General features: G+C 73.4%; 103 protein-coding genes, 2 tRNA genes and 8 pseudogenes (2 of these 113 only partly in view). 54 read left to right on the top strand and 59 right to left on the bottom strand.

The window, feature by feature from the left end; genetic code table 11:
• Positions 1 to 70 carry the start of a WhiB family transcriptional regulator gene (locus ACVCAH_RS03385; RefSeq protein ID WP_447134551.1) on the bottom strand. Its footprint begins 323 nt before the window's first position, so 70 of the gene's 393 nt are visible here — the first part of the coding sequence; it begins with the start codon at positions 68 to 70; its stop codon lies beyond the left edge, outside the window.
• 200 nt (positions 71 to 270) lie between these two features.
• Positions 271 to 981, bottom strand: coding sequence for an SOS response-associated peptidase (locus ACVCAH_RS03380; protein ID WP_447134550.1), 711 nt, complete (start codon positions 979 to 981; stop codon positions 271 to 273).
• A 102-nt stretch (positions 982 to 1083) separates the two neighbouring features.
• Here ACVCAH_RS03380 and aroA point away from each other — a divergent pair, with 102 nt between their 5' ends.
• The 4 genes and pseudogenes from aroA (at position 1084) to ACVCAH_RS03360 (ending at position 5362) form a co-directional block, all read left to right on the top strand.
• A complete protein-coding gene (gene aroA, locus ACVCAH_RS03375; RefSeq protein WP_447134549.1) occupies positions 1084 to 2385 on the top strand; it encodes a 3-phosphoshikimate 1-carboxyvinyltransferase in 1302 nt (433 codons plus the stop codon).
• A 169-nt stretch (positions 2386 to 2554) separates the two neighbouring features.
• Entirely contained in the window at positions 2555 to 3523 is a 969-nt protein-coding gene (gene rsgA, locus ACVCAH_RS03370; protein WP_447134714.1) for a ribosome small subunit-dependent GTPase A, read from the top strand.
• Between the two features lie 24 nt (positions 3524 to 3547).
• Positions 3548 to 4366: a histidinol-phosphatase gene (gene hisN, locus ACVCAH_RS03365; protein ID WP_447134548.1), complete on the top strand. Its 819-nt coding sequence runs from the start codon at positions 3548 to 3550 to the stop codon at positions 4364 to 4366.
• Positions 4367 to 4425: 59 nt separating this feature from the next.
• Positions 4426 to 5362 (top strand): annotated as a pseudogene (locus ACVCAH_RS03360) (hypothetical protein).
• On the opposite strand, the gene ACVCAH_RS03355 reads toward ACVCAH_RS03360, so the two are convergent.
• Complete coding sequence (locus tag ACVCAH_RS03355; protein WP_447134547.1) at positions 5317 to 6519, bottom strand: glycosyltransferase; 1203 nt, start codon at positions 6517 to 6519, stop codon at positions 5317 to 5319. The pseudogene ACVCAH_RS03360 and the gene ACVCAH_RS03355 overlap by 46 nt on opposite strands.
• A 246-nt stretch (positions 6520 to 6765) precedes the next feature.
• Here ACVCAH_RS03355 and ACVCAH_RS03350 point away from each other — a divergent pair, with 246 nt between their 5' ends.
• From ACVCAH_RS03350 to ACVCAH_RS03340, 3 genes are all read left to right on the top strand, one after another.
• Positions 6766 to 7764, top strand: coding sequence for an SDR family oxidoreductase (locus ACVCAH_RS03350; RefSeq protein ID WP_447134546.1), 999 nt, complete (start codon positions 6766 to 6768; stop codon positions 7762 to 7764).
• 59 nt (positions 7765 to 7823) lie between these two features.
• Complete coding sequence (locus ACVCAH_RS03345; RefSeq protein ID WP_447134545.1) at positions 7824 to 8549, top strand: ATP-binding protein; 726 nt, start codon at positions 7824 to 7826, stop codon at positions 8547 to 8549.
• A gap of 130 nt (positions 8550 to 8679) precedes the next feature.
• Positions 8680 to 9252 (top strand): DUF5709 domain-containing protein, encoded by a 573-nt coding sequence (locus tag ACVCAH_RS03340; RefSeq protein WP_447134544.1) that lies wholly within the window; start codon positions 8680 to 8682, stop codon positions 9250 to 9252.
• Position 9253: 1 nt separating this feature from the next.
• Here the strand turns inward: ACVCAH_RS03340 and ACVCAH_RS03335 are convergent, their stop codons facing one another.
• Both ACVCAH_RS03335 and macS read right to left on the bottom strand, forming a co-directional pair.
• Positions 9254 to 9916, bottom strand: a complete 663-nt coding sequence (locus tag ACVCAH_RS03335) for a response regulator (RefSeq protein ID WP_447134713.1) — start codon at positions 9914 to 9916, stop codon at positions 9254 to 9256.
• Between the two features lie 96 nt (positions 9917 to 10012).
• Entirely contained in the window at positions 10013 to 11140 is a 1128-nt protein-coding gene (macS, locus tag ACVCAH_RS03330; protein ID WP_447134543.1) for a MacS family sensor histidine kinase, read from the bottom strand.
• A gap of 121 nt (positions 11141 to 11261) precedes the next feature.
• Between macS and ACVCAH_RS03325 the strand changes: the two genes are divergently transcribed.
• A complete protein-coding gene (locus ACVCAH_RS03325) occupies positions 11262 to 11729 on the top strand; it encodes an ATP-binding protein (RefSeq protein WP_447134542.1) in 468 nt (155 codons plus the stop codon).
• A gap of 3 nt (positions 11730 to 11732) precedes the next feature.
• Here ACVCAH_RS03325 and ACVCAH_RS03320 read toward each other — a convergent pair whose 3' ends face one another.
• The gene (locus ACVCAH_RS03320) at positions 11733 to 12671 is read right to left on the bottom strand and encodes a ribose-phosphate diphosphokinase (RefSeq protein WP_447134541.1); all 939 of its coding nucleotides are present in this window, start codon (positions 12669 to 12671) and stop codon (positions 11733 to 11735) included.
• 101 nt (positions 12672 to 12772) lie between these two features.
• On the opposite strand from ACVCAH_RS03320, the gene glpK reads away from it, so the two are divergent.
• Positions 12773 to 14257, top strand: coding sequence for a glycerol kinase GlpK (gene glpK / locus ACVCAH_RS03315; protein ID WP_447134540.1), 1485 nt, complete (start codon positions 12773 to 12775; stop codon positions 14255 to 14257).
• 7 nt (positions 14258 to 14264) lie between these two features.
• Here the strand turns inward: glpK and ACVCAH_RS03310 are convergent, their stop codons facing one another.
• Positions 14265 to 15098 carry a phosphoribosylaminoimidazolesuccinocarboxamide synthase gene (locus ACVCAH_RS03310; protein ID WP_447134539.1) on the bottom strand — a complete coding sequence of 278 codons (834 nt, stop codon included), beginning with the start codon at positions 15096 to 15098 and terminating at the stop codon, positions 14265 to 14267.
• Positions 15099 to 15262: 164 nt separating this feature from the next.
• Here ACVCAH_RS03310 and ACVCAH_RS03305 point away from each other — a divergent pair, with 164 nt between their 5' ends.
• Positions 15263 to 16585 (top strand): ABC transporter substrate-binding protein, encoded by a 1323-nt coding sequence (locus ACVCAH_RS03305; RefSeq protein ID WP_447134538.1) that lies wholly within the window; start codon positions 15263 to 15265, stop codon positions 16583 to 16585.
• Between the two features lie 58 nt (positions 16586 to 16643).
• Here ACVCAH_RS03305 and ACVCAH_RS03300 read toward each other — a convergent pair whose 3' ends face one another.
• The 7 genes from ACVCAH_RS03300 to ACVCAH_RS03270 form a co-directional block, all read right to left on the bottom strand.
• Positions 16644 to 16892 carry a hypothetical protein gene (locus ACVCAH_RS03300; protein ID WP_447134537.1) on the bottom strand — a complete coding sequence of 83 codons (249 nt, stop codon included), beginning with the start codon at positions 16890 to 16892 and terminating at the stop codon, positions 16644 to 16646.
• A 121-nt stretch (positions 16893 to 17013) separates the two neighbouring features.
• A tRNA-Met gene (locus ACVCAH_RS03295) sits at positions 17014 to 17087 on the bottom strand.
• Positions 17088 to 17279: 192 nt separating this feature from the next.
• Positions 17280 to 17356 (bottom strand) — tRNA-Met (locus ACVCAH_RS03290).
• A 136-nt stretch (positions 17357 to 17492) separates the two neighbouring features.
• Positions 17493 to 18416, bottom strand: coding sequence for a hypothetical protein (locus ACVCAH_RS03285; protein ID WP_447134536.1), 924 nt, complete (start codon positions 18414 to 18416; stop codon positions 17493 to 17495).
• Positions 18406 to 18912, bottom strand: coding sequence for a SigE family RNA polymerase sigma factor (locus tag ACVCAH_RS03280; protein ID WP_447134535.1), 507 nt, complete (start codon positions 18910 to 18912; stop codon positions 18406 to 18408). Before ACVCAH_RS03280 ends, ACVCAH_RS03285 begins: the two co-directional genes overlap by 11 nt.
• A gap of 171 nt (positions 18913 to 19083) precedes the next feature.
• Entirely contained in the window at positions 19084 to 22077 is a 2994-nt protein-coding gene (locus tag ACVCAH_RS03275) for a UPF0182 family membrane protein (protein ID WP_447134534.1), read from the bottom strand.
• Between the two features lie 214 nt (positions 22078 to 22291).
• Entirely contained in the window at positions 22292 to 23305 is a 1014-nt protein-coding gene (locus ACVCAH_RS03270) for a YlbL family protein (RefSeq protein WP_447134533.1), read from the bottom strand.
• 182 nt (positions 23306 to 23487) lie between these two features.
• Between ACVCAH_RS03270 and ACVCAH_RS03265 the strand changes: the two genes are divergently transcribed.
• Positions 23488 to 24714, top strand: coding sequence for a zinc-dependent metalloprotease (locus ACVCAH_RS03265; RefSeq protein ID WP_447134712.1), 1227 nt, complete (start codon positions 23488 to 23490; stop codon positions 24712 to 24714).
• Between the two features lie 57 nt (positions 24715 to 24771).
• On the opposite strand, the gene ACVCAH_RS03260 is transcribed toward ACVCAH_RS03265, so the two are convergent.
• A complete protein-coding gene (locus ACVCAH_RS03260; RefSeq protein WP_447134532.1) occupies positions 24772 to 25377 on the bottom strand; it encodes a hypothetical protein in 606 nt (201 codons plus the stop codon).
• Between the two features lie 60 nt (positions 25378 to 25437).
• A complete protein-coding gene (locus ACVCAH_RS03255; RefSeq protein WP_447134531.1) occupies positions 25438 to 25968 on the bottom strand; it encodes a M48 metallopeptidase family protein in 531 nt (176 codons plus the stop codon).
• Positions 25969 to 26478: 510 nt separating this feature from the next.
• Between ACVCAH_RS03255 and ACVCAH_RS03250 the strand changes: the two genes are divergently transcribed.
• The 3 genes and pseudogenes from ACVCAH_RS03250 (at position 26479) to ACVCAH_RS03240 (ending at position 29296) form a co-directional block, all read left to right on the top strand.
• Complete coding sequence (locus ACVCAH_RS03250; protein ID WP_165945332.1) at positions 26479 to 26646, top strand: DUF5679 domain-containing protein; 168 nt, start codon at positions 26479 to 26481, stop codon at positions 26644 to 26646.
• A 196-nt stretch (positions 26647 to 26842) separates the two neighbouring features.
• A pseudogene (locus ACVCAH_RS03245) lies at positions 26843 to 27893 on the top strand (hypothetical protein).
• Between the two features lie 56 nt (positions 27894 to 27949).
• Positions 27950 to 29296: an ABC1 kinase family protein gene (locus ACVCAH_RS03240; RefSeq protein WP_447134530.1), complete on the top strand. Its 1347-nt coding sequence runs from the start codon at positions 27950 to 27952 to the stop codon at positions 29294 to 29296.
• A gap of 308 nt (positions 29297 to 29604) precedes the next feature.
• On the opposite strand, the gene ACVCAH_RS03235 is transcribed toward ACVCAH_RS03240, so the two are convergent.
• From ACVCAH_RS03235 to ACVCAH_RS03225, 3 genes are all read right to left on the bottom strand, one after another.
• The gene (locus tag ACVCAH_RS03235) at positions 29605 to 29970 is read right to left on the bottom strand and encodes a WhiB family transcriptional regulator (RefSeq protein WP_447134529.1); all 366 of its coding nucleotides are present in this window, start codon (positions 29968 to 29970) and stop codon (positions 29605 to 29607) included.
• A 133-nt stretch (positions 29971 to 30103) separates the two neighbouring features.
• Positions 30104 to 30361: a hypothetical protein gene (locus tag ACVCAH_RS03230; RefSeq protein WP_447134528.1), complete on the bottom strand. Its 258-nt coding sequence runs from the start codon at positions 30359 to 30361 to the stop codon at positions 30104 to 30106.
• Between the two features lie 130 nt (positions 30362 to 30491).
• Positions 30492 to 32645 (bottom strand): ATP-dependent DNA helicase UvrD2, encoded by a 2154-nt coding sequence (locus ACVCAH_RS03225; protein WP_447134527.1) that lies wholly within the window; start codon positions 32643 to 32645, stop codon positions 30492 to 30494.
• 90 nt (positions 32646 to 32735) lie between these two features.
• Here ACVCAH_RS03225 and ACVCAH_RS03220 point away from each other — a divergent pair, with 90 nt between their 5' ends.
• Positions 32736 to 32978, top strand: coding sequence for a mycoredoxin (locus ACVCAH_RS03220; RefSeq protein WP_447134526.1), 243 nt, complete (start codon positions 32736 to 32738; stop codon positions 32976 to 32978).
• Between the two features lie 155 nt (positions 32979 to 33133).
• On the opposite strand, the pseudogene ACVCAH_RS03215 reads toward ACVCAH_RS03220, so the two are convergent.
• Positions 33134 to 34369: pseudogene (locus ACVCAH_RS03215) on the bottom strand (MFS transporter); the annotation flags it as partial.
• Positions 34370 to 34596: 227 nt separating this feature from the next.
• Here ACVCAH_RS03215 and ACVCAH_RS03210 point away from each other — a divergent pair.
• The 3 genes from ACVCAH_RS03210 to ACVCAH_RS03200 all read left to right on the top strand — a co-directional run bounded on the left by ACVCAH_RS03210 (position 34597) and on the right by ACVCAH_RS03200 (position 36369).
• Complete coding sequence (locus ACVCAH_RS03210) at positions 34597 to 35574, top strand: helix-turn-helix domain-containing protein (RefSeq protein WP_447134525.1); 978 nt, start codon at positions 34597 to 34599, stop codon at positions 35572 to 35574.
• A 73-nt stretch (positions 35575 to 35647) separates the two neighbouring features.
• Positions 35648 to 35884, top strand: coding sequence for a DUF397 domain-containing protein (locus tag ACVCAH_RS03205; RefSeq protein WP_447134524.1), 237 nt, complete (start codon positions 35648 to 35650; stop codon positions 35882 to 35884).
• A 215-nt stretch (positions 35885 to 36099) separates the two neighbouring features.
• Complete coding sequence (locus ACVCAH_RS03200) at positions 36100 to 36369, top strand: hypothetical protein (RefSeq protein WP_447134523.1); 270 nt, start codon at positions 36100 to 36102, stop codon at positions 36367 to 36369.
• Positions 36370 to 36502: 133 nt separating this feature from the next.
• On the opposite strand, the gene nudC is transcribed toward ACVCAH_RS03200, so the two are convergent.
• The 10 genes and pseudogenes from nudC to ACVCAH_RS03150 form a co-directional block, all read right to left on the bottom strand.
• Positions 36503 to 37459, bottom strand: coding sequence for an NAD(+) diphosphatase (gene nudC, locus ACVCAH_RS03195; RefSeq protein WP_447134522.1), 957 nt, complete (start codon positions 37457 to 37459; stop codon positions 36503 to 36505).
• Positions 37456 to 38799 (bottom strand): M16 family metallopeptidase, encoded by a 1344-nt coding sequence (locus ACVCAH_RS03190; protein ID WP_447134521.1) that lies wholly within the window; start codon positions 38797 to 38799, stop codon positions 37456 to 37458. Before ACVCAH_RS03190 ends, nudC begins: the two co-directional genes overlap by 4 nt.
• A 56-nt stretch (positions 38800 to 38855) precedes the next feature.
• A complete protein-coding gene (locus tag ACVCAH_RS03185; RefSeq protein ID WP_447134520.1) occupies positions 38856 to 40166 on the bottom strand; it encodes a M16 family metallopeptidase in 1311 nt (436 codons plus the stop codon).
• 191 nt (positions 40167 to 40357) lie between these two features.
• Positions 40358 to 40582 (bottom strand): hypothetical protein, encoded by a 225-nt coding sequence (locus ACVCAH_RS03180; RefSeq protein ID WP_447134519.1) that lies wholly within the window; start codon positions 40580 to 40582, stop codon positions 40358 to 40360.
• 295 nt (positions 40583 to 40877) lie between these two features.
• Positions 40878 to 42197 (bottom strand): DEAD/DEAH box helicase, encoded by a 1320-nt coding sequence (locus tag ACVCAH_RS03175; protein ID WP_447134518.1) that lies wholly within the window; start codon positions 42195 to 42197, stop codon positions 40878 to 40880.
• Positions 42198 to 42397: 200 nt separating this feature from the next.
• Positions 42398 to 42601, bottom strand: a complete 204-nt coding sequence (locus tag ACVCAH_RS03170; RefSeq protein ID WP_007072850.1) for a cold-shock protein — start codon at positions 42599 to 42601, stop codon at positions 42398 to 42400.
• 204 nt (positions 42602 to 42805) lie between these two features.
• On the bottom strand, positions 42806 to 46213 hold the full coding sequence (locus tag ACVCAH_RS03165) for an ATP-dependent helicase (protein ID WP_447134517.1): 3408 nt from the start codon (positions 46211 to 46213) through the stop codon (positions 42806 to 42808).
• Positions 46210 to 49593 carry an ATP-dependent helicase gene (locus ACVCAH_RS03160; RefSeq protein WP_447134516.1) on the bottom strand — a complete coding sequence of 1128 codons (3384 nt, stop codon included), beginning with the start codon at positions 49591 to 49593 and terminating at the stop codon, positions 46210 to 46212. The genes ACVCAH_RS03165 and ACVCAH_RS03160 overlap by 4 nt, the downstream gene beginning before the upstream one ends.
• Before the next feature lie 404 nt (positions 49594 to 49997).
• Positions 49998 to 50543, bottom strand: coding sequence for an LOG family protein (locus ACVCAH_RS03155; RefSeq protein ID WP_447134515.1), 546 nt, complete (start codon positions 50541 to 50543; stop codon positions 49998 to 50000).
• 162 nt (positions 50544 to 50705) lie between these two features.
• Positions 50706 to 51548 (bottom strand): annotated as a pseudogene (locus ACVCAH_RS03150) (LOG family protein); the annotation flags it as partial.
• A gap of 155 nt (positions 51549 to 51703) precedes the next feature.
• Between ACVCAH_RS03150 and ACVCAH_RS03145 the strand changes: the two are divergent.
• Positions 51704 to 51871 carry a hypothetical protein gene (locus ACVCAH_RS03145; protein ID WP_447134514.1) on the top strand — a complete coding sequence of 56 codons (168 nt, stop codon included), beginning with the start codon at positions 51704 to 51706 and terminating at the stop codon, positions 51869 to 51871.
• A gap of 88 nt (positions 51872 to 51959) precedes the next feature.
• Here ACVCAH_RS03145 and dapE read toward each other — a convergent pair whose 3' ends face one another.
• Positions 51960 to 53060: a succinyl-diaminopimelate desuccinylase gene (dapE, locus tag ACVCAH_RS03140; RefSeq protein WP_447134513.1), complete on the bottom strand. Its 1101-nt coding sequence runs from the start codon at positions 53058 to 53060 to the stop codon at positions 51960 to 51962.
• A gap of 24 nt (positions 53061 to 53084) precedes the next feature.
• On the opposite strand from dapE, the gene dapD reads away from it, so the two are divergent.
• A complete protein-coding gene (gene dapD, locus ACVCAH_RS03135; RefSeq protein ID WP_447134512.1) occupies positions 53085 to 54044 on the top strand; it encodes a 2,3,4,5-tetrahydropyridine-2,6-dicarboxylate N-succinyltransferase in 960 nt (319 codons plus the stop codon).
• Between the two features lie 51 nt (positions 54045 to 54095).
• Here dapD and ACVCAH_RS03130 read toward each other — a convergent pair whose 3' ends face one another.
• Positions 54096 to 57446 (bottom strand): S8 family serine peptidase, encoded by a 3351-nt coding sequence (locus tag ACVCAH_RS03130; protein WP_447134511.1) that lies wholly within the window; start codon positions 57444 to 57446, stop codon positions 54096 to 54098.
• Positions 57447 to 57586: 140 nt separating this feature from the next.
• Between ACVCAH_RS03130 and ACVCAH_RS03125 the strand changes: the two genes are divergently transcribed.
• Both ACVCAH_RS03125 and ACVCAH_RS03120 read left to right on the top strand, forming a co-directional pair.
• Positions 57587 to 58144, top strand: coding sequence for a sugar O-acetyltransferase (locus ACVCAH_RS03125; RefSeq protein ID WP_447134510.1), 558 nt, complete (start codon positions 57587 to 57589; stop codon positions 58142 to 58144).
• 101 nt (positions 58145 to 58245) lie between these two features.
• Entirely contained in the window at positions 58246 to 59181 is a 936-nt protein-coding gene (locus tag ACVCAH_RS03120) for a hypothetical protein (protein ID WP_447134509.1), read from the top strand.
• Here the strand turns inward: ACVCAH_RS03120 and ACVCAH_RS03115 are convergent.
• The 7 genes from ACVCAH_RS03115 to fdxA form a co-directional block, all read right to left on the bottom strand.
• Complete coding sequence (locus tag ACVCAH_RS03115) at positions 59158 to 59805, bottom strand: nucleoside/nucleotide kinase family protein (protein WP_447134508.1); 648 nt, start codon at positions 59803 to 59805, stop codon at positions 59158 to 59160. The genes ACVCAH_RS03120 and ACVCAH_RS03115 overlap by 24 nt on opposite strands.
• Positions 59805 to 60443 carry an SIMPL domain-containing protein gene (locus tag ACVCAH_RS03110; protein WP_447134507.1) on the bottom strand — a complete coding sequence of 213 codons (639 nt, stop codon included), beginning with the start codon at positions 60441 to 60443 and terminating at the stop codon, positions 59805 to 59807. Before ACVCAH_RS03110 ends, ACVCAH_RS03115 begins: the two co-directional genes overlap by 1 nt.
• 152 nt (positions 60444 to 60595) lie before the next feature.
• Complete coding sequence (locus tag ACVCAH_RS03105) at positions 60596 to 61633, bottom strand: prephenate dehydrogenase (protein WP_447134506.1); 1038 nt, start codon at positions 61631 to 61633, stop codon at positions 60596 to 60598.
• Entirely contained in the window at positions 61633 to 62250 is a 618-nt protein-coding gene (locus ACVCAH_RS03100) for a hypothetical protein (protein WP_447134505.1), read from the bottom strand. The genes ACVCAH_RS03105 and ACVCAH_RS03100 overlap by 1 nt, the downstream gene beginning before the upstream one ends.
• Entirely contained in the window at positions 62247 to 63320 is a 1074-nt protein-coding gene (locus ACVCAH_RS03095) for a prephenate dehydratase (RefSeq protein WP_447134504.1), read from the bottom strand. The genes ACVCAH_RS03100 and ACVCAH_RS03095 overlap by 4 nt, the downstream gene beginning before the upstream one ends.
• A gap of 40 nt (positions 63321 to 63360) precedes the next feature.
• Positions 63361 to 64467, bottom strand: coding sequence for a succinyldiaminopimelate transaminase (dapC, locus tag ACVCAH_RS03090; protein ID WP_447134711.1), 1107 nt, complete (start codon positions 64465 to 64467; stop codon positions 63361 to 63363).
• Positions 64464 to 64790 (bottom strand): ferredoxin, encoded by a 327-nt coding sequence (fdxA, locus tag ACVCAH_RS03085; RefSeq protein WP_088992046.1) that lies wholly within the window; start codon positions 64788 to 64790, stop codon positions 64464 to 64466. The genes dapC and fdxA overlap by 4 nt, the downstream gene beginning before the upstream one ends.
• 79 nt (positions 64791 to 64869) lie before the next feature.
• Between fdxA and ACVCAH_RS03080 the strand changes: the two genes are divergently transcribed.
• Entirely contained in the window at positions 64870 to 65826 is a 957-nt protein-coding gene (locus ACVCAH_RS03080; protein ID WP_447134503.1) for a GNAT family N-acetyltransferase, read from the top strand.
• 72 nt (positions 65827 to 65898) lie between these two features.
• Here the strand turns inward: ACVCAH_RS03080 and ACVCAH_RS03075 are convergent, their stop codons facing one another.
• From ACVCAH_RS03075 to mshB, 3 genes are all read right to left on the bottom strand, one after another.
• On the bottom strand, positions 65899 to 66366 hold the full coding sequence (locus ACVCAH_RS03075; protein WP_447134502.1) for a hypothetical protein: 468 nt from the start codon (positions 66364 to 66366) through the stop codon (positions 65899 to 65901).
• A gap of 80 nt (positions 66367 to 66446) precedes the next feature.
• The gene (locus tag ACVCAH_RS03070) at positions 66447 to 66884 is read right to left on the bottom strand and encodes a hypothetical protein (RefSeq protein WP_447134501.1); all 438 of its coding nucleotides are present in this window, start codon (positions 66882 to 66884) and stop codon (positions 66447 to 66449) included.
• Positions 66885 to 66901: 17 nt separating this feature from the next.
• Positions 66902 to 67828: an N-acetyl-1-D-myo-inositol-2-amino-2-deoxy-alpha-D-glucopyranoside deacetylase gene (gene mshB, locus ACVCAH_RS03065; protein WP_447134500.1), complete on the bottom strand. Its 927-nt coding sequence runs from the start codon at positions 67826 to 67828 to the stop codon at positions 66902 to 66904.
• Between the two features lie 86 nt (positions 67829 to 67914).
• Between mshB and ACVCAH_RS03060 the strand changes: the two genes are divergently transcribed.
• Positions 67915 to 70056 (top strand): prolyl oligopeptidase family serine peptidase, encoded by a 2142-nt coding sequence (locus ACVCAH_RS03060; protein ID WP_447134499.1) that lies wholly within the window; start codon positions 67915 to 67917, stop codon positions 70054 to 70056.
• Between the two features lie 97 nt (positions 70057 to 70153).
• Here ACVCAH_RS03060 and ACVCAH_RS03055 read toward each other — a convergent pair whose 3' ends face one another.
• The 5 genes from ACVCAH_RS03055 to ACVCAH_RS03035 all read right to left on the bottom strand — a co-directional run bounded on the left by ACVCAH_RS03055 (position 70154) and on the right by ACVCAH_RS03035 (position 76177).
• Positions 70154 to 71896, bottom strand: coding sequence for an ABC transporter substrate-binding protein (locus ACVCAH_RS03055; protein ID WP_447134498.1), 1743 nt, complete (start codon positions 71894 to 71896; stop codon positions 70154 to 70156).
• A 157-nt stretch (positions 71897 to 72053) separates the two neighbouring features.
• The gene (locus tag ACVCAH_RS03050; protein WP_447134497.1) at positions 72054 to 73040 is read right to left on the bottom strand and encodes an ABC transporter permease; all 987 of its coding nucleotides are present in this window, start codon (positions 73038 to 73040) and stop codon (positions 72054 to 72056) included.
• 10 nt (positions 73041 to 73050) lie between these two features.
• Positions 73051 to 74058, bottom strand: a complete 1008-nt coding sequence (locus ACVCAH_RS03045; protein ID WP_447134496.1) for an ABC transporter permease — start codon at positions 74056 to 74058, stop codon at positions 73051 to 73053.
• The gene (locus tag ACVCAH_RS03040; RefSeq protein ID WP_447134495.1) at positions 74055 to 75125 is read right to left on the bottom strand and encodes an ABC transporter ATP-binding protein; all 1071 of its coding nucleotides are present in this window, start codon (positions 75123 to 75125) and stop codon (positions 74055 to 74057) included. The genes ACVCAH_RS03045 and ACVCAH_RS03040 overlap by 4 nt, the downstream gene beginning before the upstream one ends.
• A complete protein-coding gene (locus tag ACVCAH_RS03035) occupies positions 75122 to 76177 on the bottom strand; it encodes an ABC transporter ATP-binding protein (protein ID WP_447134710.1) in 1056 nt (351 codons plus the stop codon). The genes ACVCAH_RS03040 and ACVCAH_RS03035 overlap by 4 nt, the downstream gene beginning before the upstream one ends.
• A gap of 256 nt (positions 76178 to 76433) precedes the next feature.
• Here ACVCAH_RS03035 and ACVCAH_RS03030 point away from each other — a divergent pair, with 256 nt between their 5' ends.
• The 6 genes from ACVCAH_RS03030 (at position 76434) to ACVCAH_RS03005 (ending at position 83978) form a co-directional block, all read left to right on the top strand.
• Entirely contained in the window at positions 76434 to 76985 is a 552-nt protein-coding gene (locus tag ACVCAH_RS03030; RefSeq protein ID WP_447134494.1) for a Uma2 family endonuclease, read from the top strand.
• Positions 76986 to 77018: 33 nt separating this feature from the next.
• The gene (locus tag ACVCAH_RS03025) at positions 77019 to 78455 is read left to right on the top strand and encodes a TldD/PmbA family protein (RefSeq protein ID WP_447134493.1); all 1437 of its coding nucleotides are present in this window, start codon (positions 77019 to 77021) and stop codon (positions 78453 to 78455) included.
• Complete coding sequence (locus ACVCAH_RS03020) at positions 78452 to 79855, top strand: TldD/PmbA family protein (protein ID WP_447134492.1); 1404 nt, start codon at positions 78452 to 78454, stop codon at positions 79853 to 79855. The genes ACVCAH_RS03025 and ACVCAH_RS03020 overlap by 4 nt, the downstream gene beginning before the upstream one ends.
• A 277-nt stretch (positions 79856 to 80132) precedes the next feature.
• Positions 80133 to 80939, top strand: a complete 807-nt coding sequence (locus ACVCAH_RS03015; RefSeq protein WP_447134491.1) for a hypothetical protein — start codon at positions 80133 to 80135, stop codon at positions 80937 to 80939.
• A gap of 13 nt (positions 80940 to 80952) precedes the next feature.
• The gene (locus ACVCAH_RS03010; RefSeq protein WP_447134490.1) at positions 80953 to 82884 is read left to right on the top strand and encodes a fumarate reductase/succinate dehydrogenase flavoprotein subunit; all 1932 of its coding nucleotides are present in this window, start codon (positions 80953 to 80955) and stop codon (positions 82882 to 82884) included.
• Positions 82884 to 83978, top strand: a complete 1095-nt coding sequence (locus ACVCAH_RS03005; protein ID WP_447134489.1) for a succinate dehydrogenase/fumarate reductase iron-sulfur subunit — start codon at positions 82884 to 82886, stop codon at positions 83976 to 83978. The genes ACVCAH_RS03010 and ACVCAH_RS03005 overlap by 1 nt, the downstream gene beginning before the upstream one ends.
• An 82-nt stretch (positions 83979 to 84060) precedes the next feature.
• Here ACVCAH_RS03005 and ACVCAH_RS03000 read toward each other — a convergent pair whose 3' ends face one another.
• The gene (locus tag ACVCAH_RS03000) at positions 84061 to 84501 is read right to left on the bottom strand and encodes a (deoxy)nucleoside triphosphate pyrophosphohydrolase (protein WP_447134488.1); all 441 of its coding nucleotides are present in this window, start codon (positions 84499 to 84501) and stop codon (positions 84061 to 84063) included.
• Positions 84502 to 84684: 183 nt separating this feature from the next.
• Here ACVCAH_RS03000 and ACVCAH_RS02995 point away from each other — a divergent pair, with 183 nt between their 5' ends.
• Genes ACVCAH_RS02995 through ACVCAH_RS02985 form a run of 3 tightly spaced genes read left to right on the top strand, consistent with a single transcriptional unit; the run spans position 84685 to position 85434 of the window.
• Positions 84685 to 84990: a 4a-hydroxytetrahydrobiopterin dehydratase gene (locus tag ACVCAH_RS02995; protein WP_447134487.1), complete on the top strand. Its 306-nt coding sequence runs from the start codon at positions 84685 to 84687 to the stop codon at positions 84988 to 84990.
• A gap of 16 nt (positions 84991 to 85006) precedes the next feature.
• Positions 85007 to 85210: a hypothetical protein gene (locus ACVCAH_RS02990; protein WP_447134486.1), complete on the top strand. Its 204-nt coding sequence runs from the start codon at positions 85007 to 85009 to the stop codon at positions 85208 to 85210.
• Between the two features lie 5 nt (positions 85211 to 85215).
• Positions 85216 to 85434, top strand: coding sequence for an HAD-IA family hydrolase (locus ACVCAH_RS02985; RefSeq protein WP_447134485.1), 219 nt, complete (start codon positions 85216 to 85218; stop codon positions 85432 to 85434).
• A 25-nt stretch (positions 85435 to 85459) separates the two neighbouring features.
• On the opposite strand, the gene ACVCAH_RS02980 is transcribed toward ACVCAH_RS02985, so the two are convergent.
• Entirely contained in the window at positions 85460 to 85612 is a 153-nt protein-coding gene (locus ACVCAH_RS02980) for a hypothetical protein (RefSeq protein ID WP_447134484.1), read from the bottom strand.
• Between the two features lie 18 nt (positions 85613 to 85630).
• On the opposite strand from ACVCAH_RS02980, the gene ACVCAH_RS02975 reads away from it, so the two are divergent.
• Entirely contained in the window at positions 85631 to 86305 is a 675-nt protein-coding gene (locus ACVCAH_RS02975; RefSeq protein WP_447134483.1) for a hypothetical protein, read from the top strand.
• A 142-nt stretch (positions 86306 to 86447) separates the two neighbouring features.
• Here the strand turns inward: ACVCAH_RS02975 and ACVCAH_RS02970 are convergent, their stop codons facing one another.
• Together ACVCAH_RS02970 and ACVCAH_RS02965 are read right to left on the bottom strand one after the other, a co-directional pair.
• Entirely contained in the window at positions 86448 to 86840 is a 393-nt protein-coding gene (locus ACVCAH_RS02970) for a VOC family protein (protein ID WP_447134482.1), read from the bottom strand.
• Positions 86837 to 87199: a DUF1801 domain-containing protein gene (locus ACVCAH_RS02965; RefSeq protein WP_447134481.1), complete on the bottom strand. Its 363-nt coding sequence runs from the start codon at positions 87197 to 87199 to the stop codon at positions 86837 to 86839. Before ACVCAH_RS02965 ends, ACVCAH_RS02970 begins: the two co-directional genes overlap by 4 nt.
• 86 nt (positions 87200 to 87285) lie before the next feature.
• Here ACVCAH_RS02965 and ACVCAH_RS02960 point away from each other — a divergent pair, with 86 nt between their 5' ends.
• From ACVCAH_RS02960 to ACVCAH_RS02950, 3 genes are read left to right on the top strand one after another with little or no spacing between them, the layout of a single operon-like run.
• Positions 87286 to 88170, top strand: coding sequence for a LysR family transcriptional regulator (locus ACVCAH_RS02960; RefSeq protein WP_447134709.1), 885 nt, complete (start codon positions 87286 to 87288; stop codon positions 88168 to 88170).
• A 57-nt stretch (positions 88171 to 88227) separates the two neighbouring features.
• Positions 88228 to 88998 carry a class I SAM-dependent methyltransferase gene (locus ACVCAH_RS02955; RefSeq protein WP_447134480.1) on the top strand — a complete coding sequence of 257 codons (771 nt, stop codon included), beginning with the start codon at positions 88228 to 88230 and terminating at the stop codon, positions 88996 to 88998.
• A 4-nt stretch (positions 88999 to 89002) separates the two neighbouring features.
• Positions 89003 to 89365: a PH domain-containing protein gene (locus ACVCAH_RS02950; RefSeq protein ID WP_167179686.1), complete on the top strand. Its 363-nt coding sequence runs from the start codon at positions 89003 to 89005 to the stop codon at positions 89363 to 89365.
• Between the two features lie 65 nt (positions 89366 to 89430).
• Here the strand turns inward: ACVCAH_RS02950 and ACVCAH_RS02945 are convergent, their stop codons facing one another.
• Together ACVCAH_RS02945 and ACVCAH_RS02940 are read right to left on the bottom strand one after the other, a co-directional pair.
• Positions 89431 to 90141 (bottom strand): suppressor of fused domain protein, encoded by a 711-nt coding sequence (locus tag ACVCAH_RS02945; RefSeq protein ID WP_447134479.1) that lies wholly within the window; start codon positions 90139 to 90141, stop codon positions 89431 to 89433.
• 50 nt (positions 90142 to 90191) lie between these two features.
• Positions 90192 to 90581 carry a VOC family protein gene (locus ACVCAH_RS02940; RefSeq protein ID WP_447134478.1) on the bottom strand — a complete coding sequence of 130 codons (390 nt, stop codon included), beginning with the start codon at positions 90579 to 90581 and terminating at the stop codon, positions 90192 to 90194.
• Positions 90582 to 90723: 142 nt separating this feature from the next.
• Here ACVCAH_RS02940 and ACVCAH_RS02935 point away from each other — a divergent pair, with 142 nt between their 5' ends.
• The 6 genes from ACVCAH_RS02935 to ACVCAH_RS02910 all read left to right on the top strand — a co-directional run bounded on the left by ACVCAH_RS02935 (position 90724) and on the right by ACVCAH_RS02910 (position 96181).
• Positions 90724 to 91104: a carboxymuconolactone decarboxylase family protein gene (locus ACVCAH_RS02935; protein WP_447134477.1), complete on the top strand. Its 381-nt coding sequence runs from the start codon at positions 90724 to 90726 to the stop codon at positions 91102 to 91104.
• A gap of 91 nt (positions 91105 to 91195) precedes the next feature.
• Complete coding sequence (locus ACVCAH_RS02930; protein ID WP_447134476.1) at positions 91196 to 91456, top strand: hypothetical protein; 261 nt, start codon at positions 91196 to 91198, stop codon at positions 91454 to 91456.
• Positions 91453 to 92136: a VOC family protein gene (locus ACVCAH_RS02925; protein WP_447134475.1), complete on the top strand. Its 684-nt coding sequence runs from the start codon at positions 91453 to 91455 to the stop codon at positions 92134 to 92136. The genes ACVCAH_RS02930 and ACVCAH_RS02925 overlap by 4 nt, the downstream gene beginning before the upstream one ends.
• 254 nt (positions 92137 to 92390) lie before the next feature.
• Complete coding sequence (locus tag ACVCAH_RS02920; RefSeq protein WP_447134474.1) at positions 92391 to 93119, top strand: alpha/beta fold hydrolase; 729 nt, start codon at positions 92391 to 92393, stop codon at positions 93117 to 93119.
• 255 nt (positions 93120 to 93374) lie between these two features.
• Complete coding sequence (locus tag ACVCAH_RS02915) at positions 93375 to 94409, top strand: low temperature requirement protein A (protein ID WP_447134473.1); 1035 nt, start codon at positions 93375 to 93377, stop codon at positions 94407 to 94409.
• A 497-nt stretch (positions 94410 to 94906) separates the two neighbouring features.
• Positions 94907 to 96181, top strand: coding sequence for an acyltransferase family protein (locus ACVCAH_RS02910; protein ID WP_447134472.1), 1275 nt, complete (start codon positions 94907 to 94909; stop codon positions 96179 to 96181).
• 1416 nt (positions 96182 to 97597) lie between these two features.
• On the opposite strand, the gene ACVCAH_RS02905 is transcribed toward ACVCAH_RS02910, so the two are convergent.
• Positions 97598 to 99049 (bottom strand): hypothetical protein, encoded by a 1452-nt coding sequence (locus ACVCAH_RS02905; protein WP_447134471.1) that lies wholly within the window; start codon positions 99047 to 99049, stop codon positions 97598 to 97600.
• Positions 99050 to 99393: 344 nt separating this feature from the next.
• Here ACVCAH_RS02905 and ACVCAH_RS02900 point away from each other — a divergent pair, with 344 nt between their 5' ends.
• The 3 genes from ACVCAH_RS02900 (at position 99394) to ACVCAH_RS02890 (ending at position 101728) form a co-directional block, all read left to right on the top strand.
• Positions 99394 to 99780, top strand: a complete 387-nt coding sequence (locus ACVCAH_RS02900; protein ID WP_447134470.1) for an immunity protein Imm33 domain-containing protein — start codon at positions 99394 to 99396, stop codon at positions 99778 to 99780.
• A 394-nt stretch (positions 99781 to 100174) separates the two neighbouring features.
• Positions 100175 to 100906 carry an SHOCT domain-containing protein gene (locus ACVCAH_RS02895; protein ID WP_447134469.1) on the top strand — a complete coding sequence of 244 codons (732 nt, stop codon included), beginning with the start codon at positions 100175 to 100177 and terminating at the stop codon, positions 100904 to 100906.
• 453 nt (positions 100907 to 101359) lie between these two features.
• Positions 101360 to 101728 carry a hypothetical protein gene (locus ACVCAH_RS02890; RefSeq protein ID WP_447134468.1) on the top strand — a complete coding sequence of 123 codons (369 nt, stop codon included), beginning with the start codon at positions 101360 to 101362 and terminating at the stop codon, positions 101726 to 101728.
• 273 nt (positions 101729 to 102001) lie between these two features.
• On the opposite strand, the gene ychF is transcribed toward ACVCAH_RS02890, so the two are convergent.
• The 3 genes from ychF to ACVCAH_RS02875 form a co-directional block, all read right to left on the bottom strand.
• Positions 102002 to 103087, bottom strand: coding sequence for a redox-regulated ATPase YchF (gene ychF / locus ACVCAH_RS02885; protein ID WP_447134467.1), 1086 nt, complete (start codon positions 103085 to 103087; stop codon positions 102002 to 102004).
• 129 nt (positions 103088 to 103216) lie between these two features.
• On the bottom strand, positions 103217 to 103951 hold the full coding sequence (locus ACVCAH_RS02880; RefSeq protein ID WP_447134466.1) for a Type 1 glutamine amidotransferase-like domain-containing protein: 735 nt from the start codon (positions 103949 to 103951) through the stop codon (positions 103217 to 103219).
• Between the two features lie 84 nt (positions 103952 to 104035).
• Complete coding sequence (locus ACVCAH_RS02875; protein WP_447134465.1) at positions 104036 to 104557, bottom strand: MarR family winged helix-turn-helix transcriptional regulator; 522 nt, start codon at positions 104555 to 104557, stop codon at positions 104036 to 104038.
• Between the two features lie 78 nt (positions 104558 to 104635).
• On the opposite strand from ACVCAH_RS02875, the pseudogene ACVCAH_RS02870 reads away from it, so the two are divergent.
• Positions 104636 to 105406 (top strand): annotated as a pseudogene (locus ACVCAH_RS02870) (EamA family transporter); the annotation flags it as partial.
• 242 nt (positions 105407 to 105648) lie between these two features.
• On the opposite strand, the pseudogene ACVCAH_RS02865 reads toward ACVCAH_RS02870, so the two are convergent.
• Together ACVCAH_RS02865 and ACVCAH_RS02860 are read right to left on the bottom strand one after the other, a co-directional pair.
• A pseudogene (locus ACVCAH_RS02865) lies at positions 105649 to 106080 on the bottom strand (hypothetical protein); the annotation flags it as partial.
• Positions 106081 to 106178: 98 nt separating this feature from the next.
• Entirely contained in the window at positions 106179 to 106586 is a 408-nt protein-coding gene (locus ACVCAH_RS02860; RefSeq protein ID WP_447134464.1) for a winged helix-turn-helix transcriptional regulator, read from the bottom strand.
• 65 nt (positions 106587 to 106651) lie between these two features.
• On the opposite strand from ACVCAH_RS02860, the gene ACVCAH_RS02855 reads away from it, so the two are divergent.
• From ACVCAH_RS02855 to ACVCAH_RS02825, 7 genes and pseudogenes are all read left to right on the top strand, one after another.
• Positions 106652 to 107551: an LLM class flavin-dependent oxidoreductase gene (locus ACVCAH_RS02855; RefSeq protein ID WP_447134463.1), complete on the top strand. Its 900-nt coding sequence runs from the start codon at positions 106652 to 106654 to the stop codon at positions 107549 to 107551.
• Positions 107548 to 108888, top strand: a complete 1341-nt coding sequence (locus ACVCAH_RS02850) for an FAD-binding oxidoreductase (protein WP_447134462.1) — start codon at positions 107548 to 107550, stop codon at positions 108886 to 108888. Before ACVCAH_RS02855 ends, ACVCAH_RS02850 begins: the two co-directional genes overlap by 4 nt.
• Before the next feature lie 94 nt (positions 108889 to 108982).
• Positions 108983 to 110006, top strand: a pseudogene (locus ACVCAH_RS02845) (bifunctional transcriptional activator/DNA repair enzyme AdaA); the annotation flags it as partial.
• Positions 110007 to 110098: 92 nt separating this feature from the next.
• Positions 110099 to 110485, top strand: a pseudogene (locus ACVCAH_RS02840) (DNA-3-methyladenine glycosylase family protein); the annotation flags it as partial.
• Positions 110482 to 110997, top strand: coding sequence for a methylated-DNA--[protein]-cysteine S-methyltransferase (locus tag ACVCAH_RS02835; protein ID WP_447134461.1), 516 nt, complete (start codon positions 110482 to 110484; stop codon positions 110995 to 110997). The pseudogene ACVCAH_RS02840 and the gene ACVCAH_RS02835, both read left to right, overlap by 4 nt.
• A gap of 37 nt (positions 110998 to 111034) precedes the next feature.
• Complete coding sequence (locus tag ACVCAH_RS02830) at positions 111035 to 112867, top strand: ABC transporter ATP-binding protein (protein WP_447134460.1); 1833 nt, start codon at positions 111035 to 111037, stop codon at positions 112865 to 112867.
• A protein-coding gene (locus ACVCAH_RS02825; protein WP_447134459.1) for an ABC transporter ATP-binding protein crosses the window boundary here: on the top strand, positions 112864 to 112979 show its beginning. 1771 nt of this gene lie beyond the right edge of the window; 116 of the gene's 1887 nt are visible here — the first part of the coding sequence; the start codon lies at positions 112864 to 112866; its stop codon lies off the right edge, out of view. Before ACVCAH_RS02830 ends, ACVCAH_RS02825 begins: the two co-directional genes overlap by 4 nt.

Raw genomic sequence — 112979 nt, 5'->3', positions numbered from 1 at the left:
CCCGCAGCAGTCGCGGATCTCGTCGTGCGGCGGCCACCTCGTGCGGGCGGGGCATACGTGCCCGTGTCATCCACCCACCTCCCCCGTGGGACCGGCAAGATCGATGGGCGTCGTCCACCCCGTGCGGATCGACACCCACCACCGGCGCTGTGTTGTATCGCACTTCCGGACACGGGGACAAGACTCTGCCGTGAAGTCGGCCGAATATTCGGGCGACGTTTCACCCGCAACACTGGCAAATCAGTCGGCGACAATGTCGGTGACGACGCGTCAGAACAGTGTCAATTCCTCCGGCTCGGCGGCCCGCGCCACCGGCACCCGGGCGGTCAGCTCCGAACCGTCGTTACGGACGTCGCCGACCGCCGGCCCCACCGGCCGGATCTCCAGCCCGCCGAGCCAGTCCAGCGGGGGCGGGGTGAGCAGCGCGTCCGGCTCGCCGCCCGGGGCCAGCCACCCCGCCCAGCGCTCCCGGGGCAGCAGCAGCGGCATCCGCTCGTGCACCTCGGCCAGCTCGCCGAGCGCGGCGGTAGTCAGCACACTGCAGGTCAGCAGCGGCCCGGAGGGCCCGTCCCAGACCGACCAGATGCCGGCGAAGGCGAGCACCGAGCCGTCGAGCGGGGTCATGTAGTAGGCCTGCTTCCCGCCGCCCGCCGCGCGGACCCACTCGTACCAGCCGTCGGCGGGCACGAGGCAGCGGCGGCGGGCGAAGGCGCCGGCGTACGCCCGGCTGGTGGCGACCGTCTCGGACCGGGCGTTGATCATGCGGGCGGCCCCGGCCGGCGACCGGGACCAGGGCGGCACCAGGCCCCACCGGCCGACCGACAGCGCGCGGTGGCCCTCCGGGGTGACCCGGACCAGCGGCACCGGGTCGGTCGGCGCCACGTTGTGGTCGGGCGCGAGCCGGCCGTCGGTGTCGTCGTACGACTCGAACAGCGCGCTCAGGTCGCCCGCGCTCCGGGTCGTCGCGTACCTCCCGCACATGTCGCACACGCTAACCTGCCGGCCGCCGGTCGGCTGTCCCGCCAACCGGGAGCTCCCGGGTCGGCCGGCGCCGCCGACCGCCCGACACGGCAGAATGTAACCGTGGGGAACCTGACCGCGACCCGGCCGCCGCAGCCGTGGACCGCACCGACCGCCTCCGACCCGGTCGCGGCCAGCGTGCGCCTGCCCGGCTCCAAGTCGATGACCGCCCGCGCCCTGGTGCTCAGCGCGCTGGCCAGCGGGCCGTCGACGCTGGCCGGGCCGCTGCGGGCCCGGGACACCGAGCTGATGGCCGCCGGGCTGCGCGCGATGGGCGCGCACATGTCGATCAGCGACGACGACCGCTGGCTGGTGCGGCCGCACCGGCTGGTCGGCCCGGCGCACGTCGACGTCGGCCTGGCCGGCACGGTGATGCGCTTCGTCCCGCCGGTGGCCGGGCTGGCCGACGGGCGGATCACCTTCGACGGCGACCCGCAGGCCCGGATCCGTCCGCTCGGCCCGCTGATCGGCGCGCTGCGCTCGCTCGGGGTACGGATCGACACCCCGCCCACCGGCAGCCTGCCGCTGACCGTGCTCGGCGCCGGCCGGGTCACCGGTGGCGAGGTCGTCATCGACGCCTCCGCCTCCAGCCAGCTGGTCTCCGGGCTGCTGCTGGCCGCCCCGCGCTTCGACCGGGGCGTGGTGGTCCGGCACGTCGGCCCGCCGGTGCCCTCCGCGCCGCACCTGCGGATGACGGTGCAGATGCTGCGCGCCGCCGGCGCGGCGGTGGACGACGCCACCCCCGACGTCTGGGCGGTCGAGCCGGGCCCGCTCACCGGGCGCGGCTGGACGATCGAGCCGGATCTCTCCGGCGCGGTGCCGTTCTTCGCCGCCGCCCTGGTCACCGGCGGCGAGGTGACCCTGCAGGGCTGGCCGCGCAGCAGCGCCCAGCCGGTCGAGCAGCTCCGCTCGCTGCTGCACCGGATGGGTGGCGAGGTGACCCTCTCCACCACTGGGCTGACCGTGCGCGGCACCGGCACGGTGCACGGCATCGAGGCCGACCTCTCCGACGTCAGCGAGCTGACCCCGGCGCTGACCGCGCTGGCGATGCTGGCCGACTCGCCGTCCCGGTTCACCGGGGTGGCGCACATCCGCGGTCACGAGACCGACCGGATCGCCGCGCTGGCGCGGGAGTTCGCCGCGCTCGGCGCCGACCTCACCGAGTCCCGGGACGGGCTGGAGATCCGGCCGCGCCCGCTGCGCGGAGGGACGTTCCGCACCTACGCCGACCACCGGATGGCACACGCCGCCGCGGTCGCCGGGCTCGCCGTGCCGGGCATCGAGGTGGACGACGTCGCGTGTACCTCGAAGACGATGCCCGAGTTCCCGGCACTATGGTCAGCAATGGTGACCGGCAAGAGCTGACGCGTAGAGGGGACGGGTCCTGGCGACCAGGCGGCGGGAGTACGACGAGGACGACGTACGGGTCCGGCCCGGGAAGTCCTCGCGCCCGCGTACCCGCACCCGGCCCCGGCACGCCGACGCGGTGGACGGCTTCGTCATCGCCGTCGACCGGGGCCGCTACACCTGCGTGCTGCTGCCGGACACCGGCGCCGACGCGCACCCGGTGACCGCCATGCGGGCCCGCGAGCTGGGCCGCAAGTCGGTGGTGGTCGGCGACCGGGTCAGCCTGGTCGGGGACACCTCCGGCACGGCCGGCGCGCTGGCCCGGATCGTCCGGATCACCGAGCGCCGCTCGGTGCTGCGGCGCACCGCGGAGGACGACGCGACCACCGCCGAGGGGCGGCTGGAACGGGTGGTGGTGGCCAACGCCGACCAGCTGGTGATCGTCAGCGCGCTGGCCGACCCGCCGCCGCGCACCGGGTTCATCGACCGCTGCCTGGTGGCCGCGTACGACGCCGACATCGAGCCGCTGCTCTGCCTGACCAAGGCCGACCTGGCCGGCCCGGACGCGGTGCTCGGCTACTACGCCGAGCTGGAGCTGCCGTACGTGCTGATCCGCCCGGACTCCGACCTCGACGCCCTGCGCAGCCTGCTCGCCGGGCGGGTCTCGGTCATGGTGGGGCACTCCGGGGTGGGCAAGTCGACGCTGGTGAACCGGCTGGTGCCGGAGGCCGCCCGGGCGGTCGGCACGGTCAGCGCGATCGGCCGGGGGCGGCACACCTCGACCAGCGCGGTGGCGCTGCGGCTGCCGCCGGCGCCGGGCGGTGCCGGCGACCTGCGGCAACTCCAGCCAAGCGGGTCCGGCGCCGCGGGCTGGATCATCGACACCCCCGGGGTACGCAGCTTCGGGCTGGCGCACGTCTCCGCCGACAGCCTGCTGCACGGCTTCCCCGACCTGGTGGAGGGGACGGCGGACTGCCCGGCCAACTGCCCGCACACCGCCGACGCGCCGGACTGCGGGCTGGACGCCTGGGTCGCGGCGGGCAAGGCCGACCCGCGCCGGCTGGCGTCGTACCGCCGGCTGCTGGCCTCGCGGGCCGGCGAGGGCGACCCGCGCGGCGAGCCCGAGCACCGCGGCGAGCCGCCCGCCGCCGGCTGACAACGGATCGACTAGGTTGCGCACATGACCGGGTACGCCGACGACCTCGCCCTCGCCCACCTGCTCGCGGACGCCGCCGACGCGGTCTCCACCGCCCGGTTCCGCGCGCTCGACCTGCGGGTCGAGGCGAAGCCCGACCTGACCCCGGTCTCCGACGCGGACACCGCCGTGGAGCGGGCGATCCGGGCGCTGCTCGCCGAGCACCGCCCGGCCGACGGCCTGCTCGGCGAGGAGTACGGCGAGGCGCCGCCGACCGGCCCGGACGACCGGCGGTGGGTGGTCGACCCGATCGACGGCACCAAGAACTACATCCGGGGCGTGCCGATCTGGGCCACCCTGATCGCCCTGCTGGAGGCCGGCCGGCCGGTCGTCGGGCTGGTCTCCGCCCCGGCGCTGGGCCGCCGCTGGTGGGCGGCGCGCGGCGCGGGCGCGTACGCCGGACCGGACGCCGCCGGCGGCGCTCCGATCCGGGTCTCCGGGGTGCGGCGGCTCGCCGACGCCAGCTTCTGCTACTCGTCGCTGGACGGCTGGACGGCCAACGGCCGGCTGGACGCGATGCTCGGCATCATGCGGGACAGCTGGCGCAGCCGGGCGTACGGCGACTTCTACGGGTACATGCTGCTCGCCGAGGGCGCGCTGGACGTGATGGTGGAGCCGGAGCTGTCGCTGTGGGACATCGCCGCGCTGGTGCCGATCGTCACGGAGGCGGGCGGCACCTTCACCGATCTGGCCGGCACGCCGGCCCCGGCGAGCCGCACCGACGCCGAGAACAGCGCGGTGGCCAGCAACGGCGCGCTGCACGCCGACATCCTCGCCCGGCTGGCTCGGCCAACCGAGCACTGACCCCGGCCAGCCTCTATCCTCGCCAGGTGTCCTCCTCCGGTTGGTGCTTCCTCGCGTCGATGATCGTCGCGTACGGCATCGCCAACCTGCTCCAGTCGGTCGCCGCCGCCCGCACCACGGTGCACCACACCTTCGATCCCGGCCTGCTGCTGCGGCTGGCCGGGCACCGCACCTACCTGGTCGGGCTGCTCTGCCAGGTGGCCGGGTTCGTGCTGGCCTTTCTGGCCCGACGGGACCTGCCGCTGTTCCTGGTCCAGGCCAGCGTGGCGGCCGGGCTCGGGGTGACCGCGCTGCTCGGCGTGCTGCTGCTGAAGTGGCGACTACCGGTGGCCGAGGTGGTGCTGCTGGTGCTGCTCTTCGGCGGGATCACCGCGCTGGTGCTCGCCGCCCGGCCGGCGCCGTCCCGGCAGCTCGGTACGGCCGGCACGGTGGCCCTGCTGGTGGCGCTCGGGGTGATCGCGGCGCTCGGCTTCTTCGCGGTGCGGCTGCACGGCGCGCCCGGTTCGGTGGCGCTCGGCTCGCTGGCCGGGCTGGCGTTCTCCGCCGCCGCGGTGGCGGCCCGGCCGCTGGCGTCCGCGCCGACCGCCGAGGCGTTCTTCGGCAACCCGCTGCTCTACCTGCTGATCGCGCACTCGGTGGTCGGCCAACTGCTGCTCGGCCTGGCCATGCAGCGCGGCTCCACCACGGCGGCGGTGGCGGCGATGGACGCGGCCGGGGCGGTACCCGCGGCGATCGTCGGCCTGCTGCTGCTCAATGACAAGATCTGGCCCGGCCGGGAGTGGCTGGCCGCGACCGGCTTCCTGGTCACCCTGGTAGCGGTGATCGGGCTGACCCGCTACGCCGAGCCGCAGCACCACCACGCGGTCGCCGGGGACCGCCAGCGGGCCATGGTCGGCGCCGGCCGGTCCGGCTGACCGGCCCGGACGACCGGGAGACCGGGGCGGGATCCGTCAGGCCGCCTCGACCGGCTTGCGGCGGCGGACCACCCGCTCGTAGAGCCGCTCCAGAGCGCCCGCCGTCCGTTCCCAGGTGTAGCTGCACCGCACCCGGTCGACCGCGGCGTGCCCGTACGCGAACCGGCCGGCGTTGTCGGCGAGCAGCCGGCGCAGCGTCACGCCCAGCGTCCGCACGTCACCCGGCGGCACCAGCCGGCCGGTGACCTCGTCGACCACCGCGTCGGCGATCCCGCCCATGGCGTAGCCGACCACCGGCACGCCGCAGGCCATCGCCTCCAGCGACACCCGCCCGGCCGAGGAGTAGTGCGGGGTGCAGGCCACCACGTCGGCCGAGCGGTACCAGGTGGCCATCTGGTCGTGCGGCACCGCGCCGACCAGCTTCACCTGCTCGCCGACCCCGTTGCGGTCGGCCAGCTCCCGCAGCCGGCGGGCCTCGGCGTGGTTGGCCAACTGCTCGGCCGGCGGGCCCCCGGCGATGACCAGTTCGGCGTCGCCGACCAGCCGCATCGCCCGGATCAGGTCGTCCTGGCCGTGGCCGGGCGAGAGCCCGCCGACGGAGAGGATCCGGGCCCGCTGGTCGCGCGGGGCGGCCTCGCCGTCCGGGTGGAACTGCTCAATGTCCACCCCGGCCGGCACCATCGCCACCGCGGTGCGTTGCAGGCCCATCCGGGTCAGCTCGTCGACCTCGTCGTTGCACTGGGCGACCGCGATGTCCACCGCCCGGGTCAGCGCGCGCTCCAGCGGGATCCGCTCGCCCGGTCCGCCGTACTGCTGGCCGAGGTGGCGCAGCTGCTCGACGCCGAGCGAGTGGAAGGTCTGCACCACCGGGATGTCGGTCTCCCGCACCGCGTGCGCCGCGGCCAGCCCGCCGATCCAGTAGTGCCCGTGCACCACGTCCGGGGTCCAGTCGGCCGACCAGCGGTCGGCCAGCCAGCGACCGAACTCGGCGACGTACGGGACCAGTTCGCCGGTGGGCAGCGCGGCGGGCGGCCCGACCGGCACCCGCTCGACCCGGTAGCCGTGCAGGTCGGCGGTCTCCGGCAGCGCGGGGTCGTCCCGGCGTTCGTACAGCCGGACGTCGTGGCCGCGCGTGGCCAGTTCGGCAGCGACCCGCGCGATGTGCTGGTGGGTGCCGACGGCCGGGCCGTCGAGGTGGCTGGACGGGCCGGCGTGCGCGCAGACGAGGCCGACGCGCATGGGTCACCTCCATGCGATTTCTTCCAGCGGTGGTCCTCCGGTCAGAGGGTCCCATTAACCCGGGGCTCGGGAGCCGAAACCTGGCAGATCGGGAAGAGGCCGGCGGGTAGTTGCGCGGCGGCAAGTGTCCGCCGGCCGGTACGCGCCGCTCGGGTGGCCGGACAGCGGGGGCCGGACCGGCTCCGCCGACGGCGATCCGACCGAAATCGGTCGCATGACCCCTGCCAGCCGGGGTACCGGCCAGGAATGCCGCTGACCCGCCGCCTCGCCGACGCCACCGTGGTGATCACTGGTGCCTCCAGCGGGATCGGCACCGCGACGGCGTACGCCCTCGCCCGCCGGGGCACCGCCGTGGTGCTGGCCGCCCGCACCGAGACCGCCCTGCACCAGGTCGCCCGCAACTGTCGCGACCTGGGCGGCCGGGCGCTGGTCGTACCGACCGACGTCACCGACCCGGCCGCGATGGAGCGGTTGGCCGCCCGCGCGGTCGCCGAGTTCGTCCGGATCGACGGCTGGGTCAACAACGCGGCGGTCAGCGCGGTGGGCCTGTTCGACGAGATCCCGGTGCAGGAGTTCCGCCGGGTGCTGGAGGTGAACCTGCTCGGCGCGGTGTACGGCACCCGGGCCGCGCTGCCGCACCTGGGGGCGGCCGGCGGCGGCGTGCTAGTCAACAACGCCTCGGTGCTGGCCGAGGTGGCGATGCCGTACCAGTCCGCCTACAACGTCACGAAGCACGGCATCCGCGGCCTGGCCGACACGGTCCGCCAGGAGCTGCGGGTCACCGGCCGGGGCAACATCTCGATCTGCACCGTGCTGCCGGCGACCATCGACACCCCGTTCTACCGGCACACCGCCAACCACTCCGGCCGCGAGCTGGTGCCGCCGCCCCCGGTCTACCCGCCGGAGGTGGTCGCCGAGACGATCGTCCGGATGCTGCGCCGGCCACGCCGGGAGGCGTACGCCGGCGGCGCCGCCCGGCTGATCGGCCTGCAGTGGCGGCTCGCCCCGGCGCTGGTCGAGCGGACGCTCGGCTGGTACGCCCACCGCACCCAGTTCGGGCCGGCGGCCCGCGGGGACAGCAGCGGCAACCTCTTCGAACCCGACGGCACGGCCCGACGCGAGGGAGGCTGGCACGGCCGGCGGCGGCAGCTGGCGCGGATGACCGCGGCCTTCGGGCTGGCGGCCGCCGGAACGGCGGTGGGCACGGTCGCCGCGATGGCCCGACGGACCCGGACGGACCGCTGATGAACCCGAGGGGCCGGCCGGATGCGGGGTCCGCACCGGGCATGCACAATAGGGCGATTATGCCGACAGACGTGCGTTGCCTGGTGGAGACGGACGAGTCGTCCGCCGTGGTCCGGGTGACCGGCGTGCTGGACCCGTCCGGGGTCGACACCGTGCGCGACGCGCTGCTCGCCCGGCTCGGCGACCGGCCCGGCCCGGTGGTGGCGGACCTCTCCGGGCTGCGGGTGACCGAGCCGGTAGCCGGTCAGGTCTTCGCCGAGGTGCGCCGGGAGGTGCTCGACTGGCCCGCCGCCGACCTGCTGCTCCACGACCCGTCCGGCACGGTGGCCGGGGTGCCCGCCTGGCCGACCCTGGACGGGGCGATGGCCGCGCTGGCCGCCGCGCCGATGGCCGCGGTGCTCACCGCCGACCTGCCGCCCACGGTCGGTGCCGCGCGGCAGGCCCGGCAGCTGGTCACCGACGGTTGCCAGCGGTGGGGCGTGCCGGGGCTGGTCGAGCCGGGCCGCATCGCGGTCACCGAGATGGTCAACAACGTGGTGGCCCACGCGCGGACCCCGATGACGGTCCGGCTGGCCCCCCGCGACGACGAGCTGCACCTGGCGGTCCGGGACCACTCGGCGCGGCAGCCGGCGTACGCCGGGCTGGCCCCGCTGACCTCGACCGGCGGCCGGGGCCTGCTGCTCATCGACACCGTGGCCCGCCGCTGGGGCAGCAGTCGGTTGCCCGACGGCAAGGTCGTCTGGTGCGTCCTGCGTCCCGAAGACGAGGCTGCGGTGCGCAGCTGAGGCCCGCCGGCCCGGGGTGGCCGGCGCGGCCGGGCGTTCCGTCGCCCCGCGTCCCCGTTTCGACCCGTTGACCGACAGCGGAGCCGGTGGTGGCGGTTACGGGGGTGCCGGGAGTGGGTAGTGGTCAGCCATGCGCGACGACGAGTACCCGACCCCCGTGTCCGACCCCGAGGCGGAGGGCCTGCCCGACACCGCCGACGACGACTCCACCGCCAAGGACGACGTCCTGACCGGGCGGGAGGCGGACGGTCCGGAGCCGGCGCAGCTGCCCGGGGACCGGGACCCGGTGGCGGTGGACCGGTTCGGGACCACGGCCGAGGAGCAGCTCGACGGCGAGTCGCTCGACTACAAGCTGGGGCGGGAGTCCTTCGAACGTCCGGTGGACGATCCGCTGGCCGGCCCGGTCGACCCGGACATCGCCGCCGAGGCGGACAGCCGGGAACAGGCGGCGCAGGCGCAGCTCGACGCGGACATCATCGACCCGGGACCGACCTCCGACCCGAAGTCGCCGGTCTCCATCTACGACCACGGCCGGCTGGGCAGCGTCGCCGACGCCTCGGTGGGGCGGCTGGTCGAACCGGACGAGGGGGCGCACACCGACCAGGAGACCGACTCGGTCGCCTACGACGCCGGGTCGGCCGGCGGTGGCGCCAGCGCCGAGGAGCTGGCCATCCACGAGACGCGGCCGCCGCACTCGGTCTGACTCAGTCGTCCAGCCCACGCTCGATCGCGTACCGGGTCAGCTCGACCCGGTTGTGCAGCTGGAGCTTGCCCAGCGTGTTCTGCACGTGGTTCTGCACCGTCCGGTGGGAGAGCCCGAGCCGCTCGGCGATCTGCTTGTACGACATCCCCTTGGCCACCAGCCGCAGCACCTCGGTCTCCCGGTCGGTGAGCCGGGGCGTCGCGCCGTCCCGGCCCGGCGTGCCGGAGCCCGCCGGGCTGGGCCCGGCCGGCTCGGCCGCCAGCCGCCGGTACTCGCCGAGCACCAGTCCGGCCAGGCCGGGGGTGAAGACCGGCTCACCCGCGGCGGTCCGGCGCACCGCGTCCAGGAACTCGGCCGGCGCGGCGGATTTCACCAGGTAGCCGGTGGCGCCGGCCTTGACCGCGTCCAGCACGCCCTGCGCCTCGCCGCTGGCCGAGAGCATCAGCACCCGCACCCCGGGCAGCACCGCGCGCAGCCCCCGGATCACCTCGACGCCGGAGATGTCCGGCAGTTGCAGGTCGAGCACCACCACGTCGGGCCGGGCGGCCGCGGCGACGCGTACCGCCTGCCGCCCCTCGCCACTGGTGGCCACCACCAGGTGACCGGCCTCGGTCAGGTCCCGGGCCACCCCCTCACGCCACATCGGGTGGTCGTCCACCACCATCACCCGCGCCACGTCCCGCACTCCCCCCTGTCCACGCTCACGGTGACACCATCGTTCGCGACTGCGGGGCTCGCAGACCCGGCTCACTCCTCGCGCTCACCGACGCGCCCGGGGCACGGTCAGCTCCACCTCGGTGCCGGCGCCCGGGGCCGAGGTGATCCGTACGGTGCCGCCGAGGTCGGCCAGGCGGCCCCGGATGGACCGGGCCACCCCGAGCCGCCCCTGCTCCGCCGCCTCGCTCAGCCGGCCGGCCGGGACCCCGGGCCCCTCGTCGCGGACCGACACCGTCACCGTGGTCCCCTCGTCCTCGACCAGCACCCAGGCCCGGCCGTCCGCGTGCCGCTCGACGTTGTCCAGCGCGGCGGCGGTGGCGGCGGCCACCTCGCGGGCCACCGGCCCGGGCAGCGGCACCGGGGTGGCCGGCGCCGAGACCGACACCGTCGCCGAGGCGTACCGGCCGAGCAGCGCGCGCAGGTCCACCGGACCGTCGTCGGTGGCGGCCGGGGCCGGGCCGGCCCCGGCGATGAGCGCCCGCAGCGCCGCCTCCTGCTCCCCGGCGAGCCGGGCCAGCTCGCCGGCCTCGCCGTCCAGGTGCGCGCCGCGCCGCTGCACCAGCGCCAGCACCTGGAGCACCGAGTCGTGGATGTCCCGGGCCAGCCGCTCCCGTTCCCGGGTCGCGGCCTCCAGCTCGACCGCCCGGTGCAGCCGCTCCTCGGCGGTCACCGCGAGCCGGGCCACGTGCCCCACCACCACGCCGGCGAGCAGCATCAGGATCGCGCCGTTGAGCCCCGACGGGGTGACCATCCCCCGGGTCGCCAGATCGGCGGCGCCGAGGACCAGGGCGGCGACGACACCCCGGCGCCGCCCGCCGGAGACCGCCCAGGCCAGCACCGGCCCGCCCAGCCAGGCCACGGCCAGGGTGGTCACCCCGGCGGCGAGCGCCGCGCGCCCGACCACCCAGGGGGTGACCAGCAGGATCCCGAGGACGACGCCGAGGTCGGCCAGGAGCAGCGGCCACCCCCGCCACCGCGGGCGGGCGTACCCGACCGCGGTCACCGCGGTCCAGGCCGCCATCACCAGGACCACCCCGGCCGCGGCGAGCGGGTGGGCGTACCGGTGCGCGTCGCGGAGCACCACCACGCAGACGTACGCCAGGGAGGCGACCCGGAACACCGCGACGGCCCGCCAGAGCGGGACCTCGAAACCACCGGGTGGGGACGGCACGGAGGCCACGATGCCACAGCGCCGCAGGTGGCCCGCGACCCCGGCTGATGCGACCCGGGAAACCCTGACGTACGGTGGAAATGCCGCGAAAAACTTCGAGCTGCGCTGTCGGGACGGGTCCATGACGAACGTTGATCCCCCGGTACCGCGTACGGTTGTGCCCATCGAACCCTCCCTCCTGATCGCCGAAGCCTTCGCTCAGGCCCAGGTGACCGAGCTACGCCACTCGGTCACCTCCTGCGCGCATGCGGCCGGGCTTTCCGGGCAGCGGCTGGACGACTTCGTGCTCGCGGTCAACGAGCTGATCACCAACGCGGTCCGGCACGGCGGCGGGCAGGGCTCGCTGCGGCTGTGGCGGCAGCCCGGGCAACTGGTCTGCGAGGTCTCCGACTGCGGTCGCGGGATCAGTGCCCGACGGCTGGCGGACCGGAGCCGACCCGCGCCGGACACCGCCGGCGGTTGGGGGCTCTGGCTGGCCCGGGAACTCAGCGACAGCATGGAGGTCGAGACCGGCGCCGCCGGCACGACGGTACGGATCAGCGCGGCGGTCGGTGCCCACCAGCACGCCGGCCGCGACCGCCGCGACTGACCGTCAGCCGAAGAGGGCGCTGACCGACTCGCCGTTGTGGATCCGGCGCATCGCCTCGGCCAGCGCCGGCGCCACCGAGAGCACCTTCAGCTTCGGCACCCGCTTCTCCGCCGGGATCGGCACCGTGTTGGTGCAGACGATCTCCAGCACCCCCTCCTGCGCGCCGAGCCGGTCGAGCGCCCCGCTGGAGAAGAGGCCGTGCGTGCAGGCCAGCCGGATCGAGCGGACCCTGAACTCGCGCAGGTGCTCCATCAGCTCGACCACCGTGCTGCCCTTGGCGATCTCGTCGTCCAGCACGATCACGTCCCGGTCCGTCACGTCGCCGATCACCGCGCTGATCTTGACCAGGTCGTCGCTGAACCGCTGCTTCGCCCCGGCCGCCACCGGGGTGCCAAGCCGCCGGGCGAAGGCCGCCGCCTCCTTGGCGTTGCCCAGGTCCGGCGAGACGACCACGGTGTTGCCCAGGTCGTACCGGCTGAAGTGGGCGGCCAGTTCGCGCAGCGCGTGCAGGTGGTCGACGGGCACGCTGAAGAAGCCGTGCACCTGCGGGGAGTGCAGGGTCATCGCCAGCACCCGGTCGGCGCCGGCCGAGGTGAGCAGGTCGGCCACCAGCCGGCCGCCGATCGAGATCCGCGGCGCGTCCTTCTTGTCCGACCGGGCGTACGCGTAGTGCGGCAGCACCACGGTGATCCGGCCGGCCGAGGCGCCCCGGGCGGCGTCGATCATGAGCAGCAGTTCCACCAGGTGCTCCTGCACCGGCGGCACCAACGGCTGGATCAGGAAGACGTCCCGCTCCCGGCAGTTGGCCTGCAACTGCACTTCCAGGCAGTCGTTGGCGAACCGGGACACCCGCACCGGGTGCAGGGGAACACCAAGGTGGGCGCAGATCTCGGCGGCGAGTTGGGGATGGGCGGTTCCGCTGAAGACGGCGATGTCACGCACGTCTGCACATCGTACGGATCATCACCGGCCCGGTGCCGGACGGACGCGGCGGCCGCGGGCGCCGGGCGGCGGCCGGACGCCCGGCCGGGTACGGTGCTGCCGTGACCGGAGAGTACGTCGCCGCCATCGATCAGGGCACCACCTCGTCGCGGTGCATCGTCTTCGACCGGGCCGGGGAGATCGTCTCCGTGGCGCAGCGCGAGCACCGGCAGCACTTCCCCCAGCCGGGCTGGGTGGAGCACGACGCCGAGGAGATCTGGGACAACGTCGAGCAGGTGGTCCGGGAGGCGCTGCAGGCCGCCGGCACCGACGCCATCGGGCTGGCCGCCGTCGGGATCACCAACCAGCGGGAGACCACCGTGGTCTGGGACCGGGCCACCGGCCGCCCGGTGGCCAACGCGATCGTCTGGCAGGACACCCGCACCGGCCCGCTGCTGCGCGAGCTGGCGCAGGCGTACGGCGAGGAGCGGTTCCGCGCCCGCACCGGCCTGCCGCTGGCCACCTACTTCGCCGGCCCCAAGCTGCGCTGGCTGCTGGAGCACGTCGACGGGCTGCGCGAGCGCGCCGAGGCCGGCGAGGTGCTCTTCGGCACCATGGACAGCTGGCTGATCTGGAAGCTGACCGGCCGGCACGTCACCGACGTGACCAACGCCAGCCGCACCATGCTGATGGACCTGACCACCCTGGACTGGGATCCGGAACTGCTCGACGCGATGGGCGTGCCGGCCGCCATGCTGCCGGAGATCCGCAGCTCCGCCGAGGTCTACGGGGAGGGCATTGGGGTGCTCGCCGGGGTGCCGGTGGCCAGCGCGCTCGGCGACCAGCAGGCGGCCCTGTTCGGGCAGACCTGCTTCCAGCCGGGCGAGGCCAAGTGCACCTACGGCACCGGTGGCTTCCTGCTGCTCAACACCGGCGCCAGCCCGGTCACGTCGGCGCACGGCCTGCTCACCACGGTCGCCTACCGGATCGACGGGCAACCCGCCGCGTACGCGCTGGAGGGGGCGATCGCGGTCACCGGCTCGCTGGTGCAGTGGCTGCGGGACAACCTCGGCCTGATCTCCACCGCCGCCCAGGTCGAGGAGCTGGCCGGCACGGTCGACGACAACGGCGGCTGCTACGTGGTCCCGGCCTTCTCCGGGCTGTTCGCCCCGCACTGGCGCAGCGACGCGCGCGGGGTGATCGCCGGGCTGACCGGTTACATCACCAAGGGGCACCTGGCCCGGGCGGTGCTGGAGGCGTCGGCCTGGCAGACCCGCGAGGTGGTGGACGCGATGAACGCCGACTCCGACGTGGCGCTGCGCCGGCTCCGGGTGGACGGCGGGATGACCGCCAACGGGCTGCTCATGCAGTTCCTCGCCGACGTGCTCGACGTGCCGGTGGTCCGGTCCCGGATCACCGAGACCACCTGCCTCGGCGCCGCGTACGCGGCCGGCCTCGCGGTCGGCTTCTGGCCGGACCTGGCGACCCTGCGCGAGCAGTGGCGCTCGGACGCGGAGTGGACCCCGGCGATGACCCCGGAGCACCGCGACCGCGAACTGCGCAGCTGGCGCAAGGCGGTGCAGCGCACCCTCGACTGGGTGGACTGAGCGCCGCTCAGTCCCAGCGGTTGCCGGTGAGCTTCTCGTAGACGTCGACGTAGCGGGCCCGGGTCGCCTCGACCACCTCGGCCGGCACCTCGGGGGCGGGGTCCTGCTTGTTCCAGCCGCTGGTGGTGGCCCAGTCCCGGACGTACTGCTTGTCGTAGGAGAACTGGACGCGCCCCGGCTGGTACGACTCGGCCGGCCAGAACCGGGACGAGTCGGAGGTGAGCAGTTCGTCGCCGATCATCAGCGTGCCGTCCGCCGACCAGCCCAGCTCGATCTTGGTGTCGGCGACCAGGATGCCCCGGTCGGCGGCGAGTTCGGCGCCCCGCCGGTAGACGTCGAGGGCGATCTGCCGCAGCCGCTCCGCGGTCTCGGCGCCCACCTTGTCCACCACCTCGACGAAGGTGATCGGCTCGTCGTGCTCCCCCACCGGCGCCTTGGTGGACGGGGTGAAGATCGGCTCGGGCAGGATCGACGCCTCGACCAGGCCACGCGGCAGCGGCACGCCGGAGACCGCGCCGGTGCGCTGGTACTCCTTCAGGCCACCGCCGGTCAGGTAGCCCCGGGCGACGCACTCCACCGGGACCATCTCCAACCGCCGGCAACGGATCGCCCGGCCGGCGAACTCGGCCGGCACGTCGGTGGCCGAGATGACGTGGTTGGGCACCAGGTCGGAAAGCTGCTCGAACCACCATAGCGAGAGCGCGGTGAGCAGTCGGCCCTTGTCCGGGATCGGCGTCGGCAGCACCACGTCGTAGATGGAGATCCGGTCGGAGGCGACCAGGATCAGGTCGTCGCCGTCGGCGTAGACGTCCCGGACCTTGCCCGAGTGCAGAAGTTCCACGTGCCCTAGTACACCATGTGGCCTGCGTACGCCCGGTGGCCGGTGACGCGGGCGGCAATCCCGCAGCCGGGCGGGTGGCGGTGTGGCCGGACAGGCCGTTGACACCCTCCGGCGGCGCCTGCGTGAATGATCCGACCCGCCGCCCGACCGCCGCAGGAGGCCCCGTGCCCGCCGCCCGCTTCCCGCTGCACCGCCCCGGCGCGGATCCGGGCCGACGCCGGGTGCTCGGCGCGCTGCTGGGCGCCCCGGTCCTCGGGCTGACCGGGTGCACCGGGGAGCAGGCCACCCGGACCGAGGACGGGCCGGTCGAGCTGTCGGTCTTCTGGTGGGGCGACGCCGCCCGGGCCGAGCGCACCGAACGGGCACTGCGGCTCTACTCCGAGCGCAACCCCCGGGTCACCTTCCGGATCACCTGGCAGGGCAGCGCCGGCTACTACGACCGGCTGGCCACCCAGGCCGCCGGCGGCAACGTGCCCGACCTGTTCCAGCTCGACGACAGCGTGCTGACCGAGTACGCGGAGCGCCGGATCGTCCTGGACCTCGGCGGGTACGTCGCCGACCGGCGGCTGGACCTGAGCGCCCTACCCTCCGGCCTGGCCCGGTACGGCGAGGTGGCCGGGCGGACGGTCGGCGTGCCCGCCGCGCAGACCGCGGCCGCGCTGGTGTTCAACCGGGACCTGCTGCGCCGGCTGCGGGTGGCCGAGCCGCGCACCGGGATGACCTGGGCCCAGTACGTCGCCTGGGCACAACAGGTCACCCGGGCCGGCGGCGGGCGGGTCGCCGGCACCGTGGACGCGTCCGGCGACTACCGGGCGCTCTGGCTCTGGCTGCGCGCCCGGGGCGGCGAGCTCTACCGGGGCCGGCAGCTCGGCTTCGCCGCCGACACGCTGACCGAGTGGTTCGCGCTGTGGGAGCGGGCCCGCGCGGGCCGGGCCACGCCGAGCGCCGCCCTGGTCGAGCAGGCCGACAGCGACGAGCCGGCCCGGCAGCTCGTGGTCACCGGCGCCACCGCCGCCTCCCTCGCCTGGTCCCACCAGCTGCCCGAGTTGCAGCGGCTGAGCCGGGACCAGCTGGCCCTGGCGGCCTTCCCCGGGCCACCGGCCGCCCAGTGGGCCCGGGCGTCGATGTACTGGGCGGCCTTCCAGGGCACCCGGCACCCGGCGGCGGTGGTGGACGTGCTCAACTTCCTCACCACCAACGGCGAGGCCGGCGCCGTGCTCGGGCACGACCGCGGCATGAACCCCAGCCTGGCCGTCCGCCGCTACACCGAGGGCAGCCTCACCGACCCGGTGGAGCAGCGCGCCGCCGCCTTCGGCGTCACCCTGGCCGGCGGGCTGGGGCCGGCGCCGAGCCCGCCCCCGGCGGGCCACCCCCGGGTCCGCGCGCTGCTGCTCGACGCCGCCGAGAGCGTCCGCTCCGGCCGGGCCGACGCCGGGGCCGCCACGTCCCGGTTCATGGCCCAGGCCAACGCCGCGCTGGCCGCCTGATCCCCGGCGGCCCGCCGGGCCGGTGGACGGCCCCGCGGACCCCGCCGCGACGGATCCGTCAGCGCGGCGGGCCGCCGCGACGGTTGCGGGTCAGCCGGAACACCAGATAGACGATCGCGGCGACCACCACCAGGCAGCAGAGCAGCCCGAGGAACCCGAAGCCGCCACCGCGCCGCCGCCGGGCGGCCTCCACCACCAGCTCACCCGTGCCGGTGGACGCCCAGGCCGCCACGGGCACGAAGACCGACAGCACCACCGCACCGAGGACCGCGCTCAGCCGGCCCCACCACTTGCCGTAAGAAGACATGCCCACATCCTCGCCGAGAACCGCAAGCCCGGCAGGCCGGTCGACCGGGAATCGCCGGGGCCGTTGCCGACGGCACGGAAAGCCGAAGGGCCCCGGAGACATCCGGGGCCCTTCGGGACAGTAGCGGGGACAGGATTTGAACCTGCGACCTCTGGGTTATGAGCCCAGCGAGCTACCGAGCTGCTCCACCCCGCGTCGGCTCACCTACTCTATCGCATCCCCGCCCGGATGATCAGCCGCCCCCTGATCCCACCGGCGCGGGCGGTATCGCTGGGGCGTCGACATGACTCTGCGGGCCTTCGGCGTGAGCGGAGGTGACCGTGGCCGGACACCGCCGGGACCGGAAGCGGAACGGCCCCGAGGAATTCTCCTCGGGGCCGTTCCGGGTGGTAGCGGGGACAGGATTTGAACCTGCGACCTCTGGGTTATGAGCCCAGCGAGCTACCGAGCTGCTCCACCCCGCGTCGCTTCGTCAACCGTAGCGCACCACCCCGCGCTGCCGCAAAACGACCCGGCAGGCGCCGGCACCCACCCCCGCTGAGCTGGGATTTCGCCTCGCGGTCCGGGCCGGCGAACGCGCCGGCCCGGACCGCCGCCGGTTCAGCGCAGCCAGTCCTCGATGGCGTCGACCGCCCGGCGGCTGTCGGCGTCGACCTGGGACCGCTTGCTGGAGGTGTTCTCCCAGCCCTGCTCCCACAGCACGGTCACCACGTCGCCGACCCGGATCGCCCGGACCAGGCGGATCTCGTCGCCGCCGGTCGGGTCGCCGTTGATGTCCTGCGCCGCCACCCGCATCTCGAACAGCACCGACTCGTCGCCGTAGCCGCTGTCCGGGAGCAGTCGCTGCCGGGAGGTCGCCGGCGTGCCGTTGCTCTGCCCCTCCCCCTCCGGGCAGTCGCGGACCGCCTGGCGCAGCTCCCGGAGGAAGTCGTCGGCCCGGCCGGACCGGTAGATGGTGATGGTGTGCGCGTAGCTGCCGTCCGGGACGTACCCCTCCGGGGTGCCGGCCAGCTTGTAGGCGAGGTTGCGGGTGCGGCTCTGCACGACCGCGGCTTCGCTCGGGTAGCGGGCGTCGCAGAGCTTCGGCAGCGGGGCCGTGTCCCGGAAGACCGGGTCCATGCCGGTGCGGTTCGCCTTCGCCAGGGTGAAGAACGCCCGGTCGGGGATCGAGGTGGGCGTGCGGGCGGCCCCACCGGTCGGCGCACCGCTCGGGCCGGCGCCCGCTGCCGCGGACGTCGGCGGCGACGACGGCGTCGTGGACGGGGCCGGGGACGGGACGGTCGGCGTCGGCGTGGGCGTCGGCGTCCCGGCGGGCTGCGGGACGGGAGCCGGGTCTGCGGAAAGGGTCAACCGGGCGCCGGTCGCCACCCCGCCGACCAGCACCGCCACGGCGAGTGCGGTGCCCGCGGCCCGGACCCGGGCCCGGCGGTCGGCCTGGCGCCGGAGCGTCTCGGGGAGCGCCAGCTGCCCGCGGTCGGCATCCTCGGCGAGCGAATGGTAGAGATCGGACAGTTCACGCGACATCGTGGGCCTCCAGCTCCGGGGAGTAGTCGGGCAGCAGCGCCGCCAGCCGGGAACGGCCCCGGGAGAGCCAGGACTTCACGGTGCCGGTCGGCACCTCCGTCTCCCGGGCGATCTCCTCCACCGACATGTCGAAGAGGTAGTGCAGGGCGAGGGCCTGCCGCTGGGCGGCCGGCAGCTGACGCAGCGCGTTCACCAGGAGCACGCTGTCCTCGTTGGGCGCGGGCACCGACGCCGGTGGACCGCTGCGGCTGAGCACACCGCGGAGACCGTGCAGGCGGCGCCACCGGTCGGTGGCCAGCCGGGCCACCACCAGGCGTAACCAGGCCTCGGGGGCCGGATGGTCGACCAGCTTGTCCCACTGCCGCCAGGCCCGGGCGAACGCCTCCTGCACCAGGTCCTGAGCCTCCGTGTAGTCGCCGGCGACCGCGTAGCCGTACCGGAGCATCCGCCGGGAGGTACTCCGGTAGAACTCGTCAAAACTGTGTGCATCTCTCATGAGCCGACCACGCTTCCCCCGGTCCTCGCCGTGTGTTGCAGACAGGACGGAGCAACGCGCCAGCAGGTTGCATGCCCCGGTCGAGTATTCGGTCAGGTGAACGACACAGCCCCCGGCGCCGGGGACCGGAGTCGGTCCGCGGCCCGGGGGCCCGCGTCGTCGTAAGGCGGGTCAGCCACCGCTCGGCGTGGGCGGCGGGCTGCCGCTCGGGCTCGCCGGCGCACTGCCGCCCGGCGTCGGGGTGGCCGCCGGCGAGGCCGCCTGCTGGGCCTGCTGGAACGCGGTCAGCGCCTCGTCGAGCGCCTTGAGCGCGCGGCCGTACCGCTCGAAGTCGCCGGACGCCTGCGCGGCCCGCACCTCGGTGATCGCGGCCTGGACCCGGTTGGCCGCCTCCGCCAGCTCGCCGGTGAGCGCCGGCGGGGTGGTCGGCGTCCCGGGCGGCGGCGGGGTGCCGCCGGTGGGCGGCGGCGGGGCGCCCTGGGCGGCCCGCTTGCCCTGCTCGACGAGCTGCTTGATGCCGTCGGTGAGGTTGTCGGCCAGCGCCACGTAGGAGCCGCCGTCGCCGTACGACAGCAGCACCTTCTGCAGCAGCGGGTACGCGTCCTGCTGGTTGCTCTTGACGTAGACCGGCTCGACGTAGAGCATCCCGTCGCCGAACGGCAGCGAGAGCAGGTTGCCGTACTGCACCTGGGCCTGGTTGGAGGAGAGCAGGTTCAGCTGCTGGCGGATGTTGGCGTTGTTGGTCATCTGCTGGTGCACCTGCACCGGGCCGGAGATCCGGGTCTGGTCCGGCAGCTCCAGCACCTCCAGCTGTGGCTGCCCGTCCACGTACGACCCGGAGATCAGCGCGGCCAGGTTCTGCCGGCCGTTCGGGGTGACCGCGGAGGTGAGCTGGAACCGCGGCGAGTCCTGCCCGGGGAACTGGGTGAACAGGTAGTACGGCGGCTGCTTCTGCCCGCTGTCCGGCGCGTCCGGCACGTTCGGCACCTGCCAGAAGTCCTGCGCGGAGTAGAAGTCGCCCGGGTTGGTCACGTGGAACTTGGTGAGCAGGTTGCGCTGCACCTTGAACAGGTCGGCCGGGTAGCGGAAGTGCTCGGCCAGTTCCACCGGGATCTGCTCCTTGGGCAGCACCAGGTCGCCGCCGAACGCCTTGTTCCAGGCCTTGAGCACCGGGTCGTTCTCGTCGAACTCGTAGAGCCGGACGGTGCCGTCGTACGCGTCGACGGTGGCCTTGACCGAGTTGCGGATGTAGTTGACGTTCTCCCGGGCGAGCTGGAACGTCCCCCGCCCGGTCAGCTCGTCGGTGGTCTCCTGCTGGAGGTTGACCCGCTCGGCGTACGGGTAGGTCGCGGCGGTGGTGTAGCCGTCCACGATCCACTGCACCCGGCCGTCGATCACTGCCGGGTACGGGTCGCCGTCGAGGGTGAGGAACGGCGCGACCTTCTCCACCCGGTCCCGCGGGTTGCGCACGTAGAGCAGCTTGGAGTTCTCGTTGACCGCCTCGGAGAGCAGGAAGTTGGACTCCTGCTCCTTGATGGCGTAGAGCAGCCGGCGGGTGAACGAGCCGATCTCGACGCCGCCCTCGCCGGTGTAGGTGTAGTAGGCCTCGCCGCTCTCGCCGCCCTCACCGACCGGCCGGTCGAACTCGGCCGGGTTGGCCCCCGCCTTGCCGACGATCGCGTAGTCGCCGGGCTCCATCCGCTCGCCGTAGTAGATCCGCGGCTGGCTGGCCGGGATCTGCTCGGTCTGCGAGGAGCAGGCCTCCTGTGCCTTCTCGCCGAGGAAGCCGGAGACGAAGAACGGCTGGCCGCCGCAGACCACCTGGTTGGCCGGCGCGGCCACCAGGCCGTAGCCGTGGGTGTAGACGGTGTGCCGGTTGATCCAGTTGTTCTGCTGGTCGGTCAGCTCGCCGTAGTTGATCTCCCGGACGCCGACCACGTAGTCGGAGGTCTTGCCGTTCACCCCGTACCGGTCGATGTCCAGCTTGGGGCCGAAATCGTAGAAGCCGCGGACCTGCTGGAGCTGGGTGTAGGTCTCGCTGACCAGTTGCGGGTCGAGCAGCCGGACGTTCGGCACCACCGAGGTGTCGGTGGCCAGGTTCGGCGGCGGGGTGAGGTTGGCCGCCGCGTATGGCGTGGTCTTCGCGACCGCCAGCCCGAACGCGGCGCGGGTGGCGTCGATGCTGCGCTGGATGTACGGCGCCTCCTTGTCCCGGGCGCTCGGCTTGACCTCGAAGGTCTGCACCGCCCACGGGTAGATGCCGCCGATCGCGACCGCGGAGACGCCGAGCAGGGCCAGCGAGATGCCCGGCCAGACCAGGTTCCGCATCCACGCGTTGGAGAAGACGATGATCGCGATCGCCACCACGACGGAGATGTAGGCGAGGATCTCCTTGGCCGGCAGCAGCGCGTTGACGTCGGCGTAGCCGGCGCCGTAGACGTTGGCGCCGTCGTTGTACTCCAGCAGCATGGCCCGCCGGTCCAGCACGTACGCCATCGCCTTGAGCAGGACGAAGACCGCGACCAGCGTGCTCAGGTGGGCCCGGGCGGCGTTGGTCATCCGGTCGCCCACGCCCTGCAGCCGGACCCCGCCGAAGATGTAGTGCACGGCCAGCGCGCCGATCAGCGAGAGCACCACCGCGGTGAAGCCGACCCCGAGCAGGTAGCGCCAGAACGGCAGCTGGAAGACGTAGAAGCCGACGTCCACCCCGAACTCCGGGTCCTTGACGCCGAAGTCGCCGCCGTTGCGGAAGAGCAGCCACTGGTTCCACCGGCTCTGCGCGCTCAGCCCGGCGAAGAGGCCGACGACCGCGGCGACCACCGCGATCCAGAGGCCGAGCCGGGGGCTCAGCAGCATCCGGTACCGCTCCAGGGTGGCCTGCTCGGGCGAGTGCGGACGCATCCGCGGGCGCAGCCGGTGGGCGAGCCAGAGGTTGCCGCCCACGACCACCGCCATGCCCAGCCCGACGGCGAGGAAGAGCAGCAGCCGGGTGGCCAGCACGCCGGTGAAGACCTGGGTGTAGCGGACCTCGTCGAACCACAGCCAGTCCGTCCACGCCTGCACACCCCACCCCAGCAGGGTGAAGAGCACGAACACCCCGACCAGGACGCCGATCGTGACGCGTCCGCGTCGGCTCATCCTCGGCAGGGGGCTGCTGCTACGCATGACCACTGTTGGCTCCGCACGCTCGATGTGATCGGCTCCGACCAGGCACCCAGAGTACGGGGTCTTCCTGAAGCTGTCGGGTCACGGTCGTGCGGCGGCCGCGCGCCGGCCATCGGGCGGCCGGTCGCCGGGCCGCCGAGCGCGCCGGTTCCGCCGCCGCGGCACCGCGGACGACCCCGCCGGACCGGCCGCTGAGCGGCCGATCCGTCGGCGGTCAGCAGCGCGTCGGCTGACCGCCCGCCCGCAGCGTCTCCAGCGCGGCGAGCGCCTCGTCGAGCGAACCCACCTTCACCAACGGCAGACCGGGCTGCGGGTTGCGGACGGCCTCCGCGCAGTTGTCCGCCGGCACCAGGAACGCGGTCGCGCCGGCCTGCTTGGCGCCGACCAGCTTCTGCGCGATGCCGCCGATCGGCCCGACCCGGCCCTCGTCGTCGATGGTCCCGGTGCCGGCGATGACCTTCCCGCCGGCCAGGTCCGCAGGCGTCAGCTTGTCCACGATGCCGAGGGCGAACATCAGACCGGCGCTCGGACCGCCGATGTCCTCCAGGTCGATCTTCACCGTGAAGGGGTGCGGCTGCTGCTGCTCGATCTCGATCCCGATCCGGGGCCGGCCGTCCTGCTCCCGGCTGGTCACCGACGCGGTGGCCGCCGCGCCGCCCCGGGTGTAGCCGATCCTCAGCGTGCTCCCGGCCGGCTTCGCCCGGATCAGCTCGGTGAGCCGGGACGCCACCGGCACCGGCTGCCCGTCGACCGAGGTCACCACGTCGCCGGCCTTGAGCACCCCGGCCGACGGGCCGTCGGCGGCGACCATCTTGACCACCACCTGCACCGGGAAGCCCAGTTCGCGCAGCGCCGCCGTCTCCGCGCTGGTCTGCGAGACCTTGAAGTCCTCGGCGTTGCGCTCCTCGACCTGCTGCTGGGTCTCCCCCGGCGGGTACACCAGCTCGCGCGGCACCACCGCTTCGTCGTCGGAGAACCAGCCCGCCAGCGCGGAGCGCAGCTTGACCGTGGGCTGGACGCCGACCGTGGTCAGCCGCAGCTGCCCGGCGGAGGTGGAGGTCTCCCGGCCGGTCACCTCGATGACGTCCTTGCCGTCCTCCTTGCCCAGCGTGTTCACGGTCGGCCCGGGGCCGAGCACCACGTAGGGAATGGGCGCGCCGAGCACGCCGATGCTGAGCAGAGTGGTGAGCAGAGCACCGAGCAGGACGGTCACGCCGCGACGCTTCATGCGCCAGAGCGTACCGACCGGGGTGGGGTGCTCCGGCGGGTGAACCGCGACTTCGCCCTCAGCGCAACGCCAGCGGGGGCGACCTGGGGCGCGGCGCGCGTACCGTAGACGTCGTGCCTGATATTCCGTTCGGATTCGCGCTCCCGGGTGGGCAACCACCAGACCCCAACGACCCCGCGCAGATGCAGCAGTTCATGTCGCAGTTGCAGCACCTGCTCTCCTCGTCGGGCAGCGGGCCGGTCAACTGGGACCTGGCCCGGCAGGTCGCCGCCAGCCAGCTCGCCGCGGCCGGCGATCCGGCGGTCTCGCCCTACGAGCGCAACGCGGTGGAGGAGGCGCTGCGGCTCGCCGACCTCTGGCTCGAGCCCGCCTCCGCGCTGCCCTCGGGCATCCAGACCTCGATGGCCTGGAACCGCAACGAGTGGATCTACAAGACCCTGGACGTCTGGCGCAAGCTCTGCGACCCGGTGGCCAGCCGGATGGTCGGTGCGATGGGCGACCTGGTGCCGCCGGAGGCCCGCGCCCAGCTCGGCCCGATGCAGTCGATGGTGGCCACCCTCGGTGGCGCGCTCTTCGGCGGCCAGCTGGGTCAGGCGCTCGGTTCGCTCGCCGCCGAGGTGCTCTCCGCCGGCGACATCGGGCTGCCGCTCGGCCCGGCCGGCACGGCCGCGCTGATCCCGGCCAACATCCGGGCGTACGGCGAGGGCCTGGAGCTGCCCGAGGACGAGGTCCGCCTCTACGTGGCCCTGCGCGAGGCCGCCCACCAGCGGCTCTTCCAGCACGTGCCGTGGCTGCGCGGGCACGTGCTCAGCGCCGTGGAGACGTACGCCGCCGGCATCCGGGTCAACCGGGAGGCGATCGAGGAGGCGATGGGGCGGGTCGACCCGACCGACCCGGAGTCGATGCAGGCGATCGCGCTGGAGGGCATCTTCACCCCGGAGGACAGCCCCGCGCAGAAGGCGTCGCTGGCCCGGCTGGAGACCGCGCTGGCCCTGGTCGAGGGCTGGGTCTGCCACGTGGTGGACAGCGCCGCCGGTGGCCGGCTGCCGAACGTGGTCCGGCTCGGCGAGGCGTTCCGCCGGCGCCGCGCCGCGGGTGGCCCGGCCGAGCAGACCTTCGCCGCGCTGGTCGGCCTGGAGCTGCGCCCGCGCCGGCTGCGCGAGGCGGCGGCGCTCTGGGCGGCGCTCACCGAGCACCGCGGGATCGCCGGCCGGGACGCCCTCTGGGGCCACCCCGACCTGCTCCCCTCGGACGACGACTTCGCCGACCCGGTGGCCTTCGCGATGTCCGAGTTCGACCTCAGCGAGCTGGAGAACTTCGACTTCACCGCCCCCGGCGGGCCGGAGGAGCAGGCGCCGGGCGGCCCGGAGCGGCGCACCGACGACACCGAGGGCGACGACAACCGCTGACCACCCCTGGTCGGGCCGGCGGGTCCGCCGGCCCGACCGGGGCCGCGGACGTGCGGCTCAGCCGGGGCGGCCGGCGCCGGAGAGCAGCGCGCGGGTGGCCTCCCAGCCCTCCACCGCCGGGTCGAGCCGGGTCAGGTCGGCCGCACCGCGCAACCGGTGCCAGCCGGGGGTCACCGCCAGGTCCCCGGGGCTCGGCGCCGCCGTGCGCACGGCCGCCGGTTGCGCGCGGTCCAGGTCCAGCGGCGGCAGCCACTCCGGTACGGGCAGCCGGGCGGCCACGCCGAGCAGCCCGGGACCGCCCTTGGCCGGCGCGACCGCCACCGGCCGGCTGGTCAGCGGCCGGAGCAGCTTGCCGATGGTCAGCCCGGGCACGTCGGGGGCGTCCCCGGCCACCACGGCCGCCTGGTCAAATCCGTCGAGGGCGGCGAGCACCGCGTTCGGCGTGGGTTCGGGCACCTCGTACACGGCGGTGCCCGGCCAGACCACCGCGTCGGCGAGCCACCGGTCGGCGGGGGTGACCGCCACCGCCGTCTGCACCTCGTTGAGGGTGGCGAGCAGGTCGACCACGTCCTCGGCGAGCGCGACCCGCCACCCCGCCGGATCGATGCCCGGGGGCGCCCAGGTCACCGGGCCGAGCAACGCCACCACCACACGTCGTGCCACGCCCCGACCCTACGCGGACCCGCCGGATCCCACGGCCGTGGTGCGGGCGACCGGGGCCGGTCAGTCGGTCAGCGGGGTGCCGGAGGCGGCGGCGACGCCCTCCAGGTAGCCCCGGGCCCGCTCGGTCTTCGGGTAGCGGCTGACCAGCGCCCAGAACCGGGCGTTGTGGCTGGGCACGATGAGGTGGGCCAGCTCGTGCAGGAGCACGTAGTCGATGACCCAGTCGGGCATGTCCTGGACCCGGTGCGAGAGCCGGATCGTGCCGTCGGCCGGGGTGCAGGAGCCCCACCGGCCGTTCTGGTTGGTGACCCAGCGGACGCTCGCCGGGACGGCCTGCACGCCGTGCTCGGACAGGTAGAGCTTGATCAGCCGGGTGGCCCGGACGAGCAGCTCGTCGTCGGAGCGGGCCAGCCGCCCCTCCCGGGCGGCGAGCCGGGCGAGCATGCGGTCGACCCACTCGCTCTCCTCGGCCCGGGAGAACTGGTCGGGAATGAGGACGACCACCCGCTCGCCGTCGCGGTAGGCGGACACCGTGCGTCGCCGGCGCTGGCTGCGCCGTACCTCGACGACCGGCTTCCGCACCCCTGCCATCAGCGGGCCGCGCAGCCTCGGATTCCTGCCACGAAGGAAAGCTACTGCGTAGTGACCAGGGGTCCGCAAGAGTCAACCCCTCGACACGCGCCCGGAAAATGGGGATTGGTCGCCAGGAGTCCCGAAAAATTCTTAGCCGGACCCTCGCGGCGCACCGCCGTCACCCTTCGTGGCGGCCGGCGGGCCGCGTACGCCTCTCCCTCTCCACCGTAGGTGATCATCCGTCCGGGCGCCGCTCGGGGGGCGGCGACGGCTTTCAGGGCGGTTCGGTCGGCGTGTCCCCGCCAAACTGACTTATCCGACGTAATTCGCCATGCACACTCTCGACGTCGACTTCCTCACAGTGTCGATGCACAGCTGACATGGAACCGCCCAGACCTGGGTAGGGTCCGCGGACCAGCGGTCACGTGGGTGGCCGCGGAGAATGACCCAGCGCCGGCGCCCCGCGTGGCCCGCCGCCGGGCACCCCGCCGGTAGACATGGGCCGGCGGACGAGACGAGGAGGGCACCGTGGCCGACCAGGCCCAGACCTACAACGGTTACTGCGTCAAGTGCAAGGAGAAGCGCGACTTCGAGGGACGCATCGAGGTCTCCAAGACCGGGATGAACATGGCCAAGGGCAAGTGTCCGGTGTGCGGCACAACAGTGAACCGCATCCTGGGCAAGGCGAAGGTCTGACCCGGCCCGGATGTGCGGAAGGGGTGGCCGTCGGCCACCCCTTCCGCCGTTTCCGGGCCGTACTGTCGGGTGACCGACACGGGTTACCCGCCGGTTGTGGATATCGCGGCAATTCCTGTGGACAGCCCTGGACAGGATGCCGCGCACCTGTGGACAACGATCGACGGACAGCAGGGGAACGGTCACGATCCGTCGCATGACCCGTCCTCCCCTGCCCCGGCCCACGCTGCTGCCCGGCCTCGCCCGGCTCTGGCGCGACCGGCACACCCTCCAGCTCGGGATCGAACCCGGGCGGGCCGTCCTGCTCGAGGTCGCCGACCCGCGGGCGGCCCCGGCTGCTCGACCTGCTCGACGGCAGCCGCAGCGAACGTCGCGTCCTGGCGCACGCGGCCGACGCCGACGTGCCGCCCGACGACGCCCGTACTCTGCTCGACGCGCTGCGGGCGGCGGGCCTGCTGCTGCCGGCGCACGCCCTGCTGCCCCGGAACTGGCCGGACCGGTCCGCTCCCGGCTCGCCGCCGAGGCCGGCGCGCTCGCCCTGGCCGCCGCCCGGCTGCCCGGCACGCCCGCCCAGGTCCTGCGCCGCCGGCTGGCCGCCCGGGTGGTGGTGGGCGGGGCCGGGCGGCTCGGCGCCGCGGTAGCCGTCGCGCTGGCCCAGGCGGGGGTCGGGGCACGTGCACCCGGACCTGGCCGGCACGGTCCGGCCGGCGGACCTGGTCGGCGCCGGCATCCCGGCCGCGGAGGTGGGCCGTCCGCTGGCCGCGGCGGTACGCGACGCCGTCGAACGGGCCGCCCCGGGCACCCGCACCGGTCCGCTCCGGCGGGTCCGCGCCGACCTGGTGGTCCGGCTCGGCGCCGACCGACCGGCCGCCCTGCTCGCCGCCGGGTACGCCCAGCGGCGGCAGCCGCACCTGCTGGTGGGGCTGCGGGAGGGCGTACCGGTGATCGGGCCGCTCGTCCGACCCCCGGTCGGGCCCTGCCTGAACTGCCTCGACCTGCACCGGACCGACCGTGACCCGGACTGGCCGGCGCTCGCCGCCCAGCTCGCGGCCGACGGCCCGGAGCAGTGCGCCGCCGCCACGCTGCTGGCCGCCGGCGGGTACGCGACCGCCGAGGCGCTGGCCCAGCTCGACGGCGGCACCCCGGAGACGCTGGGCTGCGCGGTGGAGGTGACCGGGCCGGGCCGGTTCCGGCGCCGGGTCTGGCCCCCGCACCCCTCCTGTGGGTGTTCCCGCGCGCGGCGGTGACCACCGAGGCCGGCGCAGAGCAGCAGCGGGCCCCTCGCGTCGGTAACAATGACCGGGTGACCGACATCCCGCGCCGGGCCGTGTCCCGGACCGCCAAGCTCGCCGCTCTGCCGCTCGGCTTCGCCGGTCGGACCGTCCTCGGCATGGGTAAGCGCGTCACCGGGCTCGCCTCCGACGTGATCTCGGCGGAGATCCAGCAGCGCACCGCCGAGCAGCTGTTCAGCGTGTTGGGCCAGCTCAAGGGCGGCGCGATGAAGTTCGGCCAGGCGCTGTCGGTCTTCGAGGCGGCGCTGCCCGAGGAGATCGCCGCTCCCTACCGGCAGGCGCTGACCAAGCTCCAGGAGGCCGCGCCGCCGCTGCCGGCGGCCAGCGTGCACAAGGTGCTCGCCGAGCAGCTCGGCCCGGACTGGCGGGACCGGTTCGTGGAGTTCAACGACACCCCCGCCGCCGCGGCCAGCATCGGCCAGGTGCACCGCGCGGTGTGGCGGGAGCCGGGGTACGCCCCCTCCGGCGCGCCGAACACCCGGGACGTCGCCGTCAAGATCCAGTACCCGGGCGCCGGCGACGCCCTGCTCGCCGACCTCAAGCAGCTGTCCCGACTCGGCGGGATGTTCCGGGCGATCCAGCCCGGACTGGACGTCAAGCCGCTCCTGGTGGAGCTTCGGGAACGGATCACCGAGGAACTGGACTACGAGCTGGAGGCGGAGTCGCAGCGCGCCTTCGCGGCCGCGTACGCGGACGATCCGGAGATCTACATCCCGGCCGTGGTCTCCGCGGCGCCCCGGGTGCTGATCACCGAGTGGGTCGAGGGCACGCCGCTGGCCGACATCATCCGGGAGGGCACCGAGGAGCAGCGCGACGAGGCGGGCCGGCTGATGGCCACCCTGCACCTGTCCGCGCCACAGCGGGCCGGGCTGCTGCACGCCGACCCGCACCCGGGCAACTTCCGGCTGCTGGCCGACGGCCGGCTCGGCGTGATCGACTTCGGCGCGGTGGCCCGGATGCCGGAGGGCACGCCCGAGCCGATCGGTCGCATCGCCGCGCTGGCACTGCGGGGCGACGCCGACGAGGTGGTGGCGGGCCTGCGGGCGGAGGGGTTCATCGGTTCCACCGAGGAGATCGACGCCCAGGCGGTGCTCGAGTTCCTCCGCCCGATGCTGGAGCCCATCGCCGCCGAGGAGTTCCGGTTCAGCCGGGCCTGGCTGCGCGCCGAGGCGGCCCGGCTGGCCAGCCCCCGCTCCCCCGCCTACCAGCTCAGCCGGCAGCTCAACCTGCCCCCGTCGTACCTGATGATCCACCGGGTGACGCTCGGCTCGATCGGCGTGCTCTGCCAGTTGGAGGCGAAGGCGCCCTACCGGGGCATCCTGGAGCGCTGGCTGCCGGGTTTCGCCCCGGTCGGCTGAGCCGGGGAAGACGCCGAGGGGGCGGGTGGCCGGTCGACCGGCCACCCGCCCCCTCGTCGGTCGGGTGTCAGAGAACGCCCAGGTCACGCGCCGACTGCTGGCGGCTGTTCATCGCGACGGTACGGGCGGATCGGGTTGCCTCAGTGCTCGTGGTGGTACGACCGGCCTGAGGCCGGCGCATTCGAGCCCGGGACAACGCTTCGTGGAGTAGTTGCATCTCGAAAGCTCCGTTCGGAACGTGCAGCATGGTGGTCAGCTCTCTCGTGACCGGTGTGGCACCGGCGGGGTGGATACGGATCGGGTTCATGTCAGGCCGCCAGCCGGACCGCGTTGCGTGCTCCGGACAGCCCACTGGCCGCCAGGCGCGCCTCGGCCTCGACCCGGAGCGCGGCGTCACGGGCGAGGTCCTCCTTGCGCGGACGGCCACGGGGCCGCTTGCGCGGGACGACCGCGCCACGCTCGAAGATCTCGCCACCCCAGACGCCCCAGGGCTCGGACCGCTCCACCGCACCGGCGAGGCACTCGACGCGCAGCGGGCAGTCCCCGCAGAGCGACTTGGCCAGCTCGAGCTCGGCGGGCGAGTCGGAGAACCACAGGTCGGGGTCGAACTTCCGGCAGGGCAGGTTCGCCTCCAGCTCGACACTCACGTCGAGCGGGGCCAACGCCAGACTCATCGCCCGGTCACCTCTCTCTCACTTCGATCTCGTGGATCGCATTTCCGACGTACTTCGGCGGGACAAAAAAACTGAGGCCGCGGATCCCGGTATGCGGGTTCCGCGGCCTCGAGGTGAGCCGGTGGTCTGGTGGTCAGACCGGTCTACCTCGAGGTGGAACGCCGCGGACATCCGTGCGCTTCTTGGCGCCATCGATGCCCATGCCCGCGAAGCCACTGATCCCCTGGACTCCGTTCGGCGCGGTGGCGAGGATCAGCTCGGCCTGAGCCTCGACCTGGTGCACCTGCGGAGCCGACGGTCGCGTGGCCGCGACGGCAACCCGGACAGCCGACAGCGGAGCGACGGCAGCGGGCAGCGCCGCCGGACGCTCGTTCATGTAGAAGATCACCATTGGTGCCACCTCCCTGACGTTCACTCGTGATCGGCTCGGTCTCAGCCTCTTGAGCAGCCCGAATGGCGCCGCTCGCGAGGTGTGCCATGAGGCTATTCCTCGCCCCGGGGCGAGGGCAAACGATTTACGGCTAGATTTCAAAAGTTTTCTTCGGGCAGACGTCGTCCACCGTCGCGCCCCCCACCAGCGCCAGCACCGACTCCCCGTAGAGGCCCAACTTGCGCGGTCCGATGCCGGCGATCGCGATGAGTTCCTCGGGGCGGCCGGGCCGGCGTTCGGCGAGCGCGGTCAGGGTGGCGTCGGTGAACACCACGTAGGCCGGGACCTTCTGCGCGCCGGCCACCCGCGACCGCCACTCGGACAGCCGCTCGTGCAGTTCCTCGTCGATGTCGGACGGACAGGTGGCGCAGCGGCCGAGCTTGCGGTCCGGGCCGGCGAGCAGGGTGGCGCCGCAGATCCGGCAGGACACGATCTGGGTGCGGCGCCGCTCCGGCCGTCGGGCCGGGCCGGCGCCGGCCCGCTCGGCGCCGCCGGAACGGTCGAGCTGGGGCAGGAACCGGGTCGGCCGCCGGGCCCGCCCGCCGGGCGAGCGGGCCGAGGCGTACGACAGCCAGAGCCACTCGCGGGCCCGGGTGATGCCGACGTAGAGCAGTCGGCGCTCCTCCTCGACCTGCTCGGCGGTCTTGGCGTACGTGGTGGGCAGGGTGCCCTCGGAGAGCCCGACCAGGAAGACCGCGTCCCACTCCAGGCCCTTGGCCGAGTGCAGGGAGGCCAGCGTCACCCCGTCCACGGTCGGCACGTGCTGGGCGGCGGCCCGGCGGGCCAGCTCGTCGTTGAAATCGGCCAGGGTGACCGGGCGCTCCACCGCAGCGGCCTGGCCGATCGGCAGCACCTCGGGGGTCGCCGCGTACTCCTCGGCGAGCTGGACCAGCGCGGCGAGCGCCTCCCAGCGCTCGCGGGCGGCGCCGCCGGCCGGGGCGGCGTCGGGCGCCCAGCCGACCGCGGCGAGCGCCTCGACCACGGCGGCGGGCAGCGGAGTCTCCCCCGGGATCGAGCGGGTGGCGGCCCGCAGCGCCACCATCGCCTGGCGCACCTCGGCCCGCTCGAAGAACCGCTCCGCCCCCTGCACCTGGTACGGCACGCCCACCTCGGTCAGCGCCTTCTCGTACGCCTCGGACTGCGCGTTGGTGCGGAACAGCACGGCGATCTCGCGGGCCGGGGTGCCGGCGTCGACCAGCGCCCGGCAGCGGGCGGCCACCGCGGCGGCCTCGGCCGGCTCGTCGGTGAAGATCCGCAGCTCCGGTTCGGGGCCGGGCGGACGCTGGCCGAGCAGTTCCAGGCGCAGCCGCGCCTCGGCCCCGCGGGCCTGGGAGATCACCGCGTTGGCCAGCCCGACCACCTGCGGGGTGGAGCGGTAGTCGCGGACCAGCCGGACCACGGTGGCGCCCCGGTAGCGGCGGGGGAAGTCGACCAGGTAGGCGGAGGTGGCCCCGGTGAAGGAGTAGATCGTCTGGCTGGCGTCGCCGACCACGGTCAGGTCGTCACGGCCGCCGAGCCAGGCCTCCAGCAGCCGCTGCTGCAGCGGGTTGACGTCCTGGTACTCGTCGACGACGAAGTGCCGGTACTGGCCGCGGACCTGCTCGGCGACGTCGGAGTGCTCCTCGATCCCCCAGACGGCGGCGCGCAGCATGTCCTCGAAGTCGATCACCCCGTTGGCGCGCTTGAGCCGCTCGTACGCGGCGAAGACGTCGGCGACCTTCGCCGGCTCGTGCGGGGTGTCGCGCAGCGCCTTCGCCGCCGCCACCACGTACTCCCCGGGCTCGACCAGCGACGACTTGGCCCACTCGATCTCGCCAGCGAGGTCCCGCGCGGCGGCCCGGTCGGTACGCAGGCCCACCTTGGCGGCGGCGAGGGTCACCAGCCGGACCTTGCTGTCCAGCAGCTCGGGCATGGCCCGCCCCGCCAGCAGCCGGGGCGCGAAGTAGCGCACCTGGCGCAGCGCCGCCGCGTGGAACGTCCGTGCCTGGACACCGTGCACCCCGAGCACGGTGAGGCGGGCTCGCATCTCGGCGGCGGCCCGGGCGGTGAAGGTCACCGCCAGCACCTGCCGGGCCGGGATCTCGCCGGAGAGGGCCCGGTAGGCGATCCGGGAGGTGACCGCCCTCGTCTTGCCGGTGCCGGCGCCGGCCAGGATGCAGACCGGGCCGGCCGGGGCGGTCACCGCCGACCGCTGCTCCGGATCCAGCCCGGCGAGCACCCGATCGGTCGCTGAGTGAACCACCACAGCTCGGAATTCTCGCAGCCGGGCCGGACGTTGCAGCGGTTAGCCTTGGCTTGATCGGCAAGCCGTGGCCGAACGTTGGAGGATCTGACCATGTTGACGATGTATTCCACCTCCTGGTGCGGCTACTGCCACCGGCTGAAGTCGCAGCTCGACCGGGAGGGCATCGGGTACGAGGTGGTCGACATCGAGCAGGACCCGCAGGCCGCGGAGTTCGTGATGAGCGTCAACGGCGGCAACCAGACCGTCCCGACGCTGCGCTTCGCCGACGGCAGCGCCCTGACCAACCCCTCCATCACGCAGGTCAAGCAGCACCTGGCCAGCCTCGCCAGCTGACCCGCAGCACCCCGCCGGAGCGGCCGCCCACCCGGGCGGCCGCTCCGCCGCGTCTTCGCCCCCCCATCGCCCTCCCCTCCCCCGTCAGGGCCGTTGATCATGAAGTTGTTGCCCGCGCCGCCGGCGTGTCGTGCCGACAACTTCATGATCGACGGGGTGGCGCGGGGACGGGGGTGGGGGGTGGGGTGAGGGGGGACGGCGACGGGGGTGGGGGGTGGGGTGAGGGTGCGGTGGTGCCAGAGGTAGCCGCCGGCCAGCAGGGTGACCAGGCCGATCAGGGCGAACAGCAGCCGGTAGTCCAGCACGCCCACAAGCAGCGCGCCGACCCCGATGGAGAGCGCCTGCGGGCCGCTGACCACCGCCTCCGCGGCGGCGGCGACCCGGCCGATCAGCCCGGCGGGGGTGCGCCGCTGGATGAGCGTGTGCAACCCGACCATGGTGAGCGGCAGCGAGACGCCGGCCAGCAGCACCGCCGCGAAGCCGAGCCACAGGTTCGGGTACGCCAGCGCCAGCGCGGCCGGCCCGAAGAAGGCGACCCCGGCGGCGAGCGTGCCGACCTCGCCCACCCGGCGTACCACGCCCGCGGAGAGCAGCCCGCCGATCAACCCACCGACCCCCTGCACGGTGACCAGCACGCCGACGAACGCGGCGTCCCGGCCGAGCCCCCGGTCGACGTACGCGAAGATCAGTGACTCGCTGATCCCCATCACCAGCGAGCCCAGGCCGTAGCCGAACAGCGCCCGGCGCAGCGCCGGCTCGCCGGCCACGTGCCGCAGCCCCGCCCCCAGCTCGGCCGGCCAGCGCAGCCCCACCCCGGGCGCCGGCGTCTCGGGCGCCCGCAGCGCGCCGACGACGACGGCCGCCACCAGGAACCCGACCATCGCCAGCGCGGCCAGCAGCCACCCGCCGACGGCGGCGTAGAGCCCGGCGCCGGCCAGCGGACCGATCAGCCGCAGCCCCTGCCGGACGGTCTGCAGCACGCCGTTCGCCTCGGCCAGCAGCTCGGCGGGGACCAGTTGCCGGATCAGCCCGCTGAGCACCGCGCTCAGCGTGATGTACGACAGGCCGTACAGGGCCGCCACCGCATAGATGATCCACACGTCGGCCCGGTCCCGGACCGCGAACAGCGGCGTGAGCAGTACCGCGGTGGCCAGGCTGACCAGGACGAAGAACGGCCGGCGCGGATGGCGGTCGACGAACCAGCCGACCAGCGGCGCCGCGGTCATCGGCGCGATGACGGCGAAGATGGTGGCGCCGGCCAGACCGTCCGAGCCGGTCAGGTCCTTCACCCAGACGGCGAGCGCCAGCAGCAGGATCGACTCGGCGCCCATGCTGGCCAGCAGGCCGGCGAAGAGCAGACGGAAGTCCGGGCGGCGCAGGACGGTGCGCATGGGTCCCTCCGGCCGGGTGGCCCGCGCCCGAGGGCGCGTCGGGGAGGCGGGGGTCGGGCCAGGACGGCGGCTCACCGGCCGGCCATCCCCCTCCACGGTCCTCTTTTCTGCAAGACACGCCCTCGCCGGAACCACCGACGCCGGTCGCGCCGTCCATACTGACCGTGGGCGGCGAATTTCATACAGTTACCGTCGCGTCCGCGGCGGTCGACGGGAAAGAGGACGCCGTGCCTCCTGCCTCACCGAGCCCGATCCTGCGTCGCCGCAGGTTGGGCATCGAGTTGCGCCGGTTGCGCGAGACCGCGGGTCTCACCGGGGATCAGGTCATCGAGCGGATCGGCTGGGCCTCGGCGTCCAAGTTGTCCCGGCTGGAGAACGGCCGCAGCCGGCCGGATCCGCAGGACGTCCGTGACCTGCTGGATCTCTACGGCGCGGACGAGGCGCTCCGGGAGGAGCTGCTGGGCATCACCGAGGAGGCCGGCGACATGCGCGGCTGGCTGCGGTCGTACCCGGCGATGACCCAGCAGCAGCGCGGCTTCGCCGAGCTGGAGGCGGGCTGCGCGGAGATCTGCGAGTACAACCCGGTGCTGGTGCCGGGGCTGCTGCAGACCCCGGGCTACGCACGGGTGCGGATCGCCTCGGCCCGGCAGGTCGGCGAGGACGCCGGCGACCCGGACGCCGAGGACACCGAGACCCAGGTGCAGGCCCGGCTGGCCCGCCAGAAGCTGCTCACCCGGGGCACCGACGCGCCCCGGTACACCGCCGTGCTGGAGGAGGCGGCGCTGGGCCGGCGGGCCGGCCCGCCGGAGGTGCTGCGCGACCAGTTGGTGCAGCTCTGCGAGCTGGCCATGCTGCCGAACGTCACGCTGCACGTGCTACCCCGGGACACCCAGATCGGCGAGGGGTACCTCCCGCCGACCGCGTTCTCTCTCTACCGGTTCGCCGATCCTCTCGATCCGGAGACCCTGGCCATCGAAGGGGGGTTCACCGACGTCATGTCGACCGAGGTAAACACCCTAAATCGCTATAAAGTAGTGTTCGAGTGGTTACGCACGGCGGCGCTCTCCGCATCGGACACCCTCTCCTGGCTGATCGAGGCGACGGGGCGGCTGACCGAGACGGCAGCCCCGTCCACAGTGGCGTTCGGGCCGGCAACGGCGCCCGTCCAACGCCGCCGGCATTCCGGGCGCCTGACCGAACGGTGATCCACGGGGGACCCTGGGTCGGGCCGTGCGTCGCCACTCGCTCACCGCAACGCTTCACCTCAGGAGTGGCACGATGAACGAATTCCGCAACACGCCGTCCGTCCTCGCGCAGCTGGCGGACGCCCCGTGGCGTACCAGCACGCGCAGCCAGACCTCCAACTGCGTCGAGGTCGCCCCGCTCCGGACCGGCCCGGTCGCGATTGCCCTGCGGGACAGCAAGGACCGCGGCGGCCCGGTCCTGCTCTTCGACCGGGCGGGTTGGCTGGGTTTCCTCGGCGGCACGAAGAACGGGCAGTTCGATCTGGACTGATCCGGTGAACGCTGCGGGGCCGTCGGCACGATGCCGGCGGCCCCGTCGCATGTGCAGGGTCCACGACCACGCGACCCACCATCCGCCGAACGGACGATGCTGAGGTCGATCATCGCGTTCGGGTTGCCGACTCGACCACGCGGCGTAACATGACCCCCATAGTGACGTGGAACTTCCACCCGTTCCCATCCGTCGCGGTACATCCGGAGACCGACATGCGGTTCCTGATCGTTCGCACCGACATCCGCGCCGCCGCCGACGTGGACATCGCCGCCGCCTGGGTCGGCGGGGTCCGACTGCGGGACGAGACCACCACCCCGGAGCCGCGCCGGCAGATCGTCCACGCCGAGGATCGGGACGCCGCCCTGCTGCTGGCCCGGGCGCTGTCGACGGTCGGCGCGGTACGCGCCGGCCGGCAACGGGTGAAGGTGCTGCCGCTCGACGAACCGGCCCACCGGCGCCGGTTCCCCGGCCCCGGCAGCTGACCGACGTCCGTCGTGGTCGGACCGGCTCCCCCGCCGCGTTTCCTTGCCCCACCGACCACGGCGGCCCGTGTTCCCGGCTCGTGACCGTCGCGGCAACGGCGGCCACGAGCCGGGACCGCACGAGCTCGCCCCGTCAGCGGTCGCCGTCCACCCAACCGTCCAGCCAGCGGTGGATCAGGAAGAGCGCGATCGACGACGGCGGCGGCAGGACCAGCCGGGCACCGCCGACGTCCACCGTCCGCCCGGCCAGCGCCGCGCCGATCTCCCGCCGGGTGAACCACCGGGCGTACGCGATCTCCGTCGGGTCGAGGTGCACCGGGTGCTCCGGGTCGGCGGTGGCGAGGAAGCCGAGCATCAGCGAACCGGGGAACGGCCACGCCTGGCTGCCCACGTACGCGATGCCCTCGACCGGGACGCCGACCTCCTCGCGGACCTCGCGCAGCACCGCGGCCTCGGCCGACTCCCCCGGCTCCACGTAGCCGGCCAGGCAGGAGAACCGCCGCTGCCCGGGCACCCCCGGCCAGCTGGCGTTGTTGCCGAGCAGGCACCGCCCGTCCGGCCCGGGCCGCCCGTCGTGCACCAGCACGATCATCGCCGGATCGGTACGCGGCCAGATCCGGTCGCCGTCCGGGTCGATCCGGGACCAGCCGGCCTCGTCCACCTCGGTCGGGTGGCCGGTCGCCGACGAGTAGCGGTGCCGCAGGTGCCAGTTGACCAGGGCGAGGGCGGTGGTGAAGAGCCCGGCGTCCCGGTCGGGGAGCAGGTGCCCCACCTCGCGCAGGTGCGCCGCGCGGGTGCCCGGCACCGTCGGCAGCGGGGCGTCGACCGCGAAGACCGGCACCCCGTCCGACTCGACGCCGAGGAACATCGGTGGGGCACCGGCGGCCCGCGGCACGTCGTCCGGGCCGATCAGCACCAGCACCGGTGGAGCCACGTCGGTACGCACCAGCGCCCGACCCTCGTTCGCCGAGTCGAGCACCAGCACCCGGGCCCGCGTCCACGCCTGCGCCAGCCAGGCCGGATCGGTACGCCGGTGTGCGGCCCGGTCCAGCGTGGAGCGGGCCAGCGGTGGCGGGGCCTCTCCGCTCACGCCCCCACCGGCTCGACCTCGACCGGCGCCAGCGCGGCCAGTGCCGGCGCGATCCGCTCGGCGTCACCCAGCACCACGGTGACCGCCCGGGCCGGGGCGAGGTAGCGGGCGGCCACCGCGGCGACCTCGTCGACGGTCGCCTTCGCCAGCCGGGCGGCGTGCTCGGCGAGGAAGTCCAGGCGCAGCCCGTTGCCGGCGTACGCGCTGGTCAGCGAGGCGAGCCCGGTCTGGGTGGCCATGCCGAGCTGGAGGGTGCCGAGGGCGTACTGGCGGGCCTGCTCCAGCTCGTCCGGCTTGGCCGGCAGCGAGGCCAGCCGGCCCAGCTCGTACATCGTCTCCAGCAGCGCCGGCCCGGTCACCTCGGTGGCCACCTCGGCGGCGGCGACCAGCACCGAACCGGCCACCGAATGCTCGACCAGCGAGTGCGGCCCGTACGTGTAGCCCTTGTCCTCGCGGATGTTCTCCACCCAACGCGAGGAGAAGTAGCCGCCGAAGACCAGGTTGGCCAGTTGCAGCGCGGCGTGGTCGGGGTGGGTGCGCGGCACCGCCGGCAGCGCCACCCGCAGCGACGACTGCACCGAGCCGGGCCGGTCGACCAGCAGCAGCGGGCCCGGCTCCAGCGGCGGGGCGGGCGGCAGGTCGGCGGTGTGGCCGGCGCCGTTCCACCCCGACAGGGCCTTCTCGGCCGCGTCCAGCGCCCGTTCCGGCTGCACGTCGCCGACCAGCACCAGCACCGCGTCGGCGGGGTGCACCCGCTGGGCGTGCAGGGTGCGCAGCACGCCCGGCCGGACGCCCCGGACCTGCTCCGGCTCGGGGGTCTGCACCGCGTACGGGTGCCGGCCGTAGATCCGCTTGAGCAGCGCGGTGCGGGCCAGGTGCGCCGGCTGGCTCTGCGCCACCTGGATCCGGTCGACCAGCCGGTCCCGCTCGGTGGCGACCTCCCCGCTCGGGTAAGTCGCCCCGGTCAGCACCTCGGCGAGCAGCTCCAGCATCCGGTCCAGCCCGGTGACCAGGCTGGCGCCGGAGAGCATCAGCCGGTCCGGGTCGATGCCGGCGGAGAGCCCGCCGCCGACCCTCTGCAGCTCGGCGGCGAGCTGCACGCTGGTCATGGTCTCGGTGCCGGAGAGCAGGGTCTGCGCGAGCATCGCGCCACGGGCCAGGTTGGCGCGGCCGAAAGGCATCCAGAGCCGCAGTTCGACCAGAGGCACCGCGGGCCGGCGTACCGCGATCACGGTGAGGCCGTTGCCGAGCGTCCGCTCGGCCTGCTTCGGCAGCTTCAGCTTGCGGGTGGGGCCGAGCGGCGGCAGGGCCCGCGGCGTGGTCGGCACGGTCGCCGTCACCTCGCCTTCCTTCGTTCGCGACTGCCGGGCTCGCGACCCCGGCATACTCTTCGCACTCACCGGGCACCTCCGGCGATGACCTCGACGGACGCGCGGCGCTCCGGCCGCAGGGTGGCGGCGGCGGCCCGGACCTGCTCCTCGGTGACCGCGCCGACCAGTCGGGGCAGTTCGTTGAGCAGCCCCGGCTCGCCGCGCTGCTGTTCGAGCACGGCCATCCGCAGCGCCCGGGTGAGCACCGCGTCGGTGTCCCGCAGCAGGTGGGTGGCCATCCTGGCCTGGGTGCGGGCCAGTTCGCCGTCGGACAGTCCGTCGGTGGCCAGCCGGTCCAGCTCCTCGTCGACCGTACGCAGCACCTTGTCCACGTCGCCGCCGGGCGGCAGGTGCGCCTGGAGCAGCAACGCCGTCGGGTCACGCACGTCGAACGGGTCGCCCATGAAGCCCAGGTAGCCGCCGACGCTGGTGACCGTCCGGTCCCGCAGCACCAGCCGCTCGACCAGGCGGGACGCGTCGCCGTCGGTGAGCACCTCGGCGAGCACCACGTAGGGCAGGTAGCCGGCGAAGTCGGCGACCGGGTCGGGCACCCGCCAGGCCGAGGCCACCGCCGGCAGCGGAGCCAGCTTGTCGGTGTACGCGGTGCGCCGCTCGACGGTCAGGTCCGGCTCGGTGAAGTCCGGCCGCTCGGGTGCGGGCCGGGCCGGCACGTCGCCGAAGTGCCGTCCGATCAGCTCGGTCGCCTCGGCGACGTCGATGTCGCCGCTGACCGCGAGCACCGCGTTGCCGCTGGCGTAGTACCGGCGGAAGAAGTCGGCGGCGTCGGCGACGGTCGCCGACTCCAGGTCGACGAAGGAGCCGTAGCCGTCGTGCGCGTTCGGGAAGGTGTCGAACATGACCGGCGGCAGGGTCAGCCAGGGGAACCCGCCGTACGGGCGGTTGAGCACGTTGACCCGGATCTCCTCCTTGACCACGTCGACCTGGTTGCGCAGGTTCTCCTCGGTCAGCCGGGGACCGCGCATCCGGTCGGCCTCCAGGAAGAGCGCGCGCTCCAGCGCGTTGCTCGGCAACGTCTCGAAGTAGTCGGTGTAGTCCAGGTGGGTGGAGCCGTTGAAGGTGCCGCCCGCGCCCTGCACGTGCCGGAAGTGGGCCAGCTTCTCCAGGTTCTCCGAGCCCTGGAACATCAGGTGCTCGAAGAGGTGGGCGAAGCCGGTGCGTCCCTCCGGTTCGGAGCGGATGCCGACGTCGTAGACGACCGCGACCCCGATCACCGGTGCGCTGCGGTCGGGGGTGAGCACCACCCGTAGGCCGTTGTCGAGGCTGAACCGCTCGACCGGGTACTTCGTCGCTGGAATTTTCGCTCTCCGCGTCGGCACGTGATCGACACTAGCGCGTCGGCACCCCGGTTACCGGCGACCTCCGGCGAGCCGGGCCGAGCGGCTCGCGGCGTCGGTCGGCGTGGCCGGGCCGGTGCCCCGCCGACCCGACCACGCCTCGCACCCCTGCCGCGCCGACCGGGCCCGCCCCTCCGCGGGCGCCGGTCCGGCCGGGGTACGACGACCGCGGCTCAGCCGGCGGTCGGGTCCACCTGCCCGGCCACGCCGGGAAGACCAGGCACGTCCACCACACCGGCGGGGCTGTGCAGCTCCACCAGGCCGGCCGGGGCGGCCCCGCCGGGCGTGGCGTGCCAGGGCGTGAAGACCGCGACCATGGCGAGCAGCAGCCCGGCGGCCGCGACCGCGACCACGAACAGCAGCTCGCGCAGTGCCGTCGAGCCGGTGTCGCCCGCCATGGTCATCCCTCCCCCGTCGAGCCGATCCGCCCGGCCGTTCCCCCCGTCGCCAGCCTCGACGACGGGCGGAGCCGGCACAGTCGGCCACCCGACCCAACCGGCGCTGATTACCGACTCAGCCGCTGGTCACCCACGTCACGGGGCCGGGCGAGTTCGCCGGCGCGGTCGGACCATACGACCCGGCTGCGACATTCCTCAGAGGGCGCACAGAGGCGGTCGGTCGCGCCGCCGCTCGTCGCGCGGGCGACCGATGCGGCCGGGACGGCGTCAGGAGGCGGGGGCGGCGCGGCCGGCGTCAGGAGGCGCGGGGGCGGCGCGGCCGGCGCGGCCGGCCGGAGGCGCGGTGCGGGGTACGGGAGCCGGCCGCACCCGGGCCGTCGCCGGCACGAGCGCCGGCGGCGCGGGCGGCCGGAGCCGGCGGAGCGGCGATGGTCACCGGCATGCCGGACGGCTCCCGGGCGCCGGTCGTCCGCACCAGCGCCGCGTCGCCGGGGCGCACCTGGGCCGAGTGCGGCCTGATGCCGGCGGCCGCCATCAGGCGCGACACGTCCCGGCGCTGCTCGGGCAGGACCAGCGTGACCACCGTGCCGGACTCACCGGCCCGGGCGGTACGCCCACCCCGGTGCAGGTAGTCCTTCGCCTCGGCCGGCGGATCCACGTTGACCACCATGTCCAGCCCGTCGACGTGGATGCCCCGGGCCGCGACGTCGGTGGCGACCAGCGCGGTGACCTGCCCGGTGCGGAACTGCTCCAGGATCCGGGTGCGCTGCGGCTGGGACTTGCCGCCGTGCAGCGCCGCGGCGCGGACCCCCTTGGCGAGCAACTGCCGGGCCAGCCGGTCGGCGCGGTGCTTGGTGCCCATGAAGAGGATGGTGCGGCCCTCGCGGGCGGCGATCTGGGTCAGCGTGGCGGGCTTGTCCACCGCGTCGACGTGCAGCAGGTGGTGGGTCATCGCGGTCACCGTGGCGGTGCCGGGGTCTACCGAGTGGGAGACCGGGTCGGTCAGGAACCGGCGGACCAGCCGGTCCACGCCGCCGTCCAGGGTGGCGGAGAAGAGCATCCGCTGCCCGTCCGGGGCGACCTGCTCCAGCAGTTTGGTGACCTGCGGCAGGAAGCCCATGTCGGCCATCTGGTCGGCCTCGTCCAGCACGGTGATCGCGACCTGGTCGAGCCGGGCGTCACCGCGGTTGATCAGGTCGTGCAACCGGCCGGGGGTGGCCACGACCACCTCGGCGCCGGCGCGGAGGGCGTCCGCCTGGCGCTGCAACGACAGGCCGCCGACCACGGTGGCGCAGCGCAGCCCGACGGCGCGGGCGTACGGGGCGAGCGCGGTGGTGACCTGCTGGGCCAGCTCACGGGTCGGCACCAGCACCAGGGCCAGCGGGCGACCCGGCCGGGCCCGGCGGCCGGCGGTGCGGGAGAGCAGTGGAAGCCCGAAGGCGAGGGTCTTGCCGGAGCCGGTGCGGCCCCGGCCGAGCACGTCACGGCCGGCGAGCGAGTCGGGCAGGGTGGCCGACTGGATCGGGAACGGCTCGGTGATGCCCTGCGCGGTCAGCGCGGCGAGCAGGCTCGGCGCCAGGGCGGTGCCGGCGAAGGAGGGTACGACGGTGGTCAACAGGAGCCTTCCTCGAGGCGGCACGTGTCGAGGAAGGCGCCGGAGGCGGCGCTGTCACCGGCGGAAGCAAGCCGCGGTGGTCACAAGCACGAACCGAAGGGGTACGGAGGCCGGTCCGCCGCACGATGGTGGCGGACCGGCCACCGTCACCGCGCCCGGAGGGCGCGGTGGGTGTCACGAACTACGGGTGTCGCCGCAGATCAGAGCGGGCGGATGTTCTCCGCCTGCGGGCCCTTCTGGCCCTGGGTGATCTCGAACTCGACCCGCTGGTTCTCGTCCAGGCTCCGGTAGCCGGAGGACTGGATCGCCGAGAAGTGGGCGAAGACGTCGGCTCCGCCGCCGTCCGGGGTGATGAAACCGAAACCCTTGTCAGCGTTGAACCACTTGACGGTGCCAATAGCCATGCTTGTCTCGTCTCCTTGACGGAACGTCGAACCCGCACCTGTTGCGGGCTCGAGAGGAGCGATCCACGCGGAGTGCGTGGCTCGCCTGTCGCTGCTGGTCGCCCCGCCCGGAGAACTCCGGACACAACAAAGAGCGCCTGGGGCCACAATCCGCCAGGCGCACACAGAGTCTCTGGTAACCAAAACTGCAACTCGGCTAATCTATCACGGATTTCGCTGAGTGCCAGCGTCTGCCGGAATTTCGGGGATTTTGCTGATCAGAGCGGTCAGCCCGGCCACGTCGAGCAGATCCGCCGGACGCACGGTCACCCCGTCGCGGACGTAGTGGAACGCCGCGCCGACCCGCTCCACCGGTACGCCCGCCAGCTCCGCCCAGGCCAGCCGGTAGACCGCCAGCTGCACCGCGGCCACCTCGGCCGCCGCCCCGGTGGGCTGGCCACCGGTCTTCCAGTCGACCACGTCGAACCGCCCGCCGGGGCGGGCGAACACGGCGTCCATCCGGCCCCGGACCACCACCCCGGCGATCACCGTGGCGAAGGGCACCTCCACCTCGACCGGCACCCGGTCGGCCCACTCGCTGGCCAGGAAGCGCTCCTGCAGCTCGGCGAGCGCCTCGTCGGGCGCCGCGTCCGCGTCCGCCGCGCCGGGCAGCTCGTCCACGTCGAGCAGCCGGTCGGCCCCGAACCGCTGCTCCAGCCAGGCGTGGAAGGCGGTGCCCCGGCGGGCGTACGGGTTGGGCTCGCTGGGCAGCGGGCGGCGCAGCGTCCGGGCCAGCGCGGCCGGGTCCCGGCGCAGCGCCACCAGTTGGGTCACCGACAGGTGCCCGGGCAGCGCCACCTCGATCGCGCCGGCCTGCCGGGTCAGCTCGGCCCGCTCGGCGAGCAGCAGGTCGGCCTCCCGTCGCCAGCGCGTCACCGCCGGGTCGTCGGCCACCGGGTCGGCGGCCGCGTCCTCGCCATCGGTCCGGTCCGGTTCGGCCGGGTCGCCGTCGGCGAGGAACCGGCGAACCAGCGCCGCCGCCTCGGCCAGCGCCGGCCGGCGGGCGCCCAGCGGGTCGGCCGGCCACTCGGCCCGGAGCACCACCTCGGCGGTCGGGTTGGTCGCGTCCGGCGCCGGCTCCGGCGCCCAGTCGTCGACCAGGTGCCCGGCACCGCCGTCCAGGCAGGCGTCGTGCACCTCGCGGAGCAGCACCGACGGGCCGCGCGGCCGCTTGGTGCCCTCCCCCCACCAGTAGCCGGAGCAGAGCAGCAGCCGGCGCGGCCGGGTCACCGCCACGTACACCAGCCGCCGCTCCTCCCGCTCGTCGTGCGCTCGCCAGGCGTCGGTGAAGTCCTCCAGCGCCCGGGCCACGCCACGCTGGTCCTCGGCCCCGGCCAGGCCCAGCTCGGGCAGCCCGTCGGCGTCGCCGCGCAGCGGGAAGGGGAGCACGCCGAGCCCGCCGAGCCAGTGGTCGGAGTTGCGCACCGACCCCGGCCACACCCCGCGGCACAACCCGGCCACCGCCACCACGTCCCACTCCAGGCCCTTGGCGGCGTGCGCGGTGAGGATCTGCACCGCCCCCTCGACCACCTCCACCTCGCCCGGGGTGAGGCCGCGCTCCTCGTCCTCGGCGGCGGCGAGGTAGGCGAGGAACGCCGACAGGGTGGCGCCCGGGGTCTCCCCGCTGAACCGCGCGGCGACGTCGCCGAGCGCGTCCAGGTGCCCCCGGGCGAGGCCGGCGTCGCCGGCGCCGTCCCGGCCGGCCCGGACCGCGACCTCGACGTCCAGGCCGATGGTCCGCTCGATGTCCGCGATCAGGTCCGGCAGCGACTGGTCCAGCCGGTAGCGGAGCAGGCCCAGCTCCCGGGCGTACGCGCGCAGCCGCGCGTAGCCCTCGGCCGAGTACGCCTGCGCCGGGCCGAGGTCGGCCAGCGCCTCCACCAGGGTCGCCTCGTCGAGCACGTCGGGGGTGATCTCCGGCGTACCGTCGTCGGCGAGTTGCCGGCGGGCGGCGGCGATCGCCCGGGCCCGGCGGTGCAGCGCCACCAGGTCGCGCGGCCCGATCCGCCAGCGCGCCCCGGTGAGCAGCCGCAACAGGGCGGCCCCGTCGGTCGGGTCGGCGAGCACCCGCAGGGTGCAGACCACATCCCGCACCTCGGGGGTGTCCAGCAGGCCGCCCAAGCCGACCACCTCGACCGGCAGGCCGCGCGCGCGCAACGCCGACTCGATCGCCGGGATCTGGCTGCGCAGCCGGACCAGCACCGCCGTCGTCGGCCGCTGCGCCACCGGGATGTGCTCGGGCAGCGCGCCGGGCATGCCGGCCGCGCCGCGCCACGCGTTGAGCACGCTGTCGGCGATCCAGTCCGCCTCGTCGGCGTACGTCGGCAGCAGCGCGCAGTGCACGGTGCCGCCGGCGGCGCCGCGGGCGCTGCGGTGCGGCACCGGGTCCTTCACGCTCATCGCCGCGTGCAGCTCCGGCACCCGGGCACCGGCCGCCCGCAGCGGGGTGGCCAGGGCGTTGGCGACGCCGAGGATCTCCGGGCGGTTGCGCCAGCTGGTGGTGAGGCTGAGCACCTCGGCCGGCGTGCCGTCGGCGCGGGCGAACTCGGTCGGGAAGCGGTCCAGCGTGCCGGCGGACGCGCCGCGCCAGCCGTAGATCGACTGGCACGGGTCGCCCACCGCGGTCACCGGGTGCCCGCCGCCGAAGAGCGCGTTGAGCAGCACCACCTGGGCGTGGCTGGTGTCCTGGTACTCGTCGAGCAGCACCACCCGGAAGCGGTCCCGTTCGATCTCGCCGACGCCCGGGTGGTCGCGCGCCACCCGGGCCGCCCGGGCCAGCTGGTCGGCGAAGTCCATCGCCTCGAAGTCCTCCTTGCGCCGGGCGTACGCGCGCACCAGCGGGAGCAGCTTCAGCCGGGTCTGCTGGAAAGCGAGCGCCTTGCGCACGTCGGCGTAGACCCGGCCGGGGCGGGCCTGCACCTCGGCGAAGAAGCGGCCGGTCCAGGCGGCCAGGTCGTCCGGGTCGACGAGGTGCTCGTCCAGCTCGCCGGCGAGCGCCAGCACCGCGTCGGTGACGGTGCTCGGCATCCGGTCCACCTCGGACATGTCGCCGTCGTAGTTGCGTACCAGCAGGTCGACCAGCTGCCAGCGGGACGCCTCGGTGAGCAGCCGGGTGGACGGCTCGTAGCCGGCCCGCAGGCCGTGCTCGGTGACGATCCGCCCGGCGTACGAGTGGTAGGTGGAGACGGTCGGCTCGCCGGCCAGCGGGTCGTCGAGCGGGTCGCGGCCCTGCCGGCCGAGCCGGCGCACCAGCTGGTCCAGCCGGGTACGCACCCGGTGGGCCAGCTCGCCGGCCGCCTTGCGGGTGAAGGTGAGCCCGAGTACCTGCTCCGGCCGCACGTACGCGTTGGCCACCAGCCAGACCACCCGGGCGGCCATCGTCTCGGTCTTGCCCGACCCGGCGCCCGCGACCACCAGCAGCGGCTCCACCGGGGCGGCGATGATCGCCGCCTGTTCCCGGGTGGGGGCGGGCAGCCGCAGCAGCTTGGCCAGCTCCACCGGCGTGTACCGGGGGCCGGAGTCGGCCACCCGGGGTGCCGGGGTCGCGGCGCTGAACAGGGCGGGCTGGGTCACGGGTGCTCCGGACGACGGACGGTCGGTGGCTCGACCACCTGCCGCCCCTGCCCGGAGACCGGGCAGCTCGTCCGCACCGGGCAGACCCGGCACTTGGAGTTGGCGACCGCGGCGAAGGTGGCGGCGGCCATCGTATCGGCAGTGCGCCGGACCAGCGCGGTCGCCCAGCCCGCCTCCGGCCCCTCCCCGGCCGGCGGCTGGCTCTGCTCCCGGGCGTCCTTCGCGCCGGTGCCGAGCTGCACCAGCGCCGCCCCGCCGGACTCGTCGCCGAACTCGGCGAACCCGCCCGCCTCCACCGCCGCCTGGTAGGCGCCCAGCTGCGGGTGCTCGGCCAGGTCGTTCGCGGTGACCGCGGTGGACTTGCCGGTCTTCAGGTCAACCACCACCAGCCGGCCGTCCGCGTCCACCTCCAGCCGGTCCACCCGCCCGGTCAGCTCGACCGGGCGGTTCGGATCGTCGAGGCGGACCGCGAACTCGTGCTCGATCGCGAGCAGCCGGCGCGGGTTGGCGGCCAGCCAGCGCAGCAGCTTGTCGACCATCGCCTCGGCCCGGGCCCGCTCCGGGCCGGCCATCCAGCGGGCGGCCAGCTCGATCGCGTCGAACCGGGCGGCCACGTAGTCGAGCAGGGCACCCCGGTCGACGCTGGCGTCCTCGGCCAGCATCGCGGCGGCGTGCACCAGGTTGCCCACGCCCTGCGCGGCGCTGGCCGGGGCGCTGCCGCCGTGCCGTTCCAGCAGCCAGCGCAGGCTGCACCGCAGGGCGCTCTCCATCGCCGACGGGGTGACCCGGACCGGCTCCCCCTCGTCGACCAGCGGGCGGTCGTCGGAGAGCGGGCGCAGCCCCCACCAGTCGTCCGGGTGCGCGCCGGCGACCCCGGCGGCGGCCAGCCGGGCCAGCTCCGCCGCGGCGGCGCGCCGCCGGGCGTACGGCAGATCCGGGTCGCTGACCGCGGTCCGCAGCTCCGCCACCAGCGCCGGCAGGGTCAGCGCCCGGGGTGGCCGGCTCACCGGCAGGGTCCTCGGCCGGTCGTCGTCGTCCGGAGCGGGCGGCGGGCCGTCGGGCGGGTGGCCGTCGGTGGGCGGGGCGGCGTCGGGCGGATCGGTGGGGCCCAGTTCGTAGAGGAAGCGGCTCGGCTGCTCCTCGTGGTCGTCGCCGCCGACCGCGGCCGAGGCCACCGCGCTGACCAGCAGCCGGCGCCGGGCCCGGGTCACCGCGACGTGGAACAGCCGGCGTTCCTCGTCCAGCAGCGCCGAGGTCTGCCCGACCAGGGTGGCCACCGTGCCGGCGCCCGCCGCCCGGCCGGCGAGCACGTCGACCAGCCGCTCGGAGCCGAGCAGGCTGCCGCGCAGCCGCAGGTCGGGCCAGACCCCCTCCTGCACCCCGGCGACCGCGACCAGGTCCCACTCCAGCCCCTTCGCCGCGTGCGCGGTGAGCAGCCGGACGGCGTCGCCCCGGTCGGCGGTCGGCGCCAGGGTGTCGGCGGGCAGGTCCTGCCCGAGCACGTGGTCGAGGAAGACCTCGATCCGCGCGCCGGGCAGCCGGTCGGTGAACCGCGCGGCGGCGTCGAAGAGCACCATCACCGCGTCCAGGTCGCGGTCGGCCGCCTCGGCCCGGCGCCGGCGCGCCACGTCCCCCTCGCCGGGCGCCGCCGCGCCCCGGGCGATCGCCGAGGACCAGAGCTCGGCCAGGCCGCTGGCCCGCCAGACCGCCCAGAGCACCTCCTCGGCGGTGGCTCCGGGCCGGGCGGCCGCCTCCCGGGCGACGGCGAGCAGGCCGGCCACGGTCTGCGCCGGTTCCGCCCAGCGGCGCTCGATCCCGGCCAGCTCGGCCGGGTCGCGCAACGCCTCGACGATCAGCTCACCGGAGGGGCGGCGGTCGCCGGCGGCCAGCGCGAGGGCGCGCAGCCCCTGCCGCAGCCGCCGCTCGGCCAGCGGGTCGGCGCCGCCGAGCGGCGAGTGCAGCAGCGCGACCGCGGCCTCCTCGTCGAGCCGCTCGGGCTCCAGCGCGCAGCGCAGCAGGAGCAGCAGCGGCGCCACCGCCGGTTGCGGGTGCAGCGGCAGGTCCTCGCCGTGCACCACGGTCGGCACCCCGGCGGCGTGCAGCGCCCGTTGCAGCGAGGGCAGCTGCCGCGCGGTGGAGCGCACCAGCACCGCCATCTCCGACCAGGGCACGCCGTCGAGCAGGTGCGCCGCGCGCAGCGCGTGGGCCAGCCAGGCCGCCTCGCTGGTCGCGGAGCGGAAGGTGTGCACCTCGACCGACCCGGGCGCCGCGTCGGGCAGCGGGCGCAGCCGGCGGTGCGCCGCCGGGCCGCGCAGCCGCCGGGCCAGCCGGGCGGACGCGGCCAGCAGCCGCGGCCCGGCCCGGTAGGAGGTGGTCAGCATCACCTGTGCGGCGGGCGCCCCGGAGGCGGTGCGGAACCGGTGCGGGAAGGTGGTCACCCCGGCCGGGTCGGCGCCCCGGAAGGCGTAGGTGGAGGAATCCGGATCGGCGAAGGCGACCAGCGGCTTGCCGCCGCCGGCCACCACGGCGAGCAGATCGAGCTGGGCCGGGTCGGTGTCGGCCAGCTCGTCGACGTAGACGTACGCCAGCCGGCGCCGCTCGGCGGCGAGCAGCTCCTCGTCGTCGAGCAGCATGCCGGTGGCGGCCCGGACCAGCTCGGCCGGGTCGTAGGCGATGGAGCCGCGGTTGCTCACGTCGCGCAGGGCGAGCACCGCGACGTACTCCCGCAGGAAGCGGGCGGCGGCGGGCCAGTCGGCCCGGCCGAGCTTCTCGCCGAGCCGGGCCAGCTCGACCGGGCCGACCCCGCGCTCGGCGGCCCGCATCAGCAGGTCACGCAACTGGGCGGCGAAGGCCCGGGTGCGCAACGCGGGGCGCAGGTCCTCCGGCCAGCCGACCGGGTCGTCGCCCGGCTCCTCGCCGACCACGTCCAGCAACTCGCGGATGATCAGATCCTGTTCCGGACCGGTGAGCAGCCGGGGCGACGGCTCGCCCCGCTCGGCCGCGGCCCGGCGGAGCAGGCCGAAGGCGTACGCCGGGAAGGTGCGCACCAGCGGCTCGCGGAGCACCCGCGGCCCGCCCCGGGCGACCCGGGCCTCGATCCGGTGGCGCAACTCGGTGGCGCCCCGCCGGCCGAAGGTGAGCACCAGGACGCGTTCCGGGTCGACCCCGTCGGCCACCCGGGCGGCGACCGCCTCGACCAGGGTGCTGGTCTTGCCGGTGCCCGGACCGCCGAGCACCAGCATCGGCCCGTCGGTGTGCCCGACCACCTCCGCCTGCACCGGATCGCCCCGCCGCGGCACGAGCTCCTCGGTCGGCCGCTCGGTCGACCCGAGCTCGTCGGCCGGCCGGTCAGGCCGACGCACCAACCGGTACGCCTGCATCCGCCCATCCCACCACGCCCGTACGACACCCCACCCCGACACCCCAGCCGTCCCGGCGGCACCCATCGATCTGGTGAGCTGTCGACGCGCGGCGGGCCGCTGCGGGCCGCGCGGCCGAACACTCAGCGTGGCCGACGGGCTCGGAACGGCGAATCACGGAAGGTGACCGCCCGCCGAGGGACACCATCCTCTCCTGCTCGCCCTTTGCTCTGCACACATATACGCACCGGTTGCTGAGCAGGGAATACCAGCGCCGGGCCGGAGAGGGGGCGGCGAAAGAACGTAACGCAGGGTGGCTGTTGCGTATATGTGTGCAGAGCAAAGGGGGCGGGGGTGGTGCCCGGGGCGGGGGTGTGCAGTGACGGTGTGCGTCCGGCCCGGCTGGGGACGGCGGGCGTGGTGGGTCAGATGAGGCGGGCCTCGAGAGCGTCGAGGGCGGCGGGGACGGTGTCCACGACGGTGAGCAGGTCGAGGCCGGCGGGTTTGACGAAGGTGCGGTCGGCGAGGGTGGCCAGCCAGTCGATCAGCGGCCGGTAGAAGCCGTCGGTGTCGACCAGCACCATCGGCTTGGCATGCAGCGCCAGGGTGGCGGTAGTCCAGACCTCGAAGAGTTCGTCGAGCGTGCCAAGGCCGCCCGGCAGGGTGAGGAACGCGTCCGACTTGTCGATCATGAGGGTCTTCCGGCTGGCCATCGAGTCGGTGATCAGCAGCTCGTCCGAAGCCAGGTCGGCGACCTCCAGGTCGACCAGCGACTGCGGGATGACCCCGACCGTCGGCCCACCGGCCGCCCGCGCGCCGTCGGCCACCGCGCCCATCATGCCGACGCAGCCGCCGCCGCTGACCAGGGTGTGCCCGCGCCGCGCGATCTCCGCGCCGGTCTCGGTGGCGAGGTCCAGCCAGCGCTGGTCGAGGGTACGGGAGGACGCGCAGAACACGCAGATCGCCGCCACGGCTCAGCCCGCCCCTTCTCCGGCGCCCGTCGAGCGGGCCGGACCGGCCGGCCGCTCCCCGGACCGGTCGCCACCGGGTCCGGTGCCGGTCGTCCGGCGGGCCGCGGACCGGTCGGCGGCGGCCGCTGCACCGCCGGTCCGGTCACCGCCGCCGGTCCGGCCGCCGGCCGCCTCCCCCGCCGCCTGCTGGTCGGCCGCGACCCGGGCGACGGCCTCCTCGCGTACCGCCTCCTGCTCGGCGGAGAGGTTGGCCTCGGCCTCCACGATGTGCCGGACCGCCGCGTCGACGTCGTCGGTGACGCAGATCAGGTCCAGGTCGGTCGGCCCGATCTTGCCGCCCTCCGCCATCGTGTCGCGCAGCCAGTCCAGCAGCCCACGCCAGTAGTCCACGCCCATCAGCACCACCGGGAACCGGGTGACCTTGCCGGTCTGCACCAGGGTGAGCGCCTCGAACAGCTCGTCCATCGTGCCGAAGCCGCCGGGCAGTACGACGAACGCCTGCGCGTACTTGACGAACATGGTCTTGCGGGCGAAGAAGTAGCGGAAGTCGATGGCCAGGTCGACCCAGTCGTTGAGGCCCTGCTCGAACGGGAGCTCGATGCCGAGCCCGACGGAGAGCCCGCCGGCCTCGCTGACGCCCCGGTTGGCCGCTTCCATCACACCCGGCCCGCCACCGGTGATCACCGCGTAGCCGGCCCGCGCCAGGGCGCCGCCGAGCGCCTCGGCCAGCCGGCACTCCGGGCTCTCCGGCCGGCTCCGGGCCGAGCCGAAGACGCTGACCGCCGGGGGCAGGTCGGCCAGGGTGTCGAACCCCTCGACAAACTCGGAGAGGATCCGCAGCGCCCGCCAGGCGTCCTTGGTCTTCCAGTCGCTGCGCGCCCGGGAGTCGAGCAGCCGCTGGTCGGCGGTGCTGCTGGGGATGGCCTGCCGGCGCAGCGTGACCGCGCCCCGGTGCCGCTCCTGCCCCGGTGCGCGTCCGGCCTCCCGCCCGTTGCTCTGACTCATGGGAGCAACCGTAGTGGAGTCGTACCGGCCGGGTGTGCGGGGCGACAACGCCGGGAAATTGTTCGCGATCTTGGGCAACTAATTCGGTCGCCCGTACGTCTTACTATTCACATACCGGGTATGCCCGGGCGCGCGCCTTCGGGGGAGGAGTCAGCGTGATCAGCAACAGTGAGATGGTCCGGATCCGCCGGCAGATGCAGCGGCGGATCCGCGACGTGGTGGCCGAGCGCCGCCGCGCCCGGCAGATGGAGCCCGTCGCCACCGACCCGGCCGGCGACCCCACGGACGCCCGCACCGCCCCGGACGCGTCCCTGCCCGTCTGACCGGGCCCACCGGCGCCCGCCCGCCGGTCGATCGTCGACCAGGAGGTTCGCGTCACCGGGCAGCGCTCGGCTGACGCGAACCTCCTGATCACGCGCGGGGACCCGGAGGGGCCGGGTCAGGCGGGGCCAGCCAGCGGTGCAGGGTGGCGGCGCCGTCGCGGATCTTGCCGATCTCGACGTGCTCGTCCTTGTGGTGGGCCAGGTTGGGGTCGCCGGGGCCGAAGTTCAGCGCCGGGATGCCCATCGCCGCGAACCGGGCCACGTCCGTCCAGCCCAACTTGCCGATCGGCGCGGCGCCGACGGCGGCCAGGAACTCCTGCGCCACGGGCGAGTCCAGGCCGGGCGACGCGCCGGCCGCCGCGTCCGTCACCACCAGGTCGAAACCGGCGAAGACCTCCCGCAGGTGTGCCTCGGCGGCCCTCGGGTCGCGGTCCGGGGCGTACCGGTAGTTGATCTCGATCTCGCAGCGGTCGGGGATGACGTTGCCGGCCACCCCGCCGTTGATCCGGACCGCGTTCAGCCCTTCGCGGTAGTCGCAGCCGTCGATGGTCACCCGGCGCGCCTGGTACCCGGTCAGGCGGCTCAGCACCTCACCGGCGCCGTGGATGGCGTTCACCCCGTGCCAGGACCGGGCGGCGTGGGCCCGCTCGCCGTGCGTGGTGACGATCGCCCGCATGGTGCCCTGGCAGCCGGCCTCGACGATGCCGTACGTCGGTTCGAGCAGCACCGCGAAGTCCGCCCGCAGCCACTCCGGGTGCGCCGCGCCGACCAGCTCCAGGCCGTTGTACTTCGACTCGATCTCCTCGGCCTCGTAGAAGAAGTACGTCACGTCGTAGCGCGGGTCGGGCAGGGTCACCGCCAGGTGCAGCGCGAACGCGACGCCGGACTTCATGTCCGAGGTGCCGCAGCCGTACATCAGGTCACCGCGCATGGTGGACGGGAAGTTGTTGTTCAGCGGCACCGTGTCCAGGTGCCCGGCGAGCACCACCCGCTGGCTGCGCCCGAGGTCGGTCCGCGCCATCACCGTGTTGCCGTGCCGGAAGGTGGCCAGGTGCGGCACGCCCCGCAGCACCTCCTCGACGCAGTCGGCGATGGCCTTCTCGTTGAGGGAGACGGACTCTATGTCGACGAGGGCGCGAGTGAGCGCCACCGGATCGGCGAGGACCTCGGGGGTCAGCGGGTTCTCCATGGTTCGCACGGTACCGTCACAATCGTGACGACCGCACAAGCTGCCTGGGGCATCGGCCTGGCCACCGTTACCGCTGACGATCAGGTGCTCGACACCTGGTACCCGACCGGCAAGCTGGGGCTCGGCGAGCTGCCGCTGGTGCCGGGCGAGGACGAGGCGGACGTGCTCGACCTGCCGCCCGGCGCGGTCGGCGAGCGGGCGCTGCCCGGTCTGCGTACGGTCGAGGTGACCACCGTGATCGGCTCGCTGGACGACCCGATCAAGGACGCCGCCGACGCGTACCTCCGGCTGCACCTGCTCTCCCACCGCCTGGTGCGGCCCAACGAGCTCAACCTGGACGGCATCTTCGGCAAGCTGGCGAACGTGGCCTGGACCTCGGCCGGGCCGTGCCCGCCGGAGCGGGTCGACGAGCTGCGGGTGATCGAGCGGGCGGCCGGCCGGCACCTGGCCGTCTACGGGGTGGACAAGTTCCCCCGGATGATCGACTACGTGGTCCCCTCCGGCGTCCGGATCGCAGACGCCGACCGGGTCCGGCTCGGCGCCCACCTGGCCTCGGGCACCACCGTGATGCACGAGGGCTTCGTCAACTTCAACGCCGGCACCCTCGGCGCCTCCATGGTCGAGGGCCGGATCGTGCAGGGCGTGCTGGTCGGCGACGGCTCCGACATCGGCGGCGGCGCCTCCATCATGGGCACCCTCTCCGGCGGCGGCACCGAGAAGGTCCGCATCGGCGAGCGCAGTTTGGTCGGCGCGAACGCGGGCGTGGGCATCTCGCTCGGTGACGACTGCGTGGTCGAGGCCGGCTGCTACATCACCGCCGCCTCGAAGATCACCCTGCCGGACGGCCGGGTGGTCAAGGCCCGCGAGCTCTCCGGCGTGAACGGCCTGCTGTTCTGGCGCAACTCGGTCACCGGCGCGCTGGAGGCCCGGCCGCGAACCGGTCGGGGCATCGAGCTGAACGCGGCGCTGCACGCCAACGACTGACGGCCGCCCCTCCGGGTCCGCGGTGCGCCGCGGACCCGGAGGAGGTACGCCTCAGCGCAGCCGGTACGCCTGGATAATCCGGGTGGTCACCGTGTTGCCGGCGGTGTCCCGGGCGGTGGCCCGCAGGGACACGTGTCCGGCGCCGGCCGGGTGCCGCACGCCGGCCGTCCAGCCGTCGCCACCGGGCCGGACCCGGGCCCGCTGCCAGGTCGCCCCGCCGTCGTAGGAGACCTCGACGGTCAGCGCGGCGACCCGGCCGGACGGTGCGCCGGGCTGGCGCCGCACCTGTACCGGGATCACGAACTCCCGGCCGGCCGGGGCGGCGTTGCCGACGTCCAGCCGGGGCGCGAACCGGATCGCCATCGCCGGCAGCCGGGCGAAGTCCTCGCCGGCCACGTGCCGGGACCGGAACGTCCAGGCGGTGGCCACCTCGGTGCTGAGGTCGGTGAAGCCGCGCCGGGACACCGTCTCCAGCCGGTAGTCGGCGGCGCCCGGCGGCACCTCGAACTGACCGAAGCCCGGCTCGGTGTTCTCCCCGACCAGGGACCCGTTCCGGTAGAGGGCGGTGCGGGCGGTGTCGGCGACCGAGCCGCCGGCGTGCCCCGCGGCGTCGCTGTGCAGCGGCACGTCCAGCACGATCACGTCACCCTGCCGGGTGACGCCCTGCCCGGGCCAGCGCGGAGCCGGGAAGGACGGGCCGTACGGCGCGCTGTTCCAGCTCTCCCGCAGGTGCCGGCCGGCCCGGTAGGCGCGCGGCTCGGCGGCCAGCGCGGCCCGGGGGTCGAGCCAGCCCTCGTCGGTCGGCACCCCGAACAGCAGCTCCGACGACCAGCGCACGCCCCGGGTGTTGTAGTGCTCGACCCGCTGCCCCGGCACCGCCGTCGGCAGCACCGCCGCCCAGCCGCCGATGTCCGGCTCCAGGTGCGCGAAGACCATCCGTTCGGCGGACAGCCCGGGATAGCCGCCGCGGAACCGCTGGGTGACGGTGGCCAGGTCGCGGGCCCGGTAGTGCCGGTCGAACCCGGTCGGCATCCGGCCGGGGAACCCCTCGCTGAGCGCGTAGAGGTACGGGCTGCTGGCCGCCTCGCGGTCGGCCCACTGGCTGCTCACCGTGCCGACGAAGCGCTCGGCCGAGCCGGCCGGGCCGACCTGCCCGCTGTTCAGTCCGGTGAAGTCGAAGCCCAGCAGGCCGAAGCTGTAGGAACTGCCGTCGGTGGCGGTCCAGTTCGCCCCGACGTCGACCAGCACCGGGGTGGCGTCCCGCTGCGGCACGGTGGTGCGGACCGGCTTCGCCCGCCGCAGGTCGACGGTGATCGCGGTGTCGCGGTCGAGCACCAGTTCGGGCCGGGCCAGGAGCGCCGTTTCGGTCACCTCGTCGCCGTCCAGCTCGAAGAGGTAGCTGGACAGGCCGTAGCGGCCCTTGGGCACCCGCAGCTCGGCGGTGCCGTCCGGGTCGTACAGGTCGTAGGTGACGAAGGTGTCCAGCCCGGCCAGGGTGGTGCTGTGCGCACCGGTGGCGGCGCCGTCCCGGCCCAGGTGCCGGACGGTGAGCGTGTAGCTCTCCACCTCCCGGTTCACGGCCAGCGGGGTGATGGCGACGGTGTCGCCGGACCGGGCGACGATCCGGCCGGTGTAGTGGCCGTCGGGTCCACCGAGCCGGGTGTCGGCGGTGACCGTGGCGATGGCCGTACCGCCGGCCGGCACGGTGACCCGGGCCGCGCTCAGGGTGAACATCCCGGCCGGGGCCGGCGCGCCGTCCGGGCCGGTCGCCTCGACGGTGAGGTCGAGGGCGAGCTCGGTCGGGCCGCTGTTCCGCCAGGTCACCTCGCGAGTGATCGGGGTGTCGGCGGCGTGCGGCCAGAGCGCCCGGCCGAACGAGACGCTCGCCGGCTCGCTGCTCACCACCTGGTCGATCGTCCGCGCCACGTCCACCCGCCCGGCGCCCTGCTGGTACGCGGTCTGCTCCGGGTGCGGCTTCGCCGCGGCCATCAGGGTCGCCTTGAGCTGGCCGGCGGCCCAGTCGCCGTGCCGCTGGGCGAGCAGCGCCGCCGCGCCGGCCACGTGCGGAGCGGCCATCGAGGTGCCGGAGAGCGAGACGTACCCCTCCCCCGCCGGGTCGCCGATCACGCCACGGGCCGCGCGGGCGGCGACGATCTCCACGCCCGGCGCGGTGAGGTCCGGCTTGAGCGCGTCGTCGCCGACCCGGGGTCCGCGACTGGAGAAGAAGGCGAGCGCGTCGTCCCGCTCGACCGCGCCGACGGCGAGCGCGGCGTCGGCGGTGCCCGGCGAGCCGACCGGCGCGAACTCGCCGTCGTTGCCGGCGGAGACCACGAAGAGCGTGCCGGTCTGCGCGGTGAGCGACTGCACCGCCGCCTCCAGCGGGTCGACCTCCGGGGTGTCCCCGCCGGTGAGGCTCATGTTGACCACGTCCGCCCGCGCCTCCACGGCGGCCCACTGCATGCCGGCCAGGATCGCCGAGTCGGTGCAGAACTCCGTCTCGCAGACCTTGCCGGAGAGCAGCGTCGCATCGGGCGCCACGCCCCGGTACCGCCCGCCGGAGGCGGTGCCGCCGCCGGCGATGATCGAGGCGACGTGAGTGCCGTGCCCGACCACGTCGTCCGGCTCCGCGTCCTCGGTGAAGTTGCGCGCCTCGGCCACCCGGCCGGCCAGGTCCGGGTGCCCGGCGTCGACGCCGGTGTCCAGCACGGCGACCCGTACGCCCCGGCCGGTCAGCCCGGCCTGGTGCGCGGCCGGGGCGCCGATCTGCGGAACGCTGTGCTCCAGCGTGATCCGCCGCCGCCCGTCGAGCCAGATCCGGTCGACACCCCCCGCCGTGTCGACCCGGGCGCCGGCGCCGCCGGCGGTCAGCGTCGACCAGAGTTCGCCGGTGCGCTGCTTGGCCGCCCGGGCGGCGACCCCGCCGATGGCGGGCAGGTCGCGGGTGACCGTCACGCCCGCGGGCGCGGCGGTCCGCCGGGCGGTCCCGGCGCCGCCGGCGATCAGCACCGGCAGGTCGGTACGCCGGGCGTCGTCGTAGCCGGCCGCGACCAGTTCGGTGACGTCGAAGAGCCGCCGGTCGACCCGGCCGGCCCGGATCAGCGGGAGGGCGTCGTGCGGCACGACGGAGAGGTGACCGCGCTCGCGGCGGGTAAGGAAGCGGACGTCCTCCCGCCCCGGACCCGGCCGTACGCTGGCGGTGCCGGCCGCGGTGACGGTGACCCGGTCGCCGGTGAGCAGGGTGACGGTGGCGGAGCGGCCGGCGGTCGGCGTGCCCGGCGGGGTGGCGGTGTCCGACCCGGCAGCGGTCGGGGTCGAGGGCGCCTGGGCCACGGCCATCCCCGGGGTCCCCAGCACGAGGCCGAGAGCGAGGCCGAGGGCGGCCAGTTTTCGGGTTCGGTGCAACGGATCCTCCTCGTGAAGTGTTCATCCACTGAGAGACACATTGACAACCGTCAGAATTGCATACCGGGTATGCATAGGGAAGTCGAAAAGATGACCGACTTGCCAACACATCGCCCGGCCGGACGGGCATCATCGGCGGGGTGACGTCCATGAGGGAACGCATGCTCGCCGGCGAGCCGTACATCGCCGACGACCCGGCCATCGCCGCCGATCTCGACCGGGCGGCCCGGCTGATGGAACGCTTCAACACCAGCCCCGCGGCGGATCCGGAGCGCCGGCTCGCCGCCCTGCGCGAACTGCTCGGCGAGGTGGGCGAGGGCGCCTGGGTCCGGCCCCCGTTCTACTGCGACTACGGCTGGCAGATCCGGCTCGGGCCGCGCACGTTCGTCAACTACAACGCGGTCTTCCTCGACGTCGCACCGATCACCGTCGGCGCCGACGTCCAGGTCGGACCGAACGTGCAACTGCTCACCCCCACCCACCCGGTGGAACCGGAGCCCCGCCGGGCGAAGTGGGAGGCGGCCGAGCCGATCACCATCGGCGACAACGTCTGGTTCGGTGGCGGTGCGATCGTGCTCGCCGGGGTGAGCGTCGGGGAGAACACGGTGGTCGGCGCCGGCGCCGTGGTGACCCGCGACCTCCCGCCGAACGTCGTCGCGGTGGGTAACCCGGCCCGCCCGGTACGCCAGCTCGACTGACTCGATCAAGGGCTCGACCTGCATAAACAGCTCCTCGGTGGATGGCGGATCGTCCCGGAACCCGGCACTGTGGATGGTGACGTCGTCACCGGGAGGCGGGGATGGTCGGTCGCGTCCTCGAACTGCGCGTGCACGGGGTGTCCAACACCCCGCCGCACCAGACCCTGGGCCTGCGCGGCGAGCCGGGTGCGGATCCACCCCGGCCGTGGCTGGTCGCCGGTGGCCCGGTCACCGGCTTCTACCGCTCGCCGTCCGGCGGCCCGGACGACCCGGTCGTCGTCGAGGCGTACAGCTGGGGGCAGTTGACCTCCGGCGCGCGGACCGCGCGCGACGTCGAGCGGGCTCTGTGGACGCTGCTGCTCCCGTTCACGCTGGCCAACGTCGCGCTGCACGCCCGGCCGGAGATCCCGCCCGACCCGGACTCGGAGCGGTGGCGCAGCCGCTCCGGCATCACCGCCTGGCTGATCCGGCTGTTCTGCCTGAGCATGACCGGCACCCTGATGCTCACCCTGTCCGGCGTGGGCGTCGACCTGATCGGCTGGCAGTGCGTCGACCGGGACTGCCTGGCCCGCGTCCCCGGCCCGTGGGAGTTCCTCGGGCACGGCTGGTGGCGCGAGGGCGGCCGGTCGCTCGCCGTCGGCCTGCTCGTACCGCTCGGCCTGCTCACCGTGCTCGGCCTGGTCGCCTGGCGGACCTACCAGTACGAGGCGGAGATGCCCGCCGCCCCGGTCGCCCCGGTGACCGGCCGGGCACCGGCCGAGGCTCCGGCGGACGCAGCCGCCGGCGCCCCGCCCGCCGTGCCGCAGCCGAACTTCTGGCGGAACACCGACCCGCTCGGCTGGCCGGTCACCGCCGGGGAACGGGACGTGGCCGTCCGCGACCCGGCGGCGCTGCACCCGAGCGCCGGCGAGGTGGCCGACCCGCCGATCCGCAACCACAGCGGCTACCCCGACGCGCCCGAGTTCCACCGGGAACGGTCCCGGGTGGCCTGGTTGCTGCGGCGCGCGGTGCCGTCACCCCGGCGGGGGTTCGGCTAACCGGACCACCAGGTCGGCCCGGTCGGCGGTGGCCGCCACCAGGGTGGCGTTGGCCTCGTCGCTGCCCGTCGCCCAGGCCCGGGCCTGCTCCGGCGACCGCCCGTACGCCACGTGCCGGGCGGTCAGCCGGCGCAGCCGCAGCTCGACGTCGAGGTCGAGGAACCACGCCTCGTGCAGCAGCGCCCGCACCTCCTCCCAGGGGAAGTCGGGCAGCAGCAGGTAGTTTCCCTCGGTCACCACCAGCCGGACCTCGGGCGGCACCTCGATGGCGCCGGCGATCGGCTCCTCCAGGTCCCGGCGGAACGCCGGCGCCCACACCGAGGTCGGCTCCAACCGGCGCAGCCGGCGCAGCAGCGAGACGTAGCCGTTCGCGTCGAAGGTGTCCACCGCGCCCTTGCGGTCGGCCCGGCCCAGCCGGCGCAGCTCGGACTCGGCGAGGTGGAAGCCGTCCATCGGCACCAGCCGGGCGGCCGGGCCGACCGCGGCGACGATCCGCTCGGCCAGCGTCGACTTGCCGGCGCCGGGCGCGCCGGTGATGCCGAGCAGCTGCCGTGGACCGGCCTCGGCGAGGGCACGCGCCCGCGCCACCAGGTCGTCGACGGGAAGGACCCGGGCGGCCGGCATCAGTCCAGGACCGGCTCGCTGATCGCGAACCGTGCCTGCACGGTCGCCTGGACGGGCTGCGGCTGCGGGTCGAGTTCCAGCTCCGGCGGCCCGCCGGCGGCTTCCGCGTACGCCGCCCGGGCGAACATCGGCCGCTCGGTCACCCCGGCGTCGGCTAGCTCGATCAGGGCGGTCACCCGGGCGCCGAGCGCCTCGGCGTACTCGCGGGCGCGCAGCAGCGCGTCGGCGATCGCGGCGTGCCGCGCCTCCCGGTGCACCGGGCTGTCCGGGCGCAGCGACCACCAGGGCCCGGCCACCTCGACCTGGTCCTGGTCGGCCAGGCGGAGCATCAGCTCGCCGAGCGTGGTGAAGTCGGTGAGCGTCACGGTGGTGGCGACGCTGCCGTGCCAGGCCACCACCCGCTCGGTGGCGCGCCGGGTCTCCGGCCGGACCCGCAGGTCGCCAGTCTCCCGGCGCTCGATCGTCGGGCCGTACCCGTCGAGCAGCACCCGCACCGCGGCGGCCCGCTCGGCCAGCCGGGTCAGGGTGGCCTCGCGGTCGCGGTCACGGGCCGTCGCGGTCACCGTGAACCGGGCGACCTCCGGCGGCACCTCCCGGTACGCCTCACCACGCACCGCCACCACCGGCCCGTCCACCATGCCCTCACCCTAACGGCGGCCCGACCGCCATGCCTCCGATGCGGGACTGCCGGCCCGGTGCGCGGCCGTCGGTGTCGGCGGGCCCGCCGGCACCCGGGCGCGGCGCCGGGTGCCGGACCGGACCGGCCCGGTCCGCGCCGCGGACGGGCGGGTCAGGACGGCCCGGGGGCGTCCGGCTCGTCGTCGGGGCGGTGGCCGGTGTACGAGACGACGCCGGCGTCGATCCGGCATCCGGTCAGGTAGCCGCCGGCCGAGCCCAGCTCCAGCAGGTAGGCCAGCTCGGCGGCGTGGTCGCCGTCGACCGGGAAGTCCCGGCGGTGCGGGTGCAGGTCACGGTCGAGCAGGGCGGTGCGCACCGCCCGGGCCCGCCGGTAGTGCGCGACGAGCGCGTCCAGGTCGTCCGCGCGCAACGCGGCGGCCAGCTCGCCGAGGAGGGCGCTCACCTGGTCGAGCTGCCGGACCACCTGCTCACGGTTGTTGAACAGCATGTCCGCCGTACGCTTCGCCGGCGTGCCGGCCACCCGGGTGCCGTCCCGGAAACTGCCCGCGGCGAGCCCGAGCACCGCGTCGCGCACCTCCGAGCCGGCGACCGCGCCGGCCAGGCCGCCGGCCAGCAGGTGCGGGACGTGCGAGGAGAGAGCGACCACCGAGTCGTGCACCGACGGGGACATCGGCACCACCCGGGCGGCGAAGACGTCCAGCACCAGACCGACCAGCAGCCGGAACGCGGCCAACCCTTCGGTGGCCGGGCAGAGCACCCAGGCCGCCCCCTCGAACAGCGCCGGCACGGCGGCGGTCAACCCGGACCGCTCGGTGCCCGCCATCGGGTGCCCGGGCACGAACCGGTCGGTCAGCCCGTGCTCGACGGCGAACGCCGACACCGAGCCCTTGGTGCTTCCGACGTCGGTGATGACACAGCCGCCCGCGGCGTACTTGGCGACGGTGAGCAGAGTCTCCGGCAGGGTCGGCAGCGGCCCGCAGAGGAACACCACGTCGCGGTCCCGGACCGCCTCGCCGAGGTCGTCGGGGAAGGTCAGCCCCTGCCGGCGCCCCTCCACCCGGGTCGCCGCGTCCGGATCCCAGCCGGTGACCGCCACACCCGACTCGTGCAGCCGGAGCAGGATCGACCCGCCGATCAGGCCGGTGCCCACCACGGCGGCCCGCAACTGCTCACCGGGCCTGTCCACCATCACGCACCTCGGCGTTTCGGTCGGTACAAGTCGAGGACACCCCGACTCGGTTCGGCGCCGAGGATATCGCTTTTCCAGTAGCCCTTCATGGCCCACTCGCCCAGCGGTGTGAGCGTCAGCATGCCGCTGCGCGGCTGGTAGTCCTCGTGCGAGCCGCTGACCTTGTAGATCAACTCGACCTGCCCCTTGTCGTACGTCACGCCGAGGGAGGAGACCGTGGCGAAGCAGCGGGCGACGAAGCCGGGCTCGCCCCGTACCGCCGCCAGCGTGTCCGCCTCGGTCCGGTAGAGCTGCACCGAGTAGGTCAGCTCGCCGCCGCGCAGGTCGATCCGGGCCAGGCCCCAGTTGCCCGACGACGACTCGTAGACCCACTGGCCGAGCACCGGCCAGGCCCAGATCAGCAGGAACAGCCGCTGCACCACACCGCCGATCAGGGCCAGGCTGAGCGCCGAGAGGAGCACGGCCATGCCCTTGCTGCGCAGGTCGGGCAGGTCGGCGCGCTGCAACACGGCGATGTTGAGCACGCTGAAGATCACCGCGGCGGTGGCCAGCGACGCCTGCCGCACCCCGTCGATGTTCCGGTCCCGCAGCAGCGGATGGAGGTAGCGCACGCTCAACCCGCCCGCACGTCGCCGGGGAAGACCCGCCCGAGCACCTCGAGGTCGGCCAGCCCGAGGCTGCCGGCCGGGGGCAGCAGGGCCCGCTGCGCGTCCGCGCCGGCGGTCAGGTGGTCGGAGAGGTAGCTGCCCAGGTGCTTCACCCGGATGCCCTCGTACAGCAGGTTGGTGACCGCGCGGGCGAGACTGGCCGAGCGGCGGTGCTGGTCCACCGTGACGACGAAGACGTAGCGGCCGGCGAAGCCCGGCAGCGGCCGGGAGGCCAGCGAGATGATGTCGATCCGGCGGTCGGCGAACTGGGTGCACAGTTCGGCCAGCACGCCCGGTCGGGACCAGCCCGGGGTCAGCGCCATCGTGGTCTTCCAGGTCAACCCCGCGTCGTCCCCCGGGCGGGGCAGCTCGGGCCGGTCCGCCCGACCGAGGCAGACGAACCGGGTGTACGCCCTGCGATGGTCCTCCACCGCACGGTCGCGCACCCGCACCGGATACACCTCGTCCAGCCCGGGCGCGCCGATCGCGATCAGCCCGGGGCGCTCGGCGGCGGCCCGCACCGCCGCGGCGGTGCTCGGGAACTGCTCCACCGGCAGACCGCTGCCGGCGACGTAGCGGCTGCACTGGGCGAGGCCGTGCGGATGACTGCCGATCGCGGCCGGCGGGGTGTCGCCGGCCGAGGCGTACGCGTCGAAGGTGACGCGCACCGAGGTCTCTCCCCGGATGAGCAGCGGGTCCGCCCGGAAGACGATCTGGTCGAGGCTCGCCGTCACGATCCCCTCGACGGTGTTCTCGATCGGGACCACGCCGTAGTCGTACCGGCCCTCGCTGACGCCGGCGATCACGGCGGCGATGGTCGCCGCGGGCACCAGCTCGGCCGCCGCCCCGTGCAGGGCTCGGGCGCCCTGGTGGGTGAAGGTGCCCTCCGGCCCGAGGAAGCCGACCACCGTCCGCCCACCGCCGGCATCCTGGATGCCGCCGTCCATCACCGCACCCCCCACGCCGTCCCGCCCGCAGGCCGCGTCCATCCGGAGGTGCAGACTAACGTCCGCCGCCACGCTGCCGGAGCCCGCCCGCATCGACGGGAGTGAGCGGGGCCTACCGGCCGACGGCCGCCGGTCAGTCGCGGAGCCGGCCGGGAACCGCCGCGACGTGCTCGTCCGACTCGGTCAGCGCCACCCGGACGTGCTGCCCGCCGCCCGGGCCGTAGAGCGCGCCGGCGGCGACCAGGATGCCCCGGCGGGCCAGCCAGTCGACGGTCTGCCAGCAGTCCTCGCCCCGGGTCATCCACAGGTAGAGCCCGGCCTCGGAGTGCTCGATGGTGAAACCGGCGGCGGTGAACGCGGCGCGCAGCCGCTCCCGCCGGGCCCGGTAGCGCTCCCGCTGCTCGTCGGCGTGCCGCTCGTCCCGCAGCGCGGCCACCATGGCGGCCTGCACCGGCGCGGGCACGATCATCCCGGCGTGCTTGCGGACCTTGAGCAGCTCGGCCACCAGCGCCGGGTCACCGGCGACCAGCCCGGCCCGGTAGCCGGCGAGGTTGGACCGCTTGGAGAGCGAGTGCAGCGCCAGCACGCCGTCGTACGAGCCGCCGCAGACCTCGGGCGAGAGCACCGAGACCGGCTCGGCGGACCAGCCCAGCGGCAGGTAGCACTCGTCGCTGGCGACCACCGCGCCGCGCTCCCGCGCCCAGTCGACGACCTTGCGCAGGTGGGCCGCGGGCAGCACCCGCCCGGTCGGGTTGCCGGGCGAGTTGACCCAGACCAGCCGCACCCGGGGGGTCGGACCGACCGCGGTCAGCGAGTCGGTCCGTACCGTGGTGGCGCCGGCGAGCCGGGCGCCGTCCTCGTAGGTGGGGTAGCAGATGGACGGCACCACCACCACGTCGCCGGGGCCCACCCCGAGCAGGGTGGGCAGCCAGGCCACCAACTCCTTGGAGCCGATCGTCGGCAGCACGCCCAACCCGTCCACGCCGGCTCCACAGGCCCGGGCGACCCAGGCCGCGAGCGCGTCCCGCAGCGCCGGGGTGCCGGCGGTCAGCGGGTAGCCGGGCGCGTCCGACGCGTCGGCCAGCGCCCGGCGGATCACCTCGGGGACCGGGTCGACCGGCGTACCCATGGAGAGGTTGATCATGCCTTTCGGATGCGCCGCGGCCAGCGCGGCCGCGGCGTCCAGGGCGTCCCAGGTGAACTCGGGCAGCCGGGCCGAGACCGGCGCGGGGCGGTTCAGTGGCCCTCTCCGCGCGGCGGCTGGGCGGCGACGAAGGTCGCGTCCTTCTCCACCTTGCCGATCTTCGAGGCGCCGCCGGGCGAGCCCAGGTCCTCGAAGAACTCGTAGTTGGCCGCAGTGTAGTCCTTCCACTGCTCCGGGACGTCGTCCTCGTAGAAGATCGCCTCGACCGGGCACACGGGCTCACAGGCACCACAGTCGACGCACTCGTCGGGGTGGATGTAGAGCATCCGGTTGCCCTCGTAAATGCAGTCGACCGGGCACTCCTCGATGCATGCCTTGTCGAGCACATCCACGCACGGCTCGGCGATGATGTAGGTCACCGGTCTTCTCCTCCGCAAGACACGCCGCGATCACCCGCGACGGTAAGAGCCTAGTATCTCGCCGGGGAGGGGGTCGATCGTGCTCGGTCAGCAGGATGTGGGACACCGGATCGTGGTCCGCCGGATTGTGGGGATTCGCGAAGGCCGGCCCCTCTTCTCGGACGCCCTCGGCGAGCTGGTCGAGCTGAGCGAGACCCATCTCACGCTCACCACCGAACAGGGCCGGCTCCGGGTGCCCCGGGCCGAGGTGCACCGGGCCAAACGGGTGCCGCCGTCGCGCCGGCCGACCGCCGCCGCGGTGACCGCCCTCGAACTGGCCGCCGACGAGGCGTGGCCCGCGCCCACCCGGGGACGGCTCGGCGGCTGGCTGCTGCGCAGCGCCGACGGCTGGACCGGCCGGGCCAACAGCGCGCTGCCGGTGGGCGACCCGGACCGGCCGCTGCCGGCGGCGGTGGACGCGGTCGTGCGCTGGTACGCCGACCGGGGACAGCCCGCCATGGTGAACACCCCGCTGCCGCTCGCCGCGCCGGTCGGCGCGGAACTGGACAAGCGGGGCTGGAGCAGCCGCCCGCCGGTGCTGGTGCAGACCGTGCCGCTGGCCGGGATGCCGCCCGCCCCGGAGCGTCCCGGGTCGCCGCCGGTCGAGCTGGCCACCGCGCCGTCCGCCGACTGGCTGGCGATCGCCGCCGGCCGCAAGGGCGGCCTGCCGGACGCCGCCCGGCACGTGCTCACCGCCGTGGACCAGGTCCGCTTCGCCGGGGTGTACGCCGACGGCACGCTGGTCGCGGTCGGCCGGGGCACGGTCACCGGTAAGGGACGCTGGCTCGGGCTGAGCCTGATCGAGGTGCTGCCCGAGGCGCGGCGGCAGGGCCTGGCCGGCCGGGTCATCCGGGCGCTCGCGGGCTGGGGCGCGGCGACCGGGGCCAGCCACGCGTTCCTCCAGGTCGAGCAGCGCAACACCGGGGCGGTGGCGCTCTACCGCGGGCTCGGCTTCACCACCCACCACACCTACCTGACCCGGGTCGCCCCGGACTGACCGGCCAAGGCGTGGCGAGCCGGCCGGGCCGCGGCTCGGTGCCGGCGACCCGGTCGGCCGGAACGGCCCGGGTCAGCGCCGGACCGGGCGGCGGGGCTTGGCCGTCTTGATCTCGGCATACCGCTTCAGGGTCTGCGAGCGGTGATCGAGGCCGAGCGCGGTGAGGACCAGGAAGCCGAGCAGCACCCCGGCCGCCGTGGCGGCGAGGTAGAGCCAGATCTGGGCGAAGAACGTGCCGGCGCCCCCGCCGAACGGGTTCTCCCCCACCAGCAGCGGCCCGACCAGCACGGTCAGCAGCAGCGCAAGGCCGACCCCGGCGGCCATGTCCGCGCCCCAGCGGGCCACCGGCCGGCGCCGTCCCCAGACGAACGCGAGCCCGGCCAGGACCAGACCGATCACCACGAACATCCCGAGCGACACCCGGTCGGCGGCGGTGGTGTCGTCGCCGTCGAACCCGAACCGGATGATCAGCCGGGCGACCACGTTGACCGCGAACAGCGCGACCGCGAGCACCCCGATCGCGCGCCACCGCTCCCTCATCGCACGCCTCCCGCCGTTATCGCGCCCGCCACGCGGCGGGCTTCCTGGCAGGAATACTTACCACCGGAAGCTGTGTGCCGTCAGTCCCCTCCGCGCCCCGGTGGCGGCGCGAGGATCTGCCGGAAGCCCATCACCGCGAAGGTCATCGCGCCGGCCACGATCATCGCCAACCCGACCCAGTTGTCCCCGGCGAGCAGCAGATCGCCCTCCGCCGTGCGCACCGCGGCGACCGCCATCAGCACGAACCAGGGCACCGCGGGCAGCGCCACCGCCCACCGGCGGCCGACCGCCGCGTGGACGAACCAGCTCAGCGCGACGTTCGCGCCGATCGCGACGAGCACCGAGACGCCGATCAGCTGCCCGCCGACCCGGACCGTGGCGAACAGCAGCTCCAGCACCGCGGTCGCCACCGCGCCGAGGACGGCCACCAGGCCGCCGGCCAGCCGCAGCGCCAGGTCGAGCAGCCGGTGCGACCGCCCGGGCGGCGGTGGGGTGGTCTCGTCCGGGACGACCGACATCGGCGCGGCGGGCAGGGTCACCGGAGGCCGGCCGCCGCAACCGGGGACCGGCCCGGCCCGCCGGCCACGTCCAGCCCGGCGAACAGGTCGTCCTCCCAGCCGTACGGCCCGGAGCCCGGCCCCTTCTCGCCCACCGCGAGGGTGTAGTACTCCACGCCCATGAACTCGCTGCCGAAGTTGCCGGCGATCGAGTAGAGCCAGGAGGTGGCGGGGATCTGGGTGGCGTGCGCGCGCATCGCCGCCTCCTTGGCGGCGTGCTGCTCGGTGGCGTCGATCCGGGCCGCGATCTGCTCGTCGGGGGTGCCGAAGGGCAGCTCGGAGAGGTCCTCGATGCCGGCGAAGGGATTGTCCGACGACTCGACGAAGTGGTTCATCCCGGCCTCCAGCACGCTCAGCGGCATGGCGGTCCAGTAGACCTTCGCCGGGGCGAAGCCCTCCGCGGCGGCCAGCTCGGCCGCGCGCATCGCCACCCGGTGCGCCTGGATGTGGTCGGGGTGGCCGTAGAAGCCGTTGCCGTCGTACGTGATCATGACCTGCGGGCGTACCTCGCGCATGACCTCCACCAGGTACCCGGCGGCCTCGTCGAGGTCGGCCTGCCAGAAGGCGCGGGGGTGCTCGTTGGTCGGCAGCCCCATCATCCCGGAGTCGCGGTAGCGGCCCGCGCCACCGAGGAAGCGGTGGTCGGTGACGCCGAGCGCCGCGCAGGCGTCGTTCAGCTCGGCGATCCGCCAGCCGCCGAGCTGGTCGGCCTCGGCGGCGGCGAGCTGGGCCAGCGCGGGCACGTGGATCTCGCCCTCCTCGCCGAGGGTGCAGGTCACCAGGGTGACGTGGGCGCCGGTGGCCGCGTAGTGGGCCATGGTCGAGCCGGTGCCGATGGACTCGTCGTCGGGGTGCGCGTGGACCAGCAGCAGGCGGCGGTCGGGCAGCGTCGTCACGACGGTCACTCTAACCGGCGGTTCTCCCCCGCCGGCCCCGACGCGTCCACGCAGGTCGGCCACATCACCTCCGGCGCCGCTTTACGATCTGGCCTGTGGACTTTCCGGAGCTGGCCGCCCGTACCCGCCGGTTCAGCCACGGTGCGCCGCGTGCCGTCTCCGTGGCCGACGACGGCTCCCGGGTGGTCTTCCTGCGCTCCGCCGGCCCGGAGGATCCCGCCGACGCGCTCTGGCTGCTGGACGTCGCCAGCGGCGAGGAACGCCTGGTCGCGGACCCGGCCGCGCTGCTCGGTGCCGACGCCGACGGCGGCGCGCTCGGTCCGGGCGAGCGGGCGCTGCGCGAGCGACTGCGGCTGAGCGCCGAGGGCATCGGCTCGTACGCCCTCGACGGGGCCGGCCGGGTGGCCGTGTTCGCGCTGGCCGGCCGGCTGTTCCGGGCCGACCTGGTGCACGGCGACGTGGTCGAGGTGAGCGCGGTCGGTCCGGTGCTCGACCCACGGCCCGACCCGACCGGGCAGCGCCTGGCGTACGTCACCGACGCCGCCGAGGGGGTCCGCCGGGGGCAGCTGCGGGTGGTCGAGCCGGACGGCACGGACAATCTGCTGGCCGGCGAGGACTCCGGCGTCACCTGGGGGCTGGCCGAGCACATCGCGGCCGAGGAGTTCGACCGGTTCCGCGGCTACTGGTGGGCGCCGGACGGCCGCTCGGTGCTGGCCGCCCGGGTGGACGAGTCCCGGCTGCCGCAGTGGCACCTGCACGACCCGGCCGACCCGGCGAGCCCGCCCACCACGGTCGCGTACCCCCGGGCCGGCGGGCCGAACGCCGAGGTCAGCCTGCACCTGCTCGACCTCGACGGCGGCTGGGTCGACGTGCACTGGGACCGCGAGACCTACCCGTACCTGACCTGCGTGCAGTGGGCCGACGGGGGCCCGCTGATCACCGTGCTGCGCCGCTCGCAGCAGCACGGGCTGGTGCTCGCGGTCGACCCGCGGACCGGCGAGACCCAGGTGCACGCGGAGCTGGCCGACCCGCGCTGGGTGGAGCCGATCGCCGGCACCCCGGCGCACCTGCCGGACGGCCGGGTGCTGGTCGGCGGCGAACTGGCCCACGACGGGTACGACGCGCGCTGCCTCTTCGCCGACGGCACCCTGCTCACCCCACCCTCGCTCTACGTACGCCGGGTGGTCGGCCGGCTGCCGGGCGGCTCCGGCCCGGCCGACCTGCTGGTCGAGGCGAGCGACGGCGAGCCGAGCGAGCGGCACCTATTCCGGGTGCGGACCACCATCGGCGGCGGCGTGGACGCCCGCCGGCTCACCACCGACCCGGGCTGGCACACCGGCGCGGTCGGCGGAAACGTGCTGGTGGTGGGGAGCGCGTCGCTGGACCATCCGGGCGTCCGGTGGACGGTCTGGCAGGGCGACCGGGAGGTGGGCGAGCTGCGGTCGCTGGCCGCCAACCCGCCGTACGCCCCGCTGCCGCTGCTGGAGCGGGTGACCGACCGGCGGCTGCCGACGGCGGTGCTCTACCCCGACAACCACGTCACCGGCCGCCGGCTGCCGGTGCTGCTGGACATCTACGGCGGCCCGGGGCACCAGGAGGTGGTGGCCGCGAGGGCGGCCTGGCTGGAGCGGCAGTGGTGGGCCGACGCGGGCTTCGCGGTGGTCGTGGTGGACAACCGGGGCACCCCGGGGGTGGCCCCGTCGTTCGAGAAGGCGATCCACCGGCGGCTGGCCGACGTGATCCTGCTCGACCAGGTGGACGCGCTCACCGCGCTGGCGGAGAAGCATCCCGACCTCGACCTGGGCCGGGTGGCCGTGCGGGGCTGGTCGTTCGGCGGCTGGCTGGCCGGGCTGGCGGTGCTGCGGCACCCGGAGCTGTTCCGGTGCGGCATCGTCGGCGCGCCGGTGACCGACTGGACCCTCTACGACACCGCGTACACCGAGCGCTACCTGGGCCTGCCCGACGACGGGATGGACGTCTACGCGCACCACTCGCTGGTGGAACTCGCCGCCGAGCCGGTGACCGACCCGGAGCAGGCCCGGCCGCTGCTGCTGGTGCACGGCCTGGCCGACGACAACGTGGTGGCCGCGCACACGCTGCGGATGTCGGCGGCGCTGCTGGCCACCGGGCGGCCACATGCCGTGCTGCCGCTGACCGGGGCCACCCACATGGCCGCCGGCGGCACCGCCGAGCGGCTGCTGAAGCTGGAACTGGACTTCCTCCGCACCCACCTGTGACCGAGCGGCAGGGCGGGACCGTGCGGGGCGGATGTACGGAGGCCCCGGTCGACGACGCTGTCGACCGGGGCCCGTCCGTGCGGTTGGTGCCTGAGGGTTACTGCTTGACGTGCGCGTTCACGAAGGACGGGTAGCCGAAGACGCTGGAGACGAAGACCCCACCGGCCTTGGAGCCGTGCACGAGGTAGGCCACGTCGACGTAGAGCGGCACGACCGGGGCGTGCTCCTTCATGATCCGCTCGTCGAGCTTGGCCCACTCCGGGCCCTGCTCTGCTGGCGGCAGGGCCAGGATCCGGTCGAACTCGGCGTTGATCGCCGGGTCGTTGAAGAACGCGCTGTTGCTGTTGCCCTCGGGCTTGATGGTGCGGCCGTCGTAGAGCACCGGCAGGATCGACGCGCCGCTCGGCCAGTCCGCCGCCCAGTTACCGATGTACAGGTCCCAGGGGTTGTCCTTCTTCTTGACCTCGTCGAGCTTCGAGTCGTCCGGGATGTTCCGGACGGTGATCTTGAAGCCGGCCCGCTCCAGGTTGCCCTTGAGCTGGGTGGCGATCTGCTGCTCGGTCGTGTTGTCGGCGACGCCGAGGACCAGCTCCGGCGTCTGGCCGCCGAGCAGCTCCTTGGCCTTCTCGACGTTGCCGTTCGCGCCCGCCGGGTAGGCGTCGTACGCCTTGAAGCCGATCGTCGACGGCGGCATCAGCGTGGTCAGCGGCGACGCGACGGTCTGCCCGCCGACCGACTTGATCAGGCCCTCCCGGTCGATGGCGTAGTTCAGCGCCTGGCGGATCTTCAGGTCCTTGACCCGCTGGTTGTTGATGACGAGCTGGTTGGCGCTCGGCGTCGGGGAGAGAATGGTCCGCTGCTTGAGCGCCGGGTCGTTGGCGACCTTGGCGACCAGCGACGCGGGCACGAAGTTCCAGGCGAGGGCGCTCTGGTCGGCGCCGTTGTCCGCGATCACCCGGTTGTTCGCGGCGTCGGCGGTCGGGCCGAAGCTCCAGACGAACTGGTCCGGGTACTGGTGCCGCACCGGGTCGGTGTTCGGGTCCCAGTGCGGGTTGCGGTCCAGGGTCAGCTGCACGCCGACCTGGTTCTTCGCGACCTTGTAGGGCCCCGACGAGAACGGCTGGTTGTCCAGGTTGACGCCGGTGTCCTTGTCCGCCGGCAGCGGCGCGGTGGTCGGCAGCGAGACCGCGAACGGCAGGTCACAGCGGGGCTTGGCGAACTCGAAGCGCAACGTCTTCGGATCCGGCGTGGTCAGCCCCGGAGGCAGCGAGGTCTTGTTGGCCTTGAAGTCCCACTTGGTGTCGAACTGCGGGCTGTCGGCCAGCCACTCCTGGATGTAGGTCGGGCCGCCCGACAGGTCCGGGTCGAAGGAGCGGGCGATGCCGTACGCGATCTCCTTGGAGGTGATCGGCCGACCGTCCTCGAACTTGACCCCGTCCTTGATCTTGAATTCCCAGACCTTGCAGTCGTTGTTGACGTTGGTGCCCGGCGTCTCGGCCAGGTCGCCGACGAGGACCAGGCCGCCCTTGCCGTCGTCCTTCCACGTGGTCAGGTACCGGGAAAACAGCGGCGACGCCATCAGGCCGGCGAACGAGTACGTCCGCTGCGGGTCCAGGTGGGAGATGGGGGTCTCCCGGATGATCGTGAAGGTGCCGCCCTTCTGGGCGCCCGGCACCTCGGCCGCCGGACCCTTGGAGTCCTTCGGGTCCGTCGCGATGACCCCGGTCTGCTGCCGGTTCGTGTCCACCGTGGTGCCCTCGCCCGTGTTCTCCGAGCACGCACCCAATGCCACAACCAGAGCGATCGCGCCGCCTGCGGCGGCCGCCACGCGTGGTCGCATCTCCTACCTCCTCCACCCAGGTGCCGCCGGGCGTGAACGCCGACGTCCCGAGGATCGTAAAGAAGAAAACCTACGAGTTGTGTAACAGTTGTCGATAAATTTCACCGCCGACCGACCGACGCACACTCGGGAGGGCGCGCCTGCCGGGACGGGCGGGTCACCCCAGCCGCACGCGGGGGTCGATGGCCGCGTAGAGCAGGTCGACCAGCACGTTGGCGACCACCACGAAGACCGCCGAGATGAGCACGGTGGCCATGATGGTGGGCAGGTCGCCGGCCCGCACCGCCTCGACCGCGGTCCGCCCCAGGCCCTGGATGCCGAAGGTGGTCTCGGTGATCACCGTGCCGCCCAGCGCCGCCCCGACGTCCAGGCCGGCGATGGTGACCACCGGGGTGATCGCGGCGCGCAGCGCGTGCCGCCCGTACACCTTCGGTTTCGCCAGGCCCTTCGCGCGCGCGGTGCGGACGAAGTCCTCGGAGAGGGTCTCCAGCATCTGCGCTCTCGACAGCCGGGCGTAGATCGCGGAGAAGAGGAAGGCCAGCGCGACCCAGGAGAGCACCAGGCCGCTGGCCCACTTCAGCGGATTGTCGAAGATCGACGTGTAGCTCGGCACGGGCAGCAGGCGCAGGTTGTAGACGAAGACCAGCAGCAGCACCGCGCCGACGAAGTAGAGCTGCAGCGAGGCTCCGGTCAGCGAGAAGCCGATCGCGGCTCGGTCCACCCAGGTGCCTCGGCGCAGCGCCGAGACCATGCCGAGGCCGACCCCGAGCAGCAGCCAGAGGATCGCCGCCGGGATCACGATGCTCAGGGTCACCGGCAGCACCCGGGTGATGGTGTCCAGCACCGCCTCGTTGTTGACGTACGACCAGCCCAAGCAGGGCGCGTCGCACCGGCCGCCCTGCGCGCTGCCCAGGTCCCGCCCGGTGAAGATGCCCTTCATGTAACCGCCGTACTGCGTGATCAACGGGTCGCGCAGGCCCAGCTCCTGGCGGACCCGCTCCAGCCGCTCGGGGTTGCAGTTCTTCGGACACATGCCGCTGACCGGGTCGCGGGGCAGCGCGAAGAACATCAGGAAGGTCAGCACGCTCACCGCGAACAGGGTGAGCACCGCGGAGAAGAGCCGTTTGATCAGGAAGCGCGCCATCGGAAAACCCCTACCGGGACGACTTCGGGTCGAGCGCGTCGCGCAGCGCGTCGCCGAAGAGGTTGAACGCGAACACGAGCGCGAAGATCGTGATGCCGGGGAAGAAGACGAAGGCCGGGTCGGTCTGAAGGTAGTCCAGGCTCTGGTAGATCATCCGGCCGAAACTCGGCGTCTCCTCGGTCAGCCCGACGCCGATGAACGACAGCGCGGCCTCGCTGGTGATGAACTGCGGCACGGCCAGTGAGAACGACACCAGGATCGGCGCCCAGATGTTCGGCAGCAGTTGCCGGAAGAGCATGTGCGCCAGCCCGGCGCCGCTGGCCTTGGCGGCCTCCACGAACTCCCGCTCGCGCAGGGCGATCACCTGGCCGCGGACCAGCCGGGCGGTGCCGGTCCAGCCGAAGATCGCGAAGACGGCGATCAGAACCCCGACTCCGAAGGCCGGGGAGACCGCGTCGCGCTCGCCGTAGAAGCGCAGGGTCAGGGTCGGGGTCAGGGCCAGCGCGATGATAAGGAACGGCATGGCCAGGGTCAGGTCGGTGATCCAGTTGATCACCGCGTCGAGCCAGCCGCCGAGGTAGCCGGCGAGCGCGCCGAGCGCGATGCCGATGACCGCCGTGATCACAGCCGCCGCGAAAGCGATCAGCAGTGAGGTACGCAGGCCGTAGACCAGCCGGATGAAGATGTCCCGGCCGAGGTTGGGCTCCAGCCCGAAGAAGTGGTCACCGGACACTCCACCGGCGTACCCGAGCGGCATGCCGAAGCCGTCCAGCTTGTTCTGGAACTGGTCGCGCGGGCCGATCCCGTAGAGCATCTCGATCAGCGGCGCGGCCAGCGCCACCAGGACGAAGAAGACCAGCATCGCCCCGCTGACCATCGCCGTCCGGTCGCGGCGCAGCCGGAGCATCGCGAGTTGGCCGGGCGAGCGGCCGACGAAGCCCTTGTCCTTCGGCGCGTCGGCGCCGCCGCCCGAGTCGATCTCGGCCAGCGCCACGCCCTCCACCGGGGACATGCTCATCTCGACACCTCCTCGACACCCGCACCCGTGCCCGCCGCCTCGACGCCCGCGCCCGCCGGCTGCGCGCCCAGGGCGGCCTCGACAGGTCCCTGCTCCGGGAAGTGGCAGGCGGCGGCCTGGTTGCCGCCGTCGCGGGGGACCAGCGCCGGCTCCTCGGAGGCGCAGATGTCCTGCGCCTTCCAGCAGCGGGTGCGGAACCGGCAGCCCGACGGCGGGTTGAGCGGGGTGGGCACGTCGCCGGCCAGCCGGATCCGGCCGGCCGGGCCGAGCTTGGTGACGTCCGGGATCGCGGAGAGCAGCGCCCGGGTGTACGGGTGCTGCGGGCGCTCGTAGATGTCGGCCCGGTCGCCGATCTCCACGATCTTGCCCAGGTACATCACCGCCACCCGCTGGCAGAAGTGCCGGACCACGGCCAGGTCGTGGGCGATGAAGACGAACGCCAGGTCCAGTTCGCGTTGCAGGTCGCGGAGCAGGTTGACCACCTGCGCCTGGATCGACACGTCCAGGGCGGAGACCGGCTCGTCGGCGACGATCAGCTTCGGCCGCAGCGCCAGGGCTCGCGCGATGCCGATGCGCTGGCGCTGGCCGCCGGAGAACTCGTGCGGGTAGCGGTTGTAGTGCTCCGGGTTGAGCCCGACCAGCTCCAGCAGCTCCTGCACCCGCTTCTTCACCCCGCCCGGCGGGTCGATCCCGTTGACCTGCAACGGCATCGCCACGATCCGGCCGACGGTGTGCCGGGGGTTCAGCGAGGCGTACGGGTCCTGGAAGATGATCTGCAGGTCCTGCCGCAGCGGGCGCAGCTCACGCCGGCCGGCATGGGTGATGTCCCGCCCGGCGAACTCGATGCTCCCGGCGGTGGGCTGCAGCAGGCGGACCAGCATCCGACCGGTGGTCGTCTTGCCGCAGCCGGACTCACCCACCAGGCCGAGCGTCTCGCCTGGGCGCACGTCGAAGTCCACCCCGTCCACGGCCCGCACCAGGCCCGTGCTCCGCAGCCCGCTGCGCACCGGGAAGTGCTTGGCCAGCCCACGCACCCGCAGCAGCGGCTCGATCGTCTCCACACTCATCGGGCGACCCCCACGTGCGCGATGTCCTCCGCGTACAAGCGGGTCCGGTCGTCGGCGGAGAGGTGACAGGCCACCCGGTGGCCGTCCGCGCCGGCCGGGCGCAGCAGCGGCACCTGGGTGCGGGACCGGTCGCCGTTGCGGTCGGCGTACCGGCAGCGTGGGTGGAAGGCGCACCCGGGCGGCAGGTTGATCAGGCTGGGCGGGTTGCCCCGGATCGGCACCAGGTCCGCGTCCGCGTCGCCGTGCAGCGACGGCACGCTGGAGAGCAACCCCCAGGTGTACGGGTGCTGCGGCCGGCGCAGCACCTGCTCGACGCTGCCGTGCTCGACCGCCCGGCCGCCGTACATCACCAGCACGTCGTCGGCCACCTGGCTGACCACGCCGAGGTCGTGCGTGATCATGATGATCGCGGAGTGGAACTCGGCCTGGAGGTCGGCCAGCAGGTCCAGGATCTGCGCCTGCACGGTGACGTCCAGCGCGGTGGTCGGCTCGTCGGCGATCAGCAGATCCGGGTCGTTGACCAGCGCCATCGCGATCATCGCGCGCTGGCGCATACCGCCGGAGAACTCGTGCGGGTACTGGTCGAACCGGCGCGCCGGCTGGGGGATGCCGACCCGGCCGAGCATGTCCACGGCCCGCTGCCGGGCCTCGCGCTTGCCGGCGCGCGGGTGGTGCACCCGGTACGCCTCGACGATCTGCTTCCCCACCGTGTAGTAGGGGTGCAGCGCGGAGAGCGGGTCCTGGAAGATCATCGCCATGTCCCGGCCGCGCAGCCGGCGTACCTCCTCCTCGGGCAGGCCGACCAGTTGGCGGCCGCCGACGAAGATCTCGCCGCTGACGGTGGTGCGCTTCGGGTTGTGCAGCCCGAGGATGGCCAGCGAGGTGACGCTCTTGCCCGAGCCGGACTCGCCGACGATGCCGAGCGTCCGGCCACGCTCCACCGCGAACGACACCCCGTCGACCGCGCGGACCACGCCGTCCTCGGTCTCGAACCGCACCCGCAGGTCGTCCACCCGCAGGTAGGGCGCGTCGGTGCCGCGCTGTTCCGGCACGCTGGGGCGGTCGTCCGGTTGCCCGGACGGCGCCGACTCCGACCTGGCCACGACCGCCTCCCTCAGTAGTGAAGAGAACCTACAGCAAAGTCCTGAGGGCGAAAATAAGCTACAGAGCCGGAAGCTGTCAGCGGCCGTCAGCGTAACGAGTCGGCAACGGCGTGAACAGCCCTCACCAGCCCATCCACCGCCGCCGTTGCCCGACACGCCGGCGCCGACGGCCGCCCGCGGTCACCCCGTCGGCTCTACTGGATGGGTGTTTCCCGCCGCCGCCCTCACGCGCCACTCACCCTGGTCCGAGCAGGACTACCTGGCCCTCGGCGAGACCGTGTGCCGGATCGAACTGGTCGATGGCGAACTGCTCCTCGGGCCCCCGCCCACCGTTCGTCACCAGGTGACCGTGGGCAATCTGCTCAGCGCGCTGGCGCCCGGATGTCGAGCGGCCGGGTTGACCCCGCTGCCGGTGATCAATCTGCGGCTGACGCCGCGGCGGATCCTCAACCCTGACCTGGTCGTCACCACCGACTTCGAATCCGACGCGCTCTGCCTGCCGGCAGCTGCCGTACACCTCGTCGGAGAGGTCTCCGCGCCGCACACCGCCACCATCGACCAGGTGCTCAAGATGCACTATTACGCCGCGGCCGGCATCGAGTGGTACCTCCTCGTGGAGCAGGAGACGCTGACCATCCACCTCTACCAACGGCAGGGTGACCACTACGTCGAGCGGTCGGTGACCAGGGCCGGCGAGGTGCTGGAACTCAGCGAACCTGTCCGGGCGACGATCCGGCCGGAGCAGCTCGTCCCCTGACGGATGTCGGGCGGCTCGCCTAGGGTCGGTCGCATGACCGAGTTCGACGCGGCGACCGCCGCGGTGCAGGCCGCGCTGGACGCCGGAGCCCGGTACGCCGACGCCCGGGTGATGCACCGCCGCTACGAGTCGATGTCGGCCCGCAACGGCGAGATCGAGGAGCTGGTTCAGGACGAGAGCATCGGGTTGGGCGTACGCGCCCTGGTCGGGTCCAGCTGGGGCTTCCACGCCGTACCCGACCTCTCCGACGCCGCCGCGCGCGACGCCGGCCGGCGCGCCGCCCGCACGGCCGCCGCGAGCGCCCGGGTGCCCGGCCCGGCGGTCGACCTGGTGCCGACCGAGGTGGCGACCGCGAGCTGGGCATCGGGGTGCACGGTGGACCCGCTCGGCGTCCCGTTGTCCGGCAAGGGCGACCTGCTGGTCGGCGCGACCCGGACGATGGCCGAGCACGGCGCCGACGTGGCCGAGGGGCTCTACCAGGTCTGGGACACCGCCAAGTGGTTCGTCTCCAGCGAGGGGCACCGGATCGACCAGCGGATCCGGGAGTGCGGTGGCGGCATCTCGGCCACCTCGGTCGGCGACGGCGAGACCCAGCGCTGCTCCTATCCCAGCTACCGCGGCCAGTACGGCACCAGCGGCTGGGAGCTGGTCGACTCGCTCGACCTGGCCGGGCACGCGGCGCGGATCGCCGAGGAGTCCCGGGCGCTGCTCACCGCACCGCTCTGCCCGGCCGGCGAGACCGACCTGATCCTCGGCGGCGAGCAGCTCGCCCTGCAGATCCACGAGTCGGTCGGGCACGCCATCGAGCTGGACCGGATCCTCGGCTGGGAGGCCGCCTTCGCCGGCACCTCCTGGTTGGACCTGGTCCAGCTCGGCTCGCTGCGCTACGGCTCCGACCTGATGACGGTCACCATCGACCCGACCATCCCCGGCGCGCTGGGCAGCTTCGGCTACGACGACGAGGGCTCCCCGGCGGTGAAGCGGGACGCGGTCCGCGAGGGGCGCTGGGTGGGCGTGCTCGCCGGCCGGGACTCCGCCGCCGTCGCCGGTCTCGACCACGGCGGCAGCGTACGGGCCGACGGCTGGGCCCGGCTGCCGATGGTGCGGATGACCAACGTGGGCCTGGAACCCGGCCCGCACACCCTGGAGGAGATCATCGCCGCCACCGACGACGGCGTGCTGATGGACCTCAACCGCTCCTGGTCCATCGACGACAAGCGGCTCAACTTCCAGTTCGGCTGCGAGGTCGGCTGGGAGATCAAGAAGGGCCGGCGCGGGCGGATGCTGCGCAACCCCACCTACACCGGCATCGGCCCGCAGTTCTGGCGCTCGATGGACATGCTCTCCTCGGAGATCGTCGCCTGGGGCACGCCGAACTGCGGCAAGGGCCAGCCCGGCCAGATCGGGCACACCGGCCACCCCGCCGCGCCGGCCCGGTTCCGCAACGTCCGGGTGGGGGTGCGGGCATGACCGAGCTGGACCTCGCCGGGCAGGTGGTCGAGCTGGTCCGCCGGCTCGCCGGGCCGGATGCGCAGGCCGAGGTGGTGGTGACCCGGGCCGACCTGGCGCTGACCCGGTTCGCCAACTCGTTCATCCACCAGAACGTCGCCGAGTCCACCGTCGGCGTCCGGCTGCGGCTGCACGTGGACGGGCGGACCGCGGCCGGCAGCGGCAGCCTGGTCGACGCCGACGGGCTGCGCGCGCTGGTCGAGCGCACCCTCACCGCCGCCCGGCTCTGCCCGCCCGACCCGGCCTGGCCGGGGGTCACCCCGCCCACGCCGATGCCGGCCGCCGCCGGCTGGGACGAGTCCACCGCGTACGCCGAGCCGGACGAGCGGGCCGCCCGGGTGCGCGCGTTCGTCGACGCCATCGGCGGGCTGACCGCGGCCGGCTACTGCCGCACGGCGCACCGCGCGTCGGCGTTCGCCAACTCGGCCGGGCACGCCGCCCAGGGCCGAACCGCCGAGGTGGCGATGGACGGGATCGCCCGTGTCGGCGGCGCGGACGGGGTGGCCCGGGCCTGCGCCGACCGGCTGGCCGACGTCGACGGCGCCGAGCTGGGCGCGCGGGCCGCCGCCAAGGCCCGGGCGGCGGCCGACCCGGTGGAGCTGGCGCCCGGGCGTTACGAGGTGGTGCTCGAACCGGCCGCCGTCGCCGACCTGCTGGCGAACTTCTCCTGGTACGGGTTCAACGGCAAGCGGTACGCCGAGCGGCAGTCCTTCGCCGAGCCGGGCGCGGCCCAGTTCGACCCGGCCGTCACCCTGGTCGACGACCCGCTGGCCGGTTCCGGGCTGCCGTTCGACGTCGAGGGCACGCCCCGGCACCCGGTGACCCTGGTCGACGCCGGCACCACTGCGACCCTGGCGCACGACCGGCGCAGCGCGGCCGAGGTCGGGGCCGCCTCGACCGGGCACGCGGTCGCCGGCGGGGCGACCTGGGGCCCGATGGCCCGCAACCTGCGCCTCACCACAGGCCCCGGCGACGGTGACGCCGCGGCGGGCCGCGCGGGCGGCGCGTCCGCCGGCGACACCGGCGCGGTGGTGGACGCCGACACGGCGGCGCTGGTCGCCGGGGTGCGCCGCGGGCTGCTGGTCAGCGACCTCTGGTACACCCGGGTGCTCGACCCGAAGAGCCTGGTCGTCACCGGGCTGACCCGCAACGGGGTCTGGCTGGTCGAGGACGGCGCGGTCACCCGAGCGGTACGCGACCTGCGCTTCACCGAGTCGTACCCGCGCGCGCTCGGCCCCGGGGCGGTGCTCGGCGTGGGTCGCCGGGCGGTCCGCCTGCCGGACCGGGTCGACGGCATCTGGTGGGAGGCCCCGCCGCTGCGGCTGGCGTCCTGGAACTTCACCGGCGGCGCGTCCGGGTGAGTCGTCCCGGCGGGTCGCCGGGCCGGGCAGTGAAGTTCTTAACATCGCGACATTGATCGGCGTACGGGGCTTTCCACCAGCCAGGACACACGGGACACTGCCTTGCGCGGACGGCCCGCGGAGATCGGCGTAACGTGTGTCACTTAGCTGCGCCGGTTCGCCCGGTGTGGTCGTTGGTGTGCGCATGACGTGGCAAGCGGGTGCGGGTTCGCCGGTCCGCGTGCCGACCGGAACAGATCCGCCCGCGCGTGCGGGCCCCGTCAGGGAGACGACTCGAATGACATCAACGGCAACGAAGCCGCGGGGAGCGCGAGGCCGCGCCGCCATCGCGGCGAAGACGTTGCGCACCGACCGCTGGTGGTTCGCCCCACTGATCACCGTCGTCGGGCTCAGCGCCTGGGTCGCGTACGCGACGGTCCGGGTCTTCATGCACAAGTGGTACTGGGTCGACGAGTTCCACTACCTGACCCCGTTCTACTCCCCCTGTGTGACCGACCGCTGCCTGCCGGACGCCGCGCACTTCGGACGGTTCCTCCCCGGCTGGTGGATCATCCCGGACGCCGCGCTGACCCTGCCGTTCCTGCTGCTGTTCCGGCTCACCTGCTACTACTACCGCAAGGCGTACTACCGGTCGTTCTGGCTCTCGCCGCCGGCCTGCGCCGTGCCGGACGGGCACAAGGCGTACGGCGGGGAGACCCGGTTCCCGCTGCTCGGGCAGAACCTGCACCGCTACTTCTTCTACGCCGCCGCGATCATCTCGCTGGTCAACACCTGGGACGCGATCCTGGCCTTCCACTCGCCGAAGGGCTTCGGGTTCGGGCTGGGCAACCTCATCCTGCTCGGCAACGTGGTCATGCTCTGGGCGTACACCATCTCCTGCCACTCCTGCCGGCACATCATCGGCGGGCGGCTCAAGCACTTCTCGAAGGCTCCGCTGCGCTACCGCGCCTGGACCGGTGTGTCCTGGCTGAACGTCCGGCACATGCAGCTCGCCTGGATCACGCTCGGCACCCTGGCGCTGACCGACTTCTACGTCATGGCGGTCGCGGCCGGCTGGTTCAACGACCTGCGGTTCATCAACTAAAGGGCCCCTGGACATGACTACGACCACTCGAATCGAACGACACCACTACGACGTCGTCGTGATCGGGGCCGGCGGCGCCGGTCTGCGCGCGGCGATCGAGGCCCGGCTCGCCGGCAAGAAGACGGCGATCATCTCCAAGTCGCTGTTCGGCAAGGCGCACACGGTGATGGCCGAGGGCGGCGCCGCCGCCGCGATGGGGAACGTGAACAGCCGGGACAACTGGCAGGTGCACTTCCGCGACACCATGCGCGGCGGCAAGTTCCTCAACAACTTCCGGATGGCCGAGCTGCACGCGAAGGAGTCGCCGCAGCGGATCTGGGAGCTGGAGACGTACGGTGCGCTCTTCGACCGCACCAAGGACGGGAAGATCTCCCAGCGCAACTTCGGCGGCCACGAGTACCCGCGGCTGGCGCATGTCGGCGACCGGACCGGCCTGGAGCTGATCCGCACCCTGCAGCAGAAGATCGTCTCGCTGCAGCAGGAGGACAAGCGCGAGCACGGCTCGTACGACGCCCGGATCAAGGTCTTCTCCGAGACCACCATCACCGAGCTGCTGCTCGACGGCGACCGGGTCGCCGGCGCGTTCGGCTACTACCGGGAGTCCGGCGAGTTCGTCCTCTTCGAGGCGCCGGCCGTCGTGCTGGCCACCGGCGGCGTCGGCCGCTCCTACAAGGTCACCTCGAACTCCTGGGAGTACACCGGGGACGGGCACGCGCTGGCGCTGCGCGCCGGCGCGACGCTGATCAACATGGAGTTCCTCCAGTTCCACCCGACCGGCATGGTCTGGCCGCCCTCGGTGAAGGGCATCCTGGTCACCGAGTCGGTCCGCGGCGACGGCGGCGTGCTGAAGAACTCCGACGGCAAGCGGTTCATGTTCGACTACGTCCCCGACGTCTTCCGCAAGCAGTACGCGGAGACCGAGGAGGAGGCGGACCGCTGGTACACCGACCCGGACAACAACCGGCGTCCGCCGGAGCTGCTGCCCCGCGACGAGGTGGCCCGGGCAATCAACAGCGAGGTCAAGGCCGGCCGGGGCACCCCCGCGGGCGGCGTCTACCTGGACATCGCCTCCCGCAAGCCGGCGGAGGAGATCCGCCGCCGGCTGCCGTCGATGTACCACCAGTTCAAGGAGCTGGCCGACGTCGACATCACCAGAGAGCCGATGGAGGTCGGGCCCACCTGTCACTACGTGATGGGCGGCGTCGAGGTCGACCCGGACTCCGGGGCGGCGTTCGGCACCGTACGGGGGCTGTTCGCCGCCGGTGAGGTCTCCGGCGGTATGCACGGCTCCAACCGGCTCGGCGGTAACTCCCTGTCCGACCTGCTGGTCTTCGGCAAGCGCGCGGGCGGGCACGCCGCCTCGTACGCCGACGGGCTGGCCGCCCGGCCGAAGGTGGCCGTCGCCGCGGTGGAGGCCGCGGTGGAGACGGCGCTGGCGCCGCTGCAGCGGGATACCGGCGAGAGCCCGTACACCCTCCAGCAGGACCTCCAGGCGGTGATGGGGGATCTGGTAGGAATCATCCGCCGGGAAAGCGAGCTTGAGGACGCGTTGAGCCGGCTGGCCGAGCTGCGCGAGCGGGTGGCCAAGGTCAGCGCGGCCGGCGGCCGCCGCTACAACCCGGGCTGGCACCTGGCGCTGGACCTGCGGAACATGCTGCTGGTGTCGGAGTGCACCGCGAAGGCGGCGCTGGAGCGGCGGGAGTCGCGCGGCGGCCACACCCGGGAGGACTTCCCGGCGATGGACCCGGCGTGGCGCCGGGTCAACCTGGTCTGCTCGCTCGACGGCGACACCGTACGGCTGGAGCGCAAGCCGCTGCCGAAGATCCGCGCCGAGCTGATCCGCCTCTTCGACCGGGCGGAGCTGGCCAAGTACCTCACCGACGAGGAGCTCGCCGAGTTCGACGCCCTCGTCGTCGACGCCGAGGCCGAGGAGGCGGGCAAGTAATGGCGGAGCAGAAGTCCCCGGGGGCCGGCAAGGCCGGCACCAAGCGCCAGTTCCGCATCTGGCGCGGCGACGAGAACGGCGGCGACCTGCAGGACTACATGGTCGAGGTGAACGAGGGCGAGGTGGTCCTCGACGTGATCCACCGGCTGCAGGCCACCGACGCCCCGGACCTGGCCTGCCGGTGGAACTGCAAGGCCGGCAAGTGCGGCTCCTGCTCGATGGAGATCAACGGCAAGCCGCGGCTGAGCTGCATGACCCGGATGTCGACCTTCGAGGCGGACGAGACGGTCACGGTCACCCCGCTGCGCACCTTCCCGGTCATCCGGGACCTGGTCACCGACGTCTCGTTCAACTACGAGAAGGCCCTCGAGACGCCGGCCTTCGCGCCGCCGCCCGACCTGGCGCCCGGCGACTACCGGATGCAGCAGGTCGACGTGGAGCGCTCGCAGGAGTTCCGTAAGTGCATCGAGTGCTTCCTGTGCCAGAACGTCTGCCACGTGATCCGTGACCACGAGGAGAACAAGCCGGCCTTCTCCGGGCCGCGGTTCTTCATCCGGGCCGCGGAGCTGGACATGCACCCGCTCGACACGAAGAGCGACCGCAAGGAGTACGCACAGCAGGAGCAGGGGCTCGGCTACTGCAACATCACCAAGTGCTGCACCGAAGTCTGCCCGGAGCACATCAAGATCACGGACAACGGGATCATCCCCATGAAAGAGCGGGTCGTGGACCGCAGGTACGATCCCCTTGTGTGGCTTGGTAGCAAGATCTTCCGTCGGGGTGAGACGCCCCAGACCAGCGTGACCACCCCCCGTCCGGGCTCGGCGGCGCCCGCCGGCAGCCCCGCCGGGGTGCACTCGCACGCGGGCGGCTCGCACGACCCGCGCGCCGAGGTGCAGGCGCAGCGCGGGGTGAACTGGCACCGCGAGGTGCCGCACCCGACCGCCCCGGCGGTCGACGACCGCGGCAAGCTGCCGCTGACCGAGCTCACCTTCGACCGCGCGGCGGCCCCCTCGCCGTTCGGCGACGACGTGACCTTCCCGCTGCCCCCGGAGCACCTGAACTTCGCCCACCCGGAGCAGGACAAGCACTGAGGACCACAGCGATGACGGGGGCCGCGGCGACTGCCGCCGGCCCCCGTCCCGTTTCCGCCCGCCCGTCCGGTTCGGCGGGCGGTCAGCGCCGGGCGAGCATCGGGCGCAGCGCGGCGACGATCGGGGCGTCCGCAGGCAGCCAGGTGACGTCGTCCAACTCGGCGGCGGAGAGCCAGCGCAGCGCCGAGTGCTCCAGGGCCTGGGGGCGGTCGCCGTGCAGCAGACGGGCCGCGTACACCTTGAGCACCGAGCGCCCGTGGGCCATCCGGACGTTGCGGCCGACCCGCTCGCCGATCTCCACCCGTACGGCGAGTTCCTCGGCACACTCACGGGCCAGCGCGGCGGTCTCGCTCTCGCCCGGTTCGACCTTGCCGCCGGGGAACTCGAACATCCCCGCGACCTCGGGCGGGGCGGCGCGGGCGCAGGCCAGCACCCGCCCGTCCTCGATGATGGCCGCCCCGACGATGACCTTCAGGTCCCGTCGCTCGAACTGCCCGCCGTCGTTAGCCCGTTCGGTCCGCACGGGCGTCCAGCGTGCCAGATCAATCGGCGGTTTGGGTACCTTGGTCGACCGTCAGGCCAGGAGAACACGGAAGTGTGGGCGTGGACACACCCACCGGGCGACGACAGACTAGAGGGCACCGACAAGACACGGGACGGCGACGATTTGGCCACAAGCCGGCAACGGCGCCTGGGAGGTGCGGTGATGCGCGCGCTGTTCAGCGGTCGAGCGAAGCGCGACTACCTCAGCGACGCCCTCGCCCTGCTGAGCGGATGGATCCGCGAGGGCGAGCAGATCCGACGGACTCTCGTGATCGACGACACGCAGCACGCGGCCCTGACCGAGCGGGTCAAGGTGGTCGCCGACGCGCTGCACCTGCGGCCGGAGATCAGCCGCCGGGCCGACCAGACCCAGATCCGGGTCGGGCACGGCAACGAGCCGCTGACCGAGGGCGAAGTCCTGCTGGCCGCCCGCATCGAGGACGCCTACCGCGCGGTCACCGAGGCCTGACGTACGCTCCCCCGCCATGACGACACGGGCCGTCCTGGTGGACATCGGCGGCGTTCTGGAGATCACCCCTTCGCTCGGCGTGACCGAGCGGTGGGAGGCGACCCTGGGCCTGCGTCCCGGCGAACTGGACGAGCGCGCCGTCGACGTCTGGGCTGCCGGGGCCATCGGCGAGATCACCCTGGACGAGGTGCACGCGAGGGGTACGGCTTCGCCGACCTGACCGACGTGCTCGTCTACTCCCACGAGGTCGGCCTGTCGAAGCCGGACCCGCACATCTACCTGCTGGCCTGCGACCGGCTGGGCGTACCGCCCGAGCATGCGCTGTTCCTGGACGACTTCCCGCCGGCGGTGGACGGCGCCCGCGCCGTCGGGATGCACGCCGTGCTGCTCGGGCCGAACGCGCAGGCCATCGCAGACATCGAGGGGTGGCTGAGAGAAGGCTGAGGTCTCCGTGAAAGGTGCGTGGGTATCAATTCGTCGCGGCTACGCCTGCCGGCCACGCGGTGCCACCAATGCCCACCGTCGAGACCGAGCAGGCCGACCCGGGCAGCGTGGTCGAGGTGCCGACGCGGCGGAAGATCGACTTTAAGTTTTGCTTATGGATCTGCTGTTTGATCAGCAAGATCGGTACCTTGCCCGGATGCGACACATCGGAACCGTGATCGCCGCAGCCGTCGTGGGTCCGCTGTCCTGGATCCTGTTCGCCCTCGGCCAGTCCCGGTCGGCGCAGGCGTTCGCGAACGCAGAGGACGGCGGTTCGCTGGACAGCGGCGACTTCGTTAGACCGGCGCTGGTGCTGGCCGGCGCGGGGATCCTGCTCGGGCTCATCGCCACGCTCCGGTTCTCCCCGCTGGGCGCGGGGTTGACCGGGCTGGTCTACTCGGCCAGCTACCTGGGCCTGCTGATCAGCCCGACCGGGGTGATGAACCTGCTCGACCACGAGCTGACCGTGATGGGCCACCAGGTCGACCTGGCCGCCCCCGTACGCACCGGGACGACGCTGCTGGTTGGCTCGCTGCTGCTCGTCGGAGTGGTGAGCATCCGCCGCTGGCAGCGCTGGCCACAGCCGGCCGCCGCCGAGGCGCCCGCGGCGCTGGTGCCGGACGAGGTGATCCCGCCCCTGCCGCGACGGGATCATCCACTGGGCGCGGACGGCCTCGGCCTGGGCAACCCACGCGAGACGCCGGAGCCGGAGCCGGTCCGCACCGGCGGTCCGGACTGGGCCGGCCGCTCGGACTGGGCCGGCCTGGTGGCGGACGGCTCCGGGGACCGGCCCGGGCGGTCGCCCGACTGGACCCGCCAGCCGTCGCGCTGAACAACCGGGTGTTCCGGTGGGGCATGCGCGGGCATGCCCCACAGGAACCCCGAGCGACGGGCACGTCATGTCCGGTGGACCCGCGACGGGTCGGGCCCGGTCGGGCATACCCGGCTCGGCGCGCCGGCGTGGACCCGCCGGCTCAGTCCGCGTCCTGCGGGTACCAGCGCAGCTCGACGGAGTTGCCGTCCGGGTCCCGCACGTAGATCGAGGTCGCGCTCCCCCGCGCCCCGAACCGGCCGACCGGACCCTCCAGCACCGTGAAGGCACCGGACTCGATCACTTCCGCCCAGTCGAGCGGCGCGACCACCAGGCAGAAGTGGTCGACGTTCGACTCGCCGCGCGGCCGGTGGACCAGGTCGACGATGGTCTCCGGGCTGACCCGTACCGAGGGGAACGGCACCGTGCCGGCCCGCCACTCGTCCACCCGGACCGGAGCCAGCCCGAGCACCCCGCAGTAGAAGTCCAGGGAGCGCTCGACGTCGGTCACGTTGAGCACCAGATGGTCGAAGCCCGTCACCCGCACCGCGCTCACCTCGCCTCCAGCCCGTACGCCTGGCGCAGCCAGTCGGTGAACAGGGCCGGGTCGACGTCGGCGAGAGCGCGCAGCTTCACCGAGGCCATCTGCCGGGCGCCCGGGGCCAGCCGCCCGGACGGGTCGTCGACCTCCTGCCCCCGCCACAGGCCGAAGGTGACGTACCCGCCGTACGCCTTGACCAGGCAGACCGGGCGCTGGCCCGGCTTCTCCCCCAGGCCCCAGACCGGGTGGCCGTGCCACATCGCGCCGGTCGCGCCCGGCAGGGCCGACTCGATGACCGGGCGGAGCTTCTCGCCGATCTCCCGCAGCGGGCCGTCCAGGCCGGCCAGGTAGTCGGTGACTGTCGTCGTCGTCATGCCCTTCACGATCCGCCGGCGCGCGACGGCGACCAAGCCATGATCGGGCTACGATCGTTGATCCTGGTTCAACGATGGGACGTGACGTGCTCGAACGGTACGAGCTGGAGACCTTCCTGACCCTCGCCGACCAACTGCACTTCGGCCGCACGGCCGAGCGGCTCGGGGTGACCACCGGCCGGGTCAGCCACGTGGTCAAGAAGCTGGAACGCCGGATCGGCGCCCCGCTCTTCGCGCGGACCAGCCGGGTCGTCCAGCTCACCCCGATCGGCCGGCAACTCGCCGACGGCCTCGCCCCGCTGGTCGCCGGCATGGACGAGGCGGTACGCCGGGCGGTCGACGCCGGGCGCGGCGTCACCGGGCGGCTGCGGGTGGCCTTCCTCGGCGAGTGGACCGCCCCGGTGCTGCTCAAGGCGGTCGCCCTGTTCACCGAGCGGCACCCGGAATGCCAGGTCGAGGTGCACGAGGTGCAGCTCTACAACTCGCGGCCGAGCCTGGTGGACGGCTCGATCGACCTGCTCATCGCGGCGTACCCGTTCGACGGCATGGCCTGCGGCCCGCCGCTGCTGACCGAGAACCGGGTGCTCGCGGTGCCGGCCGGGCACCCGCTGACCCGCGCGGCGTCGGTCTCCCTGGAGGTCCTCGCCGACCATCCGGTGGTGCAGTACCCGGCGGTGACCTCGGCGGAGTTCAAGCGCGACCGCACCCCGGAGCAGACCCCGTCCGGCCGGCCGGTGCCGAAGGGCCCCACCGGCAACACCTTCTCGGAGATGCTGACCCTGGTGGCGATGGGCCAGGGCGTGCTGCCGGTCGGCGAGCACACCCGGCACTACTACCCCCGCCCGGATCTCGCCTACGTGCCGATCCACGACGCGCCGCCGATCCAGCGCGGCCTGGTCTGGCGGGCGGCCAACACCACGGCCCGGGTCCGCGAGTTCGTCCGGGCGGCGACCGACGCGAACGCCGGCTGACACGCCGGCCGCGCCGGGGTCGTGCTGACCCGCCACCGGCTGGCATGATCCGCCCCGATGAGACACGGCGAGTTCCGCCATCCCCGGCTGGTGGCGGTCTACGACGCGGAGTGCCCCTGGTCGCGCGACGACGACTACTTCCTCGCCGTGGTCGACGAGACGCCCGCCGCCCGGGTCCTCGACCTCGGCTGCGGGACCGGCCGGCTCACCCTCGCCCTGGCCGCCGCCGGGCACCCGGTCACCGGCGTCGACCCGGCGGGCCCGTCGCTGGCCGCCGCCCGCGCCAAGCCGGGCGCCGAGCGGGTGACCTGGATCGAGGGCACCTCTGCGGTGCTGCCGAGGCGGGCGTTCGACGTGGCGGTGATGACCAGCCACGTGGCGCAGTACTTCGTGGACGACGCCGGGTGGGCGGACACCCTCGCCGACCTGCGCCGGGCGCTGGTGCCCGGCGGCCGGCTGGTCTTCGATGCGCGGGACCCGGCCGACCGGCGGTGGGACCGGTGGAACCCGGTCGACTCCCGGCGCCGGATCACGCTGGCGGACGGCAGCGTGGTGCGCGCCTGGACGGAGGTCACCGCGGTGGCGGGCGGCGCGGTGAGCTTCGTCCACCACTACCTCTTCCCCGACGGTGCCGAGCTGCTCAGCTCGGCCACGCTGCGGTTCCGCACCGAGCAGGAGCTGCGCGGCTCGCTGCGCGCCGCCGGGTTCACCGTCGAGCGGATCCACGGCGGCTGGCGCGGAGAGCCGGTGGGGCAGGGCGACGGCGAGTTCGTCGTCCTCGCCCTCGTCGACGACGATCTTGCAGGTGGCGCGCCGGGCCTACCGTGAGGGCATGGCGAACGCGACCTATGACCGCAAGGAGCAGTTCCAGCAGATCCAGAGCGGCCTGCTCGACGGAGAACAGATCATCGCCGTCTACGACGCGGTCGGCACCGGCACCGGGTTCATCGGGCTGACCGACCGGCGCGTGATCATCCAGGACCGCTCCTTCATCGGCAAGCGGTACGCCATCACCAGCATCCCGTACTCGAAGATCACCAGCGTGAGCGTGGTGAGCAACAAGTCGTGGGGCGGGTCGTTCTTCTCCACCGGCGCCATCGCCATCCACGTCGGCACGCACACCTACGAGGTGGAGTTCCGCGGTGCCCAGAAGAGCCACCACGTGCACAACGTGATCCTGCACTACATCAGCTGACAAGGGCGTACGCCCGGCCCGGTGTGCGGCGGCGTTCCGGGCCGGGCGAGCGGATCCGCCCGGGATCAGACGGTGCTCGGCCGGCCCGGGTCGAAGACTTCGTTCACCGCCGCCCAGTCGAGCGCCTGGAGCAGTGCGTCGGTGCCGAGGGTCAGCTTCAGGTCGATCTCGGCCGGGTGCAGTGGCACGAGGGCGAGCAGGGAGATCCGCCGTCCGTCGTCGGTCGTGACGATGCGCGCCTCCGGCGCGCAGCGGACCATCGGCGTGACCACGGTGGCCACGAAGGGCAGCTCCGGGGCGTACGGCAGGGCCGGGTCCCCGTTCGGGACCGAGTGCCACTCCCCGATCCAGGTGCGGTACTCGTGCGGCAGGCGCGCCACCGTCTTCAACAGCCGGATCGGCCAGTACGCACGCTCGTCCCCGAACGCCTCCTGCGACAGCGGCCAGTCCGCCGGCAGGCACATCGTCAGCTCCGCGTACGGGCTGACGTCGGCCTGGGCCGGCACCGTCATCGGCAGGTCGCTCATGCCCGACGTGACGAGGGTGACCCACGGCCGATCCCCGGTCGGCTCGACCACGTGCACGTCGATGTGGACCAGATCGGAGGCCAACTCGTGCCACACGAACGAGATCGGCCCGAAGTGCCCCTCGATGTGCCGCTCGATCGCCTCCGCCGTGCCCGGCTCGCCGGCCACGGCCGGCTCCCAGGGCCGCTCGCGCGGCGGGTGGCGGAGGATTTCGGAGCCGCGGGGGCCCGGCGCGGATGACGATCCCATGCGGGTGAGCGTAGGGGCCGAGCGGCCGCCTGTCCGACCCGGCCGCGGCCTCACGTCCGGCGCTGGACCAGCTCGATCGGGTTCTCGTCGAGGTCCGCGACCCAGGCCACCCGCAGGCTGCCCAGCCAGTCGTGCGGCTCGGAAAGGGCCCGCGCGCCGGCCGCGATCAACCGGGCGTACGCCTTGTCGGTGTCGTCGGTCCAGAGCACGATCTCCATGCCCCGACCGGGCTTGCCGAGATCGAGGTCCAGCCCGTGGTCCGCCACTGCGGAGGCGACGGAGGCGATACCGATCTTGAACCCGTCGAGCACCAGTTCGACGTGGATCGGCGTCCCCTCGCGCGGCGTCCGGAACGTCTCGGCGAACCCCAACGCACGGTAGAACTCGACCGCCCGGACCACGTCCTGCGAATAGATGTTGACCTGTGGACTGGTGAACATGCTCGGACCCTAGCCGGGGGATCCGTCCGGCAGGAATACCGGCCGGCTCGGCGGGAAGCCTCTGCCCCGCTGTCGGGCGCCGCCAGCGCACGGCACAGGCCGGACGGGAGCGGATCCGCCGACCCTGCGAGGGGAGCACGACATGACCGACCAGCCGGACCGCTACCGGCAGGCGCTCGACACCGCGGAACAGCTGCTCGGCGCGCCCCTCGTCCTGCCGCTCGGGCGGGGCGAGCCGGCCGTCGGGGAGGACTTCCGGCGACTCGCCACCCTGCACACGTTCGGCGACTCCTGGCCGCGACCGGGGCTGGACACCCGCAGCCGGGCCCTCGTCTCGGTCACCGTCGCCGCCACCCTGGGCACTCACGAGCCGCTCCGGGGGCAGCTCCGGATCGCGCTGGCGTCCGGCGTCAGCAAGGAGGAGATCGTGGAACTCTTCATCCACCTGGCGGCGTACGCCGGCGCGGCACGGGCCTTCGACAGCTACCAGATCGCGGTCGCGGTCTTCGGCGAGACGCCCTGAGCCTCGACCTCGCACACCAGAAGCGCGACCCGCCGCTGGTCTGCCCGAGAGCCGAGGGGCGTACGTTGGGAGCAGCGAGGGGGTGCCCGCGATGATCCCGACCCTGATCCTCTTCGGCCTGGTGGCCGGGCGCTGGTGGCGCTCGTCGCTGACCACTGCCGCGCTGGTCTGGCCCGGACTGCTGGTCGCCGCGGACGTGCTGCCGGTGGGGCCGGGACTGCTCGGCGCGTCCGGGCTCGCCGTGGCCAACACCGCGGTCGGCGTACTGGTCCATCAGGGCGTGCGGTGGATGATCCGGAAACTGTCCCGTGCCGAATCCGCACCCGGTGCCAGACCAGGGGCCAACGCATGACGGAACAGGTCACCGCACGGCAGTTCCACTTCTCGACCGGGGTCGCGGACTGGCGGGTCGCGGACGGCGGGGCCTGTGCCTACTTCCGCACCGGTTCGTTCGCCACCGGTGCCCGCTTCGTGCAGGCCGTCGCCGAGCTTCCCGGCCTGGACGAGCACGCCCCCGACGTCGACCTGCGACCGGACGGCGTCTTCGTGCGCCTGTTCACCACCGCCCCCGGTCCGGACGGGCTCAGCAGCCGGGACGTCGAACTCGCCCGGCTCATCTCCGCCGCGGCGGAGCAGCTCGGACTGGTGGCCGAACCGGCCGAGGTGCAGAACGTCGTGGTCGTCATCGACGCGCTCGACATCCCGCGGGTGGTTCCGTTCTGGCGTGCCGTGCTCGGCTATGCCGACCGGGGCGACGGTGGTCCCGTCGAGGAGCTGAACGACAGGCACCGCCGCAAGCCCGTCGTCTGCTTCCAACAGATGGATGCGCCCCGCCCGCAACGCAACCGGATCCATCTCGACGTCTGGCTGCCGCACGACGAGGCCGAGGCACGGGTCACCGCCGCGGTCGGCGCCGGTGGCCGGGTCGTCAGCGACGCGATGGCCCCGTCCTGGTGGGTGCTGGCCGATCCCGAGGGAAACGAGGTGTGCGTCGCCACCTGGATCGGCACCGACGGCCTCGGCTACCCGTAGCCTTCGGCCGAGCTACGGGTAGCGGCCGGGACGCCACCCCCGACGGACGGCTCGCCGATCGCCTGACCAGCCGCCGGAGCTCGATTAGCCTGGTGACGACGATCGACTCCGCCGCCGTCCGGCACCCGGCCTCCTTCGACCCCAAGCTGGATGGTCGCCTCGGCCCTGCTCGAATCTCGCGGCGGTCGCCCCTGACCCCTGTCCGGCGGGGGCGAACCATGGGCCGGGGGCGGCCCGTTACAACGGAGGATTCCATGAGCGACACGCCATCCGACGTCACCGTGGCCCTGGTGCACGGCGCCTTCGCCGACAGCTCCAGCTGGAACGGTGTCGTCGAGCGCCTGCTGGCCGCCGGCCTGCCCACCACCGCGATCCCCAACCCGCTGCGCAGCCTCTCCGCGGACGCCGCGTACGTCGCCAGCGCGATCCGGCAGATTCCCGGCCGGGTCCTCGCGGTCGGTCACTCCTACGGCGGGGCGGTCATCACCAACGCCGTCTCCCAGGTCGACAACGTCGTCGGCCTGGTCTACGTGGCCGCGTTCGCCCCGGACGATGGTGAGAGCCTGATGGACATCGAACAGGGCTCCAAGGACAGTGTTCTGGTCACCGCGCTGCAGGAGTTGCAGTACCCGACGGCCGACGGCACCCAGGTCGAGCTCCGCATCGACCCCGCCAAGTTCCACGACGCGTTCGCCAAGGACGTCCCGGAGAAGGACGCCGCCGTCATGGCCGCCACCCAGCGCGCGATCTCCAATCTGGGGTTCGGGGAGAAGTCCGGACCGCCCGCCTGGAAGAACCTGCCCGCCTGGGCCGTCGTACCGACCGGCGACAAGGCGGCCGGCACGGATGTCCTCCGCTCGATGGCTCAGCGGGCGAAGGCCACCATCACCGAAGCCGACGGCTCCCACGTCATCATGATCAGCCAGCCGCAGCTGGTCACCGATGTGATCATGCAGGCCCTGGCCGGGGTGGCGGCCCGCTGATCTGGTCGCCCGGACAGCCTGGGTGGGCAGGTCGGTGGCCGGGTTCAGACGTTGAAGCGGAACATAGAGCCGCTGACCCGCCACCAGCGTGAACGGCCGGCGACACCTGCTCACACGGCGTCTCGGGCTGCCATCGTTGGTGGCTGGTTGACGACGTTTGACAGTGTCTTGTGCCCCCTGTGTTCCCCACACTGCCAGGAGCGAGCGGGACGCCGTTCCGACCTACTCATTACGAGTTGCAGAACGGGCGAGCCGATGACCACGAGCGGTGCCAAGCTGCTGCGAGGACCCAAGGAGCCGCGGACAAACTTTCTGGAGCTGTTCTTCGACCTGGTGCTTGTCGTCGCGCTCGCCCAGCTCTCGCACGGGCTGATCCAGGATCTCCGGTGGAGCGGCGCCTTCCAGACGCTGGTGCTGCTGTTGGCCATGTGGTGGGTCTGGACCATGACAGCGTGGACAACCGACCTGTACGACCCGCGACGGCCGGCGATCCAGCTGCTGGTCACCGCGACCATGCTCGGCAGCTTGGTGATGGTGGTCGCGGTGCCCGACGCGTTCGGCGAGCGAGGTCTGGTCTTCGCGGGCACGTACGTCGCCATCCAGGTCGGCCGCCAACTCGTCCTCGTCCTCGCCCTGCGGGGCCACGAGGTGCAGCGCAGAAGCGTCCGGCCGCTGTTCTGGTTCGGTGTGTCCGCGGTGCCGTGGATCGCTGGGGCGGCCGTGCACGGTGCGGCGCGTGGGACGCTGTGGCACTGGCGGTGGCCGTGGACTACACGGCGGTCGCGTTCCGCTGGCCCATGCCGAGGCTGGGTCGCTCGACCAAGTCGGATCTGGGCATCCGGGGCTGTCGCAGGGGCCCCGGACCCGACCCGCGTCGGCTTCTCGGCGACATACTCCCACCCGATCATGGTGGCCGGCGTCGTCGTCACCGCCGTCGGCGTCGAACTCGTCATCGACCATCCACTCGGACACCCGCAACCGGCCTGGATCGCCGTCATCCTCGGCGGACCCGAAGGCTGTTGGCTGTGCCTCGCTGCTGCCCGGCATCTCGCTTACAGGCTGGTGCAGCCTTATCTGTGCCCGTCTGAGAACGGTCGTAGGCTCGGAGTGGCGTCCCTCCGAGGGCTCGTTCACCTACCGCCGTTCAAGCTCGTTGTTGTCAGCGTTGTTGTCGACCTCCGCTTGCCCCGCTCCGGGCAAAGGCCCGGCTGGGAGAGCCGGACACGACCTGGCGGCCCATGCCGGACCACCGGCAACGCGGGGACGGCCCGCAGTTCGTCGCAGTGCTAGGCTGCATCCCGGTTCGGCGCCCCGACGGGCGCCGGCCTCGCACCCGTCTCCGGACGGGTTCTGGCGTGACGAACTCGCTGGTGTGGTGCAGGTCATGAAGACCCGACCCGATCCACCGGACAAACGTCCCACAGGCGCGGCGAGACCAGCACGCAAGCGAAACAGAAGGGGCGATCTATAGCCTTGGTTCCCTGCGGGTGCCTCTTGATGGCGCCCCAGAACCAATCCATGCTGCGGAATGCGGCATCAACTGGTTCAAACACAAGGCACGATGGCTACCCGGTTCGCGAAAACCGCCATTCGCTACGAAGCCACATGGCCGCGATCAAGGAATGGCTTTCACGGCTTGATAGAAAATCTATGTTCAGCCGCGCTGCCGTTAGTCCCTGGTACCCGTAGCGCCCACTTTGGCCCCTTACCTGGCTCTCTATAGGGCAAAACGGAGCAGTTATGTCGGCATCCATCCCCTACACCGACACGGCAGCCATCCCATGTCAATGACCAGCCTCACGCTCTTTCGGTCCCGGGGCACGCTGGCCGACCTGATCTCCGGTCGCGGCAACGGCATCGGCCTGATACGGCTCTGCCTCGCCCTCGCCGTGGTGGTGTCGCATGCCAAGCCCCTCGGATTCGGCACCCACGACCTCGGCTATCAGCTTTTCGACCGGCAGACCAACGTCGGCACGATGGCTGTCTACGGCTTCTTCGTGCTCTCCGGTCTGCTGATCACTCGCAGCGGCAGGCGCACCGGGCTGATCCGCTACGCCTGGCACCGCTGCCTGCGCATCTTTCCCGGTCTCTGGGTGTGCCTGCTCGTCACCGCGCTGGTGGTCGCTCCGCTGGTCGCGCTCCGCGAGCAGGGATCCGTCGGTGGCATCTTCTCCGATTCGTGGAGCCATGGCGGGCCGCTGGCCTATGTGCAGGCGAACTGGTGGACGGGGGTGCGCCAGTCCGGCATCGGTGGTCTTTTCGCGGACACGACGCCGTGGGGTCGCAAGACCGGCCGCGGCATCTTCAATGGCGCCCTGTGGTCGTTGAAGTACGAAATGTTCTGCTACGTGGCGGTGGGCGTGCTCGCCGCCACTGCGGTGCTGCGCCAGGCCCGGCGGTTCGTGCTGTTCCTGACAATGGCGCTGTATCTGGGAATCGTCTGGGATTCGTGGGGTCCCGGCCATATCAGTGGCGGCGTCTCCGCGCCACTGGTCGGCGTGCTGCACATTCATTGGCTCGTATACCTCGGCTTCCTGTTCGCCGCCGGGGCCACCCTTGACCTGTATCGCGAGCGTGTGCCAATCAGCGACGGGCTTGGTGTCGGCTCGGCTGTGCTGCTCGGGCTGTCGCTGTTCTTCGGCGGCTTCTTCGTGGTCGGGCTGCCCGCCTTCGCGTACCTGCTGGTATGGCTGTCGGCGCGAATGCCGCGCCGACTGCACTGGGTGGGCCGTAGCAACGACTACTCGTACGGCATTTACATCTACGGCTTCCTGCTCCAGCAGGTCATGGCCAGCCTGGGCTGGAGCCGCTGGGGTTTCGTGCCGTTCGCGTTGATGTCGGTCGCGGCGGCTTGGGCAGTGGCGTTTCTGTCGTGGAAGCTTGTCGAGCGGCCGGCACTCCTGTTGAAGGACTGGACCCCCGGCTTCGCCGCCCGACGGCCCGGCCAGACTGCCGTGGGAACGCCGGGCGGCCCGATAGACGCCGCGACAGAGACCACCCGACAGCAGCCCCGTCAGACCGTAGTAGCGGGGCTACGAGGGGATGTTCCTCCTAGTACCTGAATCGTCACGCTGCATTTCATTCGCGCGGGAGCCGCGCCACACATCGTGCTGCCATCCCGTCTGCCGAGCGGATTGCCACCTTGGTGCCGCACCACTCGTCACCATGATGATCTACGCGCATGCCGCGATGGCGGAGCAGACGAAGGCCCTGCGTAAGCTCGGCGGGGCGTTCGGCTCGGTCGACTGATGTCAGAAATGGATGCCAAGCGCCCGCGCGGCCGTCAATCTACCGTCCTGCCCGGGCGGGTCCTGGCTGGTGAAGCTTTGGAGCCCCCGGCCGGGATCGAACCGGCGACATCTCGCTTACAAGCTCTGTGCGTCACGTCCGCACCCATCCGGCAACGGCTGCACGCTCGGAGCTTCGTCCGTGCTGGCGCTTGTCAGCGTGCCGCCGTCCGGCGGCGTTGCTGTCAGCGTTGCTGTCGACAGCCGTTCCGCCGGCGTCCCAGGCCGACCCCCGCTGTGGGAGTCGTCTTGGTCCGGTCCCCCACGCACGTATGTCGTCGCACAGGTGAGCCGAACCCGGGTGTGCAACGATGATCGGCATGTCGACTTCACGAAAGGGCAATGCCGCGTAGGCGCCCCGCACAACTGCGTGCCGACTCCATCTACCGGCGACCGCTTGACGGGTCAACCTCTGTCATCCCCGGGCTCTCGGTCCGGGGCTTAAAAGCCATCGCCTACCTCGAACGCACCCGCCTCTGGAACCAGGCTGTGTCTGATGCACTGCGGACCTGGTCATGGTTCGTGCGCCACCCATGGCATCGCTTGTGGGACCCGACCGCCGGCTGTGGGGTGATGGAGTGCTGTCCGAACCCGCCCGAGCTGCGCTGGATCCCGGACGTCGCCGTTGCGGTCCTGCCGCCGAAGGATGCCCGAACCCTCCGCAAGCAGATCGCAGCCCTCGATGAGCAGTGGTGACACGCCGCAAGCGCATCTCGTCGGGTCGGGCGTCTCCGACCCGTCGTTTACGACCCCCGTCGGGGGGATGCGGTCTCAAGCTGTTGGCTGCTGTCAGCTGATGACGGTCCGCGTCGGCGAGCAGGGGTCAGGCCTCGTCAGTTGACGTTCCGGACCGACCCGCATCGAGGCTCCTGCTGCCTTCTTGCTGCCTCGCTGCCTGACGTCTCCCCTTGATGCGGGTAGGTCCATACCGTCCTCCGCGGTATGGACTGGTAGACACCGTCCGGGCTCGGCTCACCTCGCTCTGCTTCGACTTGCCGCAGAACAGCCCATGACACTGGCACGGCCACCATCCCGGTACACGGCACGGCGACAAGCGAAAGCACGACCCACGGCCAATGACGCGGCGAGCGGACCAACGGCTTGCCGGCCGCCCGTCGGCGACCTGGCAGCGCTGGCCCCTCCCCTGGTCCCATACACGGCAACATATGCCTCTCGTGGTTTCCCAGCTAGCTAGTCGCGGGCGAGACGGTGGCGGCGGGGCGGCACGCGGGTGACGAGCTTGTCGGCACCGGCAAACCCGCTGACGTCCACGAGGCAGCCGTGCCGGACGTTGCCGAGCAGGGTCTCGCCCTCGCGTTGGATCAGCATGACGTCGGCGATCGGGAATGTGTGCACGGCGCCGTCCGCGCCGATCAGGTGGAACGCGTCGTCGCCGAGCACGAGCCGATCGGCGGCGCCGCGCAGCTTGCGCAACATCGACGGCTTGAGTACCTCGCCCCGCGGCGAGAAGTGGCTGACCGGGCACGTGATCCGGTTCATCCCATCGAGGTCGGGTTCGGTGCCGACCGGCACGACCACCATCGCGGAGGGCAGCCACGAAGCGGCCGCTGATCGCACGTCGGCCGGCGATAGCCGTGCGGCCGCAGCGATTTCCTCGTCGCCGAACTCGTCATACGTCCCGAAGAGCGCCTTCTTCGCCGCGTGATCGAGCGGAGCGGTGGCGAACGCCCGTTCGGCAGCGGCGAGCTGGCCCGCGCGCTCCAGCTTTTGCCGCAGTTCGGGGACAAGTTCCGGTGGATGCGCGAACCGCGTGATGATCTCCTCGATTTCTGCCCGCGCCGGCTCGTCGGCGGCCAGCCGGCGCAGTTCCTGCCAGAGGATCGGCACCGCGACCGCAGAGTCGCGCTGCCTGGCCTTTCCGTTCAGGTGGATGCTCATCCCGAGCTCGATATGATCCCCGCCGACCGGCGTGGACCACTCCGTCGCCCAACAATCGAGGCCGGCGTCCTCTATCCGCGCGTAGGCGCGGGTCCACAGCAGGTTCAGGATGAGAAAGGCCTCCGCGCCCGCCGTCGCGCTGAGCGCAATACCTGGGGCGACGACCTCGTCGGCGTACCAGGCGGGTCCTGACCCCGGCACGGGCAGGCTCGCGGCGTGCGTGGCGCGCGGACCGGCGGGCAGTCCCAGCCGCAGCTCTGCCGGCGGCGGCCCGGTAAGCGAGAGGACCGCGTTGCCCGCGGTGAAGTACCGCGCTACGTGGGCGCGTACCTCCTCGACGGTGAAGCGCGGGTAGTCGACGGCCGGCCAGCGCAGCAGCCCGGGGCCGGACGGGCCGAGGCGCCGCGCCATCAGCGAGCCCCACGGGTCGCGGCTCGCGTCCTCGATGTCGACACCGAGACCCACGATGCGGCTGCCAGGGTCGGCATGCGCCGCCGTCCGGGCCAGCCGGTCCAGCGGCACGTCCGCGATCAGGGCGCCGCACTCGGTGAGGTGCGCGGCGACCTCCGCCGGCGTACCGGATGCGATGAACTCCGTCTCCAACAGCCCGGAGTGCTCGTCCGCCTCCGTCGACGCGGCGGCGAGCACGAGCTGCTTCACCAGGTCGGTAAGTCCGATCTGGTCGATGTCCTCGTCGCGGGCACCCACGCCGAAGATCAGCCTTCCGGCGTAGTCGCCGGGCACGTCCTGCCAGAGGACGGCCACTGCGTCGATCTCGTCCCGATGCATGACGCGGATCGTATGCGCCCACTTCAATCGCCGGGCGCCTGCGGGTAGCGCCGGGCTGGCCGAAGGTCGAGACAGACGGCCGCGCCGACCGTTACCACCCCTGGCAGACAGGCCGCGGCGAGCGAACCCGCCGCAGAGCGCTAGCGGCAGCGGCCGGCGCGCGCCCAGGCGGCGGCGCGTGCGGCCCGTTGCGGGCCGCCTTGAAGACGTACAGAAAGTTTGAACCAACTTCGCCGGCAGCCGGTCGCCGGCAGCCGGTGTCGTACTCCGATTGACCCATGACGGTTTGACTTCACATGATGGGCGACATGATCAGTTGGCGTCGGCGTAGGCCGGCCTTCAGTGCCTCGGCAGCGCAGGACGACATGTGTCGACGCTTCGCCGTCGAGCCATCGCCGCCCGGCCAGGGGACGATGGTCGGCTTCGCACTCTCGCGTCCACGCGAGCTGGAGCCGCTCAACGCGCTGCGGCACCCGATCGCAGGCAGCAGCAACGGCTGGTTCGTGTGGCGCGGCCCGGCGATCCCGCAGGAAGACGAAAAGTTCTTCGCACCCTTGCATGTTGAGCACCTGGACGAATACGCCCCGCAGCTTGAGCCGTACCTTGCACTCCCGCCAGGCTGGGGCGTGGTGCTGGCACCCGACTACGAGGACGTCTGGTACGACGAGACTCTCCTCGACGTCTGACATCGGCACGACGAACCAGTTCCGCAGGCAGGTCAGCCCTAGCCGATCATGTAATGCATCATCCGACACAAATCCGTCACGCATCAACTGAAGCCCGGCATCGCCGGCAGCCGGCCTTGTCGTACTCCGGATGATGCGTTACACGTTGACTCCGCTTGATGGGTTACGCGATCCCCCGGCTCGCCGGCTACCGACTGTGAACCTCGGCGGTCTAGGACGAGGATGCGGCAACATCCGCTTCTGCCGATGAGAGTGTGGTCGAGGCGTTCGACCGGTCGCGTCCCATCGACGGCCGCTGCTAGCGTCACCGGCAACCGTTGAGAATGGAGTGCCGATGGTGGATCGGGCGGAGGTCGGTGGACGGCCGCGGTCGGTAACGATTGCAGTGACTCTGATGACCGTCGTGGCCGTCGGGTATCTCGCAGACGCGATGGCGGTCGCCGCTGGGGCAGCTGGGTACCCGGACCGTGTGCGGGAGGCACTGAACGCCTCCGAGGTCGACCCACGCGCCTTTGACGTTATCAAGCCATTGGCCTCGGCATTGCCCTACGTCGCGGCGTTGATCACCGCCGTGGCAGCACTGGTCCTACTGGGTATCGCGGCCTCGGTGCGTGCGGGGCACTTCGCGGGCCGCATCATCGCCTGGATCGCGATCGGTCTGTCCCTGATGTGCAGCTTCTGCGGTCTGGGTCAAGCTGGTACGCCCGCTTTCAGCGGAATCTTCTACGTGTCCGTGTTCACCCGTGACGCCTCCGGAACTAACACGTTCGTCCAGCGGTTGCCGGCCGCGTACCCGCCGGCCTATCAGTACCTCAGCGCCGGCTTTGCCCTCTTCGCGATGCTCGCCTTGATCGTCGTCGTCGTGCTGCTCGCGCGACCCTCAGCCAACCGCTTCTTCCGTCCGGTCAGACAGCTGGCACCGCCGCCAGCAACTCATTACCTGGCCGACTCGGCGCCAGCAACTCATTACCTGGCCGACTCGGCGCCAGCGCCGGTCGCTGGGGCAGCCCGTCCGATCATCGGCCAGATTTCCCAACTGTCGGTGCTGGTCGGGCAGCATCAACGCGGCGAGTTGACCGACGAGGAGTTCGCTGCGGCTCGCCAGCAACTGCTCGGTGGCCCCTGATACCAGCACGTCAGACATGCTGGTATCCACCCGGCGGGAGACGCAGCTGCGCGCCCTCAGGGTCACACTCGCACCTCCCGCCATCGGCCACTGCGCGGTAACGCCCGCACATGCCGCTGACCGCGCGCTGCTGGTGGGCACCATCCATCGCGCGCCCCGTCAGCAGGCGGCGGATCAGTCACGCGGTGTGACGACCAGGCATTACCAGCCGACGAACTGTCACCCATCAACTGGAATAGATGCGTAACGCATCAACTGGGTGCCTGACATCGCCGGCAGCCGGCCTGTCCGGTCTCAGGACCTACGTGACACATCGGTATCAGGACCTGCGTGACACTCCGCCGAGTGTTGGTGGATGAGCGTGGCGGGCTTCGCGGAGTCGGCTCTAAGCACAGCATCAAGAGCACCGGCGCCCGACCCCTGTCACCGAGTCGCGTCTGTCATCCTTCGCCGATGGTCAACGTGTCGATTCATCCCAGCGGCGATGGTGATCCCGCCGTTGTGATGGTGATGCTGCAAGCACCATCGTGGGAGTTCCACTTCTGGGCCCACCTCAGCGAGCTCACTCGCCTGCGGTCCATCCGCCACGCCGACTGGTCCGCCCGACGGGCATTGCAGATCGGCGACGCCGCCGGCATACCGGTGCACTGGGCCATCAACGATGACACCGTCACAGCCCTGATCGGCCACGACGACGAGACCTGGCACATCGCCTTCCTCATGCCCGTCGAGACGATCGACCGCCTCGCCGCCGAGGCCGCAGAGCTCTTGCCGGAACCGGACCCACCGACTCCCTACCCTGGCCAACTCGCGATCTTCTAGCCGGATGTGTCACGCACGTCCCGAGACTGATCTGTTACGGACGTCCCGTGACCCGACATGCCGGCAGCCGGCCGGTCGAACACTTGTTCGGTAGTGTCACGACATGGACGTGCGGGGGCACGAGAACGGGACCCTAGTCCTGTCGACCTACGGGCACCTGATGCCGGACTCGGAGGAGCGCACCCGCCGGGCGGTCGATGAGGCTTGGGGTTGTGCCCCCGGTGTGCCCCAGGGCAAGGCACCAACCTCCTGACCTGCGGGAACTGGCCGGGTTCAGACGTTGAAGCGGAACTCCACGACGTCGCCGTCCTGCATGAGGTACTCCTTGCCCTCGATCCGGACCTTGCCGGCCGCCTTGGCGGCGGCCATCGAGCCGGCCGCGACCAGGTCGTCGTAGGAGACCACCTCGGCCTTGATGAAGCCGCGCTGGAAGTCGGAGTGGATGACCCCGGCGGCCTCCGGCGCGGTGGCGCCGATCGGGACGGTCCAGGCCCGGGCCTCCTTGGGCCCGGCGGTGAGGTACGTCTGGAGGCCGAGCGTGCGGAAGCCGACCCGGACCAACTGGTCGAGGCCGGGCTCGTTCTGCCCGATCGACTCCAGCAGCTCGCGGGCCTCCTCCTCGGGCAGGTCCACCAGCTCGGACTCGATCTTGGCGTCCATGAAAATCGCCTCGGCGGGGGCGACCAGCGCGCGCAGCTCGTCGAGGAACTCGGCGTTGCCCAGCTCCGCCTCGTCGACGTTGAAGACGTACAGGAACGGCTTGGTGGTGAGCAGGTGCAGCTCGCGCAGGTGCTCCAGCTCGATGCCGACGTCCTTGGCACCCGCGTACAGGGTGACGCCGGTGTCGAGCAGCTCGACGGCCTTCTTGGCGGCGGTCAGCGCGGCGGCCCGGTCCTTGCGGAGCTTGGCCTCCTTCTCCAGCCGCGGCACCGCCCTCTCCAGCGTCTGGATGTCGGCCAGGATCAGCTCGGTGTTGATCGTCTCGATGTCGTCGGCCGGGGAGACCTTGCCGTCGACGTGCACCACGTTCGGGTCGGAGAAGGCCCGGACCACCTGGCAGATCGCCGAGGCGTCGCGGATGTTGGCCAGGAACGCGTTGCCCCGACCCTGCCCCTTGGAGGCGCCGCGCACCAGGCCGGCGATGTCGACGAACGACACCGGCGCGGGCAGCACCTTCTGCGAGCTGAAGATCTCGGCGAGCTTGTGCAGCCGCGCGTCCGGCAGCCCGACGACGCCGACGTTGGGCTCGATGGTGGCGAACGGGTAGTTCGCCGCGAGCACGTCGTTCTTGGTCAGCGCGTTGAACAGGGTGCTCTTGCCGACGTTGGGCAGGCCGACGATGCCGATGGTGAGACTCACGACGAGCCAGCTTACGCCGGTGACCGCCGGCCCGGGCGGCCGGTGCGGTGTCGCGCGCCGGGACGAATCGGATCTTGGTTGTAAAGGGCCCCTGGAGGGGCCCTTTCCTACCAGGATCTACAAGCTGACTCAGCCGAGCAGGCGCGGCGGGATCCCGGTCTCCCGCACGGTGCCGTCGTCGGCGCGGCTGACCTCGTACGCCGAGACCCCCTCGCGGTCCGCGACCGCCTCGACCAGCCGGCTGCCCCGGTAGAGCAGCCCGGTGCCGTCGTCGGTGCAGTGCGCGGTCGGCAGCGTGCCGTCGCCGACCAGCCGGTGCATCAGCGGCCGGCGCTGCTCCTCGCTGTCGTAGTGCACGCCGTTGCCGTAGGGCAGCCAGCCCAGTCCGTCGGTGAAGCCGCGCAGCGTGGTGCCGAAGCTGTCGGTGGCGCCACCGACGTGCCAGCAGATCGACCCGGCGGAAACGCCGCCCAGCACCACCCCGGCCGCCCAGCACTCGCGCAGGATCTCGCCGAGGCCGTGCACCCGCCAGACCGCGCAGAGGTTGGCGACGCTGCCCCCGCCCACCCAGACGACGTCCTGGGCCAGCAGGTGGGCGCGGACGTCGTCCACGTTCGGCATAGGGAACAGCGCCAGGTGCGACATTCGGAACCGGCTGCCGGCGAACGCCTCGTAGACCCGGGTCAGCGTGCTCGGCTGGTCACCCTCGGCCTGGTTGAGGAAGCAGATCCTGGGCTGCGACCCGGCGCCGGCCAGTTCGGCGGCGAGGTCGAAGACCGGGTTGACCCGGCGCGGCTCGCCGTCGCGGCGCGGCGCGTAGATGCCCATGCTGGTGGCGAGGATGGTCGGTTCGCTGGCGGGCACGGTCGTCCTTCCGTCGGGGCGGGCGCTGACCATCCTGCCCGAGACGGCGACGCCGGTGGCCGCCGGGCGCGGTCCGCGCGCCGGTCACCGTTCCCGGTCGGTGACCGCGCCCAGCAGCGTACGCAGCAGGTCGGCGAGGCGTTCCTGGTCCTCGGGCGGCAGCGCGTCGAGCACCTGGCGCTGCACGGCCAGCCCCGCCTCGGCGGCCTCCTCGATCAGGTGCCGCCCGGCCGGGGTCAGCGTGACCTGGAGCCCGCGCCGGTCCGCCGGGTCGGGCGAGCGGCGGACCAGCCCGGCCCGTTCCAACCGGTCCAGCCGGCCGGTCATCCCGCCGGAGGTGAGCATCATCGAGGCGGCGAGCGCCTTCGGCGCCAGGGTGTACGGCTCGCCCGCACGCCGCAGCGTGGCCAGCACGTCGAACTCTCCCCGGCTGATCGACCAGCGGGCGTAGGTGCGTTCCTGCTCGTCGCCGACGAGCCGGGCGAGCCGGTAGATCCGGCCGAACACGGCCATCGGCTCGGGCCGCAGGTCGGGCCGCTCGCGCCGCCACTGCTCGACGATGTCGTCCACGTCATCCCGCTGGGCCGCCTCCGGATTGTGCCGCACCCCGCACTTCCCCTTTCGCTTGCCCTTAAGTAGCTTAGCACTAAGCTACTTAGCGAGAAGCTAGCTTGGAGGGAACCGATGGACCGCCGCTGGGCCGACACCCTGCTCACCGCCGTCACCCCCATCACCTGGGGCACGACGTACCTGGTCACCAGCGAGCTGCTGCCGCCGGGCCGACCGCTCTGGTCCGGCGCGATCCGGGCCCTCCCGGCCGGTCTGCTGCTGCTGGCGCTCACCCGACACCGCCCGCACGGCGCGTGGTGGTGGCGTTCGGCCGTGCTCGGCGCGCTGAACATCGGGGCGTTCTTTCCGTTGCTCTTCTTCGCCGCCTACCGGTTGCCGGGCGGCACCGCCGCGGTACTCGGCGCCACCCAGCCGCTGCTGGTCGCCGGGCTGACCGTGCTGCTGCTCAGCGAACGGCCCCGACCCCGGGCACTGGCCGCCGCGGTGGCGGCGCTGGTCGGGGTGACCCTGGTCGTGCTGCGCCCGACCGCCGGGCTCGACCCGGCCGGCGTGGCGGCGGGGCTGACCGCCACCGCCGCGATGGGCACCGGCCTGGTGCTGACCCGCCGCTGGGGACGCCCGCCCGGGGTCGGCACGCTCACCGCCACCGGTTGGCAGCTCACCGCCGGCGGGCTGATGGTGGTGCCGCTGGCGCTGGCCGTCGAGGGGCGGCCCGCGGCGCCCGACCTGCCGGCCCTCGCCGGGTACGCCTGGTTGACGCTGGTCGGCACGGCGTTGGCGTACGCGCTGTGGTTCCGCGGCGCCGCGCGGCTGCCGGTCACCCAGGTTTCGCTGCTCGGGGCGCTCAGCCCGCTGACCGCCGCCGTGCTGGGCTGGGTCGCGCTCGGTCAGGCGATGACCGGCTGGCAGTTGGCCGGCTTCGCGGTGGCGGTCGGCGCCACCGTGGTCGGGCAGGTGCCACCCCGACGGGTGAACCGGCGCACCGGTCAGTCGCGGTGGGCGGGCCGGGGCTGGCGGGGGATCACGGCGGCCAGCCGCCCCGCGTCGGGCGCGGCGGGCAGCGGCTCGATCGCGGGTGGCGACCCGGTCGCCGGTGGGCCCACCGGCAGCTCCTCCGCGGTCAGCTCCCCGGGGGCCAGCTCGGCCGCGGCGGCCAGGGGCAGCGTGAAGCGGGCGCCGGCGGCCGGGCCGGCCGCGTACGACTCGCGGAGCATCCAGCGCACCTCGTCGGCCGTCCAGCCCAGCCCCGAGCGGCCGGCGATCTCCCGGACCAGGCGCAGGCCCACCCGGGTGTCGTCGTCGTAGAACCGCATGCACCAGTGGTGCACCCACATGCCGAGCGCGCGGCGCCCCGGGTCGTCGAGCGAACGGACGAGCCGGCCGCAGGCGGTGTCGCCGAAGGCCCGGCCCCGGTCACCGGCCCGGTCCCGTTCGATGGCGCCGACCGCGGCCGGGGCGACCGCGCGCATCCGGTCGTAGAAGCGCTGCACCACCGCCCGGTCCAGGGGGGTTTGCCCGTCCCGTGTCGACGCCGCTTCCCGACCCGCCACGCTCGCCATCGCTCGCACCCCTTCTTGAGTTGGTGCCGGGACGGTACCGGCCACAACCGACAGTTTCAGCGGCGGACGGCGGCCGGGCGGGTCCGCACCGCAGCCCGTCAGCGCCCGCCGTCGTCGGCACCGCCGGCCGGGCCGGCACCAGATCCGCCGAGCGACCTCCCTCGCCGCCGGTGCCCCCAGTCGATCAGGGGCTGGAGCACCGTCATCAGCTCCACGCCGTCGCCGGTCGGGGCGTAGCGGATCTGCACCGGGGACGTCGGGATCACCGTCCGCTCGATCAGCCCGTCGGCCTCCAGCTCCTTGAGCCGCTGGGCGAGCAGCCGGTCGGAGATCCCGCCCACCGCCGCCCGGTACTCGCCGAACCGGCGGGCGCCGCGCGCGGCGGCCAGCAGGATGGCCCCGGTCCACCGGCGGCCGACCAGTTCCAGCGCGTCCTGGAAGACCCGGCAGCCCGCGTCGTCGATCTCCTGGTAGGTCAGACCGATGGGCAGCTTTCGGTTAGTCACTTACCAATGATTAGCAGCTAACCTCGGGTTTGGCAAGCCGGCCCGGCGTACGCAGCCTTGTGCCCATGACCGATTACCACCAGCCGCTGACCTTCGGGTTCAGCCTCGATCCTTCAGTCGACAAATTCCGGGAAACCCGACAACTGGCGCAGGCCGCCATCCAGGGCGGACTGGACTACCTCGCCGTCCAGGACCACGCCTACCAGCCAAGCTACTTCGACACCTGGACGCTGATCAGCCACCTGGCCGCCGAGACGGAGCGGATCTCGTTCCTGACCGACGTCGCCGACCTGCAACTGCGCCCGCCGACCATGCTCGCCAAGTCGGCCGCGTCGCTCAGCGTGCTGACCGGCGGTCGGGTGGTCCTGGGCGTCGGTGGCGGCCCGAGTCCGGACGCCATCGCCGCCATGGGCGGCCCCCGGCGTAGCGGCCCGGCGACCGTGGCGTACACCGCCGAGGCGCTGCAGATCATGCGGCGGGCGTTGGCCGGTGACGCGGTGCGCTTCCGCGGCGACCAGCACAACGTCGAGGGCTACCAGGCCGGGCCGGTGCCGCCGGCCCCGGTGCCGCTGTGGCTGGGCGGCCAGCGACCGCGCATGCTCACCGTCGCCGGCCGGCACGCCGACGGGTGGATCTCGCCGCTGAACATCTACGTGCCGCCGGCCGAGGTGCCGTCCCGCCAGCAGATCATCGACGAAGCGGCCCGTGGAGCGGGCCGGGACCCGGCGGCGATCCGGCGGATCTACAACGTGATCGGCGCCATCGGCCCGTACCGCGGCGCCACCGGCCTCGTCGGCGACGTGCGCCACTGGGTCGACACGCTCACCGGATGGGCGACCGACCTGGGCTTCGACACCTTCGTCTTCTGGCCGGTCACGTCGCACCGGGCCCAGCTGGAGGTCTTCGCCGCACAGGTGGTGCCGGCCGTTCGCGAACAGGTACGTCAGCTCAGGGGGCAGCGATGAACCACCTGCGATCCACCCTGCCGGAGCAGCTGACCGGCAAGCTCGTCACGCCCGGCGACCGGCGGTACGCGATGCTCCGATCGACGTACACCACCCGGGCCAACCCGGCGGCGGTGCTGCTGCCGGAGAGCACCGCGGAGGTGGTGGCCGCGGTCCGCTACGCCCGGGAGCAGGCGCTGCCGGTGGCCGTCCGCAGCGGCGGCCACGGCCTGTCGGGTTCCTCCTCCAACGACGGCGGTGTGGTGATCGACCTGTCCGCGCTGAACCGGGTGGAGGTGCTCGACCGGCGCACCCGGCTGGTCCGGGTCGAGGCCGGCGCACGCTGGGCGATGGTCGCCCGGGCGCTGGCTCCGCACGGGCTGGCGATCAGCTCCGGTGACCACGGCAACGTCGGCGTCGGCGGCCTGGCCACCGGCGGCGGCGTCGGCTGGCTGGTCCGCTCGTACGGGCTGACCATCGACCACGTGCGCGCCGTCGAGGTGGTGCTGGCCGACGGGACGGTGCTGCGGGCGGACGCGGAGCACGAGCCGGAGCTGTTCTGGGCGGTCAGGGGCGCCGGCGCGGGCCTCGGCATCGTGGTGGCGTTCGAGATCGAGGCGGCCGAGATCCGCAACGTCGGCGTCGCCCAGCTCGCCGTCGAGGCCCGCCCGGACGGCGGCACCCTGCGGGAGTGGGGGGCCTACCTGGCCGAGGCGCCGCGGGAGCTCGCCACGGCGGCCGTGCTGTTCCCGTACGGGTCGTCGGCCGTCATGCAGATCACGGCCGTGGTCGCCGCGGAGAGCATGGGCCGCGTCCGGCCCGCCGTGCAGCCGCTGCTCGAGATCGGAAAGCTGCTGGACCACCGGACCGACCTGGTGCCGTACTCGGCCCTGGTGCCGCCGGCACACCTGCACCCGAACGTGGGGCAGCAGCCGTCACTCACCACCAACGGGCTGCTGCCCGAGATGGACGAGGCGGGTGCCCGGGCCGTCATGCGGGCGGTCACCGGCCCGCACCGCGCACTGGTGCAGCTGCGATCGGTGGGTGGCGCGGTCAACGACGTGGCGCCGGAGGCGACCGCGTACCCGCACCGGCACCAGAACACGCTCGTCGTCGCCTCGGTCTTCCCGCCGCAGGACGGGGCGGCGCTGGACGCGGCCTTCCGGGGCGTCGCCCGGCACACCGACGGGGCGTACGTCAACTTCGAGGCCCGGCCGGACCGCGCGGCGTTCGACCGGATCTACCCGGGCGAGACCGGCACCCGGGTGGCCCGGGCGTGGCGCTGGTACGACCCGGACGGCGTGTTCCGTCCGGCGCTGCTCGCCGAGCGGGCCGGTCAGCGCGGCGAGCGGCGCTGACCGGCCGGGCCGGCGGCGGGCGGCTCGCTCCGCCCGTACGGCCACGTCCGATTCCCGCGAGCCAGGGGCCGCGAGCAGGAGCATCATCGGTGTCGTGGAGTTGGACTTCGAACGGTGTTACCGGGCCGTCGACAGCCGCGACCAGCGGTTCGACGGCTGGTTCTACACCGGTGTGACCTCGACCGGAATCTACTGTCGGCCGTCCTGCCCGGCGACGACCCCGAAGCGGCAGAACGTGCGGTTCTTCCCGTCCGCCGCGGCGGCGCAGGGCGCCGGCCTGCGCGCCTGCCGCCGGTGCCGGCCGGACGCGGCCCCCGGCTCGCCGCAGTGGGACGTCCGCGCCGACGTGGTCGGCCGGGCGATGCGGCTGATCGCCGACGGGGTGGTGGACCGGGAGGGCGTCCCGGGACTGGCCGCCCGGCTCGGCTACACCGAGCGGCACCTGCACCGGATGCTGCGCACGGAGATGGGCGCCGGGCCGCTCGCGCTGGCCCGGGCGCAACGCGCGCAGACCGCCCGCACCCTGATCGAGACCACCGGCCTCGGCCTGGCCGAGATCGCGTTCGCGGCCGGGTTCGGCAGCGTCCGGCAGTTCAACGACACGGTCCGCGAGGTGTACGGGGTCGCCCCGTCCGAGCTGCGGGCCGCCCGGCGGCCGGCGCCGGGCGGGGCGGGCACGATCACGCTGCGACTGGCGTACCGCCCGCCGCTGCACGCCCGCGCGCTGCTGGACTTCCTCGCGCTGCGCGCGCTGCCGGGGGTAGAGGAGGTGCGCGACGGCACCTACCGGCGCGGCGTACGGCTGCCGCACGGCACCGGCGAGGTGGCGCTGACGCCGGCGGACGGGCACGTGTCGGCGACGCTGCGGCTGACCGACATGCGCGATCTCGCTCCGGTGGTGGCCCGGTGCCGCCGCCTGCTCGACCTCGACGCCGATCCCGCCGCGGTCGACCAGACCCTCGCCGCCGATCCGGCGCTGGCCCCGGCGGTCGCCGCCGAGCCGGGGATCCGCCTCCCCCGCTCGGTCGACGGCTTCGAGATGGCCGTCCGCGCCGTCATCGGCCAGCAGGTCTCGGTCACCTCCGCCCGCACCACCCTCACCCGCCTCCTCACCCACACCCCCTCCCCCGACGCCCACCCCGTTGATCATGAGGTTGACGGCGATGTCGATCTCCGAAACCACCGCCAACCCCATGATCAACACGTCGGAGCGGGCGGGTTGCGGGGGTTTCCGGGGGCGGAGGAGGTGCTCGCGCTGCCGGACGAGGCGTTCGGGATGCCCGCCGGGCGGCGGGAGACCATCCGGGCGCTCGCCCGCGCCGTCGCCGGCGGGGAGATCGACCTGGAACCGGGTGGGGACCGGACGGCCGCCGCGCGGGGACTGCTGGCGCTGCCCGGGATCGGACCGTGGACCGCCGGCTACGTGGCGATGCGCGCGCTCGGTGACCCGGACGTCCTGCTCCCCACCGACCTGGCCGTCCGCCGCGGCGCCGCCGCCCTCGGCCTGCCCACCGACCCGAAGACCCTCGACGCGTACGCCGAGCGCTGGCGCCCCTGGCGCTCGTACGCGGTGATCCGACTCTGGAGAGCAGCATGACCACGACCATCGACAGCACCGTCGTCACCACCCCGGCCGGACCGCTGAGCATCCTCGTCGACGCCGACGGCGCGGTCCGGGCGGCCGGCTTCACCGCCGACCCGCAGGACCTGCTCCCGGTGATGCACCCGAGCCTGCGGGCGCCGCTGCGTGACCGGGCCGACCTCGGCCCGGTCACCACCGCCGTCGCGTCCTATCTCGACGGTGATCTGACCGCGATCGACGGGGTGCCGGTACGGCAGCACACCGGCGGTGCCTTCATGACGCACGCCTGGGCGGTGCTGCGCGAGGTGAAGCCGGGCGAGCCGGTGACCTACACCGGGTTCGCCGGGCTGGCCGGCCGCCCGCTGGCGGTACGCGCCGCCGCGGCGGCCTGCGCCCGCAACGCGGCCGCGCTCTTCGTCCCCTGCCACCGGGTGCTGCGCACCGACGGGACGCTCGGCGGCTACCGCTGGGGACTGGACGTGAAGAAGTGGCTTCTCGGTCATGAGCGGCGGTTGACGGCAAGCTGACACCTGTCGATCCCATATTTGCCGCTACCGTCGGGTAGTGCCTGCGGAGAGCGACGGCAACCCGGCTCCCGAGGTCGCGGCCGGCCGCCATCCGCTGCACAACCTCTGGCGGCTGCGCCACTACCTGCGCCCGTACGCGGTCGAGTTCGGCTGGCTGCTGGCCGCCGCGCTGGCCGCCACCGGGGCCAGCATCGCGGTACCGCTGGTGGCGCAGCGGGTGGTCGACGGGCCGATCGCCCGGCAGGACCCGGCCGGCCTGTTCCGGCTGGCCGGGTTGGCCCTGCTGCTCGGCCTGGCCGAGGCGCTGCTGATCTTCGTACGGCGGTGGGTGCAGTCGTCCTCCTCAGTGGCCATGGAGGCGGCCATCCGGGCGGACGTCTACGCCCACCTGCAGCGGCTGCCGGCCAGCTTCCACGACCGCTGGCAGTCCGGTCAGTTGCTCTCCCGGATCACCAGCGACCTGTCGGTGATCCGCCGGTTCCTCTCCTTCGGCCTGTTCTTCCTGGTGCTCAACCTGGTCACCTACCTGGTCGTGGTGGTGCTGCTGATCCGGCTGCACCCCGCGCTGGGGCTGCTGGTGGCGGCCAGCGCGGTCCCGCTGCTGCTGATCAGCCGCCGCTTCGCCCGCGCCTACCACACCGCGTCCCGCCGGATGCAGGACCAGCAGGGCGACGTCGCCACGCTGGTCGAGGAGACCGCGCAGGGCCTGCGCACCATGAAGGCGTACGGCCGGGGGCCGGAGCTGGCGGCCCGGTTCGCCACCGGTGCGCGGGCCCTGCACGACACCGGGGTCGGCAAGGGGCGGCTGCTGGCCCGCACCTCCGCCAAGCTCGACCTGGTGCCGAACCTGACCCTGGGCACCGTGCTGGTGGCCGGGGCCGCGGCGGCCGCCGCCGGGGTGCTCACCATCGGCGAGCTGGTCGCCTTCGTCAGCCTCCAGCTGATGCTGATCTGGCCGGTGCAGTCGCTGGGCTGGATCATCGCCAACGGGCAGGAGGCGGCGACCGCGGCCGACCGGGTCCAGGAGGTGCTGGACACCCCACCGGCCATCCTGGACGCGCCGGGCGCGGTGGCCCTCCCCCGCGCCGCGGTCCGCGGCCGGCTCCGCTTCGAGCGGGTCTCCTTCCGCTACCCCGGGACCACGGCGCCGGTGCTGCGGGAGATCGAGCTGACCGTCGAGCCGGGCGAGACGCTGGCGCTGGTCGGCGCGACCGGCTGCGGCAAGAGCACGCTGCTCTCCCTGGTGCCCCGGCTGCACGAGGTGACCGGCGGGCGGATCACCCTCGACGGGCACGACCTGCGGCAGCTCCGGCTGGCCTCGCTGCGCCGGCTGGTCGGGGTGGCGTTCGAGGAGCCGACCCTGTTCTCCATGTCGGTCTGGGAGAACCTCACCCTGGGCCGGCCGGACGCCGGCGAGGACGAGGTGCGGGCCGCCCTCGCGCTGGCCCAGGCCGACTTCGCGTACGACCTGCCGTGGGGGCTGGCCACCCGGGTCGGCGAGCAGGGGCTGTCGCTCTCCGGCGGGCAGCGGCAGCGACTCGCGCTGGCCCGGGCGGTGCTCGGCCGACCGGCCCTGCTCGTCCTCGACGACCCGCTCTCCGCCCTCGACGTGCAGACCGAGGCGCTGGTGGAGGCGGCGCTGAAGCGGGTGCTGCGGGACACCACCGCGCTGCTGGTGGTGCACCGGCCGTCGACCATCGCCCTCGCCGACCGGGTGGCGCTGCTCGACGACGGCCGGATCGCCGCGGTCGGTCGGCACTCCGAACTGCTCGCCACGGTGCCCGCGTACCGCGCGGTGCTCTCCGCCGGGCCGGTGCCCGGCGCGACCGCCGAGCCGGCGCCCGGCGGCCGGGGCCTGGTGCGGTCGTGACCGCCGAGGCGGACCGGGACGCCGACGCGGCCGGGGACGACGGTTCGGCGCTCACCCGGTGGCGCGGGATCGCCACCGACCCGGACGCCGACCGCAGCCAGGCCGAAGAGGC

The organism is Micromonospora sp. LZ34, from assembly GCF_052981855.1.
The sequence above is the reverse complement of the archived record's forward strand: the minus strand, read 5'-3'. Positions and strand labels throughout refer to the sequence as shown.

Coding starts and splice junctions, on each gene's coding strand:
- ACVCAH_RS02965 (WP_447134481.1), bottom strand. CDS start 87,199: ATGACGACGACGACAGTCACCGACTACCTGGCCGGCCTGGACGGCCCG.
- ACVCAH_RS02850 (WP_447134462.1), top strand. CDS start 107,548: ATGAACCACCTGCGATCCACCCTGCCGGAGCAGCTGACCGGCAAGCTC.
- ACVCAH_RS03340 (WP_447134544.1), top strand. CDS start 8,680: ATGCGCGACGACGAGTACCCGACCCCCGTGTCCGACCCCGAGGCGGAG.
- ACVCAH_RS03105 (WP_447134506.1), bottom strand. CDS start 61,633: ATGGTGGACAGGCCCGGTGAGCAGTTGCGGGCCGCCGTGGTGGGCACC.
- ACVCAH_RS03270 (WP_447134533.1), bottom strand. CDS start 23,305: ATGAAGCGTCGCGGCGTGACCGTCCTGCTCGGTGCTCTGCTCACCACT.
- ACVCAH_RS03020 (WP_447134492.1), top strand. CDS start 78,452: ATGACCGAGCTGGACCTCGCCGGGCAGGTGGTCGAGCTGGTCCGCCGG.
- ACVCAH_RS03110 (WP_447134507.1), bottom strand. CDS start 60,443: ATGGTGGACGGGCCGGTGGTGGCGGTGCGTGGTGAGGCGTACCGGGAG.
- ACVCAH_RS02975 (WP_447134483.1), top strand. CDS start 85,631: ATGCGACACATCGGAACCGTGATCGCCGCAGCCGTCGTGGGTCCGCTG.
- ACVCAH_RS03170 (WP_007072850.1), bottom strand. CDS start 42,601: ATGGCTATTGGCACCGTCAAGTGGTTCAACGCTGACAAGGGTTTCGGT.
- ACVCAH_RS02855 (WP_447134463.1), top strand. CDS start 106,652: ATGACCGATTACCACCAGCCGCTGACCTTCGGGTTCAGCCTCGATCCT.
- ACVCAH_RS03300 (WP_447134537.1), bottom strand. CDS start 16,892: ATGTCTTCTTACGGCAAGTGGTGGGGCCGGCTGAGCGCGGTCCTCGGT.
- ACVCAH_RS03345 (WP_447134545.1), top strand. CDS start 7,824: ATGCCGACAGACGTGCGTTGCCTGGTGGAGACGGACGAGTCGTCCGCC.
- ACVCAH_RS03355 (WP_447134547.1), bottom strand. CDS start 6,519: ATGCGCGTCGGCCTCGTCTGCGCGCACGCCGGCCCGTCCAGCCACCTC.
- ACVCAH_RS02910 (WP_447134472.1), top strand. CDS start 94,907: ATGACCAGCCTCACGCTCTTTCGGTCCCGGGGCACGCTGGCCGACCTG.
- ACVCAH_RS03040 (WP_447134495.1), bottom strand. CDS start 75,125: ATGAGTGTGGAGACGATCGAGCCGCTGCTGCGGGTGCGTGGGCTGGCC.
- ACVCAH_RS02920 (WP_447134474.1), top strand. CDS start 92,391: ATGAGCGACACGCCATCCGACGTCACCGTGGCCCTGGTGCACGGCGCC.
- ACVCAH_RS03015 (WP_447134491.1), top strand. CDS start 80,133: ATGACATCAACGGCAACGAAGCCGCGGGGAGCGCGAGGCCGCGCCGCC.
- ACVCAH_RS03075 (WP_447134502.1), bottom strand. CDS start 66,366: ATGAGGGAGCGGTGGCGCGCGATCGGGGTGCTCGCGGTCGCGCTGTTC.
- ACVCAH_RS03095 (WP_447134504.1), bottom strand. CDS start 63,320: ATGCGGGCGGGCTCCGGCAGCGTGGCGGCGGACGTTAGTCTGCACCTC.
- dapE (WP_447134513.1), bottom strand. CDS start 53,060: ATGGAGAACCCGCTGACCCCCGAGGTCCTCGCCGATCCGGTGGCGCTC.
- ACVCAH_RS02895 (WP_447134469.1), top strand. CDS start 100,175: ATGACCGTCGTGGCCGTCGGGTATCTCGCAGACGCGATGGCGGTCGCC.
- ACVCAH_RS03230 (WP_447134528.1), bottom strand. CDS start 30,361: ATGGTGATCTTCTACATGAACGAGCGTCCGGCGGCGCTGCCCGCTGCC.
- ACVCAH_RS03180 (WP_447134519.1), bottom strand. CDS start 40,582: ATGGCGGGCGACACCGGCTCGACGGCACTGCGCGAGCTGCTGTTCGTG.
- ACVCAH_RS02995 (WP_447134487.1), top strand. CDS start 84,685: ATGCGCGCGCTGTTCAGCGGTCGAGCGAAGCGCGACTACCTCAGCGAC.
- ACVCAH_RS02925 (WP_447134475.1), top strand. CDS start 91,453: ATGACGGAACAGGTCACCGCACGGCAGTTCCACTTCTCGACCGGGGTC.
- ACVCAH_RS03025 (WP_447134493.1), top strand. CDS start 77,019: ATGACCGAGTTCGACGCGGCGACCGCCGCGGTGCAGGCCGCGCTGGAC.
- ACVCAH_RS03070 (WP_447134501.1), bottom strand. CDS start 66,884: ATGTCGGTCGTCCCGGACGAGACCACCCCACCGCCGCCCGGGCGGTCG.
- ACVCAH_RS03335 (WP_447134713.1), bottom strand. CDS start 9,916: ATGGTGGTGGACGACCACCCGATGTGGCGTGAGGGGGTGGCCCGGGAC.
- ACVCAH_RS03120 (WP_447134509.1), top strand. CDS start 58,246: ATGGTCGGTCGCGTCCTCGAACTGCGCGTGCACGGGGTGTCCAACACC.
- hisN (WP_447134548.1), top strand. CDS start 3,548: ATGACCGGGTACGCCGACGACCTCGCCCTCGCCCACCTGCTCGCGGAC.
- ACVCAH_RS03010 (WP_447134490.1), top strand. CDS start 80,953: ATGACTACGACCACTCGAATCGAACGACACCACTACGACGTCGTCGTG.
- ACVCAH_RS03055 (WP_447134498.1), bottom strand. CDS start 71,896: ATGCGACCACGCGTGGCGGCCGCCGCAGGCGGCGCGATCGCTCTGGTT.
- ACVCAH_RS03205 (WP_447134524.1), top strand. CDS start 35,648: ATGAACGAATTCCGCAACACGCCGTCCGTCCTCGCGCAGCTGGCGGAC.
- ACVCAH_RS03280 (WP_447134535.1), bottom strand. CDS start 18,912: ATGAGAGATGCACACAGTTTTGACGAGTTCTACCGGAGTACCTCCCGG.
- ACVCAH_RS02835 (WP_447134461.1), top strand. CDS start 110,482: ATGACCACGACCATCGACAGCACCGTCGTCACCACCCCGGCCGGACCG.
- ACVCAH_RS03285 (WP_447134536.1), bottom strand. CDS start 18,416: ATGTCGCGTGAACTGTCCGATCTCTACCATTCGCTCGCCGAGGATGCC.
- ACVCAH_RS02935 (WP_447134477.1), top strand. CDS start 90,724: ATGACCGACCAGCCGGACCGCTACCGGCAGGCGCTCGACACCGCGGAA.
- ACVCAH_RS02950 (WP_167179686.1), top strand. CDS start 89,003: ATGGCGAACGCGACCTATGACCGCAAGGAGCAGTTCCAGCAGATCCAG.
- ACVCAH_RS03200 (WP_447134523.1), top strand. CDS start 36,100: ATGCGGTTCCTGATCGTTCGCACCGACATCCGCGCCGCCGCCGACGTG.
- ACVCAH_RS02990 (WP_447134486.1), top strand. CDS start 85,007: ATGACGACACGGGCCGTCCTGGTGGACATCGGCGGCGTTCTGGAGATC.
- ACVCAH_RS03115 (WP_447134508.1), bottom strand. CDS start 59,805: ATGCCGGCCGCCCGGGTCCTTCCCGTCGACGACCTGGTGGCGCGGGCG.
- ACVCAH_RS03160 (WP_447134516.1), bottom strand. CDS start 49,593: ATGCAGGCGTACCGGTTGGTGCGTCGGCCTGACCGGCCGGCCGACGAG.
- ACVCAH_RS02945 (WP_447134479.1), bottom strand. CDS start 90,141: ATGGGATCGTCATCCGCGCCGGGCCCCCGCGGCTCCGAAATCCTCCGC.
- ACVCAH_RS02930 (WP_447134476.1), top strand. CDS start 91,196: ATGATCCCGACCCTGATCCTCTTCGGCCTGGTGGCCGGGCGCTGGTGG.
- ACVCAH_RS03005 (WP_447134489.1), top strand. CDS start 82,884: ATGGCGGAGCAGAAGTCCCCGGGGGCCGGCAAGGCCGGCACCAAGCGC.
- ACVCAH_RS02940 (WP_447134478.1), bottom strand. CDS start 90,581: ATGTTCACCAGTCCACAGGTCAACATCTATTCGCAGGACGTGGTCCGG.
- ACVCAH_RS03220 (WP_447134526.1), top strand. CDS start 32,736: ATGTTGACGATGTATTCCACCTCCTGGTGCGGCTACTGCCACCGGCTG.
- ACVCAH_RS03235 (WP_447134529.1), bottom strand. CDS start 29,970: ATGAGTCTGGCGTTGGCCCCGCTCGACGTGAGTGTCGAGCTGGAGGCG.
- ACVCAH_RS03380 (WP_447134550.1), bottom strand. CDS start 981: ATGTGCGGGAGGTACGCGACGACCCGGAGCGCGGGCGACCTGAGCGCG.
- ACVCAH_RS03050 (WP_447134497.1), bottom strand. CDS start 73,040: ATGGCGCGCTTCCTGATCAAACGGCTCTTCTCCGCGGTGCTCACCCTG.
- ACVCAH_RS03265 (WP_447134712.1), top strand. CDS start 23,488: ATGCAGCAGTTCATGTCGCAGTTGCAGCACCTGCTCTCCTCGTCGGGC.
- ACVCAH_RS03325 (WP_447134542.1), top strand. CDS start 11,262: ATGACGAACGTTGATCCCCCGGTACCGCGTACGGTTGTGCCCATCGAA.
- ACVCAH_RS03255 (WP_447134531.1), bottom strand. CDS start 25,968: ATGGCAGGGGTGCGGAAGCCGGTCGTCGAGGTACGGCGCAGCCAGCGC.
- ACVCAH_RS02915 (WP_447134473.1), top strand. CDS start 93,375: ATGACCACGAGCGGTGCCAAGCTGCTGCGAGGACCCAAGGAGCCGCGG.
- ACVCAH_RS03350 (WP_447134546.1), top strand. CDS start 6,766: ATGCCGCTGACCCGCCGCCTCGCCGACGCCACCGTGGTGATCACTGGT.
- ACVCAH_RS03275 (WP_447134534.1), bottom strand. CDS start 22,077: ATGCGTAGCAGCAGCCCCCTGCCGAGGATGAGCCGACGCGGACGCGTC.
- ACVCAH_RS02955 (WP_447134480.1), top strand. CDS start 88,228: ATGAGACACGGCGAGTTCCGCCATCCCCGGCTGGTGGCGGTCTACGAC.
- ACVCAH_RS02900 (WP_447134470.1), top strand. CDS start 99,394: ATGGGCGACATGATCAGTTGGCGTCGGCGTAGGCCGGCCTTCAGTGCC.
- ACVCAH_RS03045 (WP_447134496.1), bottom strand. CDS start 74,058: ATGAGCATGTCCCCGGTGGAGGGCGTGGCGCTGGCCGAGATCGACTCG.
- ACVCAH_RS02890 (WP_447134468.1), top strand. CDS start 101,360: ATGGTCAACGTGTCGATTCATCCCAGCGGCGATGGTGATCCCGCCGTT.